Source organism: Pandoraea sp. LA3 (assembly GCF_022696215.1).
Lineage (GTDB): Bacteria > Pseudomonadota > Gammaproteobacteria > Burkholderiales > Burkholderiaceae > Pandoraea > Pandoraea capi.
The window spans coordinates 1-113206 of record NZ_PTPY01000022.1; the positions used below are offsets into that span (position 1 = coordinate 1).

Consider the following 113206-nt stretch of genomic DNA (forward strand, 5'->3'; position numbering starts at 1 on the left):
CTGGGCGCTGGCGTTGCGGGCTTGCAGGCCATCGCGACGGCCAAGCGTCTGGGTGCGGTCATTGAAGCGTCGGACGTGCGTCCGGCCGTGCGCGAGCAGATCGAATCGCTCGGCGCGAAGTTCATCGACGTGCCGTTCGAGACCGACGAGGAACGTGAGATCGCCAAGGGCGTGGGTGGCTACGCGCGTCCGATGCCCGCCGAATGGCTCGCCCGTCAGGCGCAGTTGGTGCATACGCGTCTCACGCAGGCCGACATCGTCATTTCCACTGCACTGATCCCGGGGCGTGCAGCCCCGACATTGATCGCCGAAGACACCGTCAAGGCGATGAAGCCGGGCTCGGTGATCATCGACCTCGCGGCCGGACGTGGCGCGAACGGCGGCGGCAACTGCCCGCTGTCGGTGGCTGACGAAGTGGTCAAGGTCCACGGCGTGACCATCGCCGGTTACACCAACCTCGCCGGTATGGTGGCTGCGGATGCCTCCGCGCTCTACGCTCGTAACGTGCTCGACTTCCTCAAGCTGGTGATCGACAAGGAAGGCAAGCTCGTCATCGATACCAACGACGATATCGTCGCCGCATGTCTGATGTGCCGCGACGGACAAGTGCTGCGCGCCGCATAAGGGAGAAGTCATGGAAATGATCAATCACACGGTGATCAACCTGATCATCTTCGTGCTGGCGGTGTACGTCGGCTATCACGTGGTGTGGAACGTCACGCCTGCACTGCACACGCCGCTCATGGCGGTGACCAACGCGATCTCGGCCATCGTGATCGTCGGCGCAATGCTCGCCGCAGGCCTCACCGAAGGCAACCTCGGCAAGACGATGGGTGTCGTGGCCGTGGCACTAGCGGCGGTGAACGTGTTCGGGGGCTTCCTCGTCACGCAGCGCATGCTGGAGATGTTCAAGAAGAAAGATAAGCCCGCCAAGGCGATCGAGGGGGACAAGCAATGAGCATGAATCTCGTCACGCTGCTGTATCTGGTCGCGTCGATCTGTTTCATTCAGGCACTCAAGGGCCTGTCGAATCCGAAGATGGCACGACGCGGCAACGCGTTCGGCATGATCGGCATGGCGATTGCCGCCGTCACGACAATTGCGCTGATCTACGAGTTGCGTCGTCTGATGGGCGGTAACTACTCGGGTCTCGCGCTGATCCTCGCGGGTCTGGTGGTCGGTGGCGGTATCGGTGCCTACGTCGCTCGCAAGGTCGAGATGACGAAGATGCCGGAACTCGTCGCCGCGATGCACTCGCTGATCGGTCTGGCTGCTGTCTGTATCGCCGTGGCCGCTGTGGCGGAACCGGCGGCATTCGGCATCGTCCCGGCCGGAGAAACGTTCCTGCCGCCGGGCAACCGCATCGAGCTGTTCATCGGCACGTTCGTCGGCGCGATCACTTTCTCGGGTTCGGTCATCGCCTTCGGCAAGCTCTCGGGCAAGTACAAGTTCCGTCTGTTCCAGGGCGCGCCGGTCCAGTTCACGGGCCAGCACACGATCAATCTGCTGCTCGCCATCGCGATGCTCGGCTTCGGCGTCATCTTCTTCCTGTCGCAAAGCTGGCTGCCGTTCATCCTGATGACAGCCATCGCGTTCGTGCTCGGCGTGCTCATCATCATTCCGATTGGCGGCGCCGACATGCCGGTCGTGGTCTCGATGCTGAACTCGTACTCGGGCTGGGCGGCCGCCGGTATCGGCTTCTCGCTGAACAACCCGATGCTGATCATTGCCGGCTCGCTCGTGGGTTCGTCGGGCGCGATCCTGTCGTACATCATGTGTAAGGCGATGAACCGCTCGTTCTTCAACGTGATTCTCGGCGGCTTCGGCGCCACGCCGGGGGCTGCGGCCGCGGGTGGCGAGCAGCAGCAACGTCCGGTCAAGTCGGGCTCGCCCGACGACGCTGCATTCCTCATGAGCAACGCCGAATCGCTGGTGATCGTGCCGGGTTACGGGCTGGCCGTAGCCCGTGCACAGCATGCGCTCAAGGAACTGACCGACAAGCTCTCCGAGAAGGGCGTGAACGTGCGCTACGCGATTCACCCGGTGGCGGGTCGTATGCCGGGGCACATGAACGTGCTGCTCGCCGAAGCCGAAGTCCCCTACGATCAAGTGCTGGAAATGGACGAGATCAACGGCGAATTCGGCCAGACCGACGTGGTGCTGGTGCTCGGCGCGAACGACGTGGTGAACCCGGCGGCGAAGAACGATCCGCAATCGCCGATCGCGGGCATGCCGATTCTCGAGGCGTACAAGGCCAAGACGATCATCGTCAACAAGCGCTCGATGGCCGCCGGTTACGCCGGTCTCGACAACGAGCTGTTCTACCTCGACAAGACCATGATGGTGTTCGGCGACGCGAAGAAGGTCGTCGAAGAAATGGTCAAGGCAGTCGAGTGATGCGAGGCTGACGTCCGTGGCGTCGAATCTCGGCGCGCGGACGCTGCCGACAATGCATCACCAAGGCGACGAATTCGACGAATTGTCGTCAACGCCAGCGCCGGGCTGCACGCCATCACAGGGTGCAGCCCCGCGCTACAATGCGCGCTCATCATCGCTATCGAGTCACGCATCATGACGCTAGGCATCGTTGCCGCCCTCCACGAAGAAATCGCCGACCTGCTCGCGGAGATGGCCCCCGGCGCGCACGTCGAGCACATCGGCATGCGCGACTATCACGTGGGCAGGCTGCACGGTCACGACTGCGTCATCGTGCTCGCCCGCATCGGCAAAGTGGCGGCGGCCGCCACCACGGCTGCGCTGATTCATCGCTTCGACGTGAAGGAGATCGTCTTCACCGGCGTTGCGGGCGGCCTCGCGCACGGGCTGTCGGTCGGCGACGTGGTCATTGCCGACACGCTCACCCAGCACGACATGGATGCCAGCCCCCTCTTCCCGCGCTTCGAGATCCCGCTGCTCGGACGCGACTCGTTCTCCGCCGAATCGGCCCTGCGCGACGCCCTCGCCCAGGCCGCGCGCGACTGGCTCGCCGGGGAGATGACCGGCCAGGTGAGCGCTGTGCTGCGCGAGGAACTTCGGATGACCGCGCCGCGCGTGCACGTCGGACAGATCGCCAGCGGCGACCGGTTCGTCTCCAGCGCCGGCGAAGTCACGCTGCTGCGCAGCCACCTGCCGCAGGCGCTCGCCGTCGAGATGGAAGGGGCTGCCGTTGCACAGGTGTGTCACGAGTACGGCATTCCGTTTGCCGTAATGCGCACGCTCTCGGATGCCGCCGACGACACCGCACACGTCGACTTCCCGCGCTTTCTTCTCGACATCGCCAGCCACTATTCGCACGGCATCCTGCGGCGCTTTCTAATGTCGCGTCCCGCGTAAATCGGCCACCGAGTCGGCCACTGATCGAGCCCCATCCCCGATTGCACATTCCGACGGGAGAACTCGACATCGCCCATCGGATTCCTTCCGGACAATGGCGCCTCTCACATTGTCCGCGAGGAGATATCCGATGAACGTAGACCATCAGTCGGCTGCCGCCGCACAGCAGCCACACCCGAGCACGCCGGTCCTCGAACCCATCTACCGGTCGCTCAGTTGGGCGGACGTCGTCAACATCAGAGCGCTCAACCCCAAATGCAATCCGACGAAGGCTGCCATGCGCGATGCCGCCGTGCATCCGGACAGCGTCTTCGGACGCGAAGTCGAGCGCTACATCGGCAAGACGACGCACGGCCAACCTGCCCGTAACGCGGAACAGGCGGCGGCACTGCGACGTCTCGCGACGCTCGAAGATCACGAAGTCACACTCGACGCGCTCAGAGACACCGGGCTGCCGGGCGATCTCGCCGCCGATCTGCTGCGCCGCCTGATCCCGCGACCGACTGGCTGGACGATTTTCGAGCGACTCGCCGGCACGCCAACGCTCGACATGTGGGCACAATCCGTCCTCACCCGCGACGAGGATGCCCACGTCGCTGACGACATCCTGACGCTGCGCATTCTCCAGACGTTCGGCCACGATATCGCCGTGCCGTGGTCGCTCGACACCGCCAACCGGTGGGTGTACTTCTACAGCGCCACCGCCGACGCCAACGGCAGCCTCGCGCGAGTGCTCGACATCGCCACGCTCGACCGTCCGCATTGCTACGCGATGCGAGACACCTGCCGCAAGGCCTATCAGGCGCTGGCCTACTGCCATTACGGCGCGGGTGGTCAAATCTGGCCGCATTGGGAAGCCACACGCGACATCTGGCAGATTCGCCCCGATCCGCGCGAAGGGCTGCTCATCGACGACATCGTGAGCCACCAGGCAATCACTTGCGACACGGAGCGCTGGCTGCGCGACGTGACGACGCTAGGCTTTCTCGACGTCGCCGGATACTCGCCGCGCACCAGCGCCGACTACGAGAGCGATTTGTCCGACCCGGAGAACGTGGCGTGCGACCCGCGCCGGGCACGGATTGCGCCGAGCGATCTGCGTGAGCGTCTGGCCGTCACGGCCCGGCATCGGCGCGCGGCGCAGCGCGCGGCACTGCCGCCGCCGCCACCGCCGCCCGTGCATCGCTCAAGCTCGGCACCCGCCGTCACGGATTGTTGACGAGCAGCGTCGCCGGCTTCCACACCGCCCGCGCAAAACAAAAGACCGGCCAATGGCCGGTCTTTTTCATGACGTCGAACAGCACGCGCGATGCTTACGCTTCGCCGTCCTGGCGCGGCGCATCGCCCTCACGTTCACCACGCTCTCCTTGCTCGCCACGCTTGCGCACGGAACCCGCGATCAGGTCGAAGCGGAACAGACGGCATTCGAGCGCGCCGTTGTACAGCGGTGTCCGACGCGACTCACGCAACCGCATCTGCCCCGGCAGGCTCATGTCTGCCGTCAGCAGGAACGCGCTCCAGCCAGTGAAGCGTTGCTTGAGCGCGTCGCCGAAGGCGCGGAAGAATGCGGCATCGACGCCGTCCGGCTGATTGCGCTGGAAGTTGCCGCCGCGATTGCCTTGCACGTCCGGCGAATAGCCGTCGTCGGCATCGCGCGGCGCACGACGGCCGCGCACTTCGATACGCTCGCCATACGGCGGGTTCGCGACGATGATCCCGGGACGATCCACCGGCGGCGACATGTCGCGGGCATCCACCTGCTTCAGACCGATGTCGCCCACGCCAGCGCGCTCCAGGTTGGCGCGCGACTTGACCAGCATGTCGCCGGAAATGTCGCTGCCGAAGATCGAGTCGGGCACGCCGCGCACACGGGCGTCGCGCTGCGCATCGCTCGCCTGCACCTTGAGCGATTGCCACGCGGTGATGTCGTAGCCCTTGAGCTTCTCGAAACCGAAGCGGCGACCTGCCCCGGCGGGTACGCCGAGCGCGATCTGCGCGGCTTCCGCGAGGAACGTGCCGCTGCCGCACATCGGGTCGTACAGCACCATGTCGGCCGCCGTATCGGTGCGCCAGCCCGCCAGACGCAGGATGCCTGCGGCGAGGTTCTCGCGCAGCGGTGCGGCCCCCTTGTCCAGACGCCAGCCGCGCTTGAATAGCGGTTCACCGGACGTATCGAGATACAGCGTGGCGTCGGTGGCGGTCAGGAAGGCGAACACGCGCACATCGGGCTGCGTGGTATCGATGTTCGGACGCGCCCCGGTCTTCTCGCGAAGGCGGTCGCACACGGCGTCCTTCACACGCAGCGTGACGAATTCGAGGCTACGCACCGGCGCCTTGATGCCGGTGACGTCGACACGCAGCGTCTGCTGATAGCCGAACCAGTCTTCCCAGCGCTGACGCAGGGCGAATTCGTAGATGTCCTGTTCGGTGCGATAGCCCTGCTGGGCCACGCGCAGCAGCACGCGGCTCGCAATGCGCGAATGCAGGTTGGCGGCCATGCCGGCCGCCCACGGACCGGCGAAATGCACGCCACCGGGCACCTGTTTGCCCACCGAGATCGGGGCGAGACGCCCCATTTCTGCCAGTTCGGCGGCAAGCGCCTCTTCCAGTCCGCGAGGACAGGGCGCAAAGAATTCGAAGGAAGCCATGTTGATGCGTACGACCGGCGCGCGAAGCGCCGGTTGGGGGAATAAACCGCTATTGTACGCGCGCCGACCCGGCGGACGTCAGCGGTATGCCGCCGGGGCAGGCGGCGAGCTTGTGCAGGAGGGTTTCGACGATCGCCTCGGGCGATTCGCGGATGTCGATGATCAGCGCATCACGCGGCTCTTCGAGCGTGCTGAACTGGCTTTGCAGCAACGCCGGATCGAAGAAATGCCCCGAGCGCGACGCCAGACGCTCGCCGATCACTTCGGGCGCGCCCTTGAGGTAGACGAACACCACGTCGCCGTCGTGCTCGCCGAGCACATCGCGATAGCGGGCACGCAATGCCGAGCACGCGAACACGTGATGACGCCCCGCCACACGACGCGCGACGATGGCCTCGCGAATCGCGGCAAGCCACGGTGCGCGGTCCTCGTCGTTGAGCGCTTCGCCCCGTCGCATCTTCTCGATGTTCGCGGCGCTGTGAAACGAATCCGCGTCGGAAAACCCGCAGCCCAGACGGTCGGCGAGCATTTGCCCGACCGTGCTCTTGCCGCTGCCCGATACGCCCATTACCACGACGATCATGGCTCGTCTCCTTGTTCCGTGCCGGCTCGCGCCGGCGTGTTGCTCTTGCTGCATGCCCTGCCCCATCCGTACCACCTCGCTGACCTCAGACCACCGTTGCGAGGCCGAGCGTGAGCAGGAGCGCTACGACCGAGATGATCGTCTCGCAAACCGTCCACGTCTTGAAGGTCTGCGGCACGGTCATGTTGAAGTACTCCTTGACCAGCCAGAAGCCGCCGTCGTTCACGTGCGACAGAATCAGCGAACCCGCGCCCGTGGCCAGCACCATCAGTTCCGGCTTGACGGTCGCACCGGCCGCCGCCGCAATCGGGGCGACGATACCGCAGGCGGTCGTCATGGCCACCGTGGCCGAGCCCGTCGCGATACGGATCAGCACCGCCACCAGCCAGCCCAGCAGCAGCGGCGAGAGATGCGCGTTGTTCGCCACGTCGACGATCGCCTTCGACACGCCGCTGTCCATCAGGATACGCCCGAAACCGCCGCCGGCACCCACCACCAGCGTAATGGTGGCGATCGGTGCCAGACACTCGTTGGTGAACTTCAGGATCTGGTCGCGATTGAAGCCGCGTTGCTTGCCGAACGTGAAGAAGCTCACGAGCGTGGCGATGAGCAGCGCCATCACCGAGTTGCCGATCAGACGCAGGAAGTCGTTGGCGAACGTCTTCGGTGCGAAGAACAGATCGGCCCAGCTACCGATGAGCATCAGAATCACCGGCAGCAGAATCGTGAACAGCGTGATGCCGAAGCCCGGCAGCGTGTCCATCGGGCGGTCTTCGTCGACGAACTGGGCGAGCAGCGGATTGTCTGGATTGGGCACCACGTGACGCGCCATGAGCTTCGCGAACAACGGACCGGCGATGGCGGCCGTCGGAATGCCGACAATCAGCGCGTACATGATGGTGTGACCGATGTCGGCGTTGTAAGCGGTCACCGCCAGCAGCGCCGCCGGGTGCGGCGGAATCAAGCCGTGCACGACCGACAGACCGGCCACCATCGGAATCCCCACGAGCACCATCGAGGTGCCGGTGCGCTTCGCGACGTTGAACGCAATCGGGATCAGCAGCACGAAGCCGACTTCGAAGAACACCGGCAGGCCGACGATGAACGCGATCACGACCATCGCCCAGTGCACGTTCTTCTCACCGAAGAAGCCGATCAGCGTGCGCGCGATGCGCTCCGCGCCCCCGGACTCGGCCATCATCTTGCCGAGCATCGTCCCCAGACCGACCACGAGCGCAATGTGCCCCAGCGTGTTGCCCACGCCCGTCTCGAATGCCTTGACGATCCCGCCCATCGGCATGCCCACCGCCAGCCCGAGCACGAGCGAGACGACGATCAGCGTAATGAACGGGTTCAGTTTGAAACGCGCGATCATCAGAATCAGCGCGATTACCGCGACAAGCGCGTACACCAGCAGCAAGTTGCCTTGCACCGCGACCATGGGGGGTCTCCTCGTTTGGCTAGATGGGCGGATGCCCGTTGGGCTCGCGCCCGTTTATTGAAATCCTGTTATTCGATGAAGCGGGTGCTGCACGATCGTTGTGACATGAACCACGCGGGACGCCCTCGACCTGACGCCCGCGAATCAACCCTCAACCTGCAACCCTCAACCGCGCGGCAGTGCGCTCGCCGCGCGAGCGAGTCGCGTGATGCCGTCCCAATCCTTCGCGTCGACCAGCGCCTTGGGCGTCAACCACGAGCCGCCCACGCACACCACGTTCGGCTGCGCCAGATACGACGGCGCCGACTCGGCGCTGATGCCGCCCGTCGGGCAGAAACGCACGTCGCGGAACGGCCCGTACAACGCCTTGAGCATCGGCACACCGCCCGACGGTTCGGCCGGGAAGAACTTCACCGTCTCGTAGCCATCGGCGAGCGCCGCCAGAATGTCCGAGGGCGTGACCACGCCCGGCAGCAGCGGCAGGCCGGCCGCCCTGGCCGCCGCGCCCAGCGCAGGCGTGTAACCCGGCGACACGCCGAAGCGCGCACCGGCGGCCACGGCCTGCGCCATTTCTTCGGGACGCGTGAGCGTGCCCACGCCAACGATCAGTTCGTCGGACAGGCCCGCCACATGGCGGATGACGTCCATCGCCGCCGGGGTGCGCAGCGTGATTTCGAGCACTCGCACGCCGCCCGCGAGCAGCGCACGCGAGACTTGCTCGCCTTGCTCGACGTTGTCGAACTGGAGCACCGGAACCACGGGGCCGGCACGAACGATGTCATTGATGTCCATTACGTTTTCCTTGAATGCTGTGAAGTCTTGCGTTTTGCATGGTCGGCGCTTGTCATCCCTTGCGCACCTGTTGCCCGCTCGACGTCACTCAGTACTGAAGAACACGGAAGCGCCCGTCTCCGCCGCGCCCACGGCCGCACGCATGTGGCCGAAGAGCAGACGTCCGGTGTCGTCGCCCGACACAGGCACTGGCGCGATCTCACGCGCGGCCCAGTCCTGTGGCGACACCTCGGCGTGCAGCATGCCGGCGTTGGCGTCGAGCACGATCAGGTCACCGTCGCGTACCCGCGCGAGCGGGCCACCGCCGGCCGCCTCGGGCGACACGTGAATCACGGCGGGCACCTTGCCCGACGCGCCCGACATCCGGCCATCCGTCACGAGCGCCACGGCGAACCCTTCGTCCTGCAAGACACCGAGCAGCGGGGTGAGGCGATGCAGCTCGGGCATGCCATTGGCGCGCGGCCCCTGGCCACGCAACACCACGACCACGTCACGACGCAGCTCACCGGCGTCGAACGCGGCCTGGACCGCTTCCTGCGAAGTAAATACGCGTGCCGTTGCAGCCACGCGCCGATGTTCCGGCTTGACCGCCGACACCTTGATGACGCCCCGCCCCAGATTGCCGTGCATGAGCCGCAGTCCGCCATCGGGGGCGAACGGCTCGGCATGGCCGCGCAGGACGTCACGATCACCACTGTAGGCGCTCCCTGCGCGCCACGCCAGCCCTTCGGACGACAGCCACGGCTCGGCGCGATAACGAGACAGCCCCGGACCGGCCACGGTCTTGACATCCTCATGCAGCAAGCCGGCGTCGAGCAGTTCGCCCGTGAGGAAACCCATGCCGCCGGCCGCGTGGAAGTGATTCACGTCGGCCTTGCCATTCGGGTAGACGCGCGCCATGAGCGGCACGATGGCCGACAGCGCGTCGAAATCGTCCCAGTCGATGATGACGCCGGCCGCACGCGCCATCGCGACCAGGTGCAGCGTGTGGTTGGTCGAGCCGCCCGTGGCCAGCAAGCCGACAATGCCGTTGACGACGGCACGCTCGTCGACCACGTGGCCGATCGGGGTGTAGTCGGGGGTGTCCGCGCCGATGGCCAGCACGCGCGCGAGCGCCGCGTCGGTCAGTGCGTCGCGCAATTCGGTATGCGGATGCACGAACGCCGCGCCCGGCAGATGCAGGCCCATGATTTCCATGAGCAACTGATTGCTGTTGGCCGTGCCGTAGAAGGTGCACGTGCCGGCGCTGTGATACGCCTGCGATTCGGATTCGAGCAGCGCGTCGCGACCGACTTTGCCCGTGGCGTACCACTGGCGGATCCTGGCTTTTTCATCGTTCGACAGGCCGCTTGCCATCGGCCCGGCCGGCACGAAGATCGTCGGCAGATGGCCGAACTGCAAGGCCCCGATCACGAGACCCGGCACGATCTTGTCGCACACGCCGAGCATGAGCGCCGCGTCGAACATGTTGTGCGAGAGCGCAATCGCCGTGCTCATCGCGATGATTTCGCGCGAGAACAACGACAGTTCCATGCCCGCATTGCCTTGCGTCACGCCGTCGCACATCGCGGGCACACCGCCCGCCACCTGCGCCGTGGCGCCCAGCTTACGCGCGGCCTCGCGCAGACGTGTCGGATATTGCTCATACGGCTGATGCGCCGAAAGCATGTCGTTGTAGGACGTGACGATGCCCACGTTCGGGCGACGCTGCTCGCGCAGGATCAACTTGTCGTTGGCAGGCATGGCCGCGAAGCCGTGCGCGAGATTGGCACAGGACAGCGCGCCGCGCTGCGGAAAGCGCCCGGCGCTCGCGTCGATGCGGGCCAGATATGCGGTACGCGTGTCGCGGCTGCGCGCGGCGACACGGGCAGTCACCGCCAGTACGGTCGGGTGCAGGGACTTCGTTTGCTCAGACATCATGCGGAAAGATTCACGCCGGTAACCGGTTTGGGGATTGCAGTGCCCCCGACGCGTCTGCCGGGTGCGGGCCGCGCAGGCGGCGGCTCGGAGACGGATCGGGGCAATTGGGAGCGGAGTTTAGTAGAAATTCTACACACCATCAATCGAAAGACATCCGCATTCGGGGTTTTACTGAGTCATTTCCGTCACTTACGAGAGATTGTGCCGTATTGAGAAACATCAATTCATAATGTGGAATGACGTATTTCTGTAGTTTTTGTACATTCCTATCATTCAGAGGGCGGCAACGCGTGTGTGAACAAGCCGATGCCACGAGGCTTGCGGGTGCTATAGTGAGCGCCTGACCAAGCCGGGTTCGTCATGCCTGCGCCGTTATCGGCGGGTGACGTCACACCGGGCATAAGGGGGAATGACGCGGAGCGGCCATCGCTGCGCGTCTGCTTTTGTTGGTGCCTGCTGCCTGCCATGCTTAACCGAATCGAAGCCACGCTGACCCAATTGCGCCCGTCCGAGCGCAAGCTCGCGACCTACGTGCTGGACGCACCGCGCGAAGTCGTCGATCTGTCGATGAACGAACTTGCCGAGCGCGCCAACGTCAGCCAACCGACGATCGCCCGCTTCTGTCAGGCCGTCGGATGCAGCGGCTATCGCGAATTCAAGATCCGTCTGGCGCAGGGCATTGCGCAGGGGGTGCCGTTCGTTCACCGCGACGTACGGCCAGACGAGCCGGTGCCGGGCATCGCCAGCAAGGTACTCGATCGCACCATCGGCAGCCTCATGCAGGTGCGCAACAACCTCTCACCCGACAGCATCGGACAGGCGATCGACCTGCTTGCCACCGCGCGACGCATCGAGTTTTACGGCGCGGGCGCCTCGGGGATTGCCGCACAGGACATGCAGCACAAGTTCTTCCGGCTCGGCGTGCCCGCCGTGGCGTACAACGACCCGCACGTCTACGGGATGTCGGCCGCTTTGCTCGGGCAAGGGGACGTGGTCGTCGCCATCTCGAACACGGGACGCACGCAGGACTTGCTCGAAGCCACGTCGCTCGCGCGCACGGCGGGCGCCAGTGTGATCGCCATCACGCACAGCAATTCACCGCTGGCGCGACAGGCGACGGTGGCGCTCTTTGCCGACGTCGACGAAGACACCGACGTGTATTCGCCGTTGACGTCGCGCATTGCGCATCTGGCCATCGGCGACGTGCTCGCCGTCGGGATGGCGCTACGGCTCGGCGACCGCCTGCCCTCGCAACTGGCGCGCGCGAAGGAAGTCATCAATCGCCGGCGCACGGCGAACGACAGGAAGTGAAGCGCATCGCCGCGAAACACAAAATGCGAGGCGCGAAGCGCACGGATCTCAGCAAAATAAAATGACGAAGGGCGGAGCCTGCGACAGCACTCCGCCCTTCGTCATTTTTCGCCTTAGCGCGACGTCGATCGACGTCGCCGCTTCGGCAAGCTGACCGTCATCCGGTCATCAATCGCATCCGCTCATTGCTGGCGCGCTTGCGGATTCACCACGTTTTGCAGCGGCTTGCCGGTCAGCGCAGCGATCAGATTGTCGGCCGCGCAAGACGCCATCGCGTGACGCGTCTCGTGCGTCGCCGAGCCGATGTGCGGCAACGCCACGACATTCTTCATCTTCAGCAGCGGCGAGTCGACCGACACCGGCTCACGCTCGAACACGTCGAGACCGGCAGCGCGCAGATGACCGGAGGCCAGTGCATCGATCAACGCTGCTTCGTCGATTACCATGCCGCGCGCCGCGTTGATGAAGATTGCACCGCGCTTCATCTGCGCGAACTCCTTGGCGCCGATCAGGCGTTCGGTCGCCGGCGACAGCGGCACGAGCGTCACGACGAAATCCGATTGCGCCAGCAGGTCGGGCAGCGAACGATGTTCGGCACCGTACGCCTGCTCCGCCGCTTCGTTGCGCGAGCGGTTGCTGTACAGCACCTTCATGCCGAAGCCCAGCGCGGCACGACGCGCCACGGCGCCGCCGATGCGGCCCATGCCGACGATGCCCATGGTCTTGCCCTGCACGTCGGTACCGAAATACGCCTCACCGAGACTCGACGTCCAGCCACCGGCCTTCACCAGTTCGGCCAGCTCCACCACGCGACGCGCGCTTGCGAGCACCAGCGAGAAGACGGTGTCCGCCGTGGTTTCCGTCAGCACGTCGGGCGTGTTCATCAGCAAGATGCCGCGACGCGTGAGGTCGGGCACGTTGAACTGGTCGTAGCCCACGGAGACCGTGGCCCATGCCTTGAGCTTCGGCGCGCCGTCGAGCAGCGCAGGCGTAGCGTTCACACCCACGCCGATGGCGCCGTCCGCACGGCCGAGCGCCGCCGCGAACTCGGCGCGATTGCCATCGTTCACGCCGTTGAACTCGGTCAGCGAAAAGTGCTCGGCCAACCGCTCACGCACGTCTGGCGGCACGCCCTTGTACAACACAACTTCCGGACGACTCATGCTGCTCACTCCTTGGGGGTTGCCGCGGCCTCAGTCCGGATTCGCCGGACGGCAGCGGTCGAAATATCTGATCTGAAACGTCTGACGAGAAGAGATCGGACCAACGCAGCGTCAGGCGGTCTTGCCACTGGCCTGCGCGAAAGCGCGCTCGAGAAAATCGAGGCGGTCCTGGCCCCAGTAGGGTTCACCTTCGAAGACGAACCACGGCGCGCCGTACACACCGGCGCTCGCCGCGTCATCGGTATTCGCGTCATAGGCCGCCTGAACGCTTGCGCCGTGCGACGCGGCGAGCAGCGACTTGCCGTCGAGCGACAGGCTCTCGGCAACGGCTTGCAACGTGTCGTCGTCGGCAATGTTCTGTTCGTCGACCCAAAGCGCCTTCGATATCGCGCCGATCAGTTCGAGCGCCTTGTCGATACCGTGCGCGAGCTGCGTCGCGATCACGAGACGTGCGGACGGATCGGCCGACACCGGGAAGAACTGGGGGTTCAGGTTCATCGGCACGTCGAGATACTTCGACCAGCGCGCCAGTTCGACCAGACGATACGCCTGACGCTGCGGTGCGCGCTTGGCCAGCGGCAGCCCGCCGGAACCGTTGAAGATGCGCCCCAGATCCATCGGCTTGAGCTGGATCTGGACGTCGTAACGACGTGCCAGCGCCACGAAACGCGCATGCCCGAGATACACATAGGGCGACTGCGTCGCCACGAAATACTCGCAGGTCAGACTCACGGCAAACTCCTCTTGCTATCGGTGGTTGGCGCTTGGGATTAGCGCTTTCGCTGCATGACGACGTGTGTGATGTGTGTGATGTTCGTAACGATACGCAGAGCGGGCGGCCGCGCGCCGATCAGAACGGCTTGACGACAGCGAGGATCACCGCGCCGAGCAAGCCAAGCACCGGAATCTCGTTGAAGTAGCGATACCAGCGATGCGAGCGTGTGTTGCGTCCCGACTCGAACTTGCGCAGCAAACTGCCGCACGCGTGGTGATAGCCGATCAGCAGCACCACGATGAGCAGCTTGGCATGCAACCAGCCGCCGTAGCGGCCGATGCCGTAGTACAGCCAGAGGATCAGTCCGAAAGCGAGCGCGGGCACGGCGAGGATCGTCATGAAGCGATAGAGCTTGCGCGCCATGAGCAACAGACGCTGCGTCGCGGCCGGATCGCTCTCCATCGCGAGGTTGACGAAAATGCGCGGCAGGTAGAACAGGCCGGCAAACCACGAGGCGACGAAAACGATGTGAAGCGCTTTGATCCAGAGCATCGGGGACAGGCGGCCCGGGGGCAGGCCGTCGAATATTTTGAACAGCAAGCAATGTACAACAATCCGCCGTCGCGCGACGCGCAGCGCCCCGCGTCACTGCCCGCCAGCCCTGCGGCATATCGACGCGACCGGCCCCGGCACCCGCGTGCGCTCGCCTCACGATCCCCCCGGATTTGCCGCACACGCCCCGCCCACTGACTGTCTTGCACGACGAAACGCAGCATGACCGTCGCAGCCGTTGGCGACTTCGCGCCATGCCCCGGGGCGGCTGTGCCAGAATACGGACCATACTAGCCTTTTTGCCCCCATCGGCGCAGCCCGCCGATCACCGGCCCCCGCATGAGAATTCTTGGCATCGACCCCGGCTTGCGCGTCACCGGCTTCGGCGTGCTCGAAAAGCACGGCAACCGTCTGCAATATGTGACGAGCGGCGTCATCCGCACTGGCGACGGCGCGTTGGCCGCGCGCCTGCGCATCATCTTCGAGAGCGTGGCTGAACTGGTCGACACGTACCGGCCCGATCAGGCCGCCATCGAAAAGGTGTTCGTCAACGTCAACCCGCAATCCACACTGCTGCTCGGTCAGGCGCGCGGCGCGGCCATCACGGCGCTCTCGGTCGGCGGGCTGGAAGTCTTCGAATACACGCCGATGCAGCTCAAACAGGCGGTCGTGGGTTACGGACGCGCCCGCAAGGAGCAGGTGCAGGAGATGGTCACCCGCCTGCTCACGCTGACCGGCACGCCGGGCAAGGACGCCTCCGACGCGCTCGGCGTGGCCATCTGCCATGCCCACAACGGCGACACCTACGCCGCGCTGTCCGAGGTCGCGCCGGCGCTCGCCGCCAAGGGCCTGCGCGTCAAGCGCGGGCGACTGGTCGGCTGATCGATCGACCGTCCGAAGCGCTACAATGCAGCCATGATCGAAACCGACAAACTCGCCGCCGAGCGCATCATCGCGCCGACCCCGGCCTCGCCCAACGAAGAAGCCTTCGAGCGCGCGCTGCGCCCCAAGCTGCTCGACGAATACGTCGGCCAGCGCAAGGTGCGCGACCAGCTCGAAATCTTCATCGAAGCGGCTCGCAAGCGCTCGGAACCGCTCGACCACGTGCTGCTTTTCGGCCCGCCGGGTCTGGGCAAGACGACGCTCGCCCACATCATCGCCCGCGAAATGGGCGTGCATCTGCGCCAGACCTCCGGGCCGGTGCTCGAGCGTCCGGGCGACCTTGCTGCCCTGCTGACCAATCTCGAAGCGAACGACGTACTTTTCATCGACGAAATTCACCGGCTCTCGCCGGTCGTCGAGGAAATCCTGTACCCCGCGCTAGAGGACTACCAGATCGACATCATGATCGGCGAAGGTCCGGCGGCGCGCAGCGTCAAGCTCGATCTTCAGCCGTTCACGCTCGTGGGGGCGACGACCCGCGCCGGCATGCTGACGAACCCGCTGCGCGACCGCTTCGGGATCGTGGCACGGCTGGAGTTCTACTCGGCGGAAGAACTCGCCGGCATCGTGCGTCGTTCGGCAGGCCTGCTCGGCGCCGTGATCGCGGACGATGGCGCGTATGAGATCGCCCGCCGCGCGCGCGGCACGCCGCGTATCGCCAACCGTCTGCTGCGCCGCGTACGCGATTACGCCGAAGTGCGCGCCGATGGTCGCATCACGGCAGCCGTTGCCGATGCCGCGCTGTCGATGCTCGACGTCGACGCGGTTGGCTTCGACGTGATGGACCGCAAGCTTCTCGAAGCCGTGCTGCACAAGTTCGACGGCGGCCCGGTCGGCGTCGACAACCTCGCCGCCGCCATCGGCGAGGAGCGCGACACCATCGAAGACGTCATCGAGCCGTACCTGATCCAGCAAGGCTTCCTGCAACGCACACCGCGCGGACGCGTCGCCACGCTCGCTGCCTACCGCCACTTCGGCCTCGCCGCCCCCGGCAGCGCCCCGGAGAGCGGCTCGCTGTGGTCGCCGGACCCGACGACGGGCAAGTAAACGACGACCGGCCCCCGACACACCGCGACGTCCACGGCGACGTCTCATCGACCGACCCTCGCCCATCATGGCTTCGCACGACGACCTGCCCACACCGCCCCCGGCAACGCCCCTGCGGCCCGCCGGACCGGTGACCGGCGTGTCGGGACGTCTGCGGCACGCCATCGCCATGCGCCTCGTGAGCCTGACGTCAGGCCCGGGCGCGCCCCGTCTGAACTACGACACCCCTGACGGCGATCCCGGCCTTTTCGGCCCCGATGCCGCCTGCTGGCACGTGCACGGCGATTTCACGTCGATGATGATCGGGGGCGTGAGCGCGCTGCTGCTGCAATCGCTGCATCCGCTGGCGATGGCTGGCGTCTGGGATCACTCGACGTTCCGCGAGGACGTGATGGGGCGTCTGCGCCGGACCGCGACGTTCATCGGCGGCACGACCTTCGGCAATACGGCCGATGCCGAAGCACTGCTCGAACGCGTGCGGCGCATCCATCTTCAGGTCAAGGGCACGGCGCCGGACGGACGGTCTTACGCAGCCTACGACCCTGCGTTACTGACGTGGGTCCATGTCGCCGAGACGTCGAGCTTCCTGCGCAGTTATCTCGTCTACAAGCATCCCGCGTTCTCACGCAGCGATCAGGACCGGTATTACGCCGAAGTGGCCCGCATCGCGATCGCGCTCGGCGCGCGCGACGTGCCGACAAGCGTGGCGCAGATCGACGACTATCTCGAATCGATGCGCCCGTCGCTCGTCGCCAGCGAACGCACGGCGGAAGTCGTGCGCGTGCTGCGCAACTTGCCCGCGCCGTTCGCAGGCGCTCGCGTGTTCAGTGGATTGTTGTTTCGCGCAGGCATCGATCTGCTGCCCGACTGGTCGCAGACGATGCTCGGCTTCGACGACCGGGCGACGCTTCGCCGCCTGACGGTGCGGCCTGCCGTGCGTCATATGGCGCAGGTCGCGCGCTGGTCGATGCGCAACAGCGTGGCGCATCGTGCACGACGCCGTGCGCTCGCTACCCCGGCGGTCGTCGTCACGACGCCATCGTTGGAGCGCTAGGTTGGCGCTCGGGCAGCCGGTTAGGTTAGCCCGCTAGCCCCTTTGTCATTTAGCCTTTTAGACGCGCCTCAACGCATCACACCACGCGCGGGTCGACGCGATCGCCCGCGGCGACTTCGACGGGCTTGTCATTGCTTTCATCGCGCACGGCGTCGTCGAGATGCGTGACGTCCCCCCAGCTCAGCACCTGCCACCGCTCGCCGTCGTACGCCAGACGGTTCACGCTCGCATTGAGCAACGGGTACGCGCGCGGCTCGGTCAGTGCGAGCCCCGTCGCCAGCCGATAGCAGCAGTCCAGCACCCCGCCATGCGCGACGAGCGCCACACGCTGGCCGGCATAGTCGCCCAGCAACTGGGTGACAAAATCGGTGATGCGCGTGTAGAAACCGCGCATCGATTCACCACCAGGAATCGTGAAGTCCGGATCGCGGGTCTGCCAACGCGCGTAGTCCTGCGGAAAATCCGCCTGAATCTCATCGGGCACGCGCGTCTCGAACGCGCCGTAATGACGCTCCCGAAGACGCGCCGTGCGCACGAGCGGCAAACCACACGCCTGCGCAACAGGCTCCGCCGTCTGCACCGCACGCTGCAAGTCGCTCGTCAACACGTGATCGAACACACTGCCATGCACCGCCACCTCACGCACAATACGCTCCCCGAGCAGCACCGCCTGACGCTCGCCCTCGGCCGAGAGCGGAATGTCGGTATGCCCCTGAATCCGTTTGACACGGTTCCAGTCGGTTTCGCCGTGGCGAATCAGGGTGAGCGTGGTCGTCGTGGCGGTCGTGCGGGTCATCGATGGCAATTACGTTGGATGATGAGAAACCGGCGGCTCGCCTTCAGAGCGCCTTCGGGTTGAGCGTGTAGGTACCGGTCACGCTGGCGCTGCCCAACACATGCGGCTTGATCGCGGCGAGCACGTCGTTGCCGTCGAAACGGCCGTCGAGCGGCACGCGGGCCACGTCCAGTGCGTAGACGGTGAAGTGGTAGTGGTGAACGATCGTGTCGTTCCACGGCGGACACGGGCCGTCATAGCCGTAGTAGTCGCCCTTCATCGAGTCATCGCCCGCGAACCACGCGGTGTAGTCGTTCACGCCGTGGCGCATGCCGTCGAGCGCGTCCGGGCCGAACTTGCCGCGCGGCGTGACGTGATTGCTGTGGCTGGCCGCCGGGATCTCGCTGGCCGACGCAGGCACGTCGACGAGCACCCAGTGGAAGAAGTCGACGCGCGGCAGATCCGCCGGCACTTCACGACCTTCCTTGTTGACGTCATCGCCCTGGCTCGGCACGTCGCTGTCGGTACAGATCACGACAAACGAACGCGTGCCGGCAGGGGCATCGGACCAGGCAAGATGGGGATTCTTGTTCTGCGACAGTGCGACGTGCGACTGTGCGTCCGGTTTGCCGAAGGCGAATTGCGCGTCGATCGCGGCGTTGTCGGCAAACGAGTCACTCCAGACTTTCATCAGATACTCCCAAGCTGTGAATGTGTGATTTCGGAACCCGTCGACGGTATCACACCGTCACGAATCGCGTGCGGTCGCCCAGGGACTTCAGGACGATTCCGAGCGAATTTCGGGATGACGAGAGATCGGGCGATCGGGAGATGCCAACGATGTCAGGCGGCGTCCGGCGACGTTCGGAGCCAGAAGGTCACCGGCCCGTCGTTGACGAGCGAGACGCGCATGTGCGCCCCGAACTCACCGGTTTGCACGATGGGATGGCGCGCGCGCGCCTGCGTCACGAAATGATCGAAGAGGCGTTTGCCGTCGGCCGGGCTGGCCGCAGGCGTGAAACTCGGCCGCGTACCGCTGTTGGTATCGGCCGCGAGCGTGAACTGCGAGACGAGCAGCAAACCGCCCGCCGTGCCCGTGCCGTCGGTCTTGCCGTCGAGACTGGACACGCTGCGGTTCATCTTGCCCGCCTCGTCGGAAAACACGCGGTAGCCGAGCAGCTTCGTGAGCAGCTTGTCTGCGCTCGCCTCGGTGTCGCCGCGCTCGGCGCACACGAGCGCGAGCAGCCCCGGGCCGATCGCGCCCACGGTGCGGCCATCGACCGTCACCGCGGCTTCGAGCACACGTTGAATGAGCGCGATCATCGCAGTCCGTCAGGAAGTGCCGACGCTCAGGCGAGCGTCACGCGCGCAAAGCGGCGCTTGCCCACTTGCACGACGTAAGTCCCGGCGTCGATCTTCGCGCCCTTGTCGGACACGACTTCGCCATCGATACGCACGCCGCCCTGTTCGATGTTGCGGTTGGCTTCCGACGTCGACGGCACGAGCCCCGCCTGCTTGAGCAGTTGAGCAATGCCCAGCGGGGCGCCATCGAGGGAAACTTCCGGAATATCGTCCGGCACGCCGCCCTTGGCGCGCGCATTGAAGTCTTCGAGCGCACGCTCGGCGTCGGCCTGCGAGTGGAAGCGCGCCACGATCTCCTGACCGAGCAGCACCTTCACGTCGCGCGGGTTGCGGCCGCCTTCGACATCCTTGCGCAGTTGGGCGATTTCTTCGAGCGAGCGGAACGACAGCAGCTCGTAGTAGCGCCACATCAGATCGTCCGAGATGCTCATCAGCTTGCCGAACATCTCGCTCGGCTTCTCGCTGATACCGATGTAGTTGTGCTTGGACTTCGACATCTTCTCGACGCCATCCAGCCCTTCGAGCAGCGGCATCGTCAGAATGCACTGCGGCTCCTGCCCGTATTGCTTCTGCAATTCACGGCCCACGAGCAGGTTGAACTTCTGATCCGTGCCGCCGAGTTCGAGATCGGACTCCAGCGCGACCGAATCGTAGCCCTGCATCAGCGGGTAGAGGAATTCGTGGATGGCGATGGGCACGCCACCCTGGAAACGCTTCGTGAAGTCTTCACGCTCGAGCATGCGCGCCATGGTGTAGCGCGAGGCAAGCTTGATCATGCCGTCTGCGCCGAGCTTCATCGACCATTCGCTGTTGTAGCGGATTTCAGTCTTTTCGCGGTCGAGCACCAGTGCCGCCTGCTCGAAATACGTCTTGGCGTTGGTCTCGATCTGCTCGCGGGTGAGCGGCGGACGCGTGCTGTTGCGGCCCGACGGATCACCGATCAGCGAGGTGAAATCGCCGATCAGGAAGATGACGGTATGCCCCAGATCCTGCAACTGGCGCATCTTGTTGAGCACCACCGTGTGGCCGATGTGAATGTCGGGCGCGGTCGGATCGAGACCCAGCTTGATGCGCAGCGGCTTGCCCGTCGCTTCGCTGCGAGCCAGCTTCTGCAGGAACTCCTCTTCGACGAGCAGTTCGTCGCAACCGCGCTTGGCAATGGCCAGGGCAGCGCGTGCGGCATCGGTCACGGGGTACTTCTTTTCCGAGGTGAGTGCGTGTTCACTTGTCATAACATCATTGTCCAGACTGCGTCGGGGGTTTCCCCTTATCCAGTCAGTAGAGGCGGAGGCAGCGGCGGGTCTGCTATAATTGCCGCTCAATTCTCGGCTCGGGCCGAAGCGACGCCGGGTTGCCCCGGAATTTCCGGCAGGCAATCTCGAAGCGTGTCGCTCCGCCCGGGCTTTTTTCGTAAGTTGCGCAGAATTTTACGTGATGTGGCCAAAACTCCGTGATTTTTTTGCGCGTGAACTGCTGACCCTGATCGATCCCACGCAGCCGAAGCACCGTCGCAGAAAGGTGCAAATCGTGGCGACGGTCGGTTCGGCCCTGACGTTGGGAATGGTGACCGCTTTCGGCGTGGCACCGATGGTGCCGGATTCGGTACGCAACGGCGCGAGCGTGACTTTGCCGCTCACCTTCCCCGACCTGGCCAAACAGATCCAGCAGCTCGACGCGCAATCCCAGACCTTTATTCATCAAGTGGCGCTACGGCGCGGCGAAACCCTCGGCGACATGCTCTCGCGGCTGTCGATCCAGGACCCCGCTGCCGAGAAGTTCATTCGTGACAATGCCGTCGCCCGGCGTCTGATCGGCGTGCCCGCAGGGCAGGTCGTGCAGGCCGAAACCGACGACGACGGCAAGCTCGTTACGCTCTCCACCGTGCTCTCGACCGGCAGCGCCGCGGCCCAGCAACTGGTGATCGAGCGTAACGACGCCGGCCGTCTGAACGCCCGCATGGAGCAGTTGGCGAACGACACCGAATGGGCCATGCGCTCCGGGGCGATTGCCGGCAACTTCTTCACCGCGATGGACGATGCGGGCGTGCCCGACGCCGTCGTCGCGCAGATGGTGAACATCTTCTCCGGCGTGATCAACTTCCAGCGCGACGTGCGCCGTGGCGACCGTTTCCGTCTCGTGTACGAAGTGGTCAAGCAGCAGGACCGCACGGTGCGCACCGGCCGCGTGCTCGCCATCGAGTTCATCAATCAGGGCAAGACGCATCAGGCGATCTGGTACGCCGATCCGCAAGGAACGTCAGACGGCGCGTACTACGGCTTCGACGGCCGCAACCTGAAGCAGGCCTTCCTGCGCACGCCGGTCGAGTTCTCACGAATTTCGTCGGCGTTCGGCGGACGTGAGCACCCGTTCCAGCACAAGTGGAAAAAGCACGAAGGCGTGGATCTTGCGGCGCCCGTCGGCACGCGCGTCTTTGCCGCCGGTGACGGCGTGGTCAAGTTCGTCGGCACGCAGAACGGTTACGGCAATCTGGTCGAAATCGAACACGCGGGCAGCTACGAGACGCGCTACGCCCACCTTTCCGGCTTCGGCCAGGGCATGAAGCCCGGCACGCGTGTCACGCAAGGTCAGGTCATCGGCTTCGTCGGCCAGACGGGCTGGGCCACCGGCCCGCACCTGCACTACGAACTGCGCCTCAAGGGCGTGCCGCGCAATCCGTTCGCAACGGATGTCGCCGCTGTCGCACCGCTCTCGGGCAATCGCCTGAAGCTGTTCGACATGTACGCCGAAAACCTGCTCAAGCGCATCGATCTGATGCGCACGGTACAAGTCGCCGAGCGCGATTAAGGTATGCTGGAGGCCGCACTGTGCGGGGATGCGCGTGATTCACGTGCCTCCCCGTGCGGTGCGCGTTACCAGGGGAATCCCCCTTCCGGCTCCTAGCTCGATCGCGTTGCGCACATGACCGACACCCGCCCCACCGCCACCGCCGCACCCGCTCACTTCATCGGCCTGATGTCCGGCACGAGTCTTGATGGCGTCGACGGCGTACTCGTCGCCGCTGCCGACGGCCGCGTGCTTGCCGAGGCCTACCTGCCGTTCCCGAACGAATTGCGCGAGACGCTGATGGTGCTGCAAGCGCCTTCCGAGAACGAACTGCATCGGGAAGCCCTGGCGGCGAATGCGTTGGTGCGCATCTATGCAGAGTGCGTGCACAAACTGCTCGAGACCGCCGGACTGTCGGCGGCCGACGTGACGGCCATCGGCGCCCATGGGCAGACGATCCGGCATCGCCCCGGCGAATTCGACGGCATCGGCTACACACGTCAACTCAACGCCCCGGCGTTGCTCGCAGAGCTGACCGGCATCGATGTCGTCGCGGACATCCGCAGCCGCGACGTAGCGGCCGGCGGACAAGGCGCGCCGCTCGTGCCTGCCTATCATCAGGCTATGTTTTCCAGCGACGGCGAGACCCGCGTCGTATGTAATCTCGGCGGCATCAGCAATGTGACGATTCTGCCTGCGGCGTCGCTGGGACAGCCGGTTTATGGCTTCGATTGCGGCCCCGGCAATGCGCTGCTCGACGGCTGGGCGGCCCGTCACATCGGTCAATCCTATGACGACGGCGGCACGTGGGCCGCGACCGGGCGCGTCGACGACGCCCTGCTCGGCGCCCTGCTCAGCGAGCCTTACTTCCGTCAGACACCCCCGAAAAGCACCGGCCGCGACCTCTTTCATGCCGCGTGGCTCGATACGCATCTCGCAAGCTTCCCAAAGGTGTCGCCGGTAGACGTTCAGACCACGCTGGTGGCGCTCACGGCACAGTGTGTCGCGCACGACGTGCTGCGCTACGCCCCGGATTGCAAGGGCTTCTATGCCTGCGGCGGCGGCACGCGTAACCAGACGCTCATGCAGGCCATCGCGGCACGCCTGCCGGGTGTGACGGTGGCCACGACGGAAGCGCTCGGCGTTCCCCCGCATCAGGTCGAGGCGCGCGCCTTCGCATGGCTCGCCGAGCGCTGTGTGGCGCGCCAGCCGGGCAACCTGCCGTCCGTGACCGGCGCGAAGGGCCCGCGCATTCTCGGTGCGATCTATCCGCGTTGAGCGCAGCGTCGGGTGCCAACGATCACGCACCGTTGTGTTGTAAACGAGAAAAGGACCCTTCCGGGTCCTTTCTCTTACTACGGTCGAACTGACGTCGCGTCGCTCAGACCGAGAACGAGGAACCGCAGCCACACGTCGTGGATGCGTTCGGGTTCTTGATCACGAACTGTGCGCCGTTGATGTCTTCCTTGTAGTCGATCTCAGCACCGACGAGGTATTGATAGCTCATCGAGTCGATCAACAGCGACACGCCGTTCTTGTCGAGCACGGTATCGTCTTCGTTGACGTCTTCATCGAAGGTGAAACCATACTGGAAGCCCGAGCAGCCGCCACCCTGCACGAAAACGCGCAGTTTCAGGTCGGGGTTGCCTTCTTCGTCGATCAATTGCTTGACCTTGTCCGCAGCGCTGTCGGTAAAGACCAGGAATGCGGGCATTTCCGTGACGGCGTCCTCAAGCAGTGCGCTCATCGCAAATCTCCATAAATCGGTTTGGTGTCATTCTAGCCCTATTCCTAAATTCGTGCCGATGGCCGGAAAATCAAGGGCTTAGTGACGATAAATACCGTTACGGCAGTACGGGAATATGGGTCAGACCCATGTTCTCCGGCAGGCCGAACATCAGGTTCATACATTGCACGCCCTGGCCGGACGCGCCCTTGACCAGGTTATCCTCGACCACGAGGATCACCAGCGTGTCTTCATTGTTCGGACGATGCACGGCCATGCGCACGTAATTCGATGCGCGCACCCAGCGCGTTTCCGGCATCGAGCCCGCCGGGAGCACGTCCACGAACGGTTCGCCCGCGTAGTACGTCTCGAACAGCGCCTGGAAATCCGTATCGCGCGCTTCGGGCAGAATCGTCGCGTACAGCGTCGAATGAATGCCGCGAATTGTCGGCAGCAGGTGCGGCACGAACGTCAGGCCCACGTCGTAACCGGCGATGGCTTCGAGGCCCTGCTTGATTTCCGGATGGTGGCGATGGCCCTTCACGCCATACGCCTTGAAGTTGTCGGCCGTCTCCGCGAGGATCAGCGACGTCTCGCCCTTGCGACCGGCACCGCTCGCGCCCGACTTGGCGTCGGCGATCAGGTGCTTCGGATCGACCAGCTTGCGACCGCCGGCAAACAGCGGCGCGTAGCCCAGTTGCACAGACGTCGGATAGCAACCCGGCAGACCGATCACGCGTGCGCTCTTGATCTTGTCGCGGTTGATTTCGGGCAGGCCGTAGACCGCTTCTTCCAGAATGTCCGGACAGGCGTGGGGCATGCCGTACCACTTCTCGAACGTGGCGATGTCCTTCAGGCGGAAATCGGCTGCGAGGTCGATCACGCGCACGCCGGCGGCCAGCAGCTCGCGGGCCTGCGCCATCGCCACACCGTGCGGCGTGGCGAAGAACACCACGTCGCAATCGGTGAGACGGGCATCGTCGGGCGTGCAGAACGCCAGGTCGACACGGCCTCGCAGGTTCGGATACATATCGGCGACCGGCGTACCCGCTTCCTTGCGCGAGGTAATTGCCGTCAACTTCACTTCCGGGTGCTGCGCCAGCAAACGGAGCAGCTCCACACCGGTATAGCCGGTGCCGCCTACGATACCTACCTTGACCATGTCCTACCCCTTTCAATCGGAACCGCGATTCTATCAAGCTTCCACGACACTTGTGGGACGGTGACGCAGCACGCGCGATGCACGGCCGACGTCTCGCCGTTCGCCCCAAAAATGCAAAAAGGCCGCACGAGGCGGCCTTTCCTTGCATCCACCGAAGTGGATGCCCACAAGCACTCGGGCGATTAACGCTTCGAGAATTGCTTACGGCGGCGGGCTTTGTGGAAGCCAACCTTCTTACGTTCGACTTCACGGGCATCGCGCGTAACGAAGCCTGCGTTCGACAGCGACGGCTTGAGCGTCGCATCGTAGTCGATCAGTGCGCGGGTGATGCCGTGGCGAACCGCACCGGCTTGACCCGTTTCACCGCCGCCCGACACGTTGACCTTGATGTCGAACGTTTCAGCGTGGTTGGTCAGCTCGAGCGGCTGACGAACGATCATCAGCGACGTTTCGCGAGCAAAGTACTCTTTGATCGGCTTGCCATTGACGATGATGTCGCCCTTGCCAGCCTTGATGAACACACGAGCAACAGCGCTCTTGCGACGGCCGGTGCCGTAGTTCCAATCGTTTTTGTACATGGCGTGGCCCTTAGATCTCGAGCGACTTCGGTTGCTGCGCTTCGTGCGGATGATTGCCGTCGGCGTAAACCTTCAGCTTCTTGATCATCGCATAGCCCAGCGGACCCTTCGGCAGCATGCCCTTGACCGCCTTCTCGAGCGCACGGCCCGGGAAACGCTCTTGCATCTTGCCGAACGTGGTTTCGTAGATACCGCCCGGGTAACCCGTGTGACGGTAGTACTTCTTGTCAGTTTGCTTTGCGCCCGTGACTTTCAGCTTGGCAGCATTGACGATGATGATGTAGTCACCAGTATCAACGTGCGGCGTGAATTCAGGCTTGTGCTTGCCGCGCAGACGGCGTGCCACTTCGCTGGCGACACGGCCGAGGACTTTGTCCGTCGCGTCAATCACAAACCATTCGCGCGTCACCTCTGCCGGCTTAGCGGAAAACGTCTTCATGATCGATCCAAATAAAATGCGTTTGCCCCATTAACACCAACTTCCTGCTTGTCTGCCGGCCGCGTCCTGGTGACTCGGGGTCACATGGCGCAGTCCTGTGCTTGCAGGCTCTCCCTGATGCTTTTTCCGTGGGGTATTTCCGGAAAAGCCGTTGATTATACAGAAAAATCACCCTTCCGGTAAACGGCGTTTCCGGCGGCACAAAAAAAAACCCGAACCTCAATGGGTCCGGGTTAAATCCACCAAAGGAGGAGGGTGGAGGAGACACTTGCAGCGTTGCTGTGAAGCACAACAACCAATGACTGCAGTGTAGCAAACGGATTGTTGCGATGCAAGAAAATTTATAGTGCGAAATGCAACACCACAATATGAAATGCCGGAAAAATGGGCAAATCACTGAAAATCACATAAAAATCAAATACTTATTCAAACAAAAAATCGCGACCAAGCGTCACCACTAGAGCCTAAACCCTAAATTTAGGGTTTATCCCCCTCAAAACCCGATCAAAAAAGCGCCAATATTGCGATGCAGCAACCTGATGCGCAAATAGCGGTAATCCAGGTTCGCGGCGGCATCGTACGCAGGTTCGCGGAAGCCGCTACAATTTTTGCTTGAATGGGATATCGGGGTTTCAAATCATGGAATGCAAGGTTAGCTGGATGGGCCCGGGCGGCATGTCCTTCATCGCCCAGACGGGTAGTGGACACATTGTCGCGATGGATGGTGCACCGGAAGGCGGCGGTAACAATCTGGCGCCGCGTCCGATGGAGATGCTGCTAGTCGGCACCGGCGGGTGCACCGCGTACGACGTGGTGATGATCCTCAAGAAGAGCCGTGCCGACGTCAAGGATTGCAGCGTCACGCTCAAAGCCGAGCGCGCCAGCGAAGACCCGAAGGTCTTCACGAAGATTCACTTCCACTTCACCGTGACGGGACGCAACCTGAACCCGAGCGCCGTGGAGCGCGCCGTGAACCTGTCGCACGACAAGTACTGCTCGGCGTCGATCATGCTCGCCAAGACAGCGGAGCTCACGCACAGCGTGGAAATCGTCGAAGGCTGAACGGCCGCCCCTCGTCGGGCGACGTCAGAAGCGCAAAAGGCTCCCTTGCGGAGCCTTTTGCATTTGTTGGGATGCAGAGCCGGCCGATAAGCCGGATTCTGTGAACGCGACTCGCGCCGCGCCTGACAATCATTCCTCTAGGCGACGCATCACTACGCCGCTCAAGCTTCCTACCCGCAGGCTCCCGGGGGCCCCGTTGCCGACACACGCACGAGGCGCATGCCGCTCACCTGCCTATTTGGAATTGCTCCGGGTGGAGGTTACCGTGCCGTGTGCGTTGCCGCACGCCGCGGTGCGCTCTTACCGCACCGTTTCACCCTTACCTGATCCCCTGGCTTGCGCCCGAGGCCATCGGCGGTCTGTTCTCTGTTGCCCTGTTCCGCGTCTCGCGACGGATGGCCGTTAGCCATCACCCTGCCCTATGGAGTCCGGACTTTCCTCCCCCTCCTCGAAAGAAGGCGGCGATTGTCTGGCCGACTCTGCGGGCCGAAGTGTATCACGGGCCTTCCTATCGACGCCGGGACATTCCGGTCCCTCCATCATGGACTCAGTGAAACGAGTCTGTGCAGAAGAAAATGGTCCGACCCGATATCCCTGACGGGCCATCCGCTCAGCAGCTCAGCGCCTTTCCCGTCGCCCAGTCCGGAAGACCGACACATCCCGATAGAAGGACGGATCCTCGTTCTGCGGCCACCAGCCCGGAATGCCCAGTACGGGCAACGGCGCGAAGTCGCGTGTCGTGAGAGGCGCGCTCGCCAGCGTCGGGGCGATCCGGGCGTCCAGCCAGGCGCGACGCGCCATCGGCGACCCGCCAAAGTAGTCCGCCGGAACCTCAACGATCCACGCATGCGACGTGACCGACTTGTAGGGTGCAACCAGCTTTTCCAGCAAGGCGTGCCCGAACGGCTGCACCTCGCACGCCCGACCCCATTCGGCGCGACGCGTCACGAACAGCGTGTACCAGTCGAATGCTCGCAGCGCCGCCCCGAGCGACGGATCGCTGCACGCAAAGAGCACGGCGTTCTCGTCGAACAGGGTCGCCGCGTCACGCGTCGCCCCGCGGCTGGCCTGTACGCCGTCGACGGCAATCGCCGCCGCCTGACGCGCATTGAGCGCCGCCTTGCCGCGCGGATACGTCAGCCAGATCAACGCATTGAAGAAGTCGTGGAGGTTGCGGCGTGTCGGCACCCCGCCTGTCTGCGCAATGAACGCTTCGTAGGCCGTCTGTGCGGGCAAATCCTCCTGCGTGACGAAGCGCAGCGCCTGCCCTTGCCCGCTGACCAGTCCAGCCTCGCTGGCCTGCATTGAAAGCGCATGACGCCAATCGTCGCCAGTCAGCGCGTCCTGTGCGCGCGCCGCTACCGCTTCGAACCACGGCGCCCGCCAGTCGATTTCCGGTAGCGCCGGTGCCCCATCGGGTGCCGACGTCCCGGTCGATTGCGGCTTCAAATGCATCATCTGACGATCATTCAGCGCGGAGTCTGACGATTCCGGCGATTCCGGCGATTTGGGCAAGGCCAGCCGTCAGTCCCATCGAGGACGCTATCGGCACACGCCCGATCCGACCAGCGCCCCATGCCGGGGGACCGCCATCCGCCCCCCCCGTACGCCGGATGGCGCCTTAGCCCTTGAGCTTCCAGCCGATGACCTCACCGGCGCGCAGCGGCACAACGGTTTCGTCGCCCATCGGCAGTTCGGCGGGCAGTTCCCAGTCTTCCCGCACCAACGTGACCTTGTCGGTATTGCGCGGCAGTTCGTAGAAGTCCGGGCCATAGAAGCTGGCGAACGCTTCGAACTTGTCGAGCGCGCCGGCCTTGTCGAACGCCTCGGCGTACAGTTCCACGGCGTGCAGTGCCGTGTAGCAGCCAGCGCAACCGCAAGCCGCTTCTTTCACACCACGCGCGTGCGGCGCGCTGTCGGTGCCGAGGAAGAAGCGCGGGCTGCCCGAAGTTGCAGCCTTCACAAGGGCTTCGCGGTGCGTCTCGCGCTTGAGGACCGGCAGGCAGTAGTAATGCGGACGGATACCGCCGGTGAAGATCGCGTTACGGTTGTACAGCAGGTGATGCGGGGTAATCGTGGCGGCGATGGGCCCTTCGGCTTCGGCGACGTACTCGGCGGCGTCCTTCGTCGTGATGTGCTCGAACACGACCTTCAGCCCCGGGAAATCGCGGCGCAGCGGCGACATCACGCGGTCGATGAAGACCTTTTCACGATCGAAGATGTCGATGTCGGCGCTCGTCACTTCACCGTGCACCAGCAGCGGCATACCGGCTTCCTGCAACGCTTCGAGCGCGCCACGGCACTTGGCCAGGTCGGTCACGCCGGCGTCGGAGTTCGTCGTCGCACCGGCCGGATAGAGCTTCACGGCATGCACGAAGCCCGATGCCTTCGCGCGGCGAATCTCCTCGGCAGGCGTATTGTCGGTGAGGTACAACGTCATGAGCGGCTCGAACGTGTTGCCGGCCGGGCGTGCCGCGAGAATGCGCTCGCGGTACGCCGCCGCATGTTCGGTCGTGGTGACCGGCGGCTTCAGGTTCGGCATGATGATCGCGCGGCCGAACTGGCGGGCGCTGTCGGGCAGCACGCTCTTGAGCACGGCGCCATCGCGCACGTGCAAGTGCCAGTCATCGGGACGGGTGATAGTCAGTTCGGTGGTCATGGGCGTTTTCCGGGGGCGGGAGGGACGACTAGCCCATGCGAGCGTGGCGGCGAAGTGCGAAGTAGTGACGCGTCGACGCGACGGACTGCCTGGGCGGGAATGTACGTGCACAGAGGCGGGTGCTATGCTTCTGTAACCCCATATTGTAACGGTTGCGGCGCTCAGACACGACGTGCGCAGCCAATCTTCGATTCGCCCGTCCCATGTGCCAGCTGCTCGCAATGAATTGCGCGGAACCGACCGACATCACGTTCTCATTTACCGGTTTTGCGGCGCGTGGGGGCGGCACGGATCACCATGCCGACGGCTGGGGTATCGCGTTTTTCGAGGACAAGGCCTGCCGTCTTTTCATCGACCATCAGGCCGCGGCGAACTCGCCGATCGCCGAATTGGTGAAAAAGTACCCGATCAAGTCCAAAAACGTCATCGCGCACATCCGCAAAGCGACGCAAGGCATCGTTGAGCTGGAGAACTGCCACCCGTTCCAACGCGAACTGTGGGGGCGTCACTGGATCTTCGCCCACAACGGCGATCTGCACGACTACGACCCGTTTCTCTCGGGCGTCTACCAGCCGGTCGGCACGACGGACAGCGAACGTGCCTTTTGCGACATCATGCAGGGCCTGCGCAAACGCTTCCCCGGCTCGCAACCGCCGCTGGACGAACTCTTTCACGCTGTCGAAGACATTACGCGCACGATCACGCGTCACGGCGTGTTCAACTTCGTGCTCTCGAACGGTCAGGCGCTCATCGCGCATTGCTCGACCCGTCTGCACTTCATCGCGCGCCAGTGGCCGTTCACCAAAGCGCACCTGATCGACGCCGACTGGGAAATCGATTTCGCGAAGTTCACGACCCCGGCCGACCGCGTCGCCGTGATCGCCACCGCGCCGCTGACCGACAACGAGGTCTGGACGACGTTCGAGCCGGGCGAACTGATCCTCTTCGAGAAAGGCGCGCCGACGCTGCGTGCCGTGGTGCCGATTCCGGAAGCCGTGCGGCTGCGCAACGCCCAGAACACCGCCTGCCAGTAACGCTGTAGCTCTGGCGGCGCCCATAAAAAAAGCGTGCCCGAAGGCACGCTTTTTTCGTTCCGGCGCTGAAAACGATCAGTGCAGGATCTTGGCCAGGAAGTCCTTGGCGCGATCCGACTTCGGGTTCGCGAAGAACTCGTCCTTCTGGTCGTCTTCGACGATGATGCCCTGATCCATGAAGATCACGCGGTTCGCGACCTTCTTGGCGAAGCCCATTTCGTGCGTGACCACCATCATGGTCATGCCTTCCTGGGCCAGTTCGACCATCACGTCGAGCACTTCGTTGATCATTTCCGGGTCGAGTGCCGAGGTCGGCTCGTCGAACAACATGGCGATCGGGTCCATGCACAGGGCACGGGCGATAGCCACACGCTGCTGCTGACCGCCCGAGAGCTGCCCCGGGAACTTGTGCGCATGCGCCTTCAGACCCACGCGCTCGAGCAGCTTGAGGCCCTTGTCGCGCGCCGCGTCCTTGCTGCGACCGAGCACCTTGACCTGCGCGAGCGTCAGGTTTTCGGTAATCGACAGGTGCGGGAAGAGTTCGAAGTGCTGGAACACCATGCCCACGCGCGAGCGCAGCTTGGCCAGGTTCGTCTTCGGATCGGCGACCGAGGTGCCATCGACGATGATCTCGCCTTGCTGGATCGGCTCCAGACCGTTCACGGTCTTGATGAGCGTGGATTTGCCCGAGCCCGACGGCCCGCACACCACCACGACTTCACCCTTCTTGACTTCAGTGGAGCAGTCCGTGAGCACCTGGAACTGGCCGTACCACTTGGAGACGTTTTTCAGGGTAATCATTTCGCCAACCTCTTTTGAAGACGTTTAACCAACATCGAAACCGTGAAGCAGATCACGAAGTAGACCGCTCCGGCAAACACAATCATGGCAGGCAGCGTGCCGTCACGCTGACCGACCGAGTACGCCATGCCGAAGAAATCGGACAAGGCGATCGCGTACACGAGCGAGGTATCCTGGAACAGAATGATGCCCTGCGTCAGCAGCAACGGCACCATGTTGCGGAACGCCTGCGGCAGCACGACGAGGCCCATCGCCTGCCAGTACGACATGCCCAGCGCGAATGCGGCGGACATCTGGCCACGCGACACGCTCTGGATACCGGCGCGGATGATTTCCGAATAATACGCCGCTTCGAACAGCGAGAAAGCCACGAGCGCCGAGACCATCCGGATATCCCACGTCGGCGGCACGTCCAGCAGCGAGCGCAGCACTTGCGGCACGATCAGGAAGAACCACAGCAGCACCATCAGCAGCGGGATCGAACGGAACACGTTCACGTACAGATCCGCGAACCACTTCAGCGGCGCCACGCCCGACAGACGCATCATCGCGAGCAACGTGCCCCACACGATACCGACGACCACGGCCAGCGCCGTGATCTGCAACGTGGTGACCATGCCCTTGACGAGCAGCGGCATTGCGTCGATAGCGCCGCCCCATGCGAAGATCTCAAGCATTATTTGCCCCCGATGTAGCCCGGCAGGCGGGTCTTGGCTTCGATGAAGCGCATGAGCACCAGCACCGCGATATTGATGATCATGTACGCGATCGTCACAGCAATGAACGACTCGTAGCTATGTGCCGTGTAATCGATGAGCTGTTTGCCCTGGCCCGTCAGTTCCAGCAAGTTCACGGTCGAGATCACGGCCGAGTTCTTGAAGATGTTGACGAATTCCGACGTGATCGGCGGGATCACGACGCGGAACGCCACCGGCAGCAACACGAAACGATAGGTCTGCGGGAGCGTGAGGCCCATCGCCAGACCGGCATTCTTCTGCCCCTTGGGCAGCGAATTGATACCGGAGCGCACCTGCTCGCACACACGGGCCGCCGTGAACAGACCCAGGCCGATCACACCGGTGAGCAACGAAACGCTTGCGGGGTTGAGCGAGAACAGCCACTGGCGAACCGCTTCCGGCAGGAAGTCGGGGGCCACGTAATACCAGAAGAACAGCTGCACCAGCAGCGGGATGTTCCGGAACAATTCGACGTAGGCCGCCGCAAATCCGGAAATCCATTTGTTCGGAACGGTGCGCATCACGCCGAGCACGGAGCCGACGACGAGCGCAATAATCCAGCCACCGATGCCGACTTCAAGCGTGAGCTTGAGCCCCGAGAGCAGCCACCCGAAGTAAGTGGTGTCCTCGCCCGTCGATACCGGCTGGAAGAAAAAACTGAAATCGAGACCGAGAGCCATGATCTCCCCTCTTCTACTTGCCTTACTTAAAAAGAAGCGGAAGGATCGACTCCTTCCGCTTCGGCATTACCTGCTGACTTAGCTTGGCGATTCGTGAAGCCTGTCGGCTTACTTGGCGCCTTGCACGTCTGCGCTGTCGTTCGGCGACTTCCACAGTGCGGCCATTTCAGCCGACGGCGGGAAGTCCATGTTCACGCCGCCCAGCGCCGGAATCGGCTGTTGGAACCACTTGGCGTAATCCTTCTGTGCCTGGCCCGACTTCTGGTAATCGGCGACGGCCTTGTCGACCACCTTCTTGAAGGCCGGATCGTCCTTGCGCATCATGCAGCCGTAGGCTTCGTACGATTGGGCCTTGCCGACGATGCTGTAGTCCTTGGCGTCCTTGAACTTGGCGCGCTCACCGGCGAGCAGGGCGTCGTCCATCATGAAGGCAACGGCACGGCCCGAGTGCAGCGTGATCGCCGCTTCACCATGGTCCTTGGCGCTGGTGATGTTCATGCCCAGGTTCTCGGCCTGATTCATCTTGCGCAGCAGTTGCTCGGAAGTCGTACCCGCCGTGGTCACGACGTTCTTGCCCTTCAGGTCAGCGAAGTCCTTCACGCCCGAGCTGTTCTTCGTCAGCAGACGCGTGCCGATGATGAAGAACGTGTTCGAGAACGCAGCCTGCTTCTGACGATCGGCGTTGTTCGTGGTCGAACCGCACTCGATATCGATCGTGCCGTTCTGAACCAGCGGAATGCGGTTCTGCGACGTGATCGGGATCTGCTTGACGTCCAGCTTCGTGAGCTTCAGTTCCTTCTTGACTTCAGCAACGATCGCTTGCGCGACATCGTTGGCATAACCGACGACATTGTGGTTGTTGTCATAGAACGAGAACGGGATCGACGATTCGCGATTCCCCAGCGTAATGACGCCGCTGTCCTTGATCTTCTTGAGGGTACCTGCTTCCTGAGCCTGGGCAGCACCTGCCATCAAGCCAACACAGCACATCGCCAACGCAATTTTCGAGAGGGTCATTCCTTGGTCTCCTTGGCACAAAACGAATGCATTTTAGCACTGCATTTGCCCATTTTTTTATTCTCGAATGTTCGGAACGCACGTCTTTTTTAACGTAACTCGCTCCGAACATTCTGTTTTACGCATTAATGCGTAATACTACCTAGATGCCCGGCAGCCCCCGATCAGGGGTACAGGCCGCGCATTTCACGGGCTTGCAGAATACGGCTACACGCCACGATGAATGCGGCTGTACGCAGGGAAACCTGATGTTCCTGCGCCACGTGCCACACGCCATCGAACGCTTCGCGCATGATGCGTTCCAGACGATGATTGATCTCTTCCTCGGTCCAGAAGAAGCTCGAGAAATCCTGCACCCATTCGAAGTACGAGACCGTCACGCCGCCCGCATTGGCCACGACGTCCGGCACGACGAGAATGTTCTTGCTACGCAGAATGTCGTCCGCAGCGGTCGTCGTCGGGCCATTGGCGCCCTCGACCACGACCTTGGCGCGGATCTGGTCGGCATTCTTTTCGGTGATCTGGTTTTCCAGAGCGGCCGGAATCAGGAATTCGCAGTCGAGCGACCAGAATTCTTCGTCCTTGAGGACTTCGGCTGCCGGGAAACCGCCCACGCCGCCGGTCTCGGCCACGTGCTTGAGCAGGTTCGGCACGTCGAGGCCGTCAGACTTGTAAATGGTGCCAGTGTGGTCTTGCACGCCGATGACATGCGCGCCGGCTTCGTGGAACAGACGGGCAGCGATACCGCCCACGTTGCCGAAGCCCTGCACGATCACGCGCGCACCGCGCACATCCATGCCCAGACGGCGGGCCGCTTCGCAGCTCACCACGAACACGCCGCGGCCGGTCGCTTCGCGACGGCCCAGCGAGCCGCCCAGCGAGATCGGCTTGCCGGTCACGACGCCGGTGGCGGTGGAACCCTCGTTCATCGAGTAGGTGTCCATCATCCACGCCATGATCTGCTCATTGGTGTTGACGTCCGGTGCCGGAATGTCCTTCGTCGGCCCGATGATGATGTTGATTTCGCTGGTGTAACGACGCGTCAGACGCTCCAGCTCGCCGCGCGAGAGCTTGCGCGGGTCGACACGGATACCGCCCTTGGCGCCGCCGTAAGGCACGTTCACCGCAGCGTTCTTGACCGACATCCAGGCTGACAGGGCCATCACTTCCGAGAGCGTGACGTCCTGGTGGAAACGCACGCCGCCCTTACCGGGGCCGCGCGACGTGTTGTGCTGGACACGATAGCCCTCGAAGTGGGCGATGGTGCCGTTGTCGAGTTCGATCGGGCAGTCGACGACGAGGATACGCTTCGGGCGCTTGAGGGTTTCGACCCAGCGCGAGAGCGAACCGAGGTAGGGGGTGACCCGGTCGACCTGTTGGAGATAGTTACCCCACGGACCGAGGTGTTCGGCGTCGAGGTAGGAAGGCAAGGCGTGTGACGTTTGAGACATCGTTGGATTCTCCGGCTTCAATCTGCACCGCCGGCACACACCGCGCCAGCGACACGAATGGCTGGCACTTTACAAAGAACCGCAAAGAACAATCCAATGCCGAATAAACATGCAACTATGCAATTCCTGCATAGTTGTGAGCGACCCGGCTTTTCGCTGCTACGTCAGGCATTGCGCCGCGATCGCCGGTGAACGCCCACATCGCCGTCAGCCCCTCACCTGATCCCGAACGGCCTGCCAGAACGCTTCGACGACATCGCGTTTGGTGCGCTCGCGCCGGTTGCTTGCGTCCGTGTAGGCGAGCCGGTCGCGGTACAGACGAATTTCCATGTCCAGGTGCCACGGCGCCGACGCCTTTCCGGGCTGCGCCAGATCGATCAGTTCGCCACGCGCGACCGAATCCACAACGGCACTTTCCGGCAGGAATGCCACGCCGTGTCCGGCCAGCACCATTGCCTTGAGCGCTTCGGCCATATCCGTTTCGTAGACCTTGTCCAGATGCGGCCGGGTCGACGGATCGCCGACGAGCAGATCCGCCATGCGCCCGAGATAGGCATTCGACGTATAGGCCAGATAAGGCACCGGGGCCTCGGCCGTGCCCGGCAGTCTGAAACGCGCCCGCTTTTGCGACGAAGGCGCGCTGTAGGGACTGAAGCGCTCGCTGCCGAGCACGATCATTTCATAGCGCGCCGAGTCGAGTTGGAGCGGCTGGCTCGGATGGTAGTAGCACATCAGCAGATCGCAGCCGCCGTCGGTCAGCGACATGGCCGCGTCGTGCACGTTGAGCGCGCGCAGGCGAGAGCGCAGCAGTCCCAGACGCTTCTCCAGCAACTTGAGCCAGCGCGGGAAAAACGTCATCGACAGCGTATGCGGTACCGCGAAATCGATCACCGAGTGATCGGCGGAGCGTTGCTCACGCAGCAGCGCGCGTGCCTCCTGCGCCTGCGCGAGCAGCGTGAGCGCCTGCTCGTAGAACACCTCGCCCGCCGGCGTCAGACGTGTGGGATAGCTGGAACGGTCGATCAGCTCGCTGCCGAGCCACGCTTCGAGCGACTGAATGCGTCGCGAAAACGCCGGCTGCGTCACGTGACGCAATTCGGCCGAGCGGCTGAAACTGTTCGTCTTGGCGAGCGACACGAAGTCTTCAAGCCATTTGATTTCCATGCGGTGCTCCCGCGCAGGCGATGGGCGATGTCAGCGCGCTAGTCTACTCAATCGCGGCGCGAGGCGACAGGCCCGTGACCCGCCCGGGCATCCCCCCGCCCCCGCGTGCGGCGCGCGCCACCCGCTTACCATCGCCTTGCGCTGCGCCGCTCAGGACACCACCGTAGCGAAATGCGACGCCTCGGCATCCCCTTCCCCGCCGCGTCGTTGCTGTTGCAGCGCCCACATCTGTGCGTAGAGGCCCTCGGCGCGCAGCAACTGATCGTGCGTACCCCGCTCGACGATACGCCCCTTGTCGAGCACGATGATCTGCGCCGCGTGGACCACCGTCGAGAGGCGGTGTGCGATGACGAGCGTCGTACGCTCGCGAGCGATGTTGCGCAGCTCCGTCTGAATCGCCTGTTCCGAGCGCGAATCGAGCGCCGACGTCGCCTCGTCGAAAATCAGAATATGCGGATTCTTCAGGATGGTGCGCGCGATCGCCACACGTTGCTTCTCGCCGCCGGACAGCTTGAGCCCGCGCTCGCCGACCATCGACTCATACCCGGCCGGCAAACTCTCGATGAAGTCGTGAATGTGCGCGGCACGCGCAGCCGCGATCACCTGCTCGCGCGACGCCGACGGATCGCCATACGCGATGTTGTAGTAAATCGTGTCGTTGAACAGCACCGTGTCCTGCGGGACGATGCCGATGGCCGCGCGCAGCGAATCCTGCGTGACGTCGCGAATGTCCTGTCCATCGATGCTGATGCGCCCGCCGTCCAGGCCGGGGAAACCCACGTCGTAGAAGCGGAACAGCAAGCGCGAGAGCGTCGATTTCCCCGAGCCGCTATGGCCCACCACGGCCGTGGTCGTGCCGGCGGCAATGGTGAAATCGACGTCGTGCAGAATCTGGCGCGACGGCTCGTAACCGAAGTTCACATGCGCGAAGCGCACCGTCCCGCCATTGCACACCAGCGGCTGCGCGCCGGGCGGATCGGCCACTTCACGATTGACGTCGAGCAGCGTGAACATGCGATCCATGTCCGTCATCGCCTGCTTGAGCTCGCGATAGATCACGCCGAGGAAGTTCAGCGGAATGTACAACTGCAACATGAACGTGTTGACGAGCACCAGATCGCCGAGCGTCATACGACCGCTCATCACGCCCTGCGTAGCGTGCCAGAGAATCAGGACCAGACCGCTGGCGATGATGACCTGCTGGCCGAAGTTCAACACCGAGAGGGAATTCTGCGAACGAATCGCGGCAGCACGATAACGCTTGAGGTTTTCGTCGTAACGCTGCGTCTCGAACGCCTCGTTGCCGAAGTACTTCACCGTCTCGTAGTTGATGAGCGAATCGATGGCGCGCGCGTTGGCCTTCGAATCGAGCTCGTTCATCGTGCGACGGAAATGCGTGCGCCACTCCGTCACCTTCACGGTGAAGACGATGTAGAACGCCAGCGCCACGAGCGTGACGATGGCGTAGAAGGCGTCGTAACGCACCACGAAAAAGCCCAGCACCAGCCCCACTTCGATGAGCGTGGGCAGAATGCTGTAGAGCGAGTACGAGATCATCGACTGGATGCCTCGCGTGCCCCGCTCGATGTCGCGGCTCATCCCGCCTGTCTGACGTTCCAGATGGAACCGCAGCGACAGCGCGTGCAGGTGACGGAACACCTTGAGCGCGATCTGGCGCACGGCGCTTTCCGTCACCTTCGAGAACAGGATTTCGCGTAGTTCCGTGAATAGCGACGTCGACAGGCGCACCAGTCCGTAAGCGATGACCAGCAACCCGAGACCGCCGACCACGATCAGGCTCGGGTCGTTCGTCGCGCGCGCGGTGGCCGAGAGCGAGGCGACGGGGCTCAGCGCGTCGACGATGTGCTTCATGAGGACCGGCACGCCGAGGTTGGCGACTTTCGCGAGGATCAGGCACGAGAGCGCCAGCGTGACACGTCCCCGGAATTCCATCAGGTAGGGAATCAGCGACTTGATGACTTGCCAGTCGCCGCGCGGGGCTCTGGCATTGGGCGTGTTGGAAGCCGGCGGCGCGGGCTCGGCCGGAGTGAAACGTCTCATGATGGGGATGGGGCGGCGTCCGGCTCGGATGAGGGCTTTCCGCTAGAATCGGTGATGCCGTATTTTCGCAGAACCCGGCGACGCCTGCTGAGCCCCCGATAACGTCCGGGGAACGGCGCACCGCCCCCGCCGGGCAGCTTTCCCGCACGATCAAGGACCCACATGAGCACCCCGACCCCTGCCCTCACCGCCCTGCCCGAAGAAAAAGAACTGGCATTGCGCGTCATGCCGATGCCCGCCGACGCCAACGCCCATGGCGACGTCTTCGGCGGCTGGATCATGTCGCAGGTCGATATCGCCGGTTCGATTCCCGCCGCACAGCGCGCCAACGGCCGTGTCGCCACCATCGCCGTCAATTCGTTCCTGTTCAAGGAGCCGGTGTTCGTCGGCGATCTGCTCAGCTTTTACGCCACCATCGTGAAGACGGGCAATACGTCGATCACCGTCTATGTCGAGGCGTACGCACAGCGCATGCGCCTGTCGCACGAGATCGTCAAAGTCACCGAGGCCATGGTCACCTACGTGGCAACGGACGAAGACCGCCGTCCGCGTCCGCTGCCCAAGCTCGACGTCGCTGGCTGAAGGCCCGCCCCTTCTCCGGAACCCCGGGCAACGCCCCGCAACGAAAAACGCCGCCGTCTCGCGAATCGAGACGTGCGGCGTTTTTTGCGCTCAGGTACGGAACGTCAGGAAAACTGGCTGAAATCCGGTTTGCGCTTCTCGAAGAAGGCCGTAAAGGCCTCACGGGCTTCGGGCGACAACAGGCGCTTCGCGAACTCCACGCCCTCCTCGCCGATGCGTGACTGCACGTCACGCGCGCCGTCAGCCTTCATCAACTGCTTGGTCACGCGCAGCGACCCGGCGGGCATCGCCGCCAGTTGCGCAGCACGCCTGGCGGCATACTCGAACAGCTCGCCCGCCGGCAGGACACGATTGACGAACCCCATTGCGACCGCCTCATTCACATCGAACGGCTCACCGAAGAGCAGCTTTTCGGCCGCACGCTGATAGCCTGCCACACGCGGCAGCAGCCAGCTCGACGCTGCCTCCGGACACAGCGCCAGTTGTGAGAACGGCAGCGAGAAACGGGCCGAATCGGCCGCGTAGACCACGTCGCAATGCAGCAACAGCGTCGTACCCACGCCCACGGCATTCCCGGCCACGGCAGCCACGATCGGCTTGCTCGCCTGGCTGATCGCCCGCAGGAACTGGAACACCGGCGCGCTTTCGTCCTTCGGCGGGTTCTTCAGGAAGTCTTCAAGGTCGTTGCCGGCCGAGAAGGCTTCCGGCTGGCCCTGAATCAGGATCACGCGCAGCGACGCATCCGCCTCGGCATCGTTGATGCCGTCGGCAAGCGCTTGATACATGTCGGCGGTGATCGCGTTCTTCTTGTGAGCGCGGTTGAACGTCAGCACCTGAACCGCGCCCTGACGCTGCACCAGTACGTCTTCCATCGTTGATGTCTCCTCGATATCGGGCGGGTAAAAACCGGGCACCAGCAACACGCGGTGCCCCTGTCTTACATACGCTCGATGATGCCCGCAGCCCCCATGCCGGTACCCACGCACATCGTCACCATGCCGTACTTCAGGTTGTGACGGCGCAGCGCATGCACCACGGTCGCGGCGCGAATCGCACCGGTCGCGCCCAGCGGGTGACCCAGCGCAATCGCGCCGCCCATCGGGTTGACCTTGCTGGTGTCCAGATCCAGATCCTTGATGACGGCGAGCGCCTGTGCGGCGAACGCTTCGTTCAGTTCGATCCAGTCCATGTCCTGCTGGCTCAGCCCCGCGGCACGCAGCGCCGCCGGAATCGCTTCCTTCGGACCGATGCCCATGATCTCGGGCGGCACACCGCGCACGGCGAACGACACGAAACGCGCGAGCGGCGTCAGGTTGAACTGCTTCAGGATCTTCTCGCTCACCACGAGCAGCGCACCGGCGCCGTCCGACGTTTGCGAGCTATTGCCTGCCGTCACCGAACCCTTGTTCGCGAACACCGGACGCAGCTTGCCCAGCCCTTCGATGGACGTATCGGGACGCGGACCTTCGTCGAGCGAAAGGGTACGCGTCTTGACCGACACTTCGCCCGTCGCCAGATTCGGGAAACGTTCGACGATCTCGATCGGCGTGATCTCGTTCGTGAACTCGCCGGCCTGCTGGGCCTTGATCGCCTTCTGGTGCGAGGCAAGCGCGAAGGCGTCCTGCGCATCGCGCGTCACGCCCCACTGCTGCGCGACCTTCTCCGCGGTGAGCCCCATGCCGTAGGCGATACCCACGTTCTCGTCACGCTCGAAGATCGACGGCGAGAGCGACGGCGTATTGCCCATCATCGGCACCATGCTCATGCTTTCGATGCCCCCGGCGATCATCGCGTCCGCTTCGCCCACACGGATGCGGTCGGCGGCCATCGCCAGCGCGGTCAGCCCCGAGGCGCAGAAACGGTTGACGGTCACGCCGCCCACGGTATTCGGCAGGCCGGAGAGCAGCGCACCGATACGGGCGACGTTCAGGCCTTGCTGGGCTTCGGGGATCGCACAGCCGATGATCGCGTCTTCGATAACCTTCGGATCGAGATCCGGCACCTGGGACAGCGCGCTCTTGAGGATGGTCGCGAGCAGATCGTCCGGACGCGTGTTCTTGTAGCTGCCCTTGGGAGCCTTGCCGATCGGCGCACGGGTGGCGGCAACGATGTAGGCGTCTTGCAGTTGTTTGCTCATGTCAGTCTCCGATCGGCTTAGTTGCGCACCGGCTTGCCGGTTTGCAGCATGCCCATGATGCGTTCCTGGGTCTTCGACGTGCCCAGCAGTTCGATGAAGGCGCGACGCTCCAGCGCCAGCAGCCATTCCTCGTTCACGAGGCTACCCGCTTCCACGTCACCGCCGCACACGGCTTCGGCAATGCGCGTGGCGATCAGGAAGTCGTGCGCCGAGATGAAGTTGCCGTCACGCATGTTCACGAGCGACGCCTTGATCGTCGACACGCCCGAGCGTCCGGCGACCGGAATGCCGGCCGGCTTGAGCGGCGCACGGTAGCCGGCGAGCGAGAGCGCACGCGCCTCGTTGCGAGCGACCGACAGCAACTCGTGCACGTTGTAGACGATGGTGTCGGACGGCTTCAGATAACCCATGTCGCGGGCGTCGATCGCCGAGGCCGAGACCTTCGCCATCGCGGCATTGGTGAACGACTTCGTCACGAACTGGAGATACTGGACGCTGCCCGCCGCCGTGGCCGCTTCGGCCGCGCGAATCGCGGCTTCCTTCAGCCCGCCGCCGCCCGGCACGAGGCCCACGCCGACTTCCACCAGACCGATGTAGCTCTCCAGCGCCGCCACACGCTTGGCGCTATGCAGCAACAGTTCGCAGCCACCGCCCAAGGCGATGCCCGACACGGCGGAGACGACCGGCACCTGCGCGTACTTCACGCGCATCATGCCGTCCTGGAATTTCTTGATGAACGGCTCGATACCCTTCGCGCCGCCCATCATGAAGGCGGGCATGGCCGCTTCCAGATCGGCGCCTGCGGAGAACGGACCGCCCGGCGCGCCCAGCTTGAGCGACGTCGGCTGCCATACGACCACACCGCGATACTGCTGCTCGGCCAGATCGATGGCGCGGGTCAGACCGTCGATGACGTCCGGCCCGATGGTGTTCATCTTCGTCTTGAACGAGACGATCAGCACGTCGTCCTGTCCCGGCGTCTCGTCGACCCACAGCCGCACGGCGTCGTTTTCTTCGATGGTCTTGCCGAACTTGCGCGGATCCGCGCTGCCGTCGCCCACGAGCGATGCCGGGAACACCTGACGCTGGTACACCGGCAGCTTGCTGCGCGGCACGAAAGCATCCTTGGCGGGGTTATACGAGCCCTCAGCCGTATGCACGCCACCGGCGTCGGCCACCTTGCCGCTCGTCACCCACTTGGGCAGCGGTGCGTTCGACAGGGCCTTGCCCGCATCGATGTCTTCCTGCACCCACTGCGCGATATCCTTCCAACCGGCAGCTTGCCAATCTTCGAACGGCCCCGTGGTCCAGCCAAAGCCCCAGCGAATCGCGAAATCGACTTCGCGGGCATTGTCGGCGATCTGCTCCAGATACACGCCGATGTAATGGAAGACGTCGCGGAACACGGCCCACAGGAACTGCGCCTGCGGATTCGTCGATTCACGCAGCAGACGCAGACGCTCGGCCGGCGCCTTCTTCAGAATGCGCACGACCATCTCGTCGGCCTTCTTGCCCGACTCGACATACTCGCCCGATTGCGGGTCGAGCACCTTGATGACCTTGCCGTCCTTCTTGTAGAAACCGGCGCCTGTCTTCTGCCCCAGCGCGCCCTTTTCCACCAGTGCCTTGAGCACGGGCGGCGTGGCGTACGTCGGTGCGAACGGATCGTCCTTCAGGCCGTCCTGCATCGTCTTGATGACGTGCGCCATCGTGTCGAGCCCGACCACGTCGGCCGTGCGGAACGTGGCCGATTTGGCGCGGCCCAGCTTGCTGCCGGTCAGATCGTCGACGACATCGAACGGAATGCCGTACTTCTGCGCTTCGGCGAACACCGCCAGAATCGAGAAGACGCCGACACGGTTGGCGATGAAGTTCGGCGTGTCCTTCGCGCGCACAACCCCCTTGCCAAGCGTGGACGTGAGGAACGTTTCGAGTTGATCGAGAATCGCCGGCTCGGTGGTTGCGGTCGGAATCAGCTCGACCAGATGCATGTAGCGCGGCGGATTGAAGAAGTGCACGCCGCAGAAGCGCGACTTCAGGTCGGCGTCGAAGCCTTCCGAGAGTTCGGTGATCGACAGGCCCGACGTGTTCGACGCGAAAATGGCGTGCTTGGCCAGATGCGGCGAGACCTTCTTGTACAGGTCGTGCTTCCAGTCCATGCGCTCGGCGATGGCTTCGATCACGATATCGCAGCCGGCGAGCTTCTCGAGATCGTCCTCGTAGTTCGCGGCTTCGATGAATTGCGCGTCGGCCTTGTCGGCGAACGGCGCGGGGCTCAGCTTCTTCAGGCCGTCGACGGCGCGCGTGACGATGCCGTTCTTCGGACCTTCCTTGGCCGGCAGATCGAACAGCACGACGGGCACTTTCGCGTTGACGAGGTGCGCGGCGATCTGCGCGCCCATCACGCCGGCGCCCAGCACGGCGACCTTGCGTACGACCAGGGGTTTGTTGGTTTGGCTCACGGTAATCTCCTCCGCTCTCAGAACAGGTCGACGTCGACTTCCATCAGCGTCTTCGCACCGGCACGGGCCATGCGGATTTGCGACGCGGTCTCGGGCAGCAGCTTGGCAAAGTAGAACCGCGCCGTCGCGAGCTTCGACGCGTAGAACTTGTCGCCGCTACCTTGCTTGTCGAGCGCGATACGTGCCATGCGCGCCCAGAAGTAGGCAAACACGAGATGACCGACCACGCGCTGATACGGCACCGAGGCCGCACCCACTTCGTCCGGATTGGCCATCGCCTTCATGCCGATTTCCATCGTCAGCTTCTGGACCTTGTCACCGATATCCGCGAGCGGATTGATGAACTCCTGCATCTCTTCCTTCGTACCTTCGGCTTCGACGAAGTCCTGCACCAGCTTGCCGAACTTCTTGAGCTTCGCGCCCATGTCGCCGAGCACCTTGCGCCCGAGCAGGTCGAGCGCCTGAATCGAGTTGGTGCCTTCGTAGATCATGTTGATGCGCGCATCGCGCACGTACTGTTCCATGCCCCACTCAGAGATGAACCCGTGACCGCCGTAAATCTGCATGGCGTGGTTCGTCGACTCGAACGCGTTGTCCGTCAGGAAGGCCTTGATGATCGGCGTGAGCAGCGCGACCAGATCGGCGGCTTCCTTACGCTCGGCTTCGTCGCCGTGCGAGAGTTCCTTGTCGATGTGCAGCGCGGTCCAGTAGGAGAAAGCGCGACCGCCTTCCACATAGGCCTTTTGCGTGAGCAGCATGCGGCGCACGTCCGGATGCACGATGATCGGATCGGCCGGCTTGTCCGGTGCCTTCGGACCGGTGAGCGAGCGCATCTGGATGCGCTCCTTCGCGTACACCAGCGAGTTCTGATAAGCGACTTCGGTGAGGCCCATGCCTTGCATGCCCACGCCCTGACGTGCGGCGTTCATCATCACGAACATGGCATTCAGGCCCTTGTTCGGCTCGCCGACGAGCCAGCCCTTCGCGCCATCGAGGTTCATCACGCAGGTGGCGTTGCCGTGGATGCCCATCTTGTGTTCGATGGAGCCGCACTTGATGCCGTTACGTTCACCCGGTGCGCCGTTGGCGTCGGGGATGAACTTCGGCACGACGAACAGCGAGATGCCCTTCGTTCCCGGCGGGGCATCCGGCAGACGCGCCAGCACGAGGTGAACGATGTTGGCGGCCATGTCGTGCTCGCCCGCCGAGATGAAGATCTTGGTGCCGGAGATGGCGTACGAGCCGTCGCCGTTCGGCTCGGCCTTCGTGCGCAGCATGCCCAGGTCGGTGCCGCAGTGCGGCTCGGTCAGGCACATCGTGCCCGTCCATTCGCCCGAGACGATCTTCGGCAGATAGGTGGCTTGCTGTTCGGGGGTACCGTGCGCGTGCAGACACTCGTAGGCGCCGTGCGACAGGCCCGGGTACATCGTCCACGCCTGATTGGCCGAGTTCAGCATTTCGTACAGGGCGTTGTTCACGACCTGCGGCAGTCCCTGCCCGCCGAACTCCGGATCGCAGGCCAGCGACGGCCAGCCGGCTTCGACATATTGCTGATAGGCCGCCTTGAAGCCCGTCGGCGTGGTGACGACACCGTCGCCTTCGTATTTGCAGCCTTCGCGATCGCCCACCTGATTGAGCGGGAAGATCACTTCGCTACAGAACTTGCCGGCTTCTTCGAGCACCTGATTGATGGTGTCGGCATCGATCTCCGCGTGCTTCGGCATCGCCTTCAATTCGTTTTCCACGCCCAGCAGTTCGTGCATCACGAATTGCATGTCGCGCAGCGGCGCGTTGTACTGTCCCATGACCTTCTCCTCCGAACAAATCGAATCGAATCGCGGACGGCTCGCGCCTCACCCGCGCTGATAAGACGAAATCAGTTTTTCCAGTGCCACCCGGGTCATTTCGACGGCGCCGGGCTCCCGAAGGAAACGCGCGTCGTGGTGCAGGCCGAGTGTCAGGCTATACATTTCGAAGAGCATCAGACGCGGATCGGTGTCCGCACGCAGATGTCCCTCCTCCTTCGCTTGCGTAATCGCGCGCAGCAGGGCCGATCGCCATAACCGCACGCTCTTTACCAGGGCTTCACGCACCGGACTGGCCGCGCGATCGTCGTACTCGACGGCACCGCTGATATAGATGCAGCCCGTCGTCACTTCGCGAATGCGCTTGTCCATCCAGCGATCCACCAGCGCTCTGAGTCGCGGCAAGCCGCGCGACGCTTCCATGCTCGGAGCGAACACTTCTTCTTCGAAGCGCCGGTGGTATTCCATCAGCACCTCGATCTGCAAATCCTCACGCGATCCGAAGTGCGCGAAGACGCCGCTCTTGCTCATTTGCATACGATCGGCCAGCAAGCCGATCGTCAGCCCTTCAAGCCCATCCCGCCCCGCCAGTTCCAGCGCGGCATTCAGGATCGCGGCACGTGTCTGTTCACCCTTACGCATATGTTTTGCATCGCTTTGGTTATCCGTTCTCCGATGCTAACCAAAAAATCGAACGGCCGTCCTATTATTGGGAAACGTCCATGGCGTCACAAGGAATTTATTAGATCGGAATACCTAATCGGTATTGACGGACAGACAGGCGCGCGCGGGCCTCCGGACAAGGGCCGGACGTCAAAATGGCGTCATCTCGGAGGTATAGGCGGCGCGTGCCGTAGGGGGCCGGCGGGGACGGGTGAACAGTGAGCCCGGTCCGATGGGGACGCACAGCCGCCCACTTGCCGCTCAGTCGTACTTACCGCGCGTGAGGACCTTCATTGCGAGGCGGTAGAGCCGGTAGGCAGCCCACTGGCGAAAACGGCGCCAGCGCGAGCGCTCGCCGTAGCGGGCCGGGTCGATCTGACGCGCCTCGGCAAACGCTTGCCGGATGTGATCGCGCAACTGGATGACGACCGGATCGTCGAGCACGACCACGTTGGCTTCGTGATTCAGAAAAAGGGACAAAGCATCGAGATTCGACGACCCGACCGTCGCCCAGACATCGTCCACGACGGCCACCTTGCCGTGCAGTTGCCGCATGTCGTACTCGCCGATACGCACGCCGGCGTCGAGCAGCTTGGCGTACAACCACGGCACGGCGGTATCGAGCAGGCGGAATTCCTTACGGCCGATGAGCAGGTGCACGGCCACCCCGCGCCGCGCCGCCTGCGTCAGCGCACGCCGCAGGCGTCTACCCGGCACGAAATACGGATTGGCGAGCCAGACCTCGTGACGCGCCCGTCCCAACGCCATTAGATAGGCCTTCTCGACCGCCCGGCGATTGTGGAGATTGTCACGCGCGACGAAGGCCGCCTGGCCCACGTAAGGCGCATGCAAACGCCCCCGAAGCCCGCGACGGCGATGACGGAACGGCGTGCCCAGATACCCTGGCGCCAGACGCATCCACTGGATATGAAACGCCAGCGCGATCTCCGCCACCACCGGGCCGCGGCACTGCACCGCAAAATCCCAGCGTGGCTCGTCCATGCGCACGCCGCCACCGCCGTTGTAGTCGTCGATGATGTTGATGCCGCCAACGAACGCCATCACATGATCTACGACCGCCATCTTCCGATGCGTGCGCGAGAAGCCGAACTTGCCGAACAGATGCGGGTTGTAGACACGATGCATGACCCCGCACTCGTGCCAGGACTCGATGTACGGCAAACGGCGGCTGGTGCCGACGCCGTCCGTGATCAACCTCACCTTCACGCCGCGCTCCGCCGCTCGCCGCAATGCCGCCGACACGTTCTCTCCGGCATCGTCCGCCTCGAAGATATACGTCTCGAGCGCGACATCGTGCTTCGCATCGTCGATGGCGGCAATGAGGGCGGTGAAGTAGTTCTCACCGTGATAGAGCAGCGCCAGTCGATTGTCGTGTGAGAACGGCAGGTACTTGCTCATCGGCGCTCGTTCAACTCGCTAAGATCGCTAGGATCGATAAGGACGACGAATTAACTGCTGACGGAACGTTGACGAACCCGCTGCGGTAACTGCCGGATCGCGTCGCCGTTCGACGGCGAGAAACAACGCGCGGCAGCTTGCTCCCACGGCAACCACACATGATCGACGTGTTCACGCGGCGAGAGCGTGACGACGGTATTTTCCGGCACGCAAAGCCCGAACCAATGCTCGGTGTTGCGTGTGACCCCCGGCGCGTAGCGATGCGCCCAGCGCGGGTAGATGTTGTATTGAATCTGATGATGCCAGTCGGTCAGCGCCGTCTCGGGCACCACCGTGCCGTTCGCGACACGGATGCCCGTCTCCTCGAACACCTCGCGCGCGGCCGTCTCGGCCAGCGGCTCGTCGAGCTGATCCTTGCTGCCGGTAACCGATTGCCAGAAATTCCCGGCGTCGGCGCGTTCGATGAGCAGCACGTCGAGCGCCGGCGTATAGATCACGACGAGTACGGATTCGGGAATCTTGAAGGGCTTCATGCAGGCAACCGGGTTCATGCGGCGATGACAACGATGATGCATTGTATAGGGCATGCAGGACGTTGCGGAGCGCGCACCCGCAAGATAATGGCGGCACGACATATCGCCGTCCCGAAAAAGCAAAACCCCCTCGCCTTGCGGCAGAGGGGGTTTCGATACGACCTTGCGCGCAATGCCGGCACCTTCGTCCCGGCACGCTCAGTCGCGCATGCGGATCCCTTACGCCTTCGGCGCTTCGGTCTGACGCAGGCGGATGTGCAGGTCGCGCAGTTGACGCTCGTCCACAGCCGACGGCGCTTGCGTGAGCAGATCCTGCGCACGTTGCGTCTTCGGGAAGGCGATCACGTCGCGGATCGAGTCGGCACCGGCCATCATCGTGATGACGCGATCCAGACCGAAGGCGATACCGCCGTGCGGAGGCGCACCGTATTGCAGCGCGTCGAGCAGGAAGCCGAACTTGGCACGGGCTTCTTCCTCACCCAGCTTGAGGGCACGGAACACCTTGCTCTGCACTTCTTCCTGGAAGATACGAACCGACCCGCCGCCGATTTCCCAGCCGTTGAGCACCATGTCGTAGGCCTTTGCCAGGCACTTGCCCGGGTCGGTCTCGAGGTAGTCGATGTGCTCGTCCTTCGGGCTCGTGAACGGGTGATGGCAGGCCACCCAGCGGGCGTCTTCCTCGTCGTACTCGAACATCGGGAAGTCGACCACCCACAGCGGACGCCAGCCGGCTTCGAACAGGCCGTGGGTCTTGCCGAATTCCGAGTGACCGATCTTCAGACGCAGCGCGCCGATACCGTCGTTGACGACCTTGGCCTTGTCGGCGCCGAAGAAAATGATGTCGCCGTCTTGCGCACCGGTGCGCTCGAGGATCGAAGCGATCGCGGCGTCGTGCAGGTTCTTCACGATCGGGCTTTGCAGACCGTCGCGACCCTTGGCCACTTCGTTGACCTTGATCCAGGCCAGACCCTTCGCGCCGTAGATCTTCACGAAGTCGGTGTAGGCATCGATTTCGCTACGCGAGATCTCGGCGCCACCCGGCACGCGCAGGGCGACCACACGGCCGCCTTCGGTCGTGGCCGGCACCGAGAACACCTTGAAGTCCACGTCGCCCATCACGTCGGTCAGCTCGGTGAATTCGAGCTTCACGCGCAGGTCCGGCTTGTCCGAACCGAAGCGGCGCATGGCTTCTGCGTATTCCATGACCGGCACCTTCGCGTCGAGATCAACGTCGATGGCTTCCTTGAACACGTGACGCACCATGTTCTCGAACAGATCGCGGATTTCCTGCTCCGAGAGGAACGAGGTTTCGCAGTCGATCTGCGTGAATTCCGGCTGACGGTCGGCACGCAGGTCTTCGTCGCGGAAGCACTTGGTGATCTGGTAGTAACGATCGAAGCCCGCCACCATCAGCAACTGCTTGAACAACTGCGGCGACTGCGGCAGCGCGAAGAACATGCCGGCATTCACACGCGACGGCACGAGGTAGTCGCGGGCGCCTTCCGGGGTGCTCTTCGTGAGCATCGGCGTTTCGATGTCGATGAAGCCTTGCGCGTCGAGATACTTGCGCACTTCCATCGCCACCTTGTAACGCAGGCGCAGGTTGTATTGCATTTGCGGACGACGCAGGTCCAGCACGCGATGCGTGAGACGCGTGGTTTCCGACAGGTTTTCGTCGTCGAGCTGGAACGGGGGCGTGACCGACGGGTTGAGCACCTGGAGTTCGTGGCAGAGCACTTCGATCTTGCCGCTCGTCAGGTTGGCGTTCTCGGTGCCGGCCGGACGGCTGCGCACCAGGCCCGTGATCTGCACGCAGAACTCATTGCGCAGGCCTTCGGCGGCCTTGAACATCTCCGCGCGGTCCGGATCGCACACGACCTGCACCAGACCCTCGCGATCGCGCAGGTCGATGAAGATGACCCCGCCGTGATCACGGCGGCGATTGACCCAGCCACAAAGCTTGACCGTTTGGCCCAGTTGTTGCTCGGTCACCAGACCGCAGTAGGAGGTACGCATGGACATTTTGCTGTTCCGATTTTCAAAAAATGGCGTCGACAGATCCCGGTGACTCAAAGGAGCGGACCGGGACGTTGCTGGCGCGGGTTGTGGGCGGGCGCCACCACGCCCATCGATACGATGTACTTCAGTGCGGCATCGACCGTCATGTCGAGTTCGATGACGTCGCTCGCCTTCATCATCAGGAAGAAACCTGACGTCGGGTTCGGCGTCGTCGGGACATAAACGCTCACGTACTCGCCCTGCAAGTGATTGACCACGTCGCCGCCCGGCGCGCCGGTCAGGAAGGCGATGGTCCAGGATTCTCCGTGCGGATACCGCACGAGCAACGCCTTGCGAAACGCGTTGCCGTTGCTCGAAAGCAAAGTGTCGGAGACCTGCTTGACGCTGCCGTACAAGGGTCCAACGATGGGAATGCGCGTCAGAATGGCTTCCCACCAGCCGACCAGCTTCTGACCGATGAAATTATGCGCCAGAAGGCCGACCACGAACACGAACGCGAGCGTAACCACCACGCCGAAGCCCGGCACGCGCATGCCGAGCAGGCGCGACGGCTGCCATTCGTCGGGCAGCAACAACAGGGTCTGATCCATCGTGCCGATGATCAGGCCCAGCACCCAAAGCGTGATGGCAAGCGGCACCAGCACCAGCAGGCCGGTGAGGAAAATCGTCTTCAACGCGGGTTTTTTGACGCTCATGGCAGGACTCGCGAATGTGGGGCGGCGACTGGGTCAGCAGGCGAAACGTGAAAGCGGTACTGAATACTATCGGGTACTGATGACGTGTCGGACAAACCGTCCGGCACGTCAGGTCTTGCAATCGGGCTCAGTGGCAGGCGCAACCGCCGCCGCAGCTTGCTGCCGGCGCGCTCGACGACTCGCCGCCAGAACCGGACGAGGCGGACGAAGCGGCCGAGGAAGCCGATGCCGATGCAGCGCTCTCGCCGGACGCCGCCGGGGCCGAAGCCGCCGGGCCGGAGGCCGTCGCACTCGCGCCGCCCGAACCGCCGCGGAAATCGGTCACATACCATCCCGAGCCCTTGAGCTGGAACCCGGCCGCGGTGACCTGCTTGCGAAACGTGTCCTTGCCGCATTCGGGGCACTGGGAGAGCGGATCGTCGCTCATTTTTTGCAGCACATCCTTCGCGAAACCGCATGTTTCGCAACGATAGGCATAGATAGGCATGATTCTTTCCGACGGAAAAAGGCGCGCAAAGCCTTGAATTATAACCGCTTCACAAGGCTTTCGGGATTTGTACGGTGATATATGGGGTTGGCGATGCGCAAGATCAAGGCTGGACGTTACCGCATCCGGCGTCACCCGCCCCGCCATGAACGGCAAAGGACGGCCGCGGCCGCCCTTTCCTTGTCGACGTTCAGATCGTCAATCGCGAAATAACGCGCCCAAGCGAGCGAGCAAGCGCTCACCCGCCAGACACCCTCAGATCGTCGAGACCTGCTGCTCCGGCGTTTGACCGCGCTCGGAAGCCGGTTGCAGCAGCGAGCCCACGACCATCCCCGCAATCGATGCCAGCAGACCGGCCAGTTGCGGCGGCACCAGCGCGTCCGGAGCCAGCGCTTCGCAGGCGATCCACACGATCAGCCCGAAGAACACGGCCAGCGTGCCACCCAGCGAGCTGGAGCGCTTCCAGTACAGACCGAACGCCAGCGGCACGAAGCAGCACACCAGCGTGACCTTGTAGGCGCTCTCGACCATCTGAAAGATCGACGCCTTCGAGTTCAGCGCATACACGAGCACCAGCGCCGTGAAGCACAGCACGACGATGCGCATCAGGCGCAGCAGGTGCTTGTCGTCGATCCGGCCCTTGAGCATCGGACGGATGATGTTCTCCGCGAACGTCACCGACGGCGCGAGCAGCGTGGCCGATGCGCAGCTCTTGATGGCCGAGAGCAGTGCGCCGAAGAACATCACCTGCGCGACGATCGGCACGCTGGTGAGCACCAACTGCGGCAGGATCTGCTGCGGATCGGTACCGATGTACTTGTTCACCATCGACGGCGCGATCAGCAGCGCCGAGTAGGCGAGGAAAATCGGAATGAACGTGAAGAAGAAGTAGAGCACGCCGCCGGTCACCGAACCGGACACGGCGATGTTCTCCGACTTCGACGACATCACGCGCTGGAACACGTCCTGCTGCGGAATCGACCCGAACATCATGGTGACGCCCGCCGCGATGAAGGCCAGGACGTCCGCCGGATTCATCTCGGGCAGGAACACGAACTTGCCGGCTGACGCGGCATGCGCGATCACGGCCTCCGCCCCGCCCGGCACCAGGCCCGACACCACCACAGCGATATACACCAGCCCCACGACGATGATGATCATCTGGATGAAGTCGGTCACGGCCACCGAGATCATGCCACCGAGCAGCGTGTAGGCGAGCACCGAGACCGCGCCGATGACCATGCCCATCGGCTCGGACATCGCGCCACCCGAGACCGTGTGGAACACCAGACCGAGCGCCTTGATCTGCGCGCCGACCCAGCCGAGGTACGAGATCACGATAGCGATCGACGTTACCACTTCGACGGTGCGGTTGTACTTGAGCTTGTAGAAGTCGCCGATCGTCATGAGGTTCATGCGATACAGCTTGCGGGCGAAGAACAGGCCCACGAGAACCAGACACATCGACGAACCGAACGGATCGGCGACCACGCCGCGCAACCCTTCGCCGATGAAGGTAGCCGGAATGCCGAGCACGGCTTCCGAGCCGAACCAGGTCGCGAACACGACGGCCACGACCATGCCATACGGCAGACGGCGGCCGGCGACGGTGAAATCCTTGGTATTGCGGACCTTGAGGGCGGCCAACAGCCCGATGGCCACCGAAATGACCCAATACAGAATGACAAACCAGATCAGCATAACGCGGCCCCAGCCAAGCCCCAGGGCAACGGTCTCCGGCCGGGTTCGTCAGTGGCGGAGGCCATCCGCGCGCATGGCGCCGCCACGCAAGCCAACGAAACCCCGCCTTGGGCCGCAGCCTTCCGGGCAACAGAAAATCAGGTCGAGCATGACGGGGCTGATGCGATTCAGCGCTCGGGGGCGCCCGTTTTTGCCACCTGGCGAAAAAATTTTGGGCCGATTATAGCGGCGCGAGAGACCCGCGGGGAAAAAAGTCATAAATCCCCGGCTCAACGACGCCGCCAGACCATCCAGTGTTCCGCACCGGCGAAAACCGGTACCGAATCGTCGACAAGCCGGTCGTCCTCGCAGACGAAGTGGGGGGCAAGCAAGGCGTCGAGCGCGTCGCGAGCGATGCCGAACGGCGGCCCCTTCGGCGTCTCCCGGAGAAAGAAGAACCCGGCCAGCCGCGCGTCCGACGGCAGCAATTGCGCCATGCGTTGTGCGTAGCCCTGCCAGAGCGTGCGCGGTAATGCGCAGAGAAAAGCCCGTTCGTAGACCACGTCGGGCGTGAAGGGTGGCATGTAGGTGAAAAAGTCCGCCTGTTCGACGAGCGACGCGCGAGCACCCAGTTGCGCTTTGGCCGATTCGACCGCCACCGGCGAAAAGTCGATGGCCCGCACCGGCCAGCCCTGCGCGTCGAGCCACGCGGCTTCGTACGCCGCGCCACAGCCCGGAATCAGCGTGGCGCGCGGTGCACCCTCGCCCGCGACGAAGTCCTGCAACGCTTTCGGCACACCGGCCGCATCCCACGGCATGAACGCGCTGGCGAAACGCTCGTCCCAGAATTCCGCACGGGACGGATCGCGACTGGCGAACGATGGGACCTTGCCCGCCTCGGCGCCGGGCTTTCTGTCGCGCGACTGGTCGTGCGCCTGGTTGCGTGATTGGTCGTGCGTTCTATCGCCCGCCCGGTCATGAATCTTGTCGTTCATCTTGTCTTCGCACCTTGCTGCGCCCAAAGGCCTTGCCAATCGCCGCCTGGTCAGCGGCTCACCGAATCAGCTATACAACCAGACGAACGCCGCGAGTACACCGATGGAGATCCCGCCGACCAGACAGAAAGCGCCGGTCAGCAGCCGATTCGTACGACGCTGCTCCTGAAGCAGCGCGAGCAGCAGCGTGTCGTCCTGCGGCCGGGCATGCGCGGCCAGTGCCTGATGGATGAGACGCGGCAACTGCGGCATCGTCTTGCTCCATTGCGGCGCCTCGGCCTTCAGACGTTCAAGCCATCCGCGCGGCCCGATCTGCTCGGCCATCCAGCGCTCCAGGAACGGCTTGGCGGTCTTCCACAGATCCAGATCCGGATCGAGCTGACGCCCCAGCCCTTCGATATTGAGCAGCGTCTTTTGCAGCAACACGAGTTGCGGCTGAATCTCGACGTTGAAGCGGCGCGACGTCTGGAACAGCCGCATCAGCACCAGCCCCAGCGAAATCTCCTTGAGCGGACGATCGAAGTACGGCTCGCACACCGCACGAATCGCCCCTTCGAGCTCCTCCACACGCGTGTCCGGCGGCACCCACCCCGACTCCAGATGCAGCGACGCCACCCGGTGATAGTCTCGACGGAAGAACGCGAGGAAGTTCTGCGCCAGGTAGTTCTTGTCGAATTCGGACAATGCCCCGACGATGCCGCAATCGAGCGCGATGTAGCGACCGAACGTTGCGGGGTCGAGGCTGACCAGAATGTTGCCCGGGTGCATGTCTGCGTGGAAGAAGCCGTCGCGCAGGAACTGCGTGAAAAAGATCTCGACGCCTTCGCGCGCCAGCTTCTTCAGATCGACGCCCGCCTCGCGCAGCACCTCGATCTGGCTGATCGGCACGCCGTGCATGCGCTCCATCACGAGTACCGAGCTGGAGCTGTATTCCCAATAGATTTCCGGGACCATCAGCATGCCGGAGTCGATGAAATTGCGGCGAAGCTGCGCGGCATTGGCGGCTTCACGCATCAGATCGAGTTCGTCGTGCAGATACTTGTCGAACTCGGCCACGACCTCACGCGGCTTCAGGCGCTTGCCGTCCGGCCACAACCGCTCCACCCAGCCCGCCAGATCGCGCATGAGTGCCAGATCGCTGTCGATCACTCCGAGCATGTTCGGTCGCAGCACCTTGACCGCGACTTCCTTGCCCGCATGCTCGCCATGGCGAATTCGTGCGAAATGCACCTGTGCGATCGACGCGCTCGCCACCGGCATGCGTTCGAACTCCACGAACACGTCGTCGAGCGGGCGCCCCAGCGACTTCTCGATGCTCGCGTGCGCCACCTGCGGATCGAACGGCGGCACCTGATCCTGCAAACGGGCGAGTTCCTGGGCGATGTCCGGCGGCATCAGATCGCGACGCGTCGACAGCACCTGCCCGAACTTCACGAAGATCGGTCCCAGCGATTCAAGCGCCAGTCGCAGGCGTTCGCCACGCGGCGCCTTCAGGCCACTGCGTCCGAACGAGAGCACGCGCAGCAGTCCGCGCGCGAAAGGATGGGGAATGCTCGAAAGCACCAGTTCGTCGAGACCATATCGATAGCAGACGAAGAAAATCTTGATGAGACGCAGAAGACGCATCGGTCAGCGGCCTCCGGTAGTGCGGGACGCCGGCGTCGCCTGACGTTCCAGCTTCTCGATACGCTTTTCGAGTCGCGCCAGATCGTCACGCAACGTGCTGATGTCAGCGCGCATCGTGTCGAGGCGCGGGCGTGCCACGAGCATCGGGTTCTCTTCCACGAGGAAGTCGGCCAGCGAACGCGCTAGCGTGCCACCGGTGCGACGTGCGCCCGCGACGGCCGCCTTGCCCGTCTCGGTCACGCGATGCGCTGCGGCGTCGCCAATGACCTTGCTCAGGTCCTCGGCGACCTCCCAGCGCAGATGCTGGGCGAGATACGACACGGTGTTGGCGAATTCGGCGTCGCCCTCGATCTTGACGTGGCGCATCACAGCCGCCTGCCCGCCGCCCGCAAAGTCGGCCAGCGCCGCCGGGGGCACCGAGATGCTGACATCGCAGGGGAAGTTGGCCTCGGCGGCGGCGAGATAGCCGTCGTCGCCCACGCGCAGGCGCAGGTCGATTGCCGACATGGCCAGCCGGGCGGAGGCGCCGATGTGATGGCGCAGACGGTCGCGTGCCCAGGGTTCCCGGGCAAGCAAATGGTTCACGGTGGCGGCAAAGGCTTTGGCGGCTACGGTCATGAGCTTGGCGGCCGGCCGGCGCAGAACACCGGTCGCACCGAAAGACGCCGCCCGGCAACAACCTTCGGACGGCAAAAACAAAAGAGCCCGCGCTTCAAACGCGGGCTCTCATTGTAAGGCAGGTTACGGCAAAAACGTCGCCAGCTTAGCTGAGCTGCTGAATCCCGGCGAGCACCCAGCCACCGTTACCGGTCACCGGCTTGGTCAGGTTCCACACCTCGTTGAACGGCTCGGCGGCGGCGCCTTCCGACTCGCGGATCAGGCCCGAGAAGCGAACGCTTGCCATGTACTCGCTCGTCGACTGCTCGATACCCAGCAGTTCGGCGTCCAGTTGCACGACGTCCGTACGGTTGGTCGACTTGCCGCGCTCTTCGAGGTCCATCTTGATTTCCGCAAACATCTGCGGCGTGGTGAACTCGTTGATGTCGGCCTGATCGCCCTTGTCCCAGGCGGCTTGCAGACGGTTGAAGTACACCTTGGCGCTGCGCAGGAAACCTTCGGTGTCGAAACCGGCCGGCACGCCGAACGACTCGGCGGCGGCGGCACCGGCCACAGCACCTGCGGCGGCCGGCACGGCCGAAGCGCCCGTCTGGTAAGGCTGCGGTGCTTGCTGGCCCGACGATTGGGACGATTGGTTATCCCACGACTGACGCAGCGAATTGTTCGACGATGCGTCGTTGCCCGCGCCAGCATAGGCCGGCGTCTGCGACTGCGACTTGTTGCCGCGGAACCGGCGGATGAGCCACATCACGGCGAAGGCGATCAACGCGATGATGATGACGTTGGCCATCATGCTCGCGAACGCACCGCCCATACCGAAGTGCGACAACAGTGCGGCGATACCGAGACCGGCAGCCAGACCGGCGATCGGTCCGAGCCAGCGGTTGGCCGGTTTGGCGGCGGCTGCCGCACCTGCACCGGCGGCACCTGCGCCGGCGGCAGCCGGGGCTGCCTGATTCGGGGCTGCGCCCGGGGCGGCTTGCGCCGGCTGTTGCGGCGTTGCCTGACGTTGCGTCACGGTGTTGGACTGCTTGCCGATGCTCCGGCCGCCGCCAACGCGCTTGGCGTCAGCGTCCGCGATCGTCATGCCGACCGCCACTACGCCGGCCACAACGCCCAACAACAGCTTGTTTTTCAGGAACTGGAACATCGTTCTGGTCTCTCCGTGGAGTTATAGGTTGCCATCTACTGACAGACGCCAACCCAAATGGTTCAGCCGCTTTTTACGTACTGAAACCGGATAAGGCGAGGGGCGATTCTGCCACAGCAAAATTAGCTTGTACTTAGGGTTTGGCAAACAAAACGCCCCGGCACGGAAACCTTCCGCGATCCGGGGCGACTTGTCTGGCCGGTACGCTCAGCTAAGTGAGTGTGTACTCAGAACTTGCGGCCGATGTGCAGGGCCACCACACCGGCGGTCATATTGTGATATTCGACGCGCTCGAGTCCCGCATCTTCCATCATCGACTTGAGCGTTTCCTGGTCCGGGTGCATGCGAATCGATTCGGCCAGATAGCGGTAGCTGTCCGCATCGCCCGCGATACGCGATCCGAGCCACGGCAGCACCTTGAACGAATAGGCGTCGTACGCCTTCTCCAGCGGCTGCCAGACTTTCGAGAACTCCAGCACCATGACCTTGCCGCCCGGCTTGATCACGCGGCGCATTTCCGCCAGCGCCGCATCCTTGTGCGTCATGTTGCGCAGCCCGAACGCCACGGTGACCACGTCGAAATAATTCGACGGGAACGGCAGCTTCTCGGCGTCGCACAGCAGTGACGGCGTGACGATGCCGTCGTCGAGCAGACGGTCGCGGCCCACGCGCAGCATCGATTCGTTGATGTCGGTATGCCACACTTCGCCGGTCGGGCCGGCCGCGCGGGCAAAGGCCTTCGAGAGATCGCCCGTGCCGCCGGCGATATCGAGCACCTTGAAGCCGGGGCGCACGGCCGCGCGACCGATCGTGAACGCCTTCCAGATACGATGCAGGCCGCCGGACATCAGGTCGTTCATGACGTCGTACTTGCTGGCGACGGAATGAAACACTTCCGCGACCTTACCGGCCTTTTCCTTCTCGTCGACGGTCTCGTAACCGAAGTGGGTCTGATCACCCATTGCACATCTCCAAAATCAGGTAAGCGGGCGCACACTCAGGCGCGCGCCCTGCTCGGGGGCTCAATGATGGTGGCAGCCACCGGCAGCAGGCGACGGCATCGGCGTGTCGCGATCGACACCCGCCGCCGCGAGCTTGTCCAGATATTCCTGCCACAGTGCGTCCTGACGCACGCACAACTCATAGAGGAAGTCCCACGAATAGATGCCGGTGTCGTGACCGTCCGAAAAAACGGGACGCACCGCGTAATTGCCGATCGGCTCCAGGCCGTTGAGCGTGACGTCACGCTTGCCGGTTTGCAGCGTCTCCTGCCCCGGCCCGTGACCGCGCACTTCCGCCGAGGGCGAGAGCACGCGCAGCAATTCGAACGGCAGGCGATAGGTCTTGCCGTCTTCGTAACCGAGTTCCAGCACCTTGGATGCGCGATGCAGCGTCAGGGAAACGGGAATCGGCGTGTCTTTCTCCAGCCCAGCCATGGTCTTGCTCCAGAAAATTCGGTCGCGGCGCCTGCCGGCGGAACCTTGTGCAGCGCCTTGTGCCGTCCGTCATGTGATTCAGGAGATGACGGATACGACATATCGGCGGGCAGTATAGCCGCTCAGGCGTCAGCGGTCATGCCGACGGGCTTCGCGAAACCTACGCCGGCCACCCGGGAATTCGCTCCAATTCTGCCACGACGGCCTCACGCAGCGCGGGCAGCCACGCCGCGCGCTCAGCGAGCACCGCCGGCGACACCTCGCGTTGCGGCGCGCTCCAGACCGAGCCCGGGAAGTGGATGTCGTCGCGATAGCGAGGAATCACATGCCAGTGCACGTGCGGCACCATATTGCCCAGACTCGCGACGTTGACCTTGTGCGGCGACATCACCGTACGTTGTGCCGTCTCGACGGCAAACACCGCACGCATCACATGCTCGCGCGCGGCTTGCGGCAGATCGCTCATCTCCGCCACGTGGTCGTGCCAGATCACCCGGGCGAAGCCGGGATAGCCAGCCTCGTTGGCCAGCACCACGCGCAACACCGGATCGCGCCACAAGACTTCACCGCCGTCACCGGCGCAAAACGGACATTCCATGATCGTTCTTCCTCCCGTTACCCCGGCGCCTCGCGCTTTCGCATCCGGCCCGGCATGAATCGCGCCGCCGGTGCATGCCAGCGCTTGCCAGTGCCTGTCAGTGCTTCTTGCTCTTCTTGCGCTTGCCCGTGGCCGGATCGACCGGACCCAGGGCGAGTTCTGCAAAATCGATCTCGCTGAGCAGTTCGCGCAGCGTCTCGTCGTTGATGCGATGCGTGATGCGCAGCCGCGACAACTCCACGCGCTCCGCCTGCAACGCCGCCGCCCGCAGGCGACGCTCGACTTCGACCTCGCGCACGGCGCGCTCGCGCATCTCGTCGGTCGCCGTCGACGCATTGAGCGAGCGACGGTAGCGCCCCATCACCCGCGCGGCGGCTTCCGCACACACGGCCGTGTCCAGCTCATCTCCCGACTTGGCGATCACCTTCTGCAATGATTCGACGGCCCGAATCGCCGCCTCCGACGCCGCCAGCCGCGCCTCGCCCATCTCACGATTGCGCGGGTCTTCGACCGGCCAGCGCACGCCGCGCAGCAAGACCGGCAAACCAAGACTGCCGCCAATGAGCGACAGCAGAATCACACCGGCTGCGAGGAAGATCAGCAGATCGCGCCCCGGAAACGGCGCACCGCTCGGCAACGCCAGCGGTACCGAAAGCGCACCGGCCAGCGTCACGGCGCCACGCACGCCCGAGAGCGCCGTCACACCGGTAAAGCGGATGCCCGGCTTCATCGTGATTTCGCCACGACGCATGCCGAGGAAATACATCACGCGCCACGCCGCCCACACCCAGCAAAAGCGCAGCACGATCAGCACCGCCGAGATCGCGCCGACGTAGAACATCAGCTCGCCCAGATTCACGAACGTGCCCCACAGATGCTCGCTCGGACGCAGCGCCGCGCGCACGATATCCGGCAATTGCAGCCCGAGCAGCACGAACACCGCGCCGTTGAACACGAATTCGAGCATCGACCACACGCCATTGCCGAGAATGCGCGTGGCGGTGCGGGTATTGAGCAGGTCGGTCGAACTCACGGTCATGCCGGCGGCCACGGCCGCCAGAATCCCCGAGAAACCGAAGTGTTCCGCCAGCAGATAGGCCGCGAACGGCATAAGCAGCAGAAGCAGCACGATGGTGGCGGGCTCTTCCGTCGAGGCGTCCATCACGCGGCGATGGAATTGTGTGAAGAGCCACGTCACGGCCCACCCGGCGAGCAGGCCGCCCAGTGCGATCACGAAGAAGGAGAACGTGGCGTTGCCGATGGAGAAAACCCCGGTCATCGCCGCCACCAGCGCGAACTTGAACGCGACGAGACCCGACGCGTCGTTCATCATCGCCTCGCCTTCGAGCACGTGCATGAGCCGGGTGGGCATGCGCATGCGCCCGGTGAGGGCGGAGACGGCCACGGCATCGGTCGGTGAGAGCACGCCGCCAAGCGCGAACGCCACAGCGAGCGGAATCGACGGGATCATCCAGTGGATGAAGTACCCCACGCCGAGCACCGTGAAGATCACGAGGCCGAGCGCCATCGCGACGATCGGCACCCGCAGGTGCCAGAACTCGCGTTTGGGCATGCGCCAGCCATCGGCGAAGAGCAGCGGGGGGATGAACAGCAGGAAGAATATCTCGGGGTCGAGATCGATGTGCAGCCCCGCGCCCGGGTAAGCGAGCGCGGCGCCCACGGCGATCTGCACGAGCGGTACGGGCAGGAATCTGACGAAGCTGACCAGCACGCCGGTCAGCGCCACCACGAACAGCAGGATCAGTGCTGTGTAGACTACCTCCATGCCACCTCCGTGGTCCGTCGCTCATGCATCGACTGCGGCATCGACTGCGGCATCGGCCACGTTCCCCGGAGGTTGTTGCCGGGCAGACATTGCATCAGACGAGCACGCGTTCGATACCGCCGTTGTTCGCATCCTTGACGTAGTCCACCAGCCACTGGTCGCCCAGCACGTGCTTGGCGATCTCGACGACGATGTAGTCGGCGGTAACGTCCGCGTCGTCGTTGTAGCGCGACAGGCCTTGCAGGCACGACGGGCAGCTCGTCAGGATCTTGACGTCTTCCACCTTGCCGTCGGCACGCAGCTTGGCCGCGCCCTTGCGCATCTCCTCTTCCTTGCGGAAGCGGATCTGCGTCGAGATATCCGGACGCGTGACCGCCAGCGTACCCGATTCGCCGCAGCACCGATCGTTCTTCTCGATCTTGTAGCCGTCGTTCTCGCTACCCATCAACTGGTTCACGAGCTTGACCGGGTCCATCGTCTTGATCGGCGTGTGGCACGGGTCGTGATACATGTAGCGCGTACCGTTCACGCCTTCGAGCCTTACGTTCTTCTCAAGCAGGTATTCGTGGATGTCCACGATACGGCAGCCCGGGAAAATCTTCTCGAATTCATAGCCGGCGAGCTGATCGTAGCAAGTGCCGCACGACACCACCACGGTCTTGATGTCCAGGTAGTTCAGCGTGTTGGCCATGCGGTGGAACAACACGCGGTTGTCCGTCACGATCTTCTCGGCCTTCTCGCCCTGCCCCGACCCGCGTTGCGGATAGCCGCAGCACAGATAGCCCGGCGGCAGCACCGTCTGCACGCCCACGTGCCAGAGCATCGCCTGCGTGGCGAGGCCGACCTGCGAGAACAGACGCTCCGAGCCGCAGCCCGGGAAGTAGAACACCGCTTCCGAGTCGACCGTCGTAGCCTTCGGGTTGCGGATGATCGGCACCACCTTGTTGTCTTCGATGTCGAGCAGCGCACGCGCCGTCTTCTTCGGCAGGTTGCCCGGCATCTTCTTGTTGACGAAGTGGATCACCTCTTCGCGCAGCGGCGGCTTGCCGACCGTTGCCGGCGGATGCGCCGTCTGCTTCTTCGCGATCTTCTTGAAGACGTCTGCACCGAAACGCTGCGCCTTGTAGCCCCAGTCGATCATCACCTTGCGGGTGATGTTGATCGTCTCCGGGTTGGTCGCGTTCAGGAAGAACATACCGGCAGCCGCGCCCGGGTTGAACTTCTTCTTGCCCATCTTGCGCAGCAGGTTGCGCATGTTCATCGTCACGTCGCCGAAGTCGATCTTCACCGGGCAGGGCGTGGCGCACTTGTGGCAGACCGTGCAGTGATCGGCCACGTCGTTGAACTCGTCCCAGTGCTTGATCGACACGCCGCGGCGCGTCTGTTCTTCGTACAGGAACGCCTCGATGAGCAGCGACGTGGCGAGAATCTTGTTACGCGGGCTGTACAGCAGGTTCGCGCGCGGCACGTGCGTGGCGCACACCGGCTTGCACTTGCCGCAGCGCAGGCAGTCCTTCACGCTGTCGGCGATCGCGCCGATGTCCGACTGCTGCATGATCAGCGACTCGTAGCCCATCAGCCCGAAGCTGGGCGTATAGGCATTGCGCAGATCGGCGGGCAGTTCGGGCAAGTTGAGCAGCTTGCCCTTGTTGAAGCGCCCTTCCGGGTCCACGCGCAGCTTGTACGCGCGGAATTCGCCGATTTCGGCTTCCGTCAGGAACTCCAGCTTGGTAATGCCGATACCGTGTTCGCCCGAGATCACGCCGTCGAGCGAGCGCGCGATATCCATGATGCGGGCCACGGCCTTGTGCGCATCCTGGAGCATCTCGTAGTTGTCCGAGTTCACCGGGATGTTGGTGTGCACGTTGCCGTCGCCGGCGTGCATATGGAGTGCGACGAACACACGGCCATGCAGCACGCGCTTGTGAATGGCCTGCGCTTCGTCGAGGATCGGCTTGAACTCGCCGCCAGTGAAGATCTGACGCAGTTCCGCGCGGATCTCCTGCTTCCACGACACGCGTACCGTGCGGTCCTGAAGCAGATCGATGAGGCGCGTTTCCGGGTGCTTGGTCAGACGGTCGTTGAGCGCAACGTTGATGTCGCGAATGCCGTGACGGTTGAGCAGCGGAATCGCATCGGCCAGCGGCATCTCGAAGTTGTCGCGCAGATACTCCCAGCGCCCACGGATCTGACGCAGCATCGTCAGCGCCGTCTGCACACGGTCTTCGAGCAGTTCGGCCGACGGAATCTCGTTCGCGTCGTCCGTCTTGCCGAGCGGCAGATTGCCGGCTTCGAAGAACGCTTCGAGGGCGTCGACCAGTTGCAGCTTGTTCTTGAGCGACAACTCGATGTTGATGCGCTCGATGTGATCCGTGTACTCGCCCATGCGGTGCAGCGGAATCACCACGTCTTCGTTGATCTTGAACGCGTTCGTGTGACGCGCGATCGCCGCCGTGCGCGAGCGGTCGAGCCAGAACTTCTTGCGCGCCTCGGCCGACACGGCGACGAACCCTTCGCCGCTCTTGCCGTTGGCCATACGAATCACTTCCGACGTCGCCTGGGCGACTGCGTTGTCGTCGTCGCCAACGATATCGCCGATCAGCACCATCTTCGGGAACGCATTGCGCTTCGACTTCGTGGCGTAGCCCACGGCGCGCAGATAACGCTCGTCCAGATGCTCCAGACCCGCGAGAATCGCGCCGCCGGCGGCCGTCTGCGCGAACATGTAGTCCTTGATTTCGACGATGCTCGGAATCGCTTCCTTCGCCTGACCGAAGAACTCCAGACACACCGTGCGCGTGTGCGCCGGCATCTTGTGCAGAATCCAGCGCGCGCTCGTGATCAGACCGTCGCAGCCTTCCTTCTGGATACCCGGCAGGCCGGCGAGGAACTTGTCCGTGACGTCCTTGCCGAGGCCTTCCTTGCGGAAGCGTCGGCCTTCGATTTCCAGCAGTTCGGTCTTCAGGAGTGCGGCGCCCGGCGCCTGATTGCCGTCGTACCACTTCAGTTCGAAGCGGGCGACCGGAATGTCGTGAATCTTGCCGAGGTTGTGATCGAGACGCGTGACTTCCAGCCAGTTGCCCTGCGGATCGACCATGCGCCACCAGGCGAGGTTATCCAGCGCCGTGCCCCACAGCACGGCCTTCTTGCCGCCGGCGTTCATGGCCACGTTGCCGCCGATGCACGAGGCGTCGATCGACGTCGGGTCCACCGCGAAGACCAGCCCGGCACGCTCGGCGGCTTCCGCCACACGGCGAGTCACCACGCCGGCGCCCGAGAAGATCGTGCCGACGAGCTTGTCGACGCCCGGCAGTTGCAGGTATTCGACCTCGTCGAGCTGTTCGAGCTTTTCCGTATTGATGACGGCCGAGAACGGCGTGAGCGGAATCGCGCCGCCCGTATAGCCGGTGCCGCCCCCACGCGGGATCACGGTCAGACCCAGTTCGAAGCAGCCCTTCACCAGCGATGCCATTTCCGCTTCGCTGTCCGGCGTGAGCACCACGAACGGATATTCCACGCGCCAGTCGGTGGCGTCCGTCACGTGCGAGACACGCGACAGGCCGTCGAACTTGATGTTGTCGCTGGCGGTCGTGCGGCCGAGCACCTTCTTCGCGCGACGGCGCAGTTCGGCCATCTTCTCGAACTCGGCGGCGAACTCGGCCACGGCGCGACGGGCCGCCACTTCCAGTTGCTCGACGCGCGCGGCACGATCGCGGCCGTGCGTGTCGGCGTGCTGAGCCACGTCGGCACGGCGACGCTTGTCGATCTCGTTCAGACGGTGGTCGAGCGCGTCGATCAGCAGCTTGCGGCGCTTCGGATTGTCCAGCAGGTCGTCTTGCAGATACGGATTGCGGCGCACGACCCAGATGTCGCCGAGCACTTCGTACAGCATGCGCGCCGAGCGGCCGGTACGGCGTTCGGCACGGAGTTCATCGAGGATGGCCCAGGCGTCCGCGCCGAGCAGGCGCATGACGATTTCGCGATCCGAAAACGACGTGTAGTTGTAAGGAATTTCACGCAGACGTGGCGGGTGAGCGGCTACGGCATGTTTAGCGTCGTGCGGCTCGAAGGCAGGCAAGGGTGCGTTCATCTTGTCGGGCTCGTCAGTGCGGCGGTGCATCCGCCGTCGGCGTTCGTCTCGCGAGACGCGCCGAAAGTCAAAATCGGGTGTGCGCTGAAAATGCCGGCCGCTCGCGCAAAGGGTATGCGCGGGCCGGCAACAGTCGATCTACGGTCAACGAGATCGACGACTGCCGTGCGAAGACGTCGATGACGAGTCGTGTTCGGTCATCGAGCAGAAGCACAGGGGGGTGAGGCAGTTGGTGCGCATGCCCAGATCTTTCTTCCGGCTTGGGAAAGTGTTGGTAGGGGAATGTAGGTCGAATTGTACTTCATTGCACCGCAACACGTCGGCGCCACGCCGAAATCCTCGTCCGGACGCGCCAATCCCCTCCGAATCCCCGCTTTGACGCGAGCGCGACAGCCTCATCGCAGCGTTGACACCACCTTCACGATCGCCCTTCCCGAAGACGACGATTGTCACTTTCACATTAAAAGTCGACCGCTATATCCGTTTAGATACAACGACTTATCAAGCACTTGTGAACTGAAATTTCCAACGAATGGGAGTATGTTCTAGCCGTCCCCCGATTCATCCGCCCCCATCCACCCATCAAGAGGTGCATCTATGGCTTCGTTCCAACTGAACGGCAAACCGGTGAAGGTCGACGTCGACCCCGCCACTCCCCTGCTCTGGACCCTGCGCGACGCGCTCAACATGACCGGCACCAAGTTCGGCTGCGGCATGGCGTTGTGTGGGGCCTGCACCGTCCACGTGGACGGCGCGCCCATCCGAAGCTGCATCACGCCGGTCTCCGCCGTCGAAGGCAAGAAGATCACCACCATCGAAAACGTCGGCGCCGACCCCGTCGGCCGTGCCGTGCAGGACGCCTGGGTCAAACACGACGTGCCCCAGTGCGGCTACTGCCAGAGTGGCCAGATCATGTCCGCCACCGCGTTGCTGCGTGAGAACAAGACGCCCAACGACGAGCAGATCGACGCCGCCATGGCCGGCAACATCTGTCGTTGCGGCACCTACGCCCGCATTCGCGCGGCCATCAAAGACGCCGCGTCGTCGCTGGCCTGAGACGAGGAGACACCGACATGCGTCAACTTCGTTTCTCCCAATACCCCGGCGTTGCCGTGGGCGACTTCGCGGGCGTGAGCCGTCGCGGCTTCCTGAAGACGTCGGCCATCGCGGCGGGCGGCCTGATGCTCGAAATGTCGTTGCCGGGCCTCATGCGCACGGCCAACGCGCAGGGTGCTGCCGCAGCGCCCGTCGTGCCGTCGGCCTTCGTGCACATTGCGCCGGACGACACCGTCACCATTCAGGTCAACCGTCTCGACTTCGGTCAGGGCGTGCAGACCGCGCTGCCGATGCTCGTCGCTGAAGAACTCGACTGCGACTGGGGCAAAGTGCGCGGCGAACTGGCCCCTGCGGGCGACGCTTACAAGGATCCGATCTTCGGCATCCAGATGACGGGCGGCTCGGGCACCATCGCGCACTCGTGGATGCAGTACCGGCGCATCGGGGCGTCCGCACGCGCCATGCTGATCGCGGCAGCCGCACAGCAATGGAAAGTGCCGGCCGATCAGTTGCGCACCGAAAACGGTGTGGTGCTCGGCCCGAACGGCAAACGCGCCACCTACGGCAGCCTGGCCGCCAGGGCACAGGCACTGCCCGTGCCGGCCAACGTCGCGCTCAAGGACCCGGCGACGTTCCGCCTGCTCGGCAAGCCGACGCGCCGACTCGACGCCAAGGCCAAGTCGACCGGCACGCCGATGTACGGCATGGACTTCAAGCTGCCTAACCTCAAAGTGGCGGTCGTGGCGCGTCCGCCGGTGTTCGGCGCCAAGGTGAAAAGCTTCGACGCCAAGGCTGCGAAAGCCGTCAAGGGCGTGCGCGACGTGCTCGAAATTCCGGACGACCGGGGCGGCACCGCCGTCGCCGTGATCGCCGACGGCTACTGGCAAGCCAAGACCGGCCGCGACGCGCTCAAGGCCGAGTGGGACACCAGCGGCGTCGAACACGTCGACACGACCCAGCAGTTGGCCAAGTTCAAGGAAATGGCCAAGACGCCGGGCATCGTCGCCATCGACACCGACGTCTCCAGGCTCAAGGGTGCGCCCAAGACCCTCGTCGCCGAATACAGCTTCCCGTACCTCGCCCATGCGCCGATGGAGCCGCTGAACTGCACCGTGCAGCTCTCCGACAAGGGCGCGGAAGTGTGGACGGGCACGCAGTTCCAGACCGTCGATCAGGCGGCCATGGCGCGCACGCTGGGTCTGAAGCCCGAGCAGGTCAAGCTGCACACGCTGATGGCGGGCGGCGGCTTCGGCCGTCGCGCCGTGCCGACGTCCGACTACGGCGTGGAGGCCGCGCAGGTCGCGAAAGCGTGGCGTGGCGCGGGGCATCGCGAGCCGGTCAAGGTCATCTGGAGCCGTGAAGACGACATCCATGGCGGCTACTACCGTCCGATGTACGTTCACCGCGCCGAGATCGGTCTCGACGCCAAGGGCAACGTGCTGGCGTGGAATCACACCATCGTCGGTCAGTCGATCCTGCAAGGCACCCCGTTCGAGCCGATGATGGTCAAGAACGGTGTCGACGCCACCAGCGTGGAAGGCGTGTCCGGCACACCGTACGCGGTCCCGTTGCGACTCACGCTGCACAGCCCGAAGGTCAACGTGCCGGTGTTGTGGTGGCGCTCCGTGGGCAACACGCACACGGCGTTCGTCATGGAAACACTGATCGACGAACTGGCAAAGAATGCCGGTCAGGACCCGGTCGCGTACCGTTACTCGCTGCTTGGCGACAAACATCCGCGTCACCGCGCGGCGTTGGCGCTGGCGGTCGAGCGTTCGGGCTACGGCAAGACCAAGTTGCCGGAAGGCCAGGCGTGGGGCGTGGCGGTGCACGAGTCGTTTGACTCCGTGGTGGCGTACGTCGTCGTGGCGGAGATGCGCAACAATGCGCCGCGTCTGGTGAGTGCCGTCGCGGGTGTTCATTGCAACTTCGCAGTCAATCCATTGACGGTGGCGGCGCAGGTCGAGGGGGCGGCGTTGATGGGGCTAGGCACGACATTGCCGGGTGCGGCGATCACCATGAAGGATGGTGAAGTCGAGCAGAGCAACTTCCACCAGTACACGGTGGCGCGTCTGACCGACATGCCGGAGATCAGTGTCCACGTGGTGAGTTCGGGCGACGCCCCGACGGGCATGGGTGAGCCGGGCTTGCCGCCGCTGGCGCCGGCGTATGCGAATGCGGTGGCGGTGTTGACGGGCAAGCGTCTGCGCGCGTTGCCGTTCGACGTCACGAGCGCATAAAGCAGAAGCCACCTAATCGTGAAAAAGAAGGTGGGACCTGAGAAAGCATAGTGGTAAGCCGGACCGGGGCCCCCTTCTGAACCGAGTTGGGTTTATGTCTGAGGGGCGGAAGGGGGCCCCGGTCCGGCCTCCGGACTCAAGCAGAACCGCATCAGACGCGGAACGAAGAGTAAGAATGAGCAGCCCAGCCGAAGCACTCATCCCACGAGCAGGTGTTTGAACGGCGCGAAGATGCCCTGCCAGAACGACTCCGGCACGCGCAGCATCAGATAAGTGATGGTGATATAGCGCAGCGTCTTGCCGATAGCGACGTAGACGAGGCATGAGCGCCATGACAGACGCAGCCATCCGGCAAGCGTACAGAGTGGATCACCGACCACGGGCAGCCACGACAGCAGAAGCAGGGGTGGGCCGAAGCGGCGCATCCAGCGGTGATAGCGTTCGTTCATGGGCGCGCGGCCTTCGGCGGCTGCCTTCCCGTCGCCCTTCGCGCCGGGCATCGTCATTTCCGCCGTCATCGTGCCTCCCGAGCCGAGAGAGCCAAGTGAGGCGGCAGCACGCGCATGCGCCCGCCGGCGCGCCTTGAGCCGCACGTAAGCGCGTCGCGCCGCGAACCCCATCCACCAATCCAGCATGCCGCCGAGCGTGTTGCCGACGCTCGCCACCGCGATGGCCGGCCAGAACATGTGCGGATTGAGCGCCACGTAGCCGAACAGCGCAGGCTCCGAGCCCATCGGCAGCAGCGTGGCCGAGAGAAACGACACGAGGAAAATCGCGGGCAGCCCCACGCCGGGCAGTGTCAAAACGCCCAGCAGCCAGGTGATGAACGACTCCATGCAACTCCGGTAAGAGAACGAAAACCCATCGAAAACCATCGCGAACGCGCCCATCCCAACCGGCCAGACGGTCGGACAATGTCGCCGCGAAGGCGTGCACACGCGTTTGGCAGAAACGAAAAGTCTGGCGCATAATGCATGCCCATGACCCGACCTTCGACGCCGCCCGTGGCCATTCTACTGGCAGGCGGACTCGGTACCCGCTTCGATGCGGCGGGGCGCCGGAACAAGCTGCTCGCGCCGCTGCCCGGAGATCCCCTGAACCGACCCGTTGCCCTCGCCAGCGCCCACGCGCTGCTGGCGGCATTGCCGCGCGTGATCGCGGTGGTGCGCCCGGATTCGGCCGAGCTGGAGAACGTGCTCTTGCAGGCGGGTTGTGAAGTCGTCATGAGCCACGCCACCAAGCGTGGCATGGGCGCGACCCTGGCCGCCGGCATTCAGGCCGCGACCGACGAAGCGCCGCCCCCCGGGCTCGAACATCTCGATGGCTGGCTCGTCGCGCTGGCCGACATGCCGTTCATTCATCCGAATACCTTGCGTGCCGTGTCGAACGGGCTCACGTCGCCCGACGCCATCGTCGCACCGAGTTATCAGGGACAGCGCGGCCATCCGGTCGCCTTCGGTTCCGCCTATACCCCGCGTCTGGCCGCCCTCGATGGCGATGTCGGCGCGCGCGATCTGCTGATTAGCGAGCACATTACGATCGTCGATGTCGACGACGCCGGAATCGTGCGCGACATCGACACCCCCGACGACCTAAGCTAGGGCGCGCACTCTCCTTTCCCGTATTTCCCCGAAAGACTTAGCGCGACCGCCCCGGCGGACGTGCTGGTCTATCATTGTCCTTTTGTTCCTTGATGTGCCTAACCTGAAGAAGCCTTAAATCATGTCCGACGCAGCTCCCGACTACCTGAAGAAGATCCTGACCGCCAAAGTCTACGACGTCGCCCACGAGAGCGAACTCGAGCAGGCCCGCACGCTCTCGATGCGCCTGCACAATCGAATTTATCTCAAGCGCGAAGACAACCAGACGGTGTTCTCCTTCAAGATTCGGGGCGCGTACAACAAGATGGCGAACCTGACCGACGACGAACGTGAGCGCGGCGTGCTCACGGCCTCCGCCGGCAACCACGCACAGGGTGTCGCGTACTCGGCCGCGCGTCTGGGCTGCAAGGCCGTCATCGTCATGCCCGTGACCACCCCCCAGGTCAAGATCGACGCCGTGCGCACCCATGGCGGACGCGCCGTCGAAGTCGTGCTCGCGGGCGATTCGTACAGCGATGCCTTCGCCCACGCCATGACGCTGCAAGCCGAGCGCGGCCTGACCTTCGTGCCGCCGTTCGACGATCCCGACGTCATCGCCGGTCAGGGCACCATCGGCATGGAAATCCTGCGTCAGCATCAAGGTCCGCTGCACGCCATCTTCGTGCCGATCGGCGGCGGTGGACTGGCCGCCGGCGTGGCCGCGTACGTCAAGTCCGTGCGCCCCGAAATCAAGGTCATCGGCGTGCAATCCGTCGATTCGGACGCGATGGCGCAGTCCATCCACGCCGGTGAGCGCATTCTGTTGAACGACGTCGGCCTCTTTGCCGACGGCACCGCCGTCAAATACGTCGGCGAAGAAACCTTCCGTCTGTGCAGCGAGTATCTCGACGAAGTCGTGCGCGTGGACACCGACCAGCTTTGTGCCGCCATCAAGGATGTGTTCCAGGACACCCGCAGCGTGCTGGAGCCGTCGGGCGCGCTGTCCGTGGCCGGCGCCAAGCTCTACGCCGAGCGCGAGAAGCTCAAGGGCGAGACGCTCGTGGCGATCACGTCCGGCGCGAACATGAACTTCGACCGCCTGCGCTTCGTTGCCGAGCGCGCCGAAGTCGGTGAGGCGCGCGAAGCGGTCTTCGCCGTCACCATTCCGGAAGCGCGCGGCAGCTTCAAGCGCTTCACCGAAGTGGTGGGCAGCCGCAACGTGACCGAGTTCAACTACCGAATTAGCGAAGCCTCCAGCGCCCACATCTTCGTGGGCATCCAGATGCACAACCGCGACGAAGGCGAGCGCATCCGTTCGGGCTTCGAGCGTCACGGCTTCCCCACGCTCGATCTGTCCAACGACGAACTGTCCAAGCAGCACATCCGCTACATGGTCGGCGGACGCTCGGCACTGGCCAGCAACGAAGTGCTGTTCCGCTTCGAGTTTCCGGAGCGTCCGGGCGCGCTGATGAAATTCCTCTCGGCCATGAGCCCGAACTGGAACATCAGCCTGTTCCACTACCGGAATCAGGGCGCGGACTACAGCAACATCCTCGTGGGCATGCAGGTGCCGGACGACGACAAGGCCGAGTTCCGCGACTTCCTCGCAACGCTCGGCTATCCTTACTGGGACGAAAGCGACAACCCCGTGTACAAGCTGTTCCTCGGGTAAATCGCCGATCACAGACCTCACTGCCTCGTCACTCACTACCCGACAGGACATCACCGCAACCATGCCGATCACGCTCGAGAACAAACTCGTTGTCGCGATATCCTCGCGCGCGCTGTTCGACTTCGAAGAAGAGAACCGCGTGTACGAGGCCGGCGTGGCGAGCGGCGACGACCAGTCGTACATGCAGTATCAGCTCGACCGCATCGACAAGCCGGCCCCGGCCGGCGTCGCCTTCCCACTCGTGCAGAAGCTGCTCGCTTTCAATCGCGGCAGCGACACCAGCGGCGGTGGCGCAAGCGACGGTCACCGCGTGGAAGTCGTGGTGCTCTCGCGCAACGATCCCGTGAGCGGCATGCGGGTGTTCCGCTCGGCGAGGCAGTTCGATCTCAAGATCGAACGCGGGGTCTTCACGCGCGGGCGCGATCCCTTCGGCTACCTCAACGCGCTGGGGGCGCACCTGTTCCTCTCGGCCAACGAGCGCGACGTGCGCAGCGCCCTCGCCGCGGGTTTCCCGGCGGCACGCGTGTATCCCGATTCCGCGAAAAAGGCCGAGCTGCATCCGGACGAAATCCGCATCGCCTTCGATGGCGACGCGGTGCTCTTCTCCGACGAGGCCGAGCGGGTCTTCCAGCGCAACGGCCTCGACGCCTTCCAGCAACACGAAACCGAGCGCGCCGCCACACCGCTGCCGCCCGGACCGTTCAAGCCGCTGCTGCTGGCCTTGCACCGTCTGCAAACCCTGGCGGGCCACGAAGTGCCGGTGAAAATCCGTACGGCGCTCGTCACGGCACGCTCGGCGCCCGCGCACGAGCGCGCCATCCGCACGTTGATGGACTGGAAAATCGACATCGACGAGGCGATGTTTTTGGGCGGGCTGGACAAGGGCGCATTCCTGCGCGAGTTCGAGCCCGATTTCTTCTTCGACGATCAGACACGCCACTGCGAATCGGCCGCCCGGGTCAGCCCGACCGGCCATGTCATCAGTGGCATCGCCAATCATGACCACGCCTGAACAATCCACGCTCGGCAAAGAAGTTGCCTACACCGAGCACTACGACCCGTCGCAACTCTTCCCGATCGCCCGTGCCCCGGCACGCGCCCAGATCGGCGTGCCGGAAACGCTGCCGTTCTTCGGCGCCGACATCTGGAACGGTTACGAACTCTCCTGGCTCAACGACAAGGGCAAGCCGCAGATTGCATTGCTCAAGGCCGTGGTGCCGGCCGACTCGCCGTTCATCATCGAGTCGAAGTCGTTCAAGTTGTATCTGGGGTCGTTTGCCCAGACGAAGCTCGCCAATCTGGACGCAGCGCGCGCGCTGATTCAACAGGATCTGTCCGAGGCGGCCGGTGCGCCCGTGCAGGTCCGGCTCACGGACCCGAGCGGCTTCGGCAAGCTACAGCTCGACGAACTCGACGGCCTGCTCGTGGACCGTCTCGACATCGACACCGACGTCTACGTTCCCGACGCTTCACTGCTCACCGCCGCCTTCGACGAACAGCACGTGGAAGAGACGCTCGTCTCCAACCTGCTCAAGTCGAATTGCCCGGTGACCGGCCAGCCCGACTGGGGCAGCCTGCAAGTTCGTTACGTCGGCCCGCCGATCGATCAGGCAGGGCTGCTCAAGTACGTGATTTCGTATCGACGTCACACCGGCTTCCACGAGCAGTGCGTGGAAGGGATCTTCATGGACATCCTGAACCGGTGCAAGCCGAGCCAGCTCGCGGTCTACGCGCGCTACACGCGACGCGGCGGCCTCGACATCAATCCGTTCCGCACCAACTTCACGCTGCCGATGCCGGACAACGCGCGCACGGCACGTCAGTAACACCTCGGTAAAAAATGGCGACGGGCTGCCCGGGCCCGTCGCCAATCCGCGCTATCCAGGCGCGGCCTCCTGCAAGTCCTGACCTTGTGAGCCCCCGGCCACGCTGCGCAAGTCGATCTGCCGCAGCATCAGCCCAGGTAGTGGAGATAGCCGAGACGGGCCATCATCTGTAACGCTGCATTCCTTACGCCCACATATTTCGGCTGCCCGTCGCACCGGTGCAGCGCTTCCTTCATCGCCCGGCGCGCCGCGTCGAACTGCCGCAACTCGACGAGACACTCCCCCACGCGATACATCGGTCCCGGGGCGTCCTCGTCCATGAGCGCCGCCGCCATGAACAGCGGCAACGCCACCTTGGGTTCGCCGTAACGCTGCACCGAGAGCGCGAGCGCCACCGCGTAATCCGCCGTCAACGGACACGCCGACAGCAGCGGCGCGAAGCACTCGATGGCGTGTGCGAAATCGCCCCGTTCGAACGCGCCGTAGCCGCAGCGATACGCGGCGTCGCATTGGCTCGCGTCCCATGCGCCGGGGCGTGGCATATCCATCGCGTCGTGCAGCGACCGGGCGTCGCCCAGCAAGCCCAACGCGACATCGATCTCCCGTGCGACGGATGTCGATGACGGCGCCTCGGGCGGCGGTATTTCGAACGCACGCACGCCGAACGCCCTCACGAGCGCGCCCCTGGGCGAGACGATTCGAACTGCACACGCGTGCTGAACGCCCCCCAATCCTGCTCGGCGCGCCGCCGCTCCTTCACGGACAGGCACACCTGACTGAGACCGAAAGTCACGACCAGCGACGACAGAACCGCCAGCCCGCCGCACAGCCCGAACTCAACCCAGCGATCCGCGTCGGCACCGTCAGGCGCTTCGACTTCGGCGGCCGCCTGAACCGAGAGGTACGCACTGCTCGCCAGTCCCGCCACCCCCAATACCGTGACGGCCAGCCCGGTGAGCCCCGAGGCATACCCCGCCCGGGACAAACGGCTCAGGGTCTGCGACCGCAAGCGGACATCGTCCGGCGTGGGCGGGAAGTCGATCGTGATGCGTGCGTCGTCTGCCGATTCAATCGCGGCACGGTGTATCCGTGCACTCGATCCAGTGCCGTCAATGGGTGTTGTTCTCACCATCCGCCTCCTGTCAGGTTAGGAAGCTGAAGACTGCGGGTGACAAAATTGCGCCGCCATCGAAGGCGGACCGTAACCTTTGCGAAACGGGAACCTAAGTGCCCGTCAATGCAAAATCTCGCGACAAAAAAAAGCCGACGTTCGACGTCGGCTTCTTCCCGCAGCACAACAGACACCGCAGCTTACGCAGTCGGTTTCTTATAGGCGACGCAGTCCACTTCGACCTTGCAGTCGATGACCATACTCGACACGACGCAGGCGCGTGCGGGCGGATGATCGCCGAAGTATTCCTTGAAGACCTTGTTGAACGACGCGAAATCACGCGGATCGTCGAGCCACACACCAATACGCATGACATGCTCGGTGCCGTAACCGGCTTCCGTCAGAATCGCGATCATGTTCTGGATGGCCTGATGCGACTGGGCGACGATGCCCCCATCGATCACCTCGCCGTCTTTCATCGGGGTCTGGCCCGACACGAACAGGAAACCGTCAGCCTCGGTTGCGCGTGCGAACGGCATACGCTGGCCACCCGTGCCCTGCCCGCCTTCCACGCCATATCGTTTGATGCTCATCATCACTCCTTTCAACGAATCGTTTTCGACAAGTTCGGTTCACAGCACCGGCTGCGGCGTACCACGACGCACGAAGCGTCCGGCGCGCGCATTCTGCGTCGGCGCACGGTCCTGCCACGACAGCACGCCGTTCACCCACACGGCCGAAATGCCATACGCGGGCTGCATCGGATCGGTGAATGTCGCGGCATCTGCCACGGTGGCCGGATCGAACAGGACCAGATCGGCCCAATAGCCCTCACGCACGAAACCGCGCTCGGTGAGACCGAAGCGCTCGGCCGACAGCCCCGTCATCTTGTGGACGGCCTCGGCCAGCGGGAACAGCGCCTGCTCACGGCTGTAGCGCCCCAACACGCGGGGGAATGCGCCCCACAGACGCGGATGCGGCAGCGGATCGTTCGGCAGCCCGTCGGAGCCGACGACCGTCGCCGGGTGACGCAGGATGCGCTGCACGTCGGCTTCCTCCATGCAGTGATACACGGCACCCGCCGGTTGCAGACGTTTCGCGGCTTCCATCAGATCCACGCCCCACTCGGCGGCAATCGTCGCGAGCAGCTTGCCGCCCTGATCGGGATGCGCTTGCGACCACGTCACGAGAATGTCGAAGTCGTCCGTGACCTGCTTGAGATCGAGCGTCGACGAGCTTGCCGTGTACGGATAGCAGTCACAGCCGACCGGCTGGAAGCGTTGCGCCTTGTCGAGTGCTTCGAGAATTTCGGTGCTGCGCCCCCAGTTCTCGACGCCCGCACACTTCAGATGCGAGACGACCACCGGCACGCGTGCATGACGGCCAATGCGGAACGCTTCGTCGAGCGCTTCGAGAATCTCGGCGAACTCGGTGCGCAGGTGCGTCGCATAGAGACCACCCGCTTCGGCCAGCGGCTCGGCGAGCGCGAGGACTTCCTCGGTCGGCGCGGCGTTCGCATTGGCGTAGGCCAGCCCCGTCGACAGCCCCAATGCGCCGTTCGCAAGCGCCTCGCGAAGCTGCTCGCGCATGCCGTCGATTTCGGCTTCGGTTGCCGCACGGTCGAGGCGGTCCATGTGGTTGTTGCGCAGCGCGGTGTGGCCGATCAGCGCGGCGACGTTGATCGCCGGTTGCGCCGTCTCGAGCGCATCGACATACGCTTTGAACGTCGGATACTGGAATGCGCCGGCTTCGCCAAGCAGGTTCATCGGATCGGGCGGATCGCCCTTTAGCGTGACCGGCGAGGCGCTGATGCCGCAATTGCCGACGACGACCGTCGTCACACCTTGCGAGAGCTTCGGCGTCATTTCCGGGGCCCGCACGACGTTCGTGTCGTCGTGTGTATGGACATCGATGAAGCCGGGACTGAGCACGTTGCCGTCGCCGTCGATGCGTTGTGCGGCTTGCCAACCCGACAAGTCACCGGCTTGAGCGATGGCGTGAATCCGGCCGTCGCGCAGTGCGACGTCGAATCGGGCGTCCGTCATGGGCGCGCCGGAGCCGTCGGCCAGACGCACGTTGGTGATGAGGGTGTCGACCGTGCGATCAGCGAAATTTGCGAGGCGGTCAGTCATGTCAGTCTCCCAGAGGCTGACGATCGCCGCCGCCCCGATGCGTGTCGAGCACATACTTGATTCGTCGCAACAGCGCCTGGCTCTGCGGCTTGGCGAGCAACGCCAGTTCCGTAGCCAGCACGTCCATGGCGAGCAGCATCGCGTAACGCGACGACGACGGTTTGAAAATGAAATCCGTTTCCAGCGCGCGGATCGGCAGCACTTCGTCGGCCAGCGCCGCGAGCGGCGAGCCCGTCGCCGTGATCGCCACCACTTGCGCACCGTATTCCCGTGCGATCTCGCACGTCGACACCAGCTCGGGCGTGTGACCGCTCACCGAGAACGCCAGCACGACGTCTTCGCGCGCCAGTGTGCCGGCGACCATACGGGCCAGCACCGCATCCTGATAGCTCGCGACCGGACGGCCGAGCCGCACCAGCCGGTAACGCGCCTCGTCCGCCATGAGCGACGACCCGCCGCCCATCCCGAACGCGTAGATCATGCGAGCGGACAGCAGTCGCTGCGCCGCGCGACGCACCGCCTCCGGCTTGATGAGGCCGCGATGGACTTGCAGCGTCGTCTGGATATCGTCTGCAATACGGTCGATGGTCTCGCCTGCGCCTTCCTGCGCGTTGGCGGCATTCGCGCCGAGAAAGCGCTGACCGACGACGGCCGCCTGCGCGAGTCGCAATTTGAGATCGCGCACGTCGCGGCAGCCCATCGCCTTGGCGAAGCGCGTCACGCTGGCTTCGCTCACGCCGGCGCGCTCGGCAAGCACGTTGATCGACGCTGCCGCCGCGCCCGCCACGTCCTCCAGCACCACCTGGGCGACTTTGCGTTCCGCCTGACTGAGGACGTCGCTGCGTTCAGCAACGCGCGTCACGATATCGAAAGTTTCGGCCATATCTCGGGTCCGTATGGCGTCTCGGGGCGTCGCGAGGCGTCGCCAGAGCCGGTTCTGAAAGTTTTGAGACGATTTTTGGTACTTTATAACAAATCTGTCAAACGCTGGTAATTAAACGTTATTATAGGGACCATCCGGCAATCGTCGGCGCACCGAACCGTGGAGGATTCTCAATGAGTGATACAAACTATCAGCATGGCATGATCGATACCCTCAACAAGGGTCTGGGTGCGCTGGACGCCCCGCGCGCGCCCTCGGCGACGACCGATCTGGGCTGGAACCTGCTGAACGAAGACCTCAGCCTGCCGACGGCCGTACTCTACGAAGACAAGATCCGTCACAACCTGGCGTGGATGCAGCGTTTCGTTCACGAGTACGGCGTGAAGCTCGCCCCGCACGGCAAGACGACGATGGCGCCGAAGCTGTTCCGCCGCCAGCTCGACGGTGGCGCGTGGGGCATCACGCTCGCCACGGCGCAGCAGACCTTTGCGGCGTATCACCACGGCGTGCGGCGTGTGCTCATGGCGAACCAGCTCGTGGGCAAGCGCAACATGACGATGATTGCCGACCTGCTCAAGGACACCGATTTCGAATTCTTCTGTCTGGTGGATTCGGCCGCAGCCGTCGAGCATCTGGGTCACTTCTTCCGCGCGCGCGGACAAACGATTCAGGTCCTCATCGAGTTGGGCGTGACGGGCGGACGCACCGGCGTGCGCGATGCCGCCCAGCAGCAAGCGGTGCTCGATGCGCTCACGCAGCATCAAGACGCTGTGAAGCTGGCGGGCGTCGAAGTCTATGAAGGCGTGCTCAGCACCGAAGCGGATATCCGTGCGTTCCTGCAACGCGCGGTGAGCATCACGCGCGAGTTGATCGCAGCGGGTCGCATCGAGCGTTCGCCGGCGGTGCTCTCGGGTGCGGGTTCGGCCTGGTATGACGTGGTGGCCGACGAATTCGCGCACAAGGATGTGGGCGCGCCGCTGGACGTCGTGCTGCGTCCGGGCTGCTATCTCACGCATGACGTGGGCATCTACAAGGCGGCACAGGCACAGATCGCCACGCGCAATCCGATCGCGAAGCAGATGCGTTCGCAACTGCAACCGGCGCTGCAACTCTGGGCCTACGTCCAGTCGATTCCGGAACCGGAGCGCGCGATCATCGCGCTTGGCAAGCGCGATGCGGCTTTCGACGCGGGCATGCCGGAACCGGCGCAGCAGTTCCGTCCGGGCGAAAGCAAGGCGCCGCGCGCGACGCCCGAGCATTGGGAAATTACGGGCATGATGGATCAGCACGCGTATCTCCGCATTTCGCCGGGCGACGACATTCGCGTTGGCGACATGATCGCGTTCGACATCTCGCATCCGTGCCTGACGTTCGACAAGTGGCGTCACCTGCCGGTCATCGATGGCGATTACAACGTGGTGGAAGTCGTGCAGACGTTCTTCTGATCGCGGCCCGGGAGGCGCTGGCAACGATGCTGGCGCCGAGGGTGGCAGCACACGACGAGTGAGCGCGCGATGCGGATTGTCGTGCGCATCACTCGGATGAAAAAGCCGCTTCGATGGTTGAAGCGGCTTTTTGTATTGCGTCTCGCACCTTGCGTGATGCGTCTTAAGCCTGGCCCCGCGACGCGCGTTTGCGCGCGGGGGGAGAGTCGGACGTCTCCCCATGGGGCGACGCCCGCCGCTTGCCATCGCCACTCGCTTTCGTAGCGACGTCGGCGGAAGTCCCCGCCTTTGCCCGCGACACCATCGCCTTGAACTGCGCTTCGAGGTGCGTGAGCGCGCTTTCCAGCGTCGCGATTTCCTCGGGCGTCATGCCTTCGAGCGCATTGTCGAAGAAGGCCTGACGATGCGGCGTCGCTTCGTCGTGCACGGCCATGCCCGCGTCCGTCAGCGTGACGTTCGTCAGACGGTTATCGTCGGGATCGGTCGCGCGCGAGAGCCAGCCCAGCGCCTCCATCGATTGAAGCTGTCGCGTGAGCGACGCGGGATCGAGGCGGCAATGTTCGGCGAGAAACTTCTGCGAGCTGGTCCCTCGCTCGGCCAGCGTGAGAATGATGCGCCAGCGCGGCAGCGGGTGCCCGACCTGCGCGTCGAACGCGAGCATCATCGAGCGATACGTCTGGCTCAGTTGCTGAATGACGTTACGTTTTTGTGGTGTCGGCATCGCCTTACTCCGTGACTCCATTACTCACCGACTGGCGGCTGCGGCTTGGGCGCCGTCTTCGCGCCGCGCGTGAGACGAATCAGCGGCACGCGTCTGACGAACCACAGCCCGGCCAGCGCCGCCGCGAGCGACACCATCTGCCCATTGTGAATCGCTGCCACGAGCGACGAGCGCGCCGATTCGATGAAGAGCGCGCCGTTCTGGCCCATGTGGGCGAGCGTCATGAGGAAATCGTTCTGCGCCTGCGCATTGACGAGGATCTGCGGATCGGAGAGTTGTGACGTCCAGCGCGTGCCGTCGTTCGCGGCGAGGGCGTCGGTCACACGTCCGGTGTAGCTGTGATTGACCAGCGTCCCGACGATGGCCGTTCCAAGCATCCCCCCGATCATGCGCAGCGATTGCATGAGCGCAGTCGCAATGCCGAGGTGCCCGCGGCCCGCGACTTCCTGCGCGAAGACAGTGAGGTTCGGCATCACGAAACCAAGTCCCAACCCGGCGAGGAACATATACGAGGCGATCAGCAGATGAGGCGTGCCGCGATGCGTGGTGATGATGCCCGCGCAAGCCAGCGCGAGCAGCAGGAAGCCGCCGTAGAGCATCACGTTCGGATTCGGCAGACGCGTAATCAGGCCTCCATTCACGATGCTGCCGACGGTAATACACACGACCAGCGGTGTGATCAGCAATCCGGTTTCGCGTGGCGAGAGCCCGAAACCGCCTTGCAGCAGGAGCGGCGCGTAGAACAGCAGCCCGAACATCGAGAAGCCGGCGAAGACGGACAACACGAAGAGCGGCGCGAGGCTTTTGTCGCGGAACATCTCGAACGGCAGGATCGGATGCGACACGCGACGCTCCCACCAGTAGAGCGCGGCCGACGAGATGACGAGTACGACGAAAAGCGTCACGACGCCGCGCGAGAGTCCATCAGCGGGCAGCCATTCGACAAGCATCTGCAAGCTGCCCAGCGCGGCGGTGATCAGCCCGGCACCAAGCCAGTCGATGCTTGCCTTGCTGTGTTCCTCGGCGCGCATGTGGGGCAGGTGACGTCCGACGAACCAGACGCCGAGCAGGCCGACGGGCAGGTTGACGTAGAACACCGAGCGCCAGCCGTAGGCTTCCGTCAGGAAACCCCCGAGCGACGGCCCGATGGCATTGGCGATCCCGAAGGCGGAGCTGAGCATGACTTGCCAGCGCAGGCGTACGTGCGGATCGGGAAACAGTTCGGGCACACAGGCGAACGCGGTGCCGACCAGCATGCCGCCGCCGATCCCTTGCAGGGCGCGTGCGATGACGAGGAACGGCATGCTGTTCGCCGCGCCGCAGAGCACGGAAGCGGCGGTGAAGACAATGATGGCCGCCATGACGAAGCGCTTGCGGCCGTAAAAATCGCCGAGCCGCCCGAAGATCGGGACGGTGATGACAGAGGTGAGGAGATACGACGTCGCGACCCAGGCGTAATACTCGAACCCTTTGAGTTCCGCGACGATGGTCGGTAGCGCGGTGCCGACGACCGTCTGGTCGAGCGCCACCATCATCGTGCAGAAACAAAGGCCGAGCATCGCCACGAGCGACTGCCGGAACGGCAACACCTGCCCCGCCGAATGGGGGGTACTGGGACTAGGAGCCATTTTTTGGACGGATCAATGTTTGATCAGTCAAGGATTTTAGCACGTTCTTTGCGTGGGGTTATTGGGCGGGTGTTGATGGGGGTAAAGACGGTAACGGCGTAGCGGAGTCGGAGCAATCCGTAAGTCTCACGCTGCTCAGTCGTTACTATGCAGGCTCGTATTCAGGCCGCCCCAGCGGGAAGCATCTGTTGACAGCACCTCGACTGCACCGGTCTGACTGTTTCGACGGAATAGCAGGCCGGATCGACCGGACAACTGCCTTGCCGGCACGACGTTGCCGTCGGGCAATTTCACTTTCGTACCGGCCGTGACATACAGACCGGCTTCGACGATACACTCGTCTCCCAGCGAAATGCCGATGCCGGCGTTCGCTCCGAGCAAGCTTCGTTCGCCGATTGAGTTCCTGCTTTTGCCCCCGCCCGAGAGCGTACCCATGATGGATGCGCCTGCGCCGACATCCGAATTTTTCCCGACAGTAACGCCCGGCGTCACGCGCCCCTCGATCATTGACTCACCGAGGGTGCCCGCGTTGAAGTTAACGAAACCCTCATGCATCACGGTCGTACCGCTTGCCAGATGTGCTCCAAGCCTCACGCGATCCGCATCGGCAACCCGCACGCCCTCGGGCACGACGTAGTCGGTCATGCGAGGAAACTTATCTACTGACGACACTGTCAGGTGGTGGTATTCGGCCGCTAACCGATCCCGCAGATCTTCGATATTTCCGGGGAAAACAGGGCCTGCGGATGTCCATGCAATATTGGGCAACAGGCCAAAAATGCCATCGAGATTGACTTCATTCGGCTTAACGACCCTTTCAGATAGCAGGTGCAATCGGAGGTACGCATCCTCCGTCGAAATGGGCGGGATTTCGAGCGACTCGATCACCACAGTAACAACATCACCAGAAATAATCCCAACTTTCTCGGCGAGACAACTGCGCCTTTTTACGCCACCGGTAGCCGGAAACCAGACGTCAATAGTTTTGCCCGTATCAGTAGCTCGATACCTGTGACCGGTTCGCTCGATAGCCATCGAAGATTCCTCTTTCGAAATACGAAGATTGATCTGGAAAGACCGGTTGCGAAGGTGGCAGCATGCAACCGATAGCTCAAGGCATCATAGCTGAACCTTCCCTGGATACAGGCGCGAAGTCAGTTGCCTCGTCAGTTGGACGCTCTGCCCCATCACTTCACCGCAGCATTCCCTCCATCCGCAAAGAGCGCCGATCCGGTGACGAAGCTGGACATGGAACTGGCTAAAAAGAGTGCGGCAGATGCGATTTCTTCAGGTTGGGCAATGCGCTTCATGGCATGCAATCCAGCCGCCCAATCTTTTTGGCTCTGGTCGCCTGCCATTCCGGTATCTGCTCCTCCCGGAAGCAATGCGTTGGCCCTGATGCCTTGGGCGCCGTAATCGGCGGTGATGCCTTTCACCAATCCCATCAACCCGGCCTTCGAGGCGCCATAGGCAGCCATACCAGGCAAGCCCACGCTGGTGCCAACGAAGCTGGAAGTGAATACGATCGAGCCGCCATTACGTTCGAGCATTGCGGGGATCTGACTGCGAGCTCCTAGATAGGCCGCCGTGAGGTTGACCGTCAGGGTTTGCTGCCAGTCTTCCGGCGAGATGTCGGCCAGCGGTTTAATCGCGCCGACCGTTCCCGCGTTATTGATGGCAATGTCGAGACCGCCGAACTCGTGCATCGCCGCTGTCACACACTGTTCGTGGGTGTCGGCCTGACCAACATCGCCAGCGACCACATAAGCTCGCCCGCCTTTGCTGCGAATGTCGTCGGCAACCTGATCCAGTCTCGCCTGATCTCGCGCTGTCAGCACAACTGCGGCGCCTTGCGTCGCGAACATCAGCGCTATTGCCCGCCCGATGCCAGAAGATGCACCGGTAACGATGGCCACCTTTCCGTCTAGTAGAGACATTATTAAAACCTTCTTCCGTCGTTGAAGGCCGCATTCTGCTTATCCCCACTACACTTCGCGCTCCGTTTCTTGCGCTCAAATTCGACTGCGGTTCAGTAGGCGAGCGTTTGTGCCGGCATCGAGAAAGCCTGCGTGTCGGGACGCGTCAGAAACTGTGGAGCGACGATCATCGTCCCCTTGCCAAGCTCACCCGCCCGCTGGACGACTCGCTGGCCCGTCGCGAAGTAGGTGTCGGCATTTCGTAACGTGCCATGAATCACGACGAATACTCGTGTCACGTCGGGAGCGGGCGCGTCGATGGGATGGTCGGCATAGACCGGGAACTCGGCGCTCCCTTGCGGGGTAGTCACAAGCAGACGTTGCGTCGCAACGGCCTTGACCGGCGCATCGAGTCGCGCCTGCCCGGCCGCGTAGACGCTGTTCACGATCGCGCCCACGGCTAAAGTGGCCACGAGCAAAACGATCCGGGATTGCGCTTTAAAGGCGAGTAGCATAGTCATCTGCTCGTCGCTCCTTATTGGGTCGGTTAAGGAAAGCATGCGCCATTACACCACTCGAAAGCTCGTGCCGAGCATCGCGGCCAGCCTGATCGCGGTCGCCCACCGACGTCGCAACGTCTCTCAACACGGCTTTTGACCGTATTGAATGACTAACGTTGACCGGCTTGAATTGCCGCAGAATACCAGCCGAGGAAGCCGCTTCGTTCTCTCAACCACAACCCACTGAGGCTACCCATGGTTGATTGGTCCGCTGTCGTAACAGTCTTCTCTGTTTATATGGCTAGCGCTGTCATACCGGGGCCGAACTTCGTCGCCATCACGCACAAGGCGGTAACCGGCAAACGCTCCGATACGTTCGCGCTCGTCGCCGGAATCGTGATGGTGAATCTGTTCTGGGCGACGTGCGCGATGCTTGGCGTCGGCGCGGTGTTCGCCATCTTTCCGTGGCTCGCTGTCGGCGTCAGGATTGCAGGTGCGGCCTACCTGATCTGGTTTGGACTGCGGCTTGTGATGTCGGCACGGGCAACCCCTGCGGAAGCGGGGCACCCACCGAAGGCGCCTCGGTTTCGCGCTGCTTTCCTGCAAGGCATCGCGACAAATATCGCGAACCCGAAGTCCATCGCCTTTTATGCCGCGGTGTTTTCCTCGGCGGTGCCCGCCCACGTTTCCACGCAGACATTCTTCGCGATGCTGGCGACTGTCGGCACGGCCGCGACGTGCTGGTACGGCGCCGTCGCACTGGTGCTATCCCACGCGGCGATTGCGGCGGCGTATCGCCGCGCAAAGGCATGGATCGACCTCACGTGTGGAGGGCTCATGATCGCGCTGGGAATCCGGCAGGCACTTCGTTAGCCCGACGCCGGGTGAAGCCAGATGCCTCAATCACGCGCTAGAGCACCCGCGCCCACGCACTCCCGGGATAGAGCGCATCAAGGCAGCTTTTCAGCCACGCGCGTTCGTTAGCCGCCCACGATGCACCAGAGCAAACGAATATCGCGCAACCGTTGCGCCAGTTCGACTGGCGTCCACGCATCCCATGCTTCCTCATCAGGAATATCCGCTTGAGTGTTCATCGGATCGAGCGACCTCCTGCGCTTAGGAGCGCCGGTTTCTCTCACAAGACAATCGGTGCGCTCGGCCGGGTAGCCGCACTCCGGCGCAATCAAGCCGCCATATTCCGATACTGCCCTTTGAAATACAGCAACGGCTGCGTGAACGCCGCGTCCTGAAGGCTTAAGGCTTTCACTTCCCCAATCACAATCAGGTGATCGCCTGCCGAATGTTCCGCGTAAATCTCGCAATCGAGCCAGTGAAGGCTACCGGCAATGACCGGATTACCCAGCGGCGAAGCCTGCCATTCGACACCTCGCCATTTGTCCGTCCCCCGCCGGGCGAACTGGTCGGATATTTCGACCTGCGTCTCCGACAGGATATTGACTGCAAAGCGACCTGCCTGACGAATTTTGGGATAGCTGGCGGAGTGGGCCATCACGCTGAACGACACCAGCGGCGGGTTCGTCGACACGCTGTAAAACGACTGGCACGTGAAGCCCAGCGGCTCGTCGTGGACGTGAGAGGTAATGACCGTGATGCCAGACGCGTAGTGCCCGAGCGCTTCGCGAAAGCGCAATGGCTCGATTGCCGGACGGGAAAGTGACATAGTAGTGACGAAATACGAGGTACAACGCGACAGAAGCGAGCAAACCCGCCCACAGCATCAAACGACACTTGACGGGTCTGCCTGCACTTCCGACGTCCGCCCGAATTAGTTCGAGAGTTCCCGACGAACGATTTCCGCGCCTGCACTCAGCGCATTGAGCTTGCCGCGTGCCACGTCACGCGACAACGGCGCCATACCGCAGTTGGTGCACGGATAGAGCTTGTCGGCATCGACAAACTGAAGTGCCTTGCGCAGCGTCGCGGCAACTTCTTCCGGCGTTTCGATGGTATTGGACGCCACGTCGATCGATCCCACCATCACCTTCTTGCCTCGAATGAGTTCGATCAGATCGATCGGCACGCGAGAGTTGTGGCACTCCAGCGAGACGATATCGATATTGGATTTTTGCAGCTTGGGGAACGCTTCCTCATATTGCCGCCACTCCGACCCGAGCGTCTGCTTCCAGTCGGTATTGGCTTTGATGCCGTAGCCATAGCAGATATGCACGGCCGTTTCGCACTTGAGCCCTTCGATCGCACGCTCCAGCGTGGCGACGCCCCATTCGTTCACCTCGTCGAAGAAGACGTTGAACGCCGGCTCGTCGAATTGAATGATGTCGACGCCCGCCGCCTCCAGTTCTTTGGCTTCCTGATTGAGAATCTTGGCAAACTCCCAGGCCAGCTTTTCGCGGCTTTTGTAATGCGCGTCGTAAAGCGTATCGATCATCGTCATCGGGCCCGGCAGCGCCCACTTGATCGGCTGGTCGGTTTGTTGACGCAGGAACTTGGCGTCTTCGACAAACACCGGCTTCTTCCGTGCGACCGCACCGACGACCGTCGGCACGCTGGCGTCGTAGCGATCACGGATTCGAACCGTCTCACGATGCTCGAAATCCACGCCTTCGAGATGCTCGATAAACGTCGTGACAAAGTGTTGGCGCGTCTGCTCTCCGTCACTGACGATATCGATGCCCGCGTGCTGTTGCTCTTGCAGCGACAAACGCAAGGCGTCGCGCTTGCCGTCGGCGAGCTCATCCCCCTCCAGCTTCCAGGGTGACCAAAGCTTCTCCGGTTCTGCGAGCCAGGAAGGTTTGGGCAAACTACCGGCAGTTGAAGTGGGCAACAATTTCTTCATGATGGATGACCTTATGTTTTCGATAAATCAAAGCGCGTAGTTCGCGGACCACTGATCGAGCGTGAGCTGGTAAGGCTTGATGAATTGCTCTTCGACAAACTTGCCTTGCTCAATCGCCAACCGGCTGCGTTCTTCCCGGTCGTAAACAATGCGAGTCAACGAGAAATCCTGGTTCTTCAGACTCGGCTGATAGAACTCCCCCGCCGAGGAATTCGCGTTGTAAATCTCCGGGCGGTAGATCTTCTGGAAGGTATCCATCGTGCTGATGGTGCCGATGAGCTCAAGGTTGCTGTAATCCGCGAGCAGATCACCAGAGAAATAGAAGGCCAGCGGCGCAACGCTATTCGGCGGCATGAAGTAGCGCACCTTCAGTCCCATCTTCTTGAAGTACTCGTCGGTCAGCGAATACTCGTCCTGCTCGTATTCCACCCCGAGCGCGGGATGCACGTTTGCGGTCCGACGATACGTCCGGCTGCTCGACACACTCAGGCAGATGACGGGCGGCTTGTTGAAGCTGCGCTTGTAAGCGCTGGAATTGACGAAGGACTGGAAGAGCTTCCCATGCAGATCGCCGAAGTTTTCCGGCGTGCTGAACCCCGGCTGATGCTTGTTGTGCTCCAGCAGCAACACGCTGAAGTCATAGTCGCGCACGTAGGACGAGAAGTTGTTCCCCGCAATGCCTTCGATGTGTTCGCCAGTCTTCTTGTCGAGGATTTTCGTTTTCAGTATTTCGATCAGCGGCAGCGCGCTTTCACTGCGCTCACCCTCGATGCTCATCTCAACGGAAATGATTTCAAGCTCGACCGAATAACGGTCGCCCTTCGGGTTGTCCCAATGCGCCAGCGCATTGAAACGGTTGTCGATCATCCGGAAGGTGTTGCGCAGATTCTCCTGACGACTCTCGCCTCTGGCCAGGTTAGCGAAGTTGGTCGTGATTCGCGTGTTCTCCGAAGGACGATAGTCTTCGTCGAAGCGAATGCTCTTGATAGTAAATGTGAAATCCAGGGGGTTGCGCTCGATTGCGGTCGCCATGAGGAAGCTCCATGAAATACGCCCGCGTTCGTCGGACTAGGAGCTTCGAATTATCGTGGCCGACCGCAGACATGAAAATGGATAAGTTCTCATGTCCTTATGAATGGCACTCATGGAGCCTGCCGGGGCAAGGCGTCAGGTCTGGACAGGCCGCTTCGCCTGCTCGATGAACGCGCGCAGATAATCGATCTCCATATCCGCCTCGCGTGCCCCCAGAAAGATCTGCTTGGCAATGCCGTTCTTGCCTAGCCGGATGGGTACCAGATCCATCGCGTCCGCATATTCCAGCACCAGCCAGCGCGGTAACGCGGCCACGCCGCGTCCGCTCGCGACCATCTGAAGCATGATGTCGGTGGTCTCGATCGCCTTATGGCGTTTCGGTGTGATGCCCGCCGGCGTGAGGAACATGCTGTAGATATCCAGCCGGTCCACCGGCACCGGATAAGCCACCAGCACCTCGTTGGTCAGTTGCTTCGGCAGGATGTATTCCTCTTTGGCAAGCTTGTGGCTACCGGCCACGACCAGCACCTGCTCGTAGTCGAATACCGGTTCGAAGACGAGGCCGGGCTTGTCCAGCGGATCCGGCGTGACGAGCAGGTCGATCTCGTAGCCGAACAGCGCGCCGATACCGCCGAACTGGAATTTCTGTTTGACGTCCACGTCCACATCCGGCCATGCGGCCAGATACGGCGATACCACTTTCAACAGCCATTGGTAGCACGGGTGACACTCCATGCCGATGCGCAGCGCGCCTCGCTCGCCCTGAGCGAACTGTCGCAAACGTTCCTCGGCCAGACTCAGTTGCGGCAGCACCCGATTGGCTACCGCCAACAGATACTGCCCCGCTTGCGTCAAACGAAGGCTGCGGCCCTCGCGCAGCCAGATATCGGTGCCCAACTGCTGCTCCAGCTTCTTCATGCTGTGGCTTAACGCCGACTGCGTGACGTGCAACACCCCTGCGGCAGCGGTCAGCGACCCCTGCTTTTCCACCTCTTGCACGATGGACAAATGAATACGGTCAAGCATGATGAGTGAGAAAAATTCATGTTTTCGGAAGATATCGAGATTTTAGTTCATAAATCTCAACCTCGCCTTTCCCGCGCGACAGACGCCAGAATCGGTGCCTGTCCCCGCACAGTCCTGTCCATGAACGTGCACCCCGCTTCCATTTCAAACATCCATTTGGAATGAACATGGTAGAAACGCACGCGTGACATAAATTCAGTAGTGCGATATACACTTAGCACTAAGTAGTGCGACGTACTTTGTGTGACAAGTGGTATGCGGCAACGGCGGCTGCATCGCCTTGTGCCCGCTAGGTCCTTCCGACGTTTTGCGAGAAACCGACGATGAATAAACCAGCTGCGCGCATTACCCTCCTGATGGCAAGCTTGTTGCTTGTCCCGCCGATGCCTGCGCAGGCGGCCGTTTACAGTAACGGCACCGGCACCACGACATTCACCGTCACGCTGATCATCACGGCAGGTTGCACGGTCACCGCCACGCCGATGAACTTCGGGTCGGCATCGACCCTGGCGACCGCGCTGACCGCCACGTCGACCGTCTCGGTCACCTGCACGAACACCACGCCTTACAACGTTGGGTTGAGCGCCGGTTCGGCGTCCGGCTCGACCGTTGCGGCGCGCGTGCTGGCAGGCGCCGCCAGCGGCAACACGGCAACGATCGGGTACGGGCTCTACACGGACTCGAATCACTCCACGGTCTGGGGCACGACGCAGGGCACCAATACGCAAGCGGGAACCGGTAACGGTACGGCGCAGCCGTTCACCGTCTACGGACAGGTCCCGACTTCGGCTGGCGCGATCCCGCAGCCGGACACGTATTCCTCGGTGATCACCGCGACCGTCTACTTCTAGCGGGGCGCGGCCTATGAGAGGTTTCCGCCAGCGGGCGGAGCGCTGCGTCGCGCGCGGCGCAGGTGCGTGTCTCGTCACCGTCGTCTGTGTCTCGGCCAGCGCCGCCACCCTGCAGATTTCCCCGGTCAACGTAGAGTTCGCGGCCAAGCAGAATGCTGCCGGGTTGACACTGAGCAACCCCGGCGACATGCCGGTCTACGGTCAGATCCGGATCTATACGTGGACGCAGGAGGACGGCGAGGACAAGCTCACCCCCACCGACGCGCTCGCCGCCAGCCCGCCCATCCTGCGCATCGACGGGGGCGGCTCGCAGATCGTTCGGTTGGTGCGCATGACGAATGCGCCCCCAGCCGTCGAACAAAGCTACCGCATGCTCGTCGACGAACTGCCCGAACCGGGTCAACCGGCCCAGAGCGGCATCTCGATTCGCATGCGCTATTCGATCCCCGTCTTTGTGGTTCCCGCGACAGCAACCCAGAAGCCTGACCTGCACTTCACGTTCCGGCGCATCGGTGGCGAATGGCAGCTCGAAGCCGAGAACCGGGGCGGCAGCCGCGCGCAGATCGGTGCGACCCGTTTCATCGATGCGGCGGGAAAAACCGTGCCTGTGACCAACGGTCTGCTCGGTTACGCACTGGCCGGTCAGCGGCGTCTGTTCAAAGTCACCTGGCCGGCGGGCAAGCCGCCCGCGTCGCCGCTCGCGATAGACGCCGCGATCAACACGGTTCCCACGCGCTTCGTCGTCGATATCGATGGCGGGCCGTGAGCGCGGGCGTCCCGGTGCGTACGCTCTCACCGTCGCTCCCGCGTCCGTGTCGATATCGGCACGGGATGTTGCGTCACGCACGTTTTCACGCGCATCGGCAAGCGGCTCGCGTCACACGCCGCGTCGCAAGTCATGGATCATCCGCTGGGCCGCGAGCCTGCTGGTCGGCACACTGGTGCCGCTCGCGCATCCCGACGCGGCGGAAGTCACCCCCAGCGATTACTACCTCGACGTGTCGGTCAACGGTGCCGCGACCGGCGCCATCGCCCACTTCTTCATGCGCGACGGACGCTTCAGTGCAAGCGCCGACGACTTGCAGGCGCTGGGCATCGACGTCGGAAAGCTCAAGATGTCCGGCGAGACGCAAGTCCCGCTCGACACCATCGGCGGCGTGCAGTATCGCTACGACGCTGCGCGTCAGAGCATCGACATCGCGGTGCCCGACACGTTGCGCGTGCCGTTTCAGATCGGGCGCGTCGTGCCACGCGCGGCAAACGCCATGACGTCGCGCGGCTTCCTGCTGAACTACGACGCGCTGGTCGAACACGACCGCACGACGCGCGCGTCGAGCTGGACAGAACTGCGGTACTTCCATCCCGGTGGCGTCTTCAGTCAGACGGGGGTCTTCGACACCTGGTCGCAGAGCCCGGCCTATCTGCGCTATGACACGTCGTGGCGGCACGACAATCCTGCCGAGATGACGACCCTGCAACTGGGCGACACGATCTCCGGCTCGCTCGCGTGGTCGCGCTCGATCCGCATGGCGGGCGTGCAATGGCGCAAGAACTTCGCCTTGCGCCCCGATCTCGTCACGTTCCCGGTCCCGGCGCTGGGCGGATCGGCCGCCGTACCGTCTTCCGTCGATGTCTATCTCGACGGCATTCGACGCTTCGGCGGCAACGTGCCCGCCGGTCCTTTCGTGATACGCGAAACGCCGGGGCTCATCGGCAACCTTCAGGCGAGCGTCGTCACGCGCGACGCGCTCGGGCGCGAGAGCGTCATCAACGTGCCGCTCTACATCGATACCCGCATGCTCTCGGCGGGCTTGTCGAGCTACTCGTTCGAAGCGGGCATGCCCCGCACCGACTACGGCTTCCGCTCATGGGGCTACGACCGGCGCTTTGCCGCGTCGGGCGTGTACCGCTACGGCATCTCGGATCGGTTGACGACCGAATACCACGCGGAAGGGTCATCCGGCGTGTTCAATGCCGGGGCCGGTGCGCTCGTATCGCTGTCCGGCTACGGCGTGCTGAGCGGATCACTGTCCGGTTCGACCGGCCGCGCCAGCGGCGCGCAGATCGGTATCGGTTATCAGTATCTGTCGCGCAACTTTTCGTTCGATTCGTTGTTTCAGCGCACCGTCGGCGACTTCCGCGATCTCGCCACGCTCAGTGGCTCCGGTGTGCCGACGACCATGGACCGTGTCACGATATCCACGCCGTTCTGGGAGAACCGCACGCTCTCGCTGAGCTACATCGGCATGCGCGGTCCCGACTTCCCGTCGTCGCGCGTGATTTCTGCGAACGTCTCGTGGCCGGTGCGTGCAGCGGGTTCGCTCAATGTGGGAGCGTTCAAGGACATGGCGAATTCGCGCAGCTACGGCGTGTTCGCCATGTTCAGCTTCACGCTGGGGCCGAACACCGTGGCGTCGGTATCGCTCGCTCGTCAGCAAGGCTCGACGCAGGCGCTCGCCGGTGTCACACGCACCCCCGACTACGGCGGCGGGTGGGGATGGAACATGCTCGGCGGTGTGAACGACGGCGTACGTATCGGTCAGGCGCAGGCCCAGTATCTGGGCCGCTACGGGCAAGCGTCCGCGCAGGCGCAGACGTGGGATGGGCAAACGCGTGTGGGCGTAGGCCTTACCGGCGCGCTCGTGGCGATGGATGGCGGCGTCTACCCGGCGCGTCGCATCTTCGACAGCTTCGCACTGGTCAAGACGGACGCTGACGCCAACGTCCCCGTCCTGCGCGAACAGTTGCCGATCGGACGCACCAGCGACGGCGGTGCCCTCGTCATTCCCGACCTCAACGGCTATCAGGCCAATCGTCTCACCGTCGACGCGACGGACCTGCCGGCAGACATGCGCATCATGCCGGCGGCACGCACCGTGGTTCCAGAATCGGGGGCCGGGGTGCTGGTCTCGTTCCCCGTGCACCGCTATCGCGCCGCGCTCATCACGTTGGTGACGTCGGACGGCACACCGTTGCAACTCGGGGCGCGCGTGACGCACACCGAGAGCGGCGCGCAATCGGTCGTCGGGTACGACGGCCAGACGTTCATCGACGGCTTACTACCGGAGAACTCGCTCGTGGTCACGCAGGACAACGGCACATGCCGCACGACGTTCGCCTACGATCCGGCCACTCAGGGCGCGATGGCCCGTATCGGGCCGCTGCTCTGCACGCCGCAGGCGCCACCGGCTTCACCTGAGCGTGCGCGAATGCCGGGGCGAGCCCGATGAAGCGCCTGCTCCTGCTCTCGCTCCTGTGCCTGACGACGTGGTTCGTCGCGCCCTCGGCCCAGGCCCAGACCTGCTCGCTGGGCGCACCGAGCGTCGCATTCCCTTCGTTCAGTCCGATCGCCGGCACCGCCGTGACGACGACGGGAACCGTGCAGGTCACCTGCACGTGGCCGACGCTCAATCTGGTGCCGAACGTGAAAATCTGCCTGGGCTTCTCGGCAACGTCCCCACGCGTGCTCTCCAACAGCACGAACACCATTGCCTACGATCTGTATGTCGACAGCGGGCACGCAACGCCCTGGAGCACTACACCCGCCAGTGCGCTGACGACGACCTTCAGCAACTCGATCCTCGGTTACACCGGCAGCACCAACATCAGCATTTACGCGAGAATCACGGCCAATCAGACGACCGTGCCGACGACCAACAACAGCAGCACCGTCTACTCGACGACCTATCCCGCGAGCAGCGTCACACTGTCCTATCAGTTCTACACGCTGTTCCCACCGGCTTGCGGCGCCGGGGGATTCACGACCGGCACGACCAGCCCGTTCACGGTCAACGTGACCGTCACGAACAACTGCACGATCAATGCGACGGGTCTCACGTTCCCGCAATCGTCCACCCTGCGCAACACCTTGACCGCACAAGGCTCGCTTGCCGTACAGTGCACGAACAATGACGCTTACCGGATTCTGTTCAACGGCGGCGTGAGCGGGCAAGTCGGCGCGCGCACGCTCAAGGGTCAGACGCTCGGCGCCACCATACCGTATCAACTCTATACGGACTCGAACTACGCCACCGCATGGGGCGACGGCACGGGCGGCACCTCACCCTACCTCGGCACCGGCACAGGGGCGACGACGACCATCCCCATCTACGGGCGCATCCTGGCTCAACCCTCGACACCTGCACCGGACACCTATCAGGACTCGATCACGGCGACGATTCAGTTTTAGCCGCGTCCTGATGACGAGTCCAACGTATCGCAAAAGAACATCGAATACGTCACGCGTCCTACCCCCGGACCCGCAGCAACGCGACGAAACATCCGCCCCCGACCAGCGCCGTCACCACGCCGATCGGCAGATCCTCGGGGGCGATCAGCGTGCGGGCCAGCACATCGCCCCAGATCAACAGCACCGCGCCGAGCAATGCCGAGACCGGCAACAACCGTCCGTGCTCGGCACCGACGACGGGACGGCACGCGTGCGGCGTGACCAGCCCGACGAACCCGATCGCGCCGCTCACGGCCACCATCACCCCGGTGACGAGCGCACCGATCAGAAACACTTCCGCACGCACACGCGGCACATTCACGCCGAGTGTCACCGCCGCGAGATCGCCGGTCATCAGCGCATTCAGCTCGCGACGGCGCCCCATCAGCACGACACCGCCCATCAGCACGATCGCAGCCGGAATCGCCAGCATGTCCCAGCGCGCCAGCCCCAATCCGCCTAACGTCCAGAACAACACGGAAGACGCTGCACGCTGGTCGCCGAGATAGAGCAACAGATTGGCCCCTGCAAGCATCACGAACGATACGGCGATGCCCGAGAGCAACAACCGGTCCCGTTCCAACCGCCCCTGACGGTGGGCCAGCGCGATCACCGCGAGCGTTGCAAACGCCGCGCCGGCGAACGCCAGCAGCGACAGCGTGAATGGCCCGAAGATCGCGCCGAGAAAGAGCGTCGCAAATACCGCGCCGAAGGTCGCTCCGGCGCTCACGCCGAGCAGATGGGGATCCGCCAGCCGGTTGGCCGTCACGGCCTGCAACGCAACGCCGACCATCGCCAGCGCCGCCCCCACGATGCCCGCGAGCAACACGCGCGGCAGGCGGATCAACCACACCACGGCGTCCTGCGACGCCGTCCACCCTTGCGCGGCGGCATCCACGCCCTGCGTCCCGCTCGTCAGATGCGCCAATACGATGCGCATCGTCAGCGAAGACGCGATGGCCGTCGGCCCGATGCCGGACGCCAGCACGATGGAGACCACCAGCGCGAGCGTCAGTACGGCAATCGCAATACGTCCGATGTGAGCCCCGCGTACGACGTGTGCCAAGCCGGCGTCCGCGCGCGTCATTTCGCGAAAGCTGCCGGATGCAGACCGCGCGCAATCGTCTCGACTGCCTGCACGTTATGAATGCCGGGCGTCGCTTCGTCGTAGGGCACCACGATGAAGCGGCGCGCACGAATCGCATCGACCTGACGCAACGCCGGTTGATTCAGCAGAAAAGCAATCTTCTGTGCCGCCGTGACCGCACCGTAATCGACGATCACGATGGCCTGCGGGTTGCGCGCCACCACGGTCTCCCAGCTCACGCGTGTCCAGCTTTGCGTGACGTCGTCCATCACGTTACGACCGCCGGCAGCCTCGATGAGCGCCGTGGGCATGGCGAGACGTCCCGCCGTGAAGGGGCTGTCCTCGCCGCTGTCGTAGACGAACGTCCGCACAGGCGGCGACTTGCCGTCGAGGCGACGCTTCACCGCCGCCAACTGCGTCGTCATCTGCGTGATGACCGTGTTCGCCGCAGGCTCCACGTCGAAGATCCGCCCGAGGTTGCGCAAATCGTTGTAGACGTCGTCGAACGACGCTGCACCACGCGGCATCACATGCCCGCACGACTCGCTCAGTTCATACGTGCGGATGCCCAACGGCGCGAGCAACGCGGGCGTGACCGGCCCGCCCACATGCATGCCGTAGTTCCACCCGGCGAAGTAGAAGTCGGCACCGGCCTGCACCAACACTTCAATCGACGGATAGCGCTGCGCGAGTTCGGGCAGTCCGGTCAGTTGTGCACGCAGCGCGGCATTGGCGGTTTTCCATCCGCTAATTCCTGTGAAGCCGACCATGCGCGGTTTGAGACCGAGCGCGATCATCATTTCGGTCAGGTTGACGTCGTTGCTGACCGCGTGTGTCGGCGCACGCTCGAAGGTCACGGCGCGGTTGCAACTCTGCACAGTGACCGGATAGTGCGGCGCGGCCGCGACGGTGTTGGACAGCACGGAACCTGGCGCAAGAGCCAACGCCATCGAGCCAGTCAGGACAAAGCGCTTCACAGTTGGGGACATAGCGGATGAACGAGTGTGATACGTGGACGGTGTGTGACGGGATGCCGGTCGACCAGCGCTTCGACCTGGAACACGCGCGCGAGCAGATCGACGGTGAGTACGTCGTCCGGCGCGCCGTGCGCGACGATCTCGCCACCGGCCAGCACGTAGAGCCGGTCGCAATAGGCGGCCGCGAGATTGAGGTCGTGAATCGTGGCGAGCGTCGTGACGTTCAGCGAGCGAATGCGTCGCATCAGTTCGACCTGATGATGCAGATCGAGAAAGCTGGTCGGCTCGTCGAGCATCAGGACGTCCGGCTCTTGCGCTAGAGCGCGTGCGAGCAGCACACGCTGCTTCTCGCCGCCTGACAACGTGGCGAATGCCCGCTCACGCGCGGCCGTCATGTCGACATCGCGCAACGCACGCGCGACGAGCGCGGCGTCGTCGGGCGTATCGGCATCGAGCAGACGTTTGTGAGGCGTGCGCCCCATCCAGACGACCTGCTCGACACTCAGCCCGAAATCGTCCGGCAACTCCTGCAACAACACGGCGATGTGCTGCGCAGACCAGCGTGGCGACACGTGCCACACGTTCGTACCGTCGAGCGTCACCGCGCCGGTTTGCGGCTTCGCATAGCGGAATGCGCAGCGCAGCAGACTCGACTTTCCGCTGCCGTTCGGCCCGATCAGCCCGACGAACTCGCCGCGTGCGACATCGAGCGTGATCGACTGAAGCAGCGGTGCGGCGCCGGGGCGCAACAGGTCCGCCGGCGACCAGCTCAGTTGTGCGATGTGAAGTTCGCCGGGCATCGTCGAACGCCCTCAGAACTTCATCGTCGCGACAAGCTGCGCCGAGCGAGACGGGCCGAGCAGCCACTCGACCGGCGACTCGGACGTCACCGCATACGCCCGGTTCGCCAGATTGCGCAGATAGAGCGCGACGTTCACGCGCTTGGTCGCCTGCCAGGATGCTGTTGCATCAAGGACCGTGTAAGACGGCATCGGTGCGGTATTGGCGTTGTCGCTGTAGCGGCGTCCGACGTATCGCAGGCCGGTGCCCACCACCACGTCGTGCATCGGCGAATACGTCAGCCAGAGATTCGCCGTTTGCTGCGGCACGTTGTTCGGCACGTTGCCATTGCGCGACACCGCCGCCCCGCCGACGCTCTCGTCGAACTGATCGAAACGCGCACGCAACAGCGAGGCATTCGCCTCAACCGAGAAACCATAGCCAAGCTTCAACGCCCCGGACAATTCGATACCGCGCGACGACTGCTGACCGACTTGCTGCGTCAGCGTCGGATTCACTGGATCGGTCGTCAGCAGGTTCTTCTTCACGATCTGATAGACGGCCAGCGTCCAGAAGCCGCGCCCGTCCGGCAGTTCCTGCTTGACGCCGGCCTCCCACTGCTGCCCGGTCGCCAGGTCGAACTTCGTCTGCGATTGCGACAGCGTCACGAGCGAGCCGATGCTGTCGGCACCGCGCGTGTACTGACCGTAGACCGACGCCGACGGACTGAGCTGATACACGAGTCCGAGACGCCAGCCGACGTTCGAGAACGTCTTGCCGAACTCGGTGCCGGTGGCGAGTTGACGACGCGAGTAGTCGAGGTAGTCGTAACGCATGCCGCCTACGGCCGACAGGCGCGACGTGATGTCGAAACGATCTTCCGCGAACAGGGCGACCTGACGCGTGAGCGTGCGGAACTCGGCCACGGTCGGATCGGGACTCGCGAACACGCCCGGATCGAAGCCGTCGGCGCTCACCACCGACGAGCCGCCGAACGGCGTATTGCTGTCGCGCTGGAAGGAGATCTGATTCGCCTCGACACCCACCACAAAACGGTTCGCATGACCCGCGATGCTGCGGTCGACGGTGGCGTCCAGCCGGTTGCCGACCTGATGCTCGTGCTGGAGGATCTCGATGTAATCGCTGCGCGTGACCAGCCGCGTCGACGGATCCATCTCGTACGCTTCGCTGTTGCGCCAGTGCCGGTTGGTGTTCAGGTAGTACAACTGGTCACGCAGCGTGATGCCGTCCGCCACGCGATACACGCCGGTGAGTCGCGTCGACTGATCGAAATAGGCGATCAGCGCGTTACCGACGTTGAAGTTCTTGTAGCGCAGCGTCGAGTCGATGGTGCCGTTATTCAGCGGAACGCCGAAGTACGTCGCCGGCATCTGACGGCCGTAATCGTAGTCGAGCGTGAACGACAGCTTCGGGGAGACGTCGAGCTTCACCGCGCCGCCGAACGACGTCGTGTGCGATTTGCCCCGGTCGACCCAGCCGTTGCTGCGGTTGTCGCTCACGTAGAAGCGATACGACAGCATCGGGCCGAGTGCGCCGGTCGTGTCGAGCGCGAAGCGCTTCTGAGCGTCGGTGCCGAAGCCCACCTGAATCGTGGTCGCGTACTCGCGTTGCGGGCGCTTCGGCACCACGTTCACCACACCGCCGATCGCGCCTTCGCCGTAGAGCACCGACGCCGGTCCGCGCAGCACGTCGATGCGCTCCACCTGCCACGTGTCGAACGGGAACGTCATGGTGCCGGCACCGGGATACAGACGGGTGCCGTCGTAGAGCGTCATCACCGACTCCTGACCGGAGAAGCCGCGCACCGCGAGCGCCGTGCCGCCGTTGCCGGGCGCCGCATTGCTGGTGAAACCGGTGGCGCGCGTGACCGCATCGGTAACGGTCTGGTCACCGCGCGCTTCGATCTGTGCGGCCGTGATCGTCTCGACGCTCGCCGGCGTGTCGAGGCTCGACAGATTCAGGCGCGAGCCGGTCGATGTCGGCGTGGAGAGCGGTGCGTCGTCGCGCGCATGCTGCGCGTTGATCGTGACGAGTGGCAGGTTGGCATCCTCGGCGGCAACCGCCGGAACACAAGCGCCACCGAGCAGCGAGAAGGCGATGAATGCGGTTTGCTTGAGCGCGAGCGCGCCCGCCGCCGGGGCCCTGACGTAGGCCGTCGAACGAGATTGAGGCATGGTACTTCAGCGTCTCCTGGGGTTTCGCGCCCCAAAAACATGGTCGATGAACCCGACGGCCAGGTCTGACTTCCCGTCGCGATGACGAGTCACAGTGGCGCGACCGCGCTGGATTCTCACCAGCTTCCGGCCGTCGGTAGCGACGCATTCTACGTGGTGCTGAAGATTTTCGGAATGATTTGGACGCAAGGCGTCATGAAGTCAGCGTCCGCAGTTCGCCCCTCGCCACGCCCCACGCGGTGCGCACGAACAGCGCGGCAATCACCAGCGTCGCCAGACCGAGCAGCGCGATCGCCACCGTGTCCGTTACCGGATGCTGCGCAAACCCGGCGTACTTCACCGCCGTGGCGGCCGACGCCGCGAGCGGGAAGCTCACCGACCACCACGACACACGGAACGGGCAGCAATGGGCGAGACCGCGCAGGCGCACCAGCAACACTGCCAGCACGAACAGCATGATCATGTAGAGCGCCTGCGCGAAGCCATCGATGCTGCCCACAGTGGCCGCGGAGGTGGCGGTATAAGCCGAGAAGCCCACGGAGAACGGTGCGACCAGAATGAGCAGCGACGGCTGCAACGACACCGGGAACGGTTCGGCGAACATGAGTCGCGACACGATCATCGTGAACAGCGGCACAGCAAAGAACAGGCCGACCGCCGTGCCGAACACCATCAGGCCGTGCATCTCGTGCGAGAGGCCGAGAGCAGGCACCGCCAGCGGCACATCGAGCAACCCGACCACCGGGACGATCCACGCGGGCGTTGCATGCTCAGGCTGCTGACGCACGCTGATCCAGCGCATCACCATCCACCACGCGAGCACCACCATCCCGGTCGCACCCGCGTACCACAGACCGCGCGCCAGTCCCGGATGACTGTCGGCGAGCAACAGCGGGGTGAGCAAAAGGCTGATCAGCGGCGTGCCGAACATGTTGCCGGCAATCGGATGCGAGAACTCGGCGCGCACCCGGTCGAAGTGCAGCACGGCCTTGGCCAGATAGGCGACGACGAGTGCGGCGAACAACGCGAGCGCCACCGCACCGATCGCTTCGCCGACCCACGATGCGGCGCCGAACTGGGCATGGGCCAGCCGCCACGCCACGGACAAGCCGGTCAGCCCCATCACGGAGCCGAAGAACGCGACCGGTAACTGACTGAGTGTGGTGGGCGTCGCGGCGATTGGCACCTGCGCATGCGTTGTCATGAGGTTTTCTCCTGTCGGAGGCCCCGGCACGTCGACGCTCGTGAGCGTCGCCGCCGGTGACCTCGGCAATCACGGTTTGGGTGAGGCGAGTATGCGCCGGACATCGATACGAATAGAATCATTGAATCTCAATTTTTAGCGCATTCGTCTCATGGACACGCTGACGCGACTGATTCAGATGGCCGACCCGCAAGCCGGGCTGGATTTGCGCTGCCGCTTGTCGGGCGCCTACGAAATTCCGCATGACGCCGCCCCCGACGGCATCTCGCCGTTTCACCTCGTGCTCGCGGGCGCGTGTCGCATCGACATCGGAAGCCGGCACCTGATCGCGCGCACCGGGGACTTCATCCTGTTCCCGCGTGGCGGCGCCCATGTCATTCGCGACGAAAGTGCGGCCGGCTCGCCCGTCCGTACCCGGCTGGCGCATGGCGACCTGCTGCCCGAGCGGCTCGCAGGCGACGAGACGAACCGCCCCGTGGGGGCAGACATTCTGTGCGGACACTTCGTGCGCGCGTCCGGTCCCGGCAACCTGCTGTTCGACGCGCTCCCCGACCCCGTGCATGTCTCGCTCACGGGCGATCCGTCGGACGCGCTGCAAGGCATTGTCGAGTTGATGCGTGTCGAGGCGGCTGACCGGCGTCCGGGGGCGCTCGCCATCGTCACATCGCTGAGTCAGACGCTGTTCGCGATGGCGCTGCGACGCTGTTGCGAGCGACCCGCAGGCGAAGCCGGCATTCTGGCGTTGCTCTCAGATGCGAGGCTGCACGCATCGGCGCAGGCGGTATTCAACGACCCCGGGGAGCCGTGGACGATCGATACGCTCGGCCAACGCGCCGCGATGTCGCGCGCCACCTTCGCGCGCCGTTTCCACGAACGCTCGGGCATGACGGTATTCGAATTCCTCACGCGGGTGCGCATGGCCGTGGCGTGCGATCTTCTGCTGCGCACGCGGCGTAATGCGGGCGATATCGCCATGTCCGTGGGATACCAGTCGGAAGCGGCCTTCGGCAAAGCGTTTCGCCAGCACATCGGTGAATTGCCGGGACAGTTTCGCCGTCGCCAGAGCCGCGTATGATGTCGGCCTCCCCCCACCATCGTCAAACGACCATGCAACCTTCAGTGCAATTGCGCAACGCGCGCCCGTCCGACGTCGACCGCTGTTACGAAATCGAAATCAGCGCCTACGAAGGCGACGAAGCCGCCACGCGCGAGAAGATCGCCACGCGGATCGCACAGTACCCCGAAGGGTTTCTCGTCATGACGCGCGACGACAACATCATCGGGTTCATCAATTCCGGGTGCGCCTACGACGTCGTGATGTCCGACGAAGCCTTCAAGGAATTGATCGGCCATGACGCCGCCGCGCCGAACGTCGTCATCATGTCCGTCGTGCTCGCCCCTGAAGAGCAGGGTCGCGGCTATGCCCGCACGCTCATGGAAGCCTTCATCGCCCGCATGCGCGCCGCCGGGAAAGCAACGATCCATCTGATGTGCAAGGAACGTCACATCCCGCTCTACGAACGGCTCGGTTACCACTACGTCAAGCCGTCGCCCTCGGATCACGGCGGCATGGCGTGGCATGAGATGGTGATGAAACTCTGACGAAAATCCGCATAAATTAGCGTTTTGATGCGAACTATCGACGCACGCAAGCAGAAAGTAGCCTGATAAAGCAGTCCCGCAGTACAATCCACCCCACTCTGCAATACCCCCCGGCCGGTTCTGCGTCAGCGAACCGGGCGCACCTTCCTGCGGGCCCCACAACCAGAAGTCGACGGGCCGTTTCCGGAAGACAGGCGCGGCGTCGTCATGCGCGACAGCCGCCGCCGCGACGGCCGCACGGGGGCTTCGCTTCGCTCACAAGGCTCTGAAGGAACAAGACATTGGCAACATCGGAACATGACCCGCTCCGCGAGGGCGTCGAGGCGCAGGCATCTGCACCGTCGGAACTGCGCCGCTCCCTCTCTGCCCGCCACCTGACGATGATCGCCGTGGGCGGCTCCATCGGCACCGGCCTGTTCGTGGCGTCCGGCGCCACCATCGCGCAGGCGGGCCCGGGCGGTGCGCTGCTGGGCTATGTGCTGATCGGCCTGATGGTCTACTTCCTGATGACCAGTCTGGGCGAGCTGGCCGCCGCCATGCCGGTGTCCGGATCGTTCTCGACGTACGGCGCCCGTTATGTGGATGAAGGGTTCGGTTTCGCGCTGGGCTGGAACTACTGGTACAACTGGGCCGTCACCGTGGCGGTCGACCTCGTGGCCGCGCAACTGGTCATGGCGTACTGGTTCCCCGACGTGCCCGGCGTCTACTGGAGCGCGCTCTTCCTTGCCATCACCTTCTGCCTCAACGCGCTCTCCGCGCGCGGCTTCGGTGAAGCGGAATTCTGGTTCGCGCTGATCAAGGTGATCGCCGTCCTGGCGTTCGTGGTCATGGGCGTGATGATGCTGCTCGGCATCATTCGTGGCGGTGAGAGTGGCGGCGTGGCCAACTGGACGATCGGCAATGCCCCCTTCGCCGGCGGCTTCGCGGCGCTGATCGGCGTGGCGATGGTCGTGGGCTTTTCGTTTCAGGGCACCGAACTCATCGGCATCGCCGCCGGTGAATCCAAAGATCCGGCACGCAATCTGCCGCGCGCCGTGCGTCAGGTCTTCTGGCGCATTCTGCTGTTCTACGTGGCCGCCATTCTCGTCATCGGCCTGCTGATTCCGTACACCGATCCCCATCTGCTGCGTAACGACGTCACCGACATCAGCGTGAGCCCGTTCGCGTTGATCTTTGAGCGTGCCGGACTGCTCGGCGCGGCTTCGGTCATGAACGCCGTCGTGCTGACGTCGGTGCTCTCGGCAGGCAACTCGGGAATGTATGCCGCCACGCGCATGCTCTACAGCCTGGCGCGCGACGGCAAGGCGCCTCGCGTCTTCGGTCGCATCTCGCGCAACGGCGTGCCGATGTGGGCGCTGTTTGCCACGGCCGCCGTCGCGGCACTGTGCTTCTTTACGTTCGTGTTCAGCCCGAATGCCGTCTACATCTGGTTGCTCAACACGTCCGGCATGACGGGCTTCATCGCGTGGCTCGGCATTGCGATCAGCCATTACCGCTTCCGTCGCGGCTACGTCAAACAGGGTCGCGACCTCGCCAATCTGCCGTACGTCTCACCGTTCTTCCCGTTCGGCCCGATCTTCGCCTTCGTCCTGTGTCTGATCATTACGCTCGGTCAGAACTATCAGGCGTTTCTTCAGGACCGGATCGACTGGGGCGGCGTGGTGGCGACGTACATCGGCATTCCGCTGTTCCTGCTGATCTGGGCAGGCTACCGGCTCGTGCGCGGGTCGCACTTCGTGAAGTACCGCGACATGCGCTTCCCGCAAGGCCGGACGCCTGCGCAGGCAGACGCCCTGACGGATGCCGCGGCGGGTCACGAGACTAGTAACGCGCTTCGTTGAGATCGGCGATCAGCGTCGGGCCGCTCGGGCGCCAGCCCAGACGCGCCTGAGTGAGCGCGCTCGACGCCCACATATCCAGTCCGACGAAGATCCCCATCCATCCGAAATGCGCCGGGGCTTGCTCCGGCGTCAACGAGACGGCCGGCAAGTTCAGACCGCGCCCCAGCGCCTCGGCGATCTCGCGACTGCTGATCCCCTCCTCCCCGACCGCGTGATAGCGCGCGCCCCGCACGCCGGCTTCCAGCGCCAGCCGGTAACACCGCGCCACGTCCGACAGATGGCCCGCCGGCCAGCGGTTCTCGCCGTCTCCGACATAGGCCACGACGCCCTTCTCCCGCGCAATCGCGATGAGCGGTGTGATGAGCCCCTGGCGGAGCGGATTGTGGACCTGCGGCAGTCGCATCACCGACACGTTCACCCCGGCGTCCAGCAGCGCGTTGCCTGCCAGTTCCGACGCGATGCGCGGATTGGGATGCGCGGTGTTGAAGACATCCTCGCTCGCGGGTGCGCCGTGTTGCGAGCCCATGCCGGTGCCCGACGTGATGATCAGCGGCCGGTCTGAACCGGCGAGCGCGGCGCCGAGGGCCGCGATGGCGCGGGTGTCCTTGGCGCAGTTCTCGACGAACTTCGAGAAGTCATGATCGAACGCTGCGTGGATGACGCCATCCGCTTTGGCCGCGCCACTGCGCAAGGTCTCCGGGTCTTCGAGCGTGCCGTGATGCACCTCGGCACCGGCATCGCGCAACGCCTGAGCGCCGGCGTCGGATCGGGTCATGCCAATCACTTCATGCCCGGCGTTGATGAGTTCGGGGACCAGCGCCGAGCCAATGAAGCCCGTCGCCCCCGTGAGAAAGATACGCATGGTGAATTCTCCGTCGTGTTCGCGGCGCGATGCCGCGCCATGACGATCACTATCGGTCCATTCGTTATCCCGTTAAAGTAGTGACCTCATCATAGTAAAGCGACTAACAGGATTCCCATGTCAGTCAACACGGCCAAATCGCTCGGCGACTTTCTGAGAAGCCGACGCACGCGTCTGGACCCTGCGAGTTTCGGCTTTTCCGGACGCCGGCGAACCCCGGGGTTGCGACGCGAGGAAGTCGCCCAGCGCGCACACATCAGCCCGACCTGGTACACGTGGCTGGAGCAGGGGCGCGGCGGCGCCCCGTCGGCCGATGTCCTTGAGCGCGTCGCCGGCGCGTTGATGCTGACCGATGCGGAACGCGAGCATCTTTTCATGCTCGGTCTGGGACGTCCGCCCGAGGTGCGCTACCGGGCGGTCGAGAGCGTCAATCCCCGGCTCCAGCGGCTGATCGACCTGCTCGATGCCAGCCCGGCCATCATCCGCACGGCCACGTGGGATATCGTCGCCTGGAATCGTGCCGCGCAGGTGGTGCTCACGGACTACAGCAAGTTGCCGCCGGGCGAGCGAAACATCCTGTACTTCCTGTTTCGGGATCCGGGCGCGCGGGCGCGGCAGCATGACTGGGAGAGCATCGCGCGGTTTGTCGTCGGCGGATTCCGGGCGGACGTGGCACGCGCGGGTCTGTCGTCGGAAGTGAGCGAACTCGTCGACGAGCTTTGCCGCATCAGTCCCGAGTTCGACGCGCTATGGCGAGATAACGAGGTGCTTGGACACAACGATGGCGATGGCCTCAAACGGCTGCTGCATCCCGAACTGGGGCCGATCGCGCTCGAGTACTCGGCGTTTTCCGTGGACGGCCGCCCGGACCTGAGCATGATCGTCTACAACCCGCTCGACGAAGTCGTCGCCGAGCGAATTCGGGCGCTCGCCGCGAAAGCGTCAGCATAAGCGCGCCCGCGCACATGAGCGAACACGTGAGCGAGCGCGAACCTCGCAGAAACACAAAGCGGCCCTGAAGGGCCGCCTTGCTTTGATGGCTGGCGGACGCGATGCGCGCCCGGCAATGCCTTACAACACCTGATCGAGCGCCTTGGCGAATCGCTCCACCGCGCCGTCGACCTCGTTGAGCTTGTCCAGCCCGAACAGACCGATGCGGAACGTCTTGAAGTCCTCCGGTTCGTCGCAACGAAGCGGGACACCGGCCGCGGTCTGCACGCCAACGTCGGCGAACTTCTTGCCGGAGCGAATACCGTCGTCGTCGGTATAGCTCACGACCACGCCCGGCGCTTCGAAGCCCGGCGCCGCCACGCTGCGCAAGCCCTTTTCCTTGAGCAGCGCGCGAATCCGCTGTCCGAGTTCGAGTTGCTCGGCGCGCACCTTCTCGAGTCCGTAGGCTTCGGTTTCCTTGATGACGTCACGCAACGTGGCGAGGCTGTCGGTCGGCATCGTGGCGTGATAGGCGAAACCGCCCTTCTCATACGCTTCCATGATCTGGAGCCACTGGCGCAGATCGCAGGCGAAGCTGGTGCTCGTGGTCGATTCGATACGTTCGCGCGCCAGCGCGCTGAGCATGACCAGCGCGCAACACGGCGAAGCGCTCCAGCCTTTTTGCGGGGCGCTGATCAGGATATCGACGCCGCACGCCTGCATGTCGACCCACACCGTGCCCGACGCAATGCAGTCCAGCACGAACAGGCCACCGACTTCGTGAACGGCATCGGCCACGGCACGCAGATACGTGTCAGGCAACATCATCCCCGACGCGGTCTCGACGTGCGGCGCGAAGACCAGAGCCGGCTTAGTCTCCCGGATCGTCGCGACGACTTCGTCAATGGGTGCGGGGGCGTAAGCCGCCTGACGACCCGACTCCACGGGACGCGCCTTGAGCACGATCGATTCGGACGGAATGCCGCCCATGTCGAATATCTGCGACCAGCGGAAGCTGAACCAGCCGTTGCGAATCACGAGGCACTTCTTGTTCGTCGCAAACTGACGCGCCACCGCTTCCATACCGAACGTGCCGCTACCGGGCACTACCACGACCGACTTCGCGTTGTAGACCTTTTTCAGGCCATCGGAGATATCGCGCATCACGCCCTGAAAGCGCTGCGACATGTGATTGATGGAACGGTCGGTGTACACGACCGAGTATTCGAGGAGCCCATCGTGGTCGACGTCAGGGAGTAATCCGGGCATGTCTGCCTCCGATAATCGTTATATGAAGCGGTCTGGGACAGATTCTAACGAAATCCCGGGATTCCCGTCCCTGAACGAGCGCTGCCCACCCCATCACACCGACCACCCGACGGGCGGCGACATTTACATGCGGCTCTCGCCCCCATCGTCCTCGTCGTCCTCAAGCCACGACTTGTCCAGATAGTCGTGGAAATGCACCGTGACCTGATCCTGCGCCAGCAGCACCACGGCGTATGCCGGCGGCTCATGGCTCTGACGCACCGGAAACACCGTGTGCATGTCGAACGGCACCTGGTGGTTCAGGCCACGCATCGTCGAATACGGAATGCCGTGCCAGCTACCGCACACCGGACGGTGCACATGGCCGAAGAAAAGGTGACGGATGTTCTTGCGGCCGCCAACCAGTGCAAGGAATGCCTCGGGATTGGCCATACCAATGTTGTCGAGACTCGCGATACCGATGTCGAACGGCGGATGATGCATGAACAGATATGCCGGACGCTCGCCCAGTCGGTCCAGCTCGCGCGCAAGCCATGCACGCCGCGCTTCGCAGTACAGGCCGCCGTGCTGCCCCTCGTCGAGCGTGTCGAGCATCAGCAGCGACGCATCGCCCACATCGAACCGACCCTGCACGAAGCCGTTCTCATCACGCAGCCGCTCGGGAAACGCACCAGTGAACACCGAACGCAGATCATGGTTGCCCATCAAGGGGAAGCTTGGGAAAGGCAGGCGGTCGAGCTGCTCTCGCAACGCCGCATATCCCGACGCTTCGCCACGATGCGTCAGATCGCCCGTGATGACGCAACACTCGGCGTCCGTGTGATGCTCAAGAATATCGTCGACACACGCGACGAGGCGGGCGTAGGGATCGAGTCCGTAAAGCGGCTCACCCGGCGTGACGAGATGGGTGTCGGTAATGTGGATGATTTTTGTCATGCGAATGGACGTTCCCGGGAAATATCGAGCATGAGGCGCGCATGGCGCGAGCCCGACTATCGTACAGATCGTCCACCATGCACGCTACGCAAGAATAACGTGTGACACGACCGCTCAACAGCGGGATGAATGTCCGGCATCACTGAAATGCGACGCAAGGGAGGGACGCCCCCGAAAACGAAGATTGACGTAGCGGCGTATAATCGCGCCAACATTACACCGACCGTGTGAGTCGCCGTTTATCGTACATCGACGAACGACGCCGAAGCCCGGACACGCAGCACTCGCTGCCCGCCCCCCTAGACCGCCCATCACCATGTCATACATCAGCACCGGCGTCGAATACAGCCTTCACTGTCTGCTTTATCTTGCGGATTCGTCTGCCGGGGTGCGCGACGCCAGCGTGCGCGATCTGGCCGAGATGCAGGGCATTCCCGTGGAGTACGCCGCCAAGCTCTTTACCCGCCTGTCGAAAGCGGGGCTGGTCATGTCGACGGAAGGCGCGCGCGGCGGCTATTCGCTCGCGAGAGACAGTCACGAGATTACGGTGCACGACGTCATCGTCGCCATCGACGGCGAGAAGGCGCTATTTGACTGCCGCGAAGTGCGGCGTCAATGCGCGGTGTTCGACGGGGATCCCCCGGCCTGGGCGTCGAAGGGCAAGTGCTCGATCAGCGCGGTCATGGCGTCGGCCGAGGCGGTCATGCGAGCGGAGTTGCAAAAGCACACGCTCGCCGATCTGGCCGCCGGTGTGAATGCAAAAGCGCCTGCCGCGTACGGCAAGCGCGTCATCACGTGGTTCGACGAGCGCGCCGCAGCGCGACGCGGCCACTGAGGCATCTGCGCGCGTAGCACGGCGCGCGGTGCGCGGTGCGCGGTGCGCCGTCAGCGTGTCAGATAGCGCGCGAGATCGCTACGGCAGTCGAGCAACGCGCGCTCGCCCGCTTCAGGGCCGGCGACCAGACCCTGCATCAGGAAAAACGTCACGTCCTCGATGCCCATGCAACGCAGCGCGTGGCGCAGATACGGCGTAAGGAAGTCAGGCTGACGTGCGTTGTCGCCCGTATGAAAGCCGCCGGACCCGACGATCACGATCGTCGGACGATCCTTCAGCAAACCGACCTTCCCCTCCGGCGTGTTGGCGAACGTCTTGCCAATACGCACCACATAGTCGATCCACAGCTTGAGCGCCGCCGGCACCGTAAAGTTGTGCATCGGCGTCGCGATGGCGAGAAACGACGTCGTCTCCAGCTCTTCGATCAGCCGGTCCGACAGTTCGAAATGCGTGCGATCCGGTTCCCGCGACGTAATGGCGGCGGCATAGTCGCTCGAAATCGGCGGCAGCGGCGAAGCGACCAGATCACGCACGATGCCCGGTGCGTCGCCGTAGCGATTCGCGTTGTTCTCGAGAAACGTACGTGCCATCTCGAACGCACGGCTCGACGGGCCATGCGGGCTGGCATTAAGCAACAGACTTCTCATCGACGCACCTCGTCCGACGTGGCCAGCGACTCGGTGAAATGCATGCCCTTGGCGAGCATCCCGTTGCGGAAGTAGAACCGCTGGGCAAGCGGCATATGCAGCCCGGTGTCGAGCACGAAATTGGCGCACCCGGCGTCGCGCGCAATCTTCCGCACTTCGCCTAGCAGCTTCGAGCCGACGCCACCGCGCTTGTTGTCGGCGGCAACGACCAGATCGTCGACATAGATGAAACGCCCGTAGATCAGGTTCGTCATATGGCGGTAGCCCGCCAGCCCCAACAACCGCTCGCCGTCGAAAACCCCCAGCAGATGGTAGGCCTGAGCGCGCTGCGCCTCGACTTGCGCCGCGAAAGCGTCGGCGCTCACGAGGTGCGGACGCAATTCCTTCATGACGGCGTAGGCCGCGCGGACGTCGTCCGGCGTCTCAAGATGTTGGAAAGTAAGCAAGGTATTCATGATCTCTCTGACAGTAGTCCACCGCCGACTGTAGTCCCGCGGTATCCGCCGGACCAGAGACAAGAACTGACGAAACGTCCGGGACAAGCCGGGTCCGGTAGCTGCCCCTCCTGCGCTCCCCCCTCCCACGATTCCCCTGCACACCGTGTCCTCCCGTAACAGGGACAAGAAGTGTCGAACGCATTGGGACAAGATACGGCAGACCGCCATTTCGGCCAAAAATCGCTTGCGCCCCTAAACTCCGACTCATAGAATCGGCGTTATCAGATCTGAGCCGAACCGAGAATCACCGCACACCGGTGACTCGAAGACCCTCTCTCCCCCCGACGCATTCAGGAGCAACCTGCATGACCCAACGTATTCTTGTGATTGGCGCCGGCTTTGCCGGTACGTGGAGCGCGCTGGCGTCCGCCCGCCTGCTCGACATGGCCGGACGCACCGACGTGGAAATCGTCCTCGTCGCGCCGGAGCCGCATCTTCACATCCGGCCCCGCCTGTACGAAAAGAACCCCGGCGGCATGAAAGCCCCGCTGCAAAAGCTGTTCGACACGGTCGGCGTCCAGTTCATTCAGGGTCACGTCGCCCATATCGATGTCGAGCATCGTATGGTGACGATTGCCGATATCGACGCCGACGCCCCGCATGGCGCCATCAGCTATGACCGTCTGGTGCTTGCCGCCGGCAGTCGCCTCTTCAGCCCGCCGATTCCGGGCCTCCAGGCGCACGCGTTCAACGTCGACCAGATCGCCGACGCCATGGCGCTGGAAGCCCATCTCGCCGGTCTGGCGAGCCGTCCGGCCAGCCCGGAACGCAATACGGTAGTCGTGGCCGGCGCGGGTTTCACCGGCATCGAGACGGCGGCGGAAATGCCGTCGCGCTTGCGGGAGATCCTGGGCGAGAACACCGATGTGCGCGTCGTCATGGTCGAACGTAACGACGCCGTCGGCCCCGATCTCGGCCCCGGCCCGCGTCCGATCATCACGCAAGCGCTCACCGAACTGGGTGTGACGTGGACACTCGGCTCAGGCGTCGCCAGTGTGGACGAACGCGGCGTCACGCTGGAGAACGGTGAACGTATCGACGCCGACACCGTGATCTGGACGGCCGGTGCGCGCGCCAACACGCTCACGGCGCAGATCCCCGCCGAGCGCGACGCGTTCGGTCGCCTGCTGGTGGACGCCAACCTCAAAGTGCTCGGTCTCGACGAGGTCTACGCCACGGGCGACTGCGCACGCGCGGCGACCGACGACGCAGGCAATCCGACCATGATGGCGTGCCAGCACGCCATTTCGCTCGGCCGCTCGGCCGGTCACAACGTCGCGGCGGATCTGCTCGGTGAAGCGCCGATTCCGTACCATCAGCCGAAGTACGTGACGTGTCTCGACCTCGGCCCGTGGGGCGCGGTTTATACGGAAGGCTGGGATCGTCAGGTGGTGCTGACCGGCGCGCAGGCGAAGAAGCTGAAAAGCGAAATCAACAGCGTGTGGATCTATCCGCCGAGCGACGCCACACGTGCACAGGCGCTGGCCAGCGCCGACCCGCGTCAGGCCGTCGTCGCCTGACGTCATGAACCGAGCGGCGCGCTGGCAGGTCTGCGCGCGAACGCTCCGGCGTCCTCCCCTCGTTCCCGCCCTCCCCTTGTAGCAACCGGCGCAGTGAGCTCCCCCCATCTCACTGCGCCACCCACGCCGCCGCCCCGCCTTTCTCCGTCTGCTCGCGTAATGCTGTGACCAGATAGTCGACGAACGACGCAATGCGCGCCGAGATCGCCGTGTTGCGGTAGTACACGGCATGGATCGGCTGACGCACGTCCTGCGTCTGACGCGCGAGCACCTGCACGAGACGGCCCGACTCGCAGTCACGCTTCGTCATAAATTCCGACAGACAGACGATCCCCGCGCCTTCGAGCGCGAGTTGACGCAGCGTCTCGCCGCTGGACGACATCACATCCGGCTCGATGCGGTGCGGTTCGCCGTCTTCCCCCAGAATCGGCCAGACGTTCAGCGATTCCGGCTGCGAGAAGCCCAGCAACGTGTGTTTGGCCAGATCGCCGACCTTGCGCGGCTGTCCGTTCGCGGCCAGATACGCCGGACTGGCGAACATGCGCGTGCGGCTGTTGCCGATCAGACGGCTATGCAGCGTCGAATCCTTCAACCGGCCGATGCGAATGGCGACGTCGGTGCGGCGCTCCAGCAGATCGATGAACCCCTCGTTGCTGTTCAGCTCCAGCTCCACCTCCGGATAGCGCTCGCGATAGCCCGGCACCAGCGGCACGATCACGTGCAGCATGAACGGCGTTGCCGCGTCGACGCGCAGCCGGCCGGATGGCTTTTCGCGCCGCGTGAGCATCTGCTCTTCCGCGCTCTCGACCGAATCGATGATCGCCCGCGCGTTCTGAAGAAACGCGCTGCCCTCCTCCGTCAGTTCCAGCCGGCGGGTCGTGCGGCGAAGCAGCGTGGTCTTGAGCTTCTCCTCCAGCCGGCCCAGCGTCCGGCTCGTGGCCGACACCGTCAGGTCCAGTTGCTGGGCCGCCGCCGTGATCGACCCGGTGTCCACCACGGCCGCAAAGGCTTGCAGTTCGTCGAGCGTGATCTTCATTGTTGATTTGAAATCAAAATAATTTCTTTTATAGGCTACTTTTTCCGCAAAAGTAAAGGGCGCACACTGCCGTTCATCTTGATCCCCTCGGGTATTCCCGTCATGAACCAGTCATCTTCCCCATCCGCCCAGACGTCGTCGGCACACGCCACGCTGTCGCTGCTGGCCCTTGCCATCGGCGCGTTCAGCATCGGCACGACCGAGTTTTCGCCGATGGGACTGCTTCCCGTCATTGCCGAAGGCGTTCACGTCTCGATTCCGACCGCGGGCATGCTGATCACGACGTACGCCCTCGGCGTGATGATCGGCGCGCCCATCATGACCCTCATCATGTCGCGCTGGTCGCGCCGCACGGCGTTGATTGCGCTGATGAGCATCTTCACCCTCGGCAACCTGCTCTCGGCCGTGTCGGCGAACTACACCACGCTGCTGCTCGCGCGTCTGGTGACGAGTCTCAACCACGGCGCATTCTTCGGTCTGGGCTCCATCGTGGCCGCGAGCGTCGTGCCGCGTGACAAGCAGGCCAGTGCCGTCGCCACCATGTTCATGGGG

The 113206-nt window shown here is 63.7% G+C and carries 102 protein-coding genes, 1 other RNA gene, 2 pseudogenes and 1 riboswitch (1 of these 106 cut by a window edge); of the genes and pseudogenes, 33 read left to right on the forward strand and 72 right to left on the reverse strand.

The genetic code is table 11. From position 1 onward, the window contains the following. From C5N93_RS04295 to C5N93_RS04315, 5 genes and pseudogenes are all read left to right on the forward strand, one after another. Positions 1-624, forward strand: a pseudogene (locus tag C5N93_RS04295) (NAD(P)(+) transhydrogenase (Re/Si-specific) subunit alpha); the annotation flags it as partial. Between the two features lie 10 nt (positions 625-634). Then, on the forward strand, positions 635-958 hold the full coding sequence (locus C5N93_RS04300) for an NAD(P) transhydrogenase subunit alpha (RefSeq protein ID WP_039396221.1): 324 nt from the start codon (positions 635-637) through the stop codon (positions 956-958). Continuing rightward, on the forward strand, positions 955-2397 hold the full coding sequence (locus tag C5N93_RS04305) for an NAD(P)(+) transhydrogenase (Re/Si-specific) subunit beta (protein ID WP_242558399.1): 1443 nt from the start codon (positions 955-957) through the stop codon (positions 2395-2397). The genes C5N93_RS04300 and C5N93_RS04305 overlap by 4 nt, the downstream gene beginning before the upstream one ends. Before the next feature lie 174 nt (positions 2398-2571). After that, positions 2572-3333, forward strand: coding sequence for a 5'-methylthioadenosine/adenosylhomocysteine nucleosidase (locus tag C5N93_RS04310; RefSeq protein ID WP_242558400.1), 762 nt, complete (start codon positions 2572-2574; stop codon positions 3331-3333). Between the two features lie 130 nt (positions 3334-3463). After that, positions 3464-4552: a hypothetical protein gene (locus C5N93_RS04315; RefSeq protein WP_242558401.1), complete on the forward strand. Its 1089-nt coding sequence runs from the start codon at positions 3464-3466 to the stop codon at positions 4550-4552. 94 nt (positions 4553-4646) lie between these two features. Here the strand turns inward: C5N93_RS04315 and C5N93_RS04320 are convergent, their stop codons facing one another. From C5N93_RS04320 to edd, 5 genes are all read right to left on the reverse strand, one after another. Then, complete coding sequence (locus tag C5N93_RS04320; protein WP_242558402.1) at positions 4647-5981, reverse strand: class I SAM-dependent RNA methyltransferase; 1335 nt, start codon at positions 5979-5981, stop codon at positions 4647-4649. Positions 5982-6030: 49 nt separating this feature from the next. After that, positions 6031-6564 (reverse strand): gluconokinase, encoded by a 534-nt coding sequence (locus C5N93_RS04325; protein ID WP_242558403.1) that lies wholly within the window; start codon positions 6562-6564, stop codon positions 6031-6033. An 85-nt stretch (positions 6565-6649) separates the two neighbouring features. Continuing rightward, on the reverse strand, positions 6650-8005 hold the full coding sequence (locus C5N93_RS04330; RefSeq protein WP_150722059.1) for a GntP family permease: 1356 nt from the start codon (positions 8003-8005) through the stop codon (positions 6650-6652). A gap of 165 nt (positions 8006-8170) precedes the next feature. Continuing rightward, the gene (eda, locus tag C5N93_RS04335) at positions 8171-8797 is read right to left on the reverse strand and encodes a bifunctional 4-hydroxy-2-oxoglutarate aldolase/2-dehydro-3-deoxy-phosphogluconate aldolase (protein WP_242558404.1); all 627 of its coding nucleotides are present in this window, start codon (positions 8795-8797) and stop codon (positions 8171-8173) included. An 84-nt stretch (positions 8798-8881) separates the two neighbouring features. Beyond that, a complete protein-coding gene (gene edd / locus C5N93_RS04340; RefSeq protein WP_242558510.1) occupies positions 8882-10714 on the reverse strand; it encodes a phosphogluconate dehydratase in 1833 nt (610 codons plus the stop codon). Between the two features lie 468 nt (positions 10715-11182). Here edd and C5N93_RS04345 point away from each other — a divergent pair, with 468 nt between their 5' ends. Then, positions 11183-12028 carry an SIS domain-containing protein gene (locus C5N93_RS04345; protein ID WP_242558405.1) on the forward strand — a complete coding sequence of 282 codons (846 nt, stop codon included), beginning with the start codon at positions 11183-11185 and terminating at the stop codon, positions 12026-12028. A gap of 182 nt (positions 12029-12210) precedes the next feature. On the opposite strand, the gene C5N93_RS04350 is transcribed toward C5N93_RS04345, so the two are convergent. From C5N93_RS04350 to C5N93_RS04360, 3 genes are all read right to left on the reverse strand, one after another. Continuing rightward, on the reverse strand, positions 12211-13191 hold the full coding sequence (locus tag C5N93_RS04350) for an NAD(P)-dependent oxidoreductase (protein WP_242558406.1): 981 nt from the start codon (positions 13189-13191) through the stop codon (positions 12211-12213). 111 nt (positions 13192-13302) lie between these two features. Continuing rightward, the gene (locus tag C5N93_RS04355) at positions 13303-13923 is read right to left on the reverse strand and encodes a 2-hydroxychromene-2-carboxylate isomerase (RefSeq protein WP_242558407.1); all 621 of its coding nucleotides are present in this window, start codon (positions 13921-13923) and stop codon (positions 13303-13305) included. 118 nt (positions 13924-14041) lie between these two features. Beyond that, positions 14042-14458: a CopD family protein gene (locus C5N93_RS04360; RefSeq protein ID WP_242558511.1), complete on the reverse strand. Its 417-nt coding sequence runs from the start codon at positions 14456-14458 to the stop codon at positions 14042-14044. Positions 14459-14797: 339 nt separating this feature from the next. On the opposite strand from C5N93_RS04360, the gene ruvC reads away from it, so the two are divergent. The 3 genes from ruvC to C5N93_RS04375 all read left to right on the forward strand — a co-directional run bounded on the left by ruvC (position 14798) and on the right by C5N93_RS04375 (position 17501). Continuing rightward, a complete protein-coding gene (gene ruvC, locus C5N93_RS04365) occupies positions 14798-15340 on the forward strand; it encodes a crossover junction endodeoxyribonuclease RuvC (RefSeq protein ID WP_242558408.1) in 543 nt (180 codons plus the stop codon). A 33-nt stretch (positions 15341-15373) separates the two neighbouring features. After that, entirely contained in the window at positions 15374-16447 is a 1074-nt protein-coding gene (ruvB, locus tag C5N93_RS04370) for a Holliday junction branch migration DNA helicase RuvB (RefSeq protein ID WP_150722054.1), read from the forward strand. A 67-nt stretch (positions 16448-16514) separates the two neighbouring features. Next, entirely contained in the window at positions 16515-17501 is a 987-nt protein-coding gene (locus C5N93_RS04375) for an oxygenase MpaB family protein (protein WP_069340415.1), read from the forward strand. Between the two features lie 76 nt (positions 17502-17577). On the opposite strand, the gene C5N93_RS04380 is transcribed toward C5N93_RS04375, so the two are convergent. The 4 genes from C5N93_RS04380 to tyrS all read right to left on the reverse strand — a co-directional run bounded on the left by C5N93_RS04380 (position 17578) and on the right by tyrS (position 20870). After that, a complete protein-coding gene (locus C5N93_RS04380; protein ID WP_242558409.1) occupies positions 17578-18297 on the reverse strand; it encodes a histidine phosphatase family protein in 720 nt (239 codons plus the stop codon). Positions 18298-18340: 43 nt separating this feature from the next. Then, positions 18341-18967: a YbhB/YbcL family Raf kinase inhibitor-like protein gene (locus C5N93_RS04385; protein WP_069340021.1), complete on the reverse strand. Its 627-nt coding sequence runs from the start codon at positions 18965-18967 to the stop codon at positions 18341-18343. A 152-nt stretch (positions 18968-19119) separates the two neighbouring features. Beyond that, positions 19120-19599, reverse strand: a complete 480-nt coding sequence (gene dtd, locus C5N93_RS04390; protein WP_242558410.1) for a D-aminoacyl-tRNA deacylase — start codon at positions 19597-19599, stop codon at positions 19120-19122. 26 nt (positions 19600-19625) lie between these two features. Continuing rightward, a complete protein-coding gene (gene tyrS / locus C5N93_RS04395; RefSeq protein WP_069340023.1) occupies positions 19626-20870 on the reverse strand; it encodes a tyrosine--tRNA ligase in 1245 nt (414 codons plus the stop codon). 202 nt (positions 20871-21072) lie between these two features. On the opposite strand from tyrS, the gene C5N93_RS04400 reads away from it, so the two are divergent. Both C5N93_RS04400 and C5N93_RS04405 read left to right on the forward strand, forming a co-directional pair. Further along, entirely contained in the window at positions 21073-22443 is a 1371-nt protein-coding gene (locus tag C5N93_RS04400) for a M23 family metallopeptidase (protein ID WP_069340024.1), read from the forward strand. Positions 22444-22557: 114 nt separating this feature from the next. Then, complete coding sequence (locus C5N93_RS04405) at positions 22558-23700, forward strand: anhydro-N-acetylmuramic acid kinase (RefSeq protein ID WP_242558411.1); 1143 nt, start codon at positions 22558-22560, stop codon at positions 23698-23700. Positions 23701-23803: 103 nt separating this feature from the next. Here the strand turns inward: C5N93_RS04405 and erpA are convergent, their stop codons facing one another. The 4 genes from erpA to rplM all read right to left on the reverse strand — a co-directional run bounded on the left by erpA (position 23804) and on the right by rplM (position 26327). Next, positions 23804-24169: an iron-sulfur cluster insertion protein ErpA gene (erpA, locus tag C5N93_RS04410; protein ID WP_039396169.1), complete on the reverse strand. Its 366-nt coding sequence runs from the start codon at positions 24167-24169 to the stop codon at positions 23804-23806. 97 nt (positions 24170-24266) lie between these two features. Next, the gene (gene argC / locus C5N93_RS04415) at positions 24267-25310 is read right to left on the reverse strand and encodes an N-acetyl-gamma-glutamyl-phosphate reductase (protein ID WP_150722046.1); all 1044 of its coding nucleotides are present in this window, start codon (positions 25308-25310) and stop codon (positions 24267-24269) included. Between the two features lie 182 nt (positions 25311-25492). Beyond that, positions 25493-25888, reverse strand: a complete 396-nt coding sequence (gene rpsI / locus C5N93_RS04420) for a 30S ribosomal protein S9 (RefSeq protein ID WP_069340027.1) — start codon at positions 25886-25888, stop codon at positions 25493-25495. A 10-nt stretch (positions 25889-25898) separates the two neighbouring features. Next, entirely contained in the window at positions 25899-26327 is a 429-nt protein-coding gene (gene rplM / locus C5N93_RS04425; protein WP_010805091.1) for a 50S ribosomal protein L13, read from the reverse strand. A gap of 639 nt (positions 26328-26966) precedes the next feature. Between rplM and C5N93_RS04430 the strand changes: the two genes are divergently transcribed. Next, a complete protein-coding gene (locus C5N93_RS04430) occupies positions 26967-27389 on the forward strand; it encodes an OsmC family protein (protein ID WP_242558412.1) in 423 nt (140 codons plus the stop codon). A gap of 71 nt (positions 27390-27460) precedes the next feature. Here the strand turns inward: C5N93_RS04430 and rnpB are convergent. From rnpB to pyrC, 3 genes are all read right to left on the reverse strand, one after another. Continuing rightward, positions 27461-27870, reverse strand: an RNA gene (gene rnpB / locus C5N93_RS04435) — RNase P RNA component class A. 137 nt (positions 27871-28007) lie between these two features. Continuing rightward, the gene (locus C5N93_RS04440; RefSeq protein ID WP_242558413.1) at positions 28008-28847 is read right to left on the reverse strand and encodes a DUF3025 domain-containing protein; all 840 of its coding nucleotides are present in this window, start codon (positions 28845-28847) and stop codon (positions 28008-28010) included. Between the two features lie 163 nt (positions 28848-29010). Beyond that, positions 29011-30048 carry a dihydroorotase gene (gene pyrC / locus C5N93_RS04445; protein WP_242558414.1) on the reverse strand — a complete coding sequence of 346 codons (1038 nt, stop codon included), beginning with the start codon at positions 30046-30048 and terminating at the stop codon, positions 29011-29013. Positions 30049-30251: 203 nt separating this feature from the next. On the opposite strand from pyrC, the gene C5N93_RS04450 reads away from it, so the two are divergent. Further along, positions 30252-31082 (forward strand): class II glutamine amidotransferase, encoded by an 831-nt coding sequence (locus C5N93_RS04450; protein ID WP_069340031.1) that lies wholly within the window; start codon positions 30252-30254, stop codon positions 31080-31082. Between the two features lie 75 nt (positions 31083-31157). On the opposite strand, the gene C5N93_RS04455 is transcribed toward C5N93_RS04450, so the two are convergent. From C5N93_RS04455 to C5N93_RS04485, 7 genes are all read right to left on the reverse strand, one after another. Continuing rightward, entirely contained in the window at positions 31158-31883 is a 726-nt protein-coding gene (locus C5N93_RS04455; RefSeq protein WP_069340032.1) for an amino acid ABC transporter ATP-binding protein, read from the reverse strand. Further along, positions 31880-32560, reverse strand: coding sequence for a glutamate/aspartate ABC transporter permease GltK (gltK, locus tag C5N93_RS04460; RefSeq protein ID WP_069340033.1), 681 nt, complete (start codon positions 32558-32560; stop codon positions 31880-31882). Before gltK ends, C5N93_RS04455 begins: the two co-directional genes overlap by 4 nt. Beyond that, a complete protein-coding gene (locus C5N93_RS04465) occupies positions 32560-33300 on the reverse strand; it encodes an amino acid ABC transporter permease (protein WP_069340034.1) in 741 nt (246 codons plus the stop codon). The genes gltK and C5N93_RS04465 overlap by 1 nt, the downstream gene beginning before the upstream one ends. 108 nt (positions 33301-33408) lie before the next feature. Continuing rightward, positions 33409-34317: a glutamate/aspartate ABC transporter substrate-binding protein gene (locus tag C5N93_RS04470; protein ID WP_242558415.1), complete on the reverse strand. Its 909-nt coding sequence runs from the start codon at positions 34315-34317 to the stop codon at positions 33409-33411. A gap of 164 nt (positions 34318-34481) precedes the next feature. Continuing rightward, the gene (locus C5N93_RS04475; RefSeq protein ID WP_069340036.1) at positions 34482-35768 is read right to left on the reverse strand and encodes a Glu/Leu/Phe/Val dehydrogenase; all 1287 of its coding nucleotides are present in this window, start codon (positions 35766-35768) and stop codon (positions 34482-34484) included. Between the two features lie 207 nt (positions 35769-35975). Next, positions 35976-36932, reverse strand: a complete 957-nt coding sequence (locus tag C5N93_RS04480) for a LysR family transcriptional regulator (protein ID WP_242558416.1) — start codon at positions 36930-36932, stop codon at positions 35976-35978. Between the two features lie 150 nt (positions 36933-37082). Then, positions 37083-38993: an ABC transporter ATP-binding protein/permease gene (locus tag C5N93_RS04485; protein WP_150722039.1), complete on the reverse strand. Its 1911-nt coding sequence runs from the start codon at positions 38991-38993 to the stop codon at positions 37083-37085. A gap of 162 nt (positions 38994-39155) precedes the next feature. Here C5N93_RS04485 and C5N93_RS04490 point away from each other — a divergent pair, with 162 nt between their 5' ends. Beyond that, a complete protein-coding gene (locus tag C5N93_RS04490; protein ID WP_150722038.1) occupies positions 39156-39575 on the forward strand; it encodes an acyl-CoA thioesterase in 420 nt (139 codons plus the stop codon). Positions 39576-39679: 104 nt separating this feature from the next. On the opposite strand, the gene C5N93_RS04495 is transcribed toward C5N93_RS04490, so the two are convergent. From C5N93_RS04495 to C5N93_RS04590, 20 genes are all read right to left on the reverse strand, one after another. Further along, the gene (locus C5N93_RS04495; RefSeq protein WP_242558417.1) at positions 39680-40447 is read right to left on the reverse strand and encodes an enoyl-CoA hydratase; all 768 of its coding nucleotides are present in this window, start codon (positions 40445-40447) and stop codon (positions 39680-39682) included. A gap of 65 nt (positions 40448-40512) precedes the next feature. After that, positions 40513-41712 (reverse strand): acetyl-CoA C-acyltransferase, encoded by a 1200-nt coding sequence (locus tag C5N93_RS04500; protein ID WP_069340041.1) that lies wholly within the window; start codon positions 41710-41712, stop codon positions 40513-40515. Between the two features lie 17 nt (positions 41713-41729). Next, the gene (locus tag C5N93_RS04505) at positions 41730-44174 is read right to left on the reverse strand and encodes a 3-hydroxyacyl-CoA dehydrogenase/enoyl-CoA hydratase family protein (protein WP_301232059.1); all 2445 of its coding nucleotides are present in this window, start codon (positions 44172-44174) and stop codon (positions 41730-41732) included. Between the two features lie 17 nt (positions 44175-44191). After that, positions 44192-45979 (reverse strand): acyl-CoA dehydrogenase C-terminal domain-containing protein, encoded by a 1788-nt coding sequence (locus C5N93_RS04510; protein WP_242558418.1) that lies wholly within the window; start codon positions 45977-45979, stop codon positions 44192-44194. 48 nt (positions 45980-46027) lie between these two features. Continuing rightward, positions 46028-46621 carry a TetR/AcrR family transcriptional regulator gene (locus tag C5N93_RS04515; RefSeq protein WP_150722035.1) on the reverse strand — a complete coding sequence of 198 codons (594 nt, stop codon included), beginning with the start codon at positions 46619-46621 and terminating at the stop codon, positions 46028-46030. 282 nt (positions 46622-46903) lie between these two features. Then, the gene (gene clsB / locus C5N93_RS04520) at positions 46904-48061 is read right to left on the reverse strand and encodes a cardiolipin synthase ClsB (protein WP_242558419.1); all 1158 of its coding nucleotides are present in this window, start codon (positions 48059-48061) and stop codon (positions 46904-46906) included. Positions 48062-48111: 50 nt separating this feature from the next. Further along, entirely contained in the window at positions 48112-48594 is a 483-nt protein-coding gene (gene nudB, locus C5N93_RS04525) for a dihydroneopterin triphosphate diphosphatase (RefSeq protein WP_083253505.1), read from the reverse strand. Positions 48595-48813: 219 nt separating this feature from the next. Continuing rightward, the gene (gene aspS / locus C5N93_RS04530; protein ID WP_242558420.1) at positions 48814-50616 is read right to left on the reverse strand and encodes an aspartate--tRNA ligase; all 1803 of its coding nucleotides are present in this window, start codon (positions 50614-50616) and stop codon (positions 48814-48816) included. Positions 50617-50663: 47 nt separating this feature from the next. Next, a complete protein-coding gene (locus tag C5N93_RS04535) occupies positions 50664-51308 on the reverse strand; it encodes a DUF502 domain-containing protein (protein ID WP_069340046.1) in 645 nt (214 codons plus the stop codon). Positions 51309-51435: 127 nt separating this feature from the next. Then, positions 51436-51795 (reverse strand): FmdB family zinc ribbon protein, encoded by a 360-nt coding sequence (locus C5N93_RS04540; protein WP_242558421.1) that lies wholly within the window; start codon positions 51793-51795, stop codon positions 51436-51438. Positions 51796-52050: 255 nt separating this feature from the next. Then, complete coding sequence (locus tag C5N93_RS04545) at positions 52051-53496, reverse strand: sodium:solute symporter family protein (protein WP_242558422.1); 1446 nt, start codon at positions 53494-53496, stop codon at positions 52051-52053. A gap of 269 nt (positions 53497-53765) precedes the next feature. After that, positions 53766-54470, reverse strand: coding sequence for a methyltransferase domain-containing protein (locus C5N93_RS04550; protein ID WP_242558423.1), 705 nt, complete (start codon positions 54468-54470; stop codon positions 53766-53768). A 66-nt stretch (positions 54471-54536) separates the two neighbouring features. Further along, entirely contained in the window at positions 54537-56096 is a 1560-nt protein-coding gene (ubiB, locus tag C5N93_RS04555) for a ubiquinone biosynthesis regulatory protein kinase UbiB (protein ID WP_150722029.1), read from the reverse strand. Between the two features lie 3 nt (positions 56097-56099). Beyond that, positions 56100-56714, reverse strand: coding sequence for an SCP2 sterol-binding domain-containing protein (locus C5N93_RS04560; RefSeq protein WP_242558424.1), 615 nt, complete (start codon positions 56712-56714; stop codon positions 56100-56102). 145 nt (positions 56715-56859) lie between these two features. Further along, positions 56860-57864 (reverse strand): Tim44-like domain-containing protein, encoded by a 1005-nt coding sequence (locus C5N93_RS04565; RefSeq protein WP_242558425.1) that lies wholly within the window; start codon positions 57862-57864, stop codon positions 56860-56862. A 227-nt stretch (positions 57865-58091) separates the two neighbouring features. Beyond that, positions 58092-58826 carry a bifunctional demethylmenaquinone methyltransferase/2-methoxy-6-polyprenyl-1,4-benzoquinol methylase UbiE gene (ubiE, locus tag C5N93_RS04570; protein WP_069340052.1) on the reverse strand — a complete coding sequence of 245 codons (735 nt, stop codon included), beginning with the start codon at positions 58824-58826 and terminating at the stop codon, positions 58092-58094. Between the two features lie 60 nt (positions 58827-58886). After that, complete coding sequence (locus tag C5N93_RS04575) at positions 58887-59300, reverse strand: DUF971 domain-containing protein (protein ID WP_069340053.1); 414 nt, start codon at positions 59298-59300, stop codon at positions 58887-58889. 160 nt (positions 59301-59460) lie between these two features. Continuing rightward, a complete protein-coding gene (locus C5N93_RS04580) occupies positions 59461-59898 on the reverse strand; it encodes an HIT family protein (protein WP_069340054.1) in 438 nt (145 codons plus the stop codon). 97 nt (positions 59899-59995) lie between these two features. Further along, positions 59996-61684 carry a Na+/H+ antiporter gene (locus C5N93_RS04585; protein ID WP_069340055.1) on the reverse strand — a complete coding sequence of 563 codons (1689 nt, stop codon included), beginning with the start codon at positions 61682-61684 and terminating at the stop codon, positions 59996-59998. A gap of 94 nt (positions 61685-61778) precedes the next feature. After that, a complete protein-coding gene (locus C5N93_RS04590) occupies positions 61779-65774 on the reverse strand; it encodes an FAD/FMN-binding oxidoreductase (protein ID WP_242558426.1) in 3996 nt (1331 codons plus the stop codon). A gap of 597 nt (positions 65775-66371) precedes the next feature. On the opposite strand from C5N93_RS04590, the gene C5N93_RS04595 reads away from it, so the two are divergent. After that, entirely contained in the window at positions 66372-66830 is a 459-nt protein-coding gene (locus C5N93_RS04595; protein WP_242558427.1) for a (2Fe-2S)-binding protein, read from the forward strand. A gap of 17 nt (positions 66831-66847) precedes the next feature. After that, positions 66848-69070, forward strand: a complete 2223-nt coding sequence (locus C5N93_RS04600; RefSeq protein WP_242558428.1) for a xanthine dehydrogenase family protein molybdopterin-binding subunit — start codon at positions 66848-66850, stop codon at positions 69068-69070. Between the two features lie 197 nt (positions 69071-69267). Here C5N93_RS04600 and C5N93_RS04605 read toward each other — a convergent pair whose 3' ends face one another. Next, a complete protein-coding gene (locus C5N93_RS04605) occupies positions 69268-69906 on the reverse strand; it encodes a DedA family protein (RefSeq protein ID WP_242558429.1) in 639 nt (212 codons plus the stop codon). 144 nt (positions 69907-70050) lie between these two features. On the opposite strand from C5N93_RS04605, the gene C5N93_RS04610 reads away from it, so the two are divergent. The 4 genes from C5N93_RS04610 (at position 70051) to queF (ending at position 74148) form a co-directional block, all read left to right on the forward strand. Further along, positions 70051-70671, forward strand: coding sequence for a nucleotidyltransferase family protein (locus tag C5N93_RS04610; RefSeq protein ID WP_150722021.1), 621 nt, complete (start codon positions 70051-70053; stop codon positions 70669-70671). Positions 70672-70792: 121 nt separating this feature from the next. After that, positions 70793-72322: a threonine ammonia-lyase, biosynthetic gene (gene ilvA / locus C5N93_RS04615; RefSeq protein WP_242558430.1), complete on the forward strand. Its 1530-nt coding sequence runs from the start codon at positions 70793-70795 to the stop codon at positions 72320-72322. Positions 72323-72383: 61 nt separating this feature from the next. Beyond that, complete coding sequence (locus tag C5N93_RS04620; protein WP_069340060.1) at positions 72384-73334, forward strand: 5'-nucleotidase; 951 nt, start codon at positions 72384-72386, stop codon at positions 73332-73334. Beyond that, complete coding sequence (gene queF, locus C5N93_RS04625; RefSeq protein WP_242558431.1) at positions 73321-74148, forward strand: NADPH-dependent 7-cyano-7-deazaguanine reductase QueF; 828 nt, start codon at positions 73321-73323, stop codon at positions 74146-74148. Before C5N93_RS04620 ends, queF begins: the two co-directional genes overlap by 14 nt. 128 nt (positions 74149-74276) lie before the next feature. Here queF and C5N93_RS04630 read toward each other — a convergent pair whose 3' ends face one another. The 5 genes from C5N93_RS04630 to C5N93_RS04650 all read right to left on the reverse strand — a co-directional run bounded on the left by C5N93_RS04630 (position 74277) and on the right by C5N93_RS04650 (position 78274). Further along, complete coding sequence (locus C5N93_RS04630) at positions 74277-74807, reverse strand: hypothetical protein (protein ID WP_242558432.1); 531 nt, start codon at positions 74805-74807, stop codon at positions 74277-74279. 11 nt (positions 74808-74818) lie between these two features. Then, entirely contained in the window at positions 74819-75157 is a 339-nt protein-coding gene (locus C5N93_RS04635) for a hypothetical protein (protein WP_242558433.1), read from the reverse strand. Positions 75158-75459: 302 nt separating this feature from the next. After that, a complete protein-coding gene (locus C5N93_RS04640) occupies positions 75460-75846 on the reverse strand; it encodes a RidA family protein (RefSeq protein WP_039402338.1) in 387 nt (128 codons plus the stop codon). 45 nt (positions 75847-75891) lie between these two features. Further along, positions 75892-77391: an amidohydrolase family protein gene (locus C5N93_RS04645; protein WP_242558434.1), complete on the reverse strand. Its 1500-nt coding sequence runs from the start codon at positions 77389-77391 to the stop codon at positions 75892-75894. 1 nt (position 77392) lies between these two features. Further along, positions 77393-78274, reverse strand: coding sequence for a MurR/RpiR family transcriptional regulator (locus tag C5N93_RS04650; RefSeq protein WP_242558435.1), 882 nt, complete (start codon positions 78272-78274; stop codon positions 77393-77395). Between the two features lie 173 nt (positions 78275-78447). Between C5N93_RS04650 and C5N93_RS04655 the strand changes: the two genes are divergently transcribed. After that, positions 78448-79719 (forward strand): amino acid deaminase, encoded by a 1272-nt coding sequence (locus tag C5N93_RS04655; RefSeq protein ID WP_242558436.1) that lies wholly within the window; start codon positions 78448-78450, stop codon positions 79717-79719. Positions 79720-79882: 163 nt separating this feature from the next. On the opposite strand, the gene C5N93_RS04660 is transcribed toward C5N93_RS04655, so the two are convergent. The 5 genes and pseudogenes from C5N93_RS04660 to C5N93_RS04680 form a co-directional block, all read right to left on the reverse strand. Continuing rightward, positions 79883-80440: a MarR family transcriptional regulator gene (locus C5N93_RS04660; protein WP_347403291.1), complete on the reverse strand. Its 558-nt coding sequence runs from the start codon at positions 80438-80440 to the stop codon at positions 79883-79885. Positions 80441-80460: 20 nt separating this feature from the next. After that, a complete protein-coding gene (locus tag C5N93_RS04665) occupies positions 80461-82068 on the reverse strand; it encodes an MDR family MFS transporter (protein ID WP_242558437.1) in 1608 nt (535 codons plus the stop codon). A gap of 135 nt (positions 82069-82203) precedes the next feature. Further along, positions 82204-83103, reverse strand: a complete 900-nt coding sequence (locus C5N93_RS04670; RefSeq protein ID WP_277990206.1) for a DapH/DapD/GlmU-related protein — start codon at positions 83101-83103, stop codon at positions 82204-82206. A 152-nt stretch (positions 83104-83255) separates the two neighbouring features. Continuing rightward, entirely contained in the window at positions 83256-84005 is a 750-nt protein-coding gene (locus C5N93_RS04675) for an SDR family oxidoreductase (protein ID WP_242558438.1), read from the reverse strand. Positions 84006-84100: 95 nt separating this feature from the next. After that, positions 84101-84544: pseudogene (locus C5N93_RS04680) on the reverse strand (hypothetical protein); the annotation flags it as partial. 195 nt (positions 84545-84739) lie between these two features. Here C5N93_RS04680 and C5N93_RS04685 point away from each other — a divergent pair. After that, positions 84740-85357, forward strand: a complete 618-nt coding sequence (locus C5N93_RS04685) for a LysE family translocator (RefSeq protein WP_242558439.1) — start codon at positions 84740-84742, stop codon at positions 85355-85357. 310 nt (positions 85358-85667) lie between these two features. On the opposite strand, the gene C5N93_RS04690 is transcribed toward C5N93_RS04685, so the two are convergent. From C5N93_RS04690 to C5N93_RS04705, 4 genes are all read right to left on the reverse strand, one after another. Beyond that, positions 85668-86165, reverse strand: a complete 498-nt coding sequence (locus C5N93_RS04690; protein ID WP_242558440.1) for a flavin reductase family protein — start codon at positions 86163-86165, stop codon at positions 85668-85670. Between the two features lie 105 nt (positions 86166-86270). Next, on the reverse strand, positions 86271-87299 hold the full coding sequence (locus tag C5N93_RS04695; protein WP_242558441.1) for a methionine synthase: 1029 nt from the start codon (positions 87297-87299) through the stop codon (positions 86271-86273). A 27-nt stretch (positions 87300-87326) separates the two neighbouring features. Beyond that, positions 87327-88331 carry a DUF1852 domain-containing protein gene (locus C5N93_RS04700; protein ID WP_242558442.1) on the reverse strand — a complete coding sequence of 335 codons (1005 nt, stop codon included), beginning with the start codon at positions 88329-88331 and terminating at the stop codon, positions 87327-87329. 135 nt (positions 88332-88466) lie between these two features. Further along, the gene (locus C5N93_RS04705) at positions 88467-89357 is read right to left on the reverse strand and encodes a LysR family transcriptional regulator (protein ID WP_150722004.1); all 891 of its coding nucleotides are present in this window, start codon (positions 89355-89357) and stop codon (positions 88467-88469) included. Between the two features lie 344 nt (positions 89358-89701). Here C5N93_RS04705 and C5N93_RS04710 point away from each other — a divergent pair, with 344 nt between their 5' ends. The 4 genes from C5N93_RS04710 to C5N93_RS04725 are packed head-to-tail and all read left to right on the forward strand — an operon-like array spanning position 89702 to position 94397. Beyond that, on the forward strand, positions 89702-90208 hold the full coding sequence (locus C5N93_RS04710) for a spore coat protein U domain-containing protein (protein WP_242558513.1): 507 nt from the start codon (positions 89702-89704) through the stop codon (positions 90206-90208). Positions 90209-90221: 13 nt separating this feature from the next. Further along, positions 90222-90974: a molecular chaperone gene (locus C5N93_RS04715; RefSeq protein WP_242558443.1), complete on the forward strand. Its 753-nt coding sequence runs from the start codon at positions 90222-90224 to the stop codon at positions 90972-90974. Then, entirely contained in the window at positions 90961-93438 is a 2478-nt protein-coding gene (locus C5N93_RS04720; RefSeq protein WP_242558444.1) for a fimbria/pilus outer membrane usher protein, read from the forward strand. The genes C5N93_RS04715 and C5N93_RS04720 overlap by 14 nt, the downstream gene beginning before the upstream one ends. Further along, entirely contained in the window at positions 93435-94397 is a 963-nt protein-coding gene (locus C5N93_RS04725; protein WP_150722002.1) for a spore coat U domain-containing protein, read from the forward strand. Before C5N93_RS04720 ends, C5N93_RS04725 begins: the two co-directional genes overlap by 4 nt. 58 nt (positions 94398-94455) lie before the next feature. Here the strand turns inward: C5N93_RS04725 and C5N93_RS04730 are convergent, their stop codons facing one another. The 5 genes from C5N93_RS04730 to C5N93_RS04750 all read right to left on the reverse strand — a co-directional run bounded on the left by C5N93_RS04730 (position 94456) and on the right by C5N93_RS04750 (position 100679). Further along, complete coding sequence (locus tag C5N93_RS04730) at positions 94456-95523, reverse strand: iron ABC transporter permease (RefSeq protein ID WP_242558445.1); 1068 nt, start codon at positions 95521-95523, stop codon at positions 94456-94458. Then, complete coding sequence (locus C5N93_RS04735) at positions 95520-96473, reverse strand: ABC transporter substrate-binding protein (RefSeq protein ID WP_242558446.1); 954 nt, start codon at positions 96471-96473, stop codon at positions 95520-95522. Before C5N93_RS04735 ends, C5N93_RS04730 begins: the two co-directional genes overlap by 4 nt. Before the next feature lie 23 nt (positions 96474-96496). Beyond that, positions 96497-97300 (reverse strand): ABC transporter ATP-binding protein, encoded by an 804-nt coding sequence (locus tag C5N93_RS04740; RefSeq protein WP_242558447.1) that lies wholly within the window; start codon positions 97298-97300, stop codon positions 96497-96499. Between the two features lie 12 nt (positions 97301-97312). After that, positions 97313-99475: a TonB-dependent siderophore receptor gene (locus C5N93_RS04745; RefSeq protein ID WP_242558448.1), complete on the reverse strand. Its 2163-nt coding sequence runs from the start codon at positions 99473-99475 to the stop codon at positions 97313-97315. A 6-nt stretch (positions 99476-99481) separates the two neighbouring features. After that, positions 99482-99629, reverse strand: a riboswitch (adenosylcobalamin (AdoCbl) riboswitch). Positions 99630-99668: 39 nt separating this feature from the next. Continuing rightward, complete coding sequence (locus C5N93_RS04750; protein ID WP_242558449.1) at positions 99669-100679, reverse strand: SLAC1 anion channel family protein; 1011 nt, start codon at positions 100677-100679, stop codon at positions 99669-99671. Positions 100680-100830: 151 nt separating this feature from the next. Here C5N93_RS04750 and C5N93_RS04755 point away from each other — a divergent pair, with 151 nt between their 5' ends. The 3 genes from C5N93_RS04755 to C5N93_RS04765 all read left to right on the forward strand — a co-directional run bounded on the left by C5N93_RS04755 (position 100831) and on the right by C5N93_RS04765 (position 104122). Further along, positions 100831-101754, forward strand: a complete 924-nt coding sequence (locus tag C5N93_RS04755; RefSeq protein WP_242558450.1) for an AraC family transcriptional regulator — start codon at positions 100831-100833, stop codon at positions 101752-101754. Between the two features lie 32 nt (positions 101755-101786). Then, positions 101787-102281 (forward strand): GNAT family N-acetyltransferase, encoded by a 495-nt coding sequence (locus C5N93_RS04760; protein ID WP_242558451.1) that lies wholly within the window; start codon positions 101787-101789, stop codon positions 102279-102281. 281 nt (positions 102282-102562) lie between these two features. Beyond that, positions 102563-104122 (forward strand): amino acid permease, encoded by a 1560-nt coding sequence (locus C5N93_RS04765; protein WP_277990207.1) that lies wholly within the window; start codon positions 102563-102565, stop codon positions 104120-104122. On the opposite strand, the gene C5N93_RS04770 is transcribed toward C5N93_RS04765, so the two are convergent. Beyond that, positions 104103-104984 (reverse strand): SDR family oxidoreductase, encoded by an 882-nt coding sequence (locus C5N93_RS04770; RefSeq protein ID WP_242558452.1) that lies wholly within the window; start codon positions 104982-104984, stop codon positions 104103-104105. The two genes, C5N93_RS04765 and C5N93_RS04770, sit on opposite strands and share 20 nt — an antisense overlap. Positions 104985-105101: 117 nt before the next feature. Here C5N93_RS04770 and C5N93_RS04775 point away from each other — a divergent pair, with 117 nt between their 5' ends. Beyond that, positions 105102-105935, forward strand: coding sequence for a helix-turn-helix transcriptional regulator (locus C5N93_RS04775; RefSeq protein ID WP_242558453.1), 834 nt, complete (start codon positions 105102-105104; stop codon positions 105933-105935). Positions 105936-106055: 120 nt separating this feature from the next. Here the strand turns inward: C5N93_RS04775 and C5N93_RS04780 are convergent, their stop codons facing one another. Together C5N93_RS04780 and C5N93_RS04785 are read right to left on the reverse strand one after the other, a co-directional pair. Beyond that, positions 106056-107183 (reverse strand): aminotransferase class V-fold PLP-dependent enzyme, encoded by a 1128-nt coding sequence (locus tag C5N93_RS04780; protein ID WP_242558454.1) that lies wholly within the window; start codon positions 107181-107183, stop codon positions 106056-106058. Between the two features lie 123 nt (positions 107184-107306). Then, positions 107307-108119: a phosphodiesterase gene (locus C5N93_RS04785; RefSeq protein WP_242558455.1), complete on the reverse strand. Its 813-nt coding sequence runs from the start codon at positions 108117-108119 to the stop codon at positions 107307-107309. 316 nt (positions 108120-108435) lie between these two features. Between C5N93_RS04785 and C5N93_RS04790 the strand changes: the two genes are divergently transcribed. Continuing rightward, positions 108436-108954 (forward strand): Rrf2 family transcriptional regulator, encoded by a 519-nt coding sequence (locus tag C5N93_RS04790; protein WP_242558456.1) that lies wholly within the window; start codon positions 108436-108438, stop codon positions 108952-108954. A gap of 50 nt (positions 108955-109004) precedes the next feature. On the opposite strand, the gene C5N93_RS04795 is transcribed toward C5N93_RS04790, so the two are convergent. Both C5N93_RS04795 and C5N93_RS04800 read right to left on the reverse strand, forming a co-directional pair. Further along, a complete protein-coding gene (locus tag C5N93_RS04795; protein WP_242558457.1) occupies positions 109005-109601 on the reverse strand; it encodes an NAD(P)H-dependent oxidoreductase in 597 nt (198 codons plus the stop codon). Next, the gene (locus C5N93_RS04800; RefSeq protein WP_242558458.1) at positions 109598-110056 is read right to left on the reverse strand and encodes a GNAT family N-acetyltransferase; all 459 of its coding nucleotides are present in this window, start codon (positions 110054-110056) and stop codon (positions 109598-109600) included. The genes C5N93_RS04795 and C5N93_RS04800 overlap by 4 nt, the downstream gene beginning before the upstream one ends. 347 nt (positions 110057-110403) lie before the next feature. On the opposite strand from C5N93_RS04800, the gene C5N93_RS04805 reads away from it, so the two are divergent. Further along, a complete protein-coding gene (locus tag C5N93_RS04805) occupies positions 110404-111618 on the forward strand; it encodes an NAD(P)/FAD-dependent oxidoreductase (RefSeq protein WP_242558459.1) in 1215 nt (404 codons plus the stop codon). Between the two features lie 109 nt (positions 111619-111727). Here the strand turns inward: C5N93_RS04805 and C5N93_RS04810 are convergent, their stop codons facing one another. After that, on the reverse strand, positions 111728-112654 hold the full coding sequence (locus tag C5N93_RS04810) for a LysR family transcriptional regulator (protein ID WP_069340096.1): 927 nt from the start codon (positions 112652-112654) through the stop codon (positions 111728-111730). 102 nt (positions 112655-112756) lie between these two features. Between C5N93_RS04810 and C5N93_RS04815 the strand changes: the two genes are divergently transcribed. Continuing rightward, a protein-coding gene (locus C5N93_RS04815; protein WP_242558460.1) for an MFS transporter crosses the window boundary here: on the forward strand, positions 112757-113206 show its 5' portion. It continues 759 nt past the right edge of the window; the window shows 450 of its 1209 coding nt (coding positions 1-450); it begins with the start codon at positions 112757-112759; its stop codon lies beyond the right edge, outside the window.

What these genes read in the sequence shown, in the direction of transcription:
- C5N93_RS04300 (WP_039396221.1), top strand. Translation starts at nt 635, where the DNA reads ATGGAAATGATCAATCACACGGTGATCAACCTGATCATCTTCGTGCTG.
- C5N93_RS04305 (WP_242558399.1), top strand. Translation starts at nt 955, where the DNA reads ATGAGCATGAATCTCGTCACGCTGCTGTATCTGGTCGCGTCGATCTGT.
- C5N93_RS04310 (WP_242558400.1), top strand. Translation starts at nt 2,572, where the DNA reads ATGACGCTAGGCATCGTTGCCGCCCTCCACGAAGAAATCGCCGACCTG.
- C5N93_RS04315 (WP_242558401.1), top strand. Translation starts at nt 3,464, where the DNA reads ATGAACGTAGACCATCAGTCGGCTGCCGCCGCACAGCAGCCACACCCG.
- C5N93_RS04320 (WP_242558402.1), bottom strand. Translation starts at nt 5,981, where the DNA reads ATGGCTTCCTTCGAATTCTTTGCGCCCTGTCCTCGCGGACTGGAAGAG.
- C5N93_RS04325 (WP_242558403.1), bottom strand. Translation starts at nt 6,564, where the DNA reads ATGATCGTCGTGGTAATGGGCGTATCGGGCAGCGGCAAGAGCACGGTC.
- C5N93_RS04330 (WP_150722059.1), bottom strand. Translation starts at nt 8,005, where the DNA reads ATGGTCGCGGTGCAAGGCAACTTGCTGCTGGTGTACGCGCTTGTCGCG.
- eda (WP_242558404.1), bottom strand. Translation starts at nt 8,797, where the DNA reads ATGGACATCAATGACATCGTTCGTGCCGGCCCCGTGGTTCCGGTGCTC.
- edd (WP_242558510.1), bottom strand. Translation starts at nt 10,714, where the DNA reads ATGTCTGAGCAAACGAAGTCCCTGCACCCGACCGTACTGGCGGTGACT.
- C5N93_RS04345 (WP_242558405.1), top strand. Translation starts at nt 11,183, where the DNA reads ATGCTTAACCGAATCGAAGCCACGCTGACCCAATTGCGCCCGTCCGAG.
- C5N93_RS04350 (WP_242558406.1), bottom strand. Translation starts at nt 13,191, where the DNA reads ATGAGTCGTCCGGAAGTTGTGTTGTACAAGGGCGTGCCGCCAGACGTG.
- C5N93_RS04360 (WP_242558511.1), bottom strand. Translation starts at nt 14,458, where the DNA reads ATGCTCTGGATCAAAGCGCTTCACATCGTTTTCGTCGCCTCGTGGTTT.
- ruvC (WP_242558408.1), top strand. Translation starts at nt 14,798, where the DNA reads ATGAGAATTCTTGGCATCGACCCCGGCTTGCGCGTCACCGGCTTCGGC.
- ruvB (WP_150722054.1), top strand. Translation starts at nt 15,374, where the DNA reads ATGATCGAAACCGACAAACTCGCCGCCGAGCGCATCATCGCGCCGACC.
- C5N93_RS04375 (WP_069340415.1), top strand. Translation starts at nt 16,515, where the DNA reads ATGGCTTCGCACGACGACCTGCCCACACCGCCCCCGGCAACGCCCCTG.
- C5N93_RS04380 (WP_242558409.1), bottom strand. Translation starts at nt 18,297, where the DNA reads ATGACCCGCACGACCGCCACGACGACCACGCTCACCCTGATTCGCCAC.
- C5N93_RS04385 (WP_069340021.1), bottom strand. Translation starts at nt 18,967, where the DNA reads ATGAAAGTCTGGAGTGACTCGTTTGCCGACAACGCCGCGATCGACGCG.
- dtd (WP_242558410.1), bottom strand. Translation starts at nt 19,599, where the DNA reads ATGATCGCGCTCATTCAACGTGTGCTCGAAGCCGCGGTGACGGTCGAT.
- tyrS (WP_069340023.1), bottom strand. Translation starts at nt 20,870, where the DNA reads ATGACAAGTGAACACGCACTCACCTCGGAAAAGAAGTACCCCGTGACC.
- C5N93_RS04400 (WP_069340024.1), top strand. Translation starts at nt 21,073, where the DNA reads ATGTGGCCAAAACTCCGTGATTTTTTTGCGCGTGAACTGCTGACCCTG.
- C5N93_RS04405 (WP_242558411.1), top strand. Translation starts at nt 22,558, where the DNA reads ATGACCGACACCCGCCCCACCGCCACCGCCGCACCCGCTCACTTCATC.
- erpA (WP_039396169.1), bottom strand. Translation starts at nt 24,169, where the DNA reads ATGAGCGCACTGCTTGAGGACGCCGTCACGGAAATGCCCGCATTCCTG.
- argC (WP_150722046.1), bottom strand. Translation starts at nt 25,310, where the DNA reads ATGGTCAAGGTAGGTATCGTAGGCGGCACCGGCTATACCGGTGTGGAG.
- rpsI (WP_069340027.1), bottom strand. Translation starts at nt 25,888, where the DNA reads ATGTACAAAAACGATTGGAACTACGGCACCGGCCGTCGCAAGAGCGCT.
- rplM (WP_010805091.1), bottom strand. Translation starts at nt 26,327, where the DNA reads ATGAAGACGTTTTCCGCTAAGCCGGCAGAGGTGACGCGCGAATGGTTT.
- C5N93_RS04430 (WP_242558412.1), top strand. Translation starts at nt 26,967, where the DNA reads ATGGAATGCAAGGTTAGCTGGATGGGCCCGGGCGGCATGTCCTTCATC.
- C5N93_RS04440 (WP_242558413.1), bottom strand. Translation starts at nt 28,847, where the DNA reads ATGATGCATTTGAAGCCGCAATCGACCGGGACGTCGGCACCCGATGGG.
- pyrC (WP_242558414.1), bottom strand. Translation starts at nt 30,048, where the DNA reads ATGACCACCGAACTGACTATCACCCGTCCCGATGACTGGCACTTGCAC.
- C5N93_RS04450 (WP_069340031.1), top strand. Translation starts at nt 30,252, where the DNA reads ATGTGCCAGCTGCTCGCAATGAATTGCGCGGAACCGACCGACATCACG.
- C5N93_RS04455 (WP_069340032.1), bottom strand. Translation starts at nt 31,883, where the DNA reads ATGATTACCCTGAAAAACGTCTCCAAGTGGTACGGCCAGTTCCAGGTG.
- gltK (WP_069340033.1), bottom strand. Translation starts at nt 32,560, where the DNA reads ATGCTTGAGATCTTCGCATGGGGCGGCGCTATCGACGCAATGCCGCTG.
- C5N93_RS04465 (WP_069340034.1), bottom strand. Translation starts at nt 33,300, where the DNA reads ATGGCTCTCGGTCTCGATTTCAGTTTTTTCTTCCAGCCGGTATCGACG.
- C5N93_RS04470 (WP_242558415.1), bottom strand. Translation starts at nt 34,317, where the DNA reads ATGACCCTCTCGAAAATTGCGTTGGCGATGTGCTGTGTTGGCTTGATG.
- C5N93_RS04475 (WP_069340036.1), bottom strand. Translation starts at nt 35,768, where the DNA reads ATGTCTCAAACGTCACACGCCTTGCCTTCCTACCTCGACGCCGAACAC.
- C5N93_RS04480 (WP_242558416.1), bottom strand. Translation starts at nt 36,932, where the DNA reads ATGGAAATCAAATGGCTTGAAGACTTCGTGTCGCTCGCCAAGACGAAC.
- C5N93_RS04485 (WP_150722039.1), bottom strand. Translation starts at nt 38,993, where the DNA reads ATGAGACGTTTCACTCCGGCCGAGCCCGCGCCGCCGGCTTCCAACACG.
- C5N93_RS04490 (WP_150722038.1), top strand. Translation starts at nt 39,156, where the DNA reads ATGAGCACCCCGACCCCTGCCCTCACCGCCCTGCCCGAAGAAAAAGAA.
- C5N93_RS04495 (WP_242558417.1), bottom strand. Translation starts at nt 40,447, where the DNA reads ATGGAAGACGTACTGGTGCAGCGTCAGGGCGCGGTTCAGGTGCTGACG.
- C5N93_RS04500 (WP_069340041.1), bottom strand. Translation starts at nt 41,712, where the DNA reads ATGAGCAAACAACTGCAAGACGCCTACATCGTTGCCGCCACCCGTGCG.
- C5N93_RS04510 (WP_242558418.1), bottom strand. Translation starts at nt 45,979, where the DNA reads ATGGGACAGTACAACGCGCCGCTGCGCGACATGCAATTCGTGATGCAC.
- C5N93_RS04515 (WP_150722035.1), bottom strand. Translation starts at nt 46,621, where the DNA reads ATGCGTAAGGGTGAACAGACACGTGCCGCGATCCTGAATGCCGCGCTG.
- clsB (WP_242558419.1), bottom strand. Translation starts at nt 48,061, where the DNA reads ATGAGCAAGTACCTGCCGTTCTCACACGACAATCGACTGGCGCTGCTC.
- nudB (WP_083253505.1), bottom strand. Translation starts at nt 48,594, where the DNA reads ATGAAGCCCTTCAAGATTCCCGAATCCGTACTCGTCGTGATCTATACG.
- aspS (WP_242558420.1), bottom strand. Translation starts at nt 50,616, where the DNA reads ATGTCCATGCGTACCTCCTACTGCGGTCTGGTGACCGAGCAACAACTG.
- C5N93_RS04535 (WP_069340046.1), bottom strand. Translation starts at nt 51,308, where the DNA reads ATGAGCGTCAAAAAACCCGCGTTGAAGACGATTTTCCTCACCGGCCTG.
- C5N93_RS04540 (WP_242558421.1), bottom strand. Translation starts at nt 51,795, where the DNA reads ATGCCTATCTATGCCTATCGTTGCGAAACATGCGGTTTCGCGAAGGAT.
- C5N93_RS04545 (WP_242558422.1), bottom strand. Translation starts at nt 53,496, where the DNA reads ATGCTGATCTGGTTTGTCATTCTGTATTGGGTCATTTCGGTGGCCATC.
- C5N93_RS04550 (WP_242558423.1), bottom strand. Translation starts at nt 54,470, where the DNA reads ATGAACGACAAGATTCATGACCGGGCGGGCGATAGAACGCACGACCAA.
- ubiB (WP_150722029.1), bottom strand. Translation starts at nt 56,096, where the DNA reads ATGCGTCTTCTGCGTCTCATCAAGATTTTCTTCGTCTGCTATCGATAT.
- C5N93_RS04560 (WP_242558424.1), bottom strand. Translation starts at nt 56,714, where the DNA reads ATGACCGTAGCCGCCAAAGCCTTTGCCGCCACCGTGAACCATTTGCTT.
- C5N93_RS04565 (WP_242558425.1), bottom strand. Translation starts at nt 57,864, where the DNA reads ATGTTCCAGTTCCTGAAAAACAAGCTGTTGTTGGGCGTTGTGGCCGGC.
- ubiE (WP_069340052.1), bottom strand. Translation starts at nt 58,826, where the DNA reads ATGGGTGATCAGACCCACTTCGGTTACGAGACCGTCGACGAGAAGGAA.
- C5N93_RS04575 (WP_069340053.1), bottom strand. Translation starts at nt 59,300, where the DNA reads ATGGCTGGGCTGGAGAAAGACACGCCGATTCCCGTTTCCCTGACGCTG.
- C5N93_RS04580 (WP_069340054.1), bottom strand. Translation starts at nt 59,898, where the DNA reads ATGGAATGTCCGTTTTGCGCCGGTGACGGCGGTGAAGTCTTGTGGCGC.
- C5N93_RS04585 (WP_069340055.1), bottom strand. Translation starts at nt 61,684, where the DNA reads ATGGAGGTAGTCTACACAGCACTGATCCTGCTGTTCGTGGTGGCGCTG.
- C5N93_RS04590 (WP_242558426.1), bottom strand. Translation starts at nt 65,774, where the DNA reads ATGAACGCACCCTTGCCTGCCTTCGAGCCGCACGACGCTAAACATGCC.
- C5N93_RS04595 (WP_242558427.1), top strand. Translation starts at nt 66,372, where the DNA reads ATGGCTTCGTTCCAACTGAACGGCAAACCGGTGAAGGTCGACGTCGAC.
- C5N93_RS04600 (WP_242558428.1), top strand. Translation starts at nt 66,848, where the DNA reads ATGCGTCAACTTCGTTTCTCCCAATACCCCGGCGTTGCCGTGGGCGAC.
- C5N93_RS04605 (WP_242558429.1), bottom strand. Translation starts at nt 69,906, where the DNA reads ATGGAGTCGTTCATCACCTGGCTGCTGGGCGTTTTGACACTGCCCGGC.
- C5N93_RS04610 (WP_150722021.1), top strand. Translation starts at nt 70,051, where the DNA reads ATGACCCGACCTTCGACGCCGCCCGTGGCCATTCTACTGGCAGGCGGA.
- ilvA (WP_242558430.1), top strand. Translation starts at nt 70,793, where the DNA reads ATGTCCGACGCAGCTCCCGACTACCTGAAGAAGATCCTGACCGCCAAA.
- C5N93_RS04620 (WP_069340060.1), top strand. Translation starts at nt 72,384, where the DNA reads ATGCCGATCACGCTCGAGAACAAACTCGTTGTCGCGATATCCTCGCGC.
- queF (WP_242558431.1), top strand. Translation starts at nt 73,321, where the DNA reads ATGACCACGCCTGAACAATCCACGCTCGGCAAAGAAGTTGCCTACACC.
- C5N93_RS04645 (WP_242558434.1), bottom strand. Translation starts at nt 77,391, where the DNA reads ATGACTGACCGCCTCGCAAATTTCGCTGATCGCACGGTCGACACCCTC.
- C5N93_RS04650 (WP_242558435.1), bottom strand. Translation starts at nt 78,274, where the DNA reads ATGGCCGAAACTTTCGATATCGTGACGCGCGTTGCTGAACGCAGCGAC.
- C5N93_RS04655 (WP_242558436.1), top strand. Translation starts at nt 78,448, where the DNA reads ATGAGTGATACAAACTATCAGCATGGCATGATCGATACCCTCAACAAG.
- C5N93_RS04660 (WP_347403291.1), bottom strand. Translation starts at nt 80,440, where the DNA reads ATGCCGACACCACAAAAACGTAACGTCATTCAGCAACTGAGCCAGACG.
- C5N93_RS04665 (WP_242558437.1), bottom strand. Translation starts at nt 82,068, where the DNA reads ATGGCTCCTAGTCCCAGTACCCCCCATTCGGCGGGGCAGGTGTTGCCG.
- C5N93_RS04670 (WP_277990206.1), bottom strand. Translation starts at nt 83,103, where the DNA reads ATGGCTATCGAGCGAACCGGTCACAGGTATCGAGCTACTGATACGGGC.
- C5N93_RS04675 (WP_242558438.1), bottom strand. Translation starts at nt 84,005, where the DNA reads ATGTCTCTACTAGACGGAAAGGTGGCCATCGTTACCGGTGCATCTTCT.
- C5N93_RS04685 (WP_242558439.1), top strand. Translation starts at nt 84,740, where the DNA reads ATGGTTGATTGGTCCGCTGTCGTAACAGTCTTCTCTGTTTATATGGCT.
- C5N93_RS04690 (WP_242558440.1), bottom strand. Translation starts at nt 86,165, where the DNA reads ATGTCACTTTCCCGTCCGGCAATCGAGCCATTGCGCTTTCGCGAAGCG.
- C5N93_RS04695 (WP_242558441.1), bottom strand. Translation starts at nt 87,299, where the DNA reads ATGAAGAAATTGTTGCCCACTTCAACTGCCGGTAGTTTGCCCAAACCT.
- C5N93_RS04700 (WP_242558442.1), bottom strand. Translation starts at nt 88,331, where the DNA reads ATGGCGACCGCAATCGAGCGCAACCCCCTGGATTTCACATTTACTATC.
- C5N93_RS04705 (WP_150722004.1), bottom strand. Translation starts at nt 89,357, where the DNA reads ATGCTTGACCGTATTCATTTGTCCATCGTGCAAGAGGTGGAAAAGCAG.
- C5N93_RS04715 (WP_242558443.1), top strand. Translation starts at nt 90,222, where the DNA reads ATGAGAGGTTTCCGCCAGCGGGCGGAGCGCTGCGTCGCGCGCGGCGCA.
- C5N93_RS04720 (WP_242558444.1), top strand. Translation starts at nt 90,961, where the DNA reads ATGGCGGGCCGTGAGCGCGGGCGTCCCGGTGCGTACGCTCTCACCGTC.
- C5N93_RS04725 (WP_150722002.1), top strand. Translation starts at nt 93,435, where the DNA reads ATGAAGCGCCTGCTCCTGCTCTCGCTCCTGTGCCTGACGACGTGGTTC.
- C5N93_RS04730 (WP_242558445.1), bottom strand. Translation starts at nt 95,523, where the DNA reads ATGACGCGCGCGGACGCCGGCTTGGCACACGTCGTACGCGGGGCTCAC.
- C5N93_RS04735 (WP_242558446.1), bottom strand. Translation starts at nt 96,473, where the DNA reads ATGGCGTTGGCTCTTGCGCCAGGTTCCGTGCTGTCCAACACCGTCGCG.
- C5N93_RS04740 (WP_242558447.1), bottom strand. Translation starts at nt 97,300, where the DNA reads ATGCCCGGCGAACTTCACATCGCACAACTGAGCTGGTCGCCGGCGGAC.
- C5N93_RS04745 (WP_242558448.1), bottom strand. Translation starts at nt 99,475, where the DNA reads ATGCCTCAATCTCGTTCGACGGCCTACGTCAGGGCCCCGGCGGCGGGC.
- C5N93_RS04750 (WP_242558449.1), bottom strand. Translation starts at nt 100,679, where the DNA reads ATGACAACGCATGCGCAGGTGCCAATCGCCGCGACGCCCACCACACTC.
- C5N93_RS04755 (WP_242558450.1), top strand. Translation starts at nt 100,831, where the DNA reads ATGGACACGCTGACGCGACTGATTCAGATGGCCGACCCGCAAGCCGGG.
- C5N93_RS04760 (WP_242558451.1), top strand. Translation starts at nt 101,787, where the DNA reads ATGCAACCTTCAGTGCAATTGCGCAACGCGCGCCCGTCCGACGTCGAC.
- C5N93_RS04770 (WP_242558452.1), bottom strand. Translation starts at nt 104,984, where the DNA reads ATGCGTATCTTTCTCACGGGGGCGACGGGCTTCATTGGCTCGGCGCTG.
- C5N93_RS04775 (WP_242558453.1), top strand. Translation starts at nt 105,102, where the DNA reads ATGTCAGTCAACACGGCCAAATCGCTCGGCGACTTTCTGAGAAGCCGA.
- C5N93_RS04780 (WP_242558454.1), bottom strand. Translation starts at nt 107,183, where the DNA reads ATGCCCGGATTACTCCCTGACGTCGACCACGATGGGCTCCTCGAATAC.
- C5N93_RS04785 (WP_242558455.1), bottom strand. Translation starts at nt 108,119, where the DNA reads ATGACAAAAATCATCCACATTACCGACACCCATCTCGTCACGCCGGGT.
- C5N93_RS04790 (WP_242558456.1), top strand. Translation starts at nt 108,436, where the DNA reads ATGTCATACATCAGCACCGGCGTCGAATACAGCCTTCACTGTCTGCTT.
- C5N93_RS04795 (WP_242558457.1), bottom strand. Translation starts at nt 109,601, where the DNA reads ATGAGAAGTCTGTTGCTTAATGCCAGCCCGCATGGCCCGTCGAGCCGT.
- C5N93_RS04800 (WP_242558458.1), bottom strand. Translation starts at nt 110,056, where the DNA reads ATGAATACCTTGCTTACTTTCCAACATCTTGAGACGCCGGACGACGTC.
- C5N93_RS04805 (WP_242558459.1), top strand. Translation starts at nt 110,404, where the DNA reads ATGACCCAACGTATTCTTGTGATTGGCGCCGGCTTTGCCGGTACGTGG.
- C5N93_RS04810 (WP_069340096.1), bottom strand. Translation starts at nt 112,654, where the DNA reads ATGAAGATCACGCTCGACGAACTGCAAGCCTTTGCGGCCGTGGTGGAC.